99 protein-coding genes and 5 pseudogenes (2 of these 104 cut by a window edge) are annotated in these 113190 nt (G+C 60.9%); 60 read left to right on the top strand and 44 right to left on the bottom strand.

Annotation, left to right across the window (positions count from 1 at the left end):
- From ACIPZG_RS07060 to ACIPZG_RS07025, 8 genes are all read right to left on the bottom strand, one after another.
- On the bottom strand, nt 1-1351 hold the 5' portion of the coding sequence (locus ACIPZG_RS07060) for an acetoacetate--CoA ligase (RefSeq protein WP_400711548.1). The gene continues 608 nt to the left of window position 1, outside the view; the window shows 1351 of its 1959 coding nt (coding positions 1-1351); the start codon lies at nt 1349-1351; the stop codon falls past the left edge of the window.
- Nucleotides 1352-1479: 128 nt separating this feature from the next.
- The gene (gene eco, locus ACIPZG_RS07055) at nt 1480-1959 is read right to left on the bottom strand and encodes a serine protease inhibitor ecotin (RefSeq protein ID WP_400711545.1); all 480 of its coding nucleotides are present in this window, start codon (nt 1957-1959) and stop codon (nt 1480-1482) included.
- Nucleotides 1960-2014: 55 nt separating this feature from the next.
- Nucleotides 2015-2785, bottom strand: a complete 771-nt coding sequence (hbdH, locus tag ACIPZG_RS07050; RefSeq protein WP_400711542.1) for a 3-hydroxybutyrate dehydrogenase — start codon at nt 2783-2785, stop codon at nt 2015-2017.
- Between the two features lie 34 nt (nt 2786-2819).
- Nucleotides 2820-3836 (bottom strand): ABC transporter permease, encoded by a 1017-nt coding sequence (locus ACIPZG_RS07045; protein ID WP_400711539.1) that lies wholly within the window; start codon nt 3834-3836, stop codon nt 2820-2822.
- Nucleotides 3836-4894, bottom strand: a complete 1059-nt coding sequence (locus ACIPZG_RS07040) for a microcin C ABC transporter permease YejB (RefSeq protein ID WP_400711536.1) — start codon at nt 4892-4894, stop codon at nt 3836-3838. The genes ACIPZG_RS07045 and ACIPZG_RS07040 overlap by 1 nt, the downstream gene beginning before the upstream one ends.
- Nucleotides 4891-6810 (bottom strand): extracellular solute-binding protein, encoded by a 1920-nt coding sequence (locus ACIPZG_RS07035; protein WP_400711533.1) that lies wholly within the window; start codon nt 6808-6810, stop codon nt 4891-4893. Before ACIPZG_RS07035 ends, ACIPZG_RS07040 begins: the two co-directional genes overlap by 4 nt.
- A 16-nt stretch (nt 6811-6826) precedes the next feature.
- A complete protein-coding gene (locus tag ACIPZG_RS07030) occupies nt 6827-7108 on the bottom strand; it encodes a peptidylprolyl isomerase (protein ID WP_008095626.1) in 282 nt (93 codons plus the stop codon).
- Nucleotides 7109-7188: 80 nt separating this feature from the next.
- Nucleotides 7189-8250, bottom strand: a complete 1062-nt coding sequence (locus tag ACIPZG_RS07025) for a 3-deoxy-7-phosphoheptulonate synthase (RefSeq protein WP_400711530.1) — start codon at nt 8248-8250, stop codon at nt 7189-7191.
- 644 nt (nt 8251-8894) lie between these two features.
- Between ACIPZG_RS07025 and benA the strand changes: the two genes are divergently transcribed.
- The 15 genes from benA to ACIPZG_RS06950 all read left to right on the top strand — a co-directional run bounded on the left by benA (nt 8895) and on the right by ACIPZG_RS06950 (nt 23559).
- On the top strand, nt 8895-10253 hold the full coding sequence (gene benA, locus ACIPZG_RS07020) for a benzoate 1,2-dioxygenase large subunit (RefSeq protein WP_400711527.1): 1359 nt from the start codon (nt 8895-8897) through the stop codon (nt 10251-10253).
- Nucleotides 10250-10735: a benzoate 1,2-dioxygenase small subunit gene (benB, locus tag ACIPZG_RS07015; protein WP_400711524.1), complete on the top strand. Its 486-nt coding sequence runs from the start codon at nt 10250-10252 to the stop codon at nt 10733-10735. Before benA ends, benB begins: the two co-directional genes overlap by 4 nt.
- A gap of 70 nt (nt 10736-10805) precedes the next feature.
- Entirely contained in the window at nt 10806-11816 is a 1011-nt protein-coding gene (gene benC, locus ACIPZG_RS07010; protein WP_400711521.1) for a benzoate 1,2-dioxygenase electron transfer component BenC, read from the top strand.
- Between the two features lie 134 nt (nt 11817-11950).
- Complete coding sequence (locus ACIPZG_RS07005; protein WP_400711518.1) at nt 11951-12712, top strand: 1,6-dihydroxycyclohexa-2,4-diene-1-carboxylate dehydrogenase; 762 nt, start codon at nt 11951-11953, stop codon at nt 12710-12712.
- A 51-nt stretch (nt 12713-12763) separates the two neighbouring features.
- Nucleotides 12764-14086 carry an MFS transporter gene (locus ACIPZG_RS07000; RefSeq protein ID WP_400711515.1) on the top strand — a complete coding sequence of 441 codons (1323 nt, stop codon included), beginning with the start codon at nt 12764-12766 and terminating at the stop codon, nt 14084-14086.
- A 28-nt stretch (nt 14087-14114) separates the two neighbouring features.
- Nucleotides 14115-15236: a muconate cycloisomerase family protein gene (locus ACIPZG_RS06995; RefSeq protein WP_400711512.1), complete on the top strand. Its 1122-nt coding sequence runs from the start codon at nt 14115-14117 to the stop codon at nt 15234-15236.
- Between the two features lie 17 nt (nt 15237-15253).
- A complete protein-coding gene (gene catC, locus ACIPZG_RS06990; protein ID WP_008092782.1) occupies nt 15254-15544 on the top strand; it encodes a muconolactone Delta-isomerase in 291 nt (96 codons plus the stop codon).
- A gap of 34 nt (nt 15545-15578) precedes the next feature.
- Nucleotides 15579-16493 (top strand): catechol 1,2-dioxygenase, encoded by a 915-nt coding sequence (gene catA, locus ACIPZG_RS06985; protein ID WP_400711509.1) that lies wholly within the window; start codon nt 15579-15581, stop codon nt 16491-16493.
- Between the two features lie 164 nt (nt 16494-16657).
- Nucleotides 16658-17857 (top strand): benzoate/H(+) symporter BenE family transporter, encoded by a 1200-nt coding sequence (locus ACIPZG_RS06980; RefSeq protein ID WP_400711506.1) that lies wholly within the window; start codon nt 16658-16660, stop codon nt 17855-17857.
- Between the two features lie 55 nt (nt 17858-17912).
- Nucleotides 17913-19163 carry an OprD family porin gene (locus ACIPZG_RS06975; protein WP_400711503.1) on the top strand — a complete coding sequence of 417 codons (1251 nt, stop codon included), beginning with the start codon at nt 17913-17915 and terminating at the stop codon, nt 19161-19163.
- 214 nt (nt 19164-19377) lie between these two features.
- On the top strand, nt 19378-20463 hold the full coding sequence (locus ACIPZG_RS06970) for a metal-dependent hydrolase (protein ID WP_400711500.1): 1086 nt from the start codon (nt 19378-19380) through the stop codon (nt 20461-20463).
- Between the two features lie 3 nt (nt 20464-20466).
- Nucleotides 20467-21141 (top strand): TraX family protein, encoded by a 675-nt coding sequence (locus ACIPZG_RS06965; protein ID WP_400711497.1) that lies wholly within the window; start codon nt 20467-20469, stop codon nt 21139-21141.
- 64 nt (nt 21142-21205) lie between these two features.
- Nucleotides 21206-22117 carry a LysR substrate-binding domain-containing protein gene (locus tag ACIPZG_RS06960; RefSeq protein ID WP_400711494.1) on the top strand — a complete coding sequence of 304 codons (912 nt, stop codon included), beginning with the start codon at nt 21206-21208 and terminating at the stop codon, nt 22115-22117.
- Between the two features lie 99 nt (nt 22118-22216).
- Nucleotides 22217-23197, top strand: a complete 981-nt coding sequence (locus tag ACIPZG_RS06955) for an LLM class flavin-dependent oxidoreductase (RefSeq protein ID WP_400711491.1) — start codon at nt 22217-22219, stop codon at nt 23195-23197.
- 149 nt (nt 23198-23346) lie between these two features.
- Nucleotides 23347-23559: a cold-shock protein gene (locus tag ACIPZG_RS06950; protein WP_400711488.1), complete on the top strand. Its 213-nt coding sequence runs from the start codon at nt 23347-23349 to the stop codon at nt 23557-23559.
- 125 nt (nt 23560-23684) lie between these two features.
- Here the strand turns inward: ACIPZG_RS06950 and ACIPZG_RS06945 are convergent, their stop codons facing one another.
- The 3 genes from ACIPZG_RS06945 to ACIPZG_RS06935 all read right to left on the bottom strand — a co-directional run bounded on the left by ACIPZG_RS06945 (nt 23685) and on the right by ACIPZG_RS06935 (nt 27770).
- On the bottom strand, nt 23685-24695 hold the full coding sequence (locus ACIPZG_RS06945) for an aldo/keto reductase (protein ID WP_400711485.1): 1011 nt from the start codon (nt 24693-24695) through the stop codon (nt 23685-23687).
- Between the two features lie 93 nt (nt 24696-24788).
- Nucleotides 24789-26309, bottom strand: coding sequence for an FAD-dependent oxidoreductase (locus ACIPZG_RS06940; RefSeq protein WP_400711482.1), 1521 nt, complete (start codon nt 26307-26309; stop codon nt 24789-24791).
- Nucleotides 26310-26441: 132 nt separating this feature from the next.
- The gene (locus tag ACIPZG_RS06935; RefSeq protein WP_400643466.1) at nt 26442-27770 is read right to left on the bottom strand and encodes an MFS transporter; all 1329 of its coding nucleotides are present in this window, start codon (nt 27768-27770) and stop codon (nt 26442-26444) included.
- A 163-nt stretch (nt 27771-27933) separates the two neighbouring features.
- Between ACIPZG_RS06935 and ACIPZG_RS06930 the strand changes: the two genes are divergently transcribed.
- The 13 genes from ACIPZG_RS06930 (at nt 27934) to asnB (ending at nt 45995) form a co-directional block, all read left to right on the top strand.
- Nucleotides 27934-29031 (top strand): sugar diacid recognition domain-containing protein, encoded by a 1098-nt coding sequence (locus ACIPZG_RS06930; RefSeq protein WP_008092757.1) that lies wholly within the window; start codon nt 27934-27936, stop codon nt 29029-29031.
- A 112-nt stretch (nt 29032-29143) separates the two neighbouring features.
- Nucleotides 29144-30283 carry a glycerate kinase gene (locus ACIPZG_RS06925; protein WP_400711479.1) on the top strand — a complete coding sequence of 380 codons (1140 nt, stop codon included), beginning with the start codon at nt 29144-29146 and terminating at the stop codon, nt 30281-30283.
- Nucleotides 30284-30429: 146 nt separating this feature from the next.
- Nucleotides 30430-33105, top strand: a complete 2676-nt coding sequence (locus ACIPZG_RS06920; RefSeq protein ID WP_400711476.1) for a type VI secretion system Vgr family protein — start codon at nt 30430-30432, stop codon at nt 33103-33105.
- On the top strand, nt 33102-34922 hold the full coding sequence (locus ACIPZG_RS06915; protein ID WP_400711473.1) for a phosphatidylserine/phosphatidylglycerophosphate/cardiolipin synthase family protein: 1821 nt from the start codon (nt 33102-33104) through the stop codon (nt 34920-34922). The genes ACIPZG_RS06920 and ACIPZG_RS06915 overlap by 4 nt, the downstream gene beginning before the upstream one ends.
- Nucleotides 34923-35005: 83 nt before the next feature.
- Nucleotides 35006-36184, top strand: coding sequence for a sel1 repeat family protein (locus ACIPZG_RS06910; RefSeq protein ID WP_400711470.1), 1179 nt, complete (start codon nt 35006-35008; stop codon nt 36182-36184).
- On the top strand, nt 36181-37296 hold the full coding sequence (locus ACIPZG_RS06905; RefSeq protein ID WP_400711467.1) for a hypothetical protein: 1116 nt from the start codon (nt 36181-36183) through the stop codon (nt 37294-37296). The genes ACIPZG_RS06910 and ACIPZG_RS06905 overlap by 4 nt, the downstream gene beginning before the upstream one ends.
- Nucleotides 37297-38058: 762 nt before the next feature.
- On the top strand, nt 38059-39375 hold the full coding sequence (locus ACIPZG_RS06900) for a phenylacetate--CoA ligase family protein (protein ID WP_400711464.1): 1317 nt from the start codon (nt 38059-38061) through the stop codon (nt 39373-39375).
- Nucleotides 39372-41087: a prenyltransferase/squalene oxidase repeat-containing protein gene (locus tag ACIPZG_RS06895; protein ID WP_400711462.1), complete on the top strand. Its 1716-nt coding sequence runs from the start codon at nt 39372-39374 to the stop codon at nt 41085-41087. The genes ACIPZG_RS06900 and ACIPZG_RS06895 overlap by 4 nt, the downstream gene beginning before the upstream one ends.
- Before the next feature lie 9 nt (nt 41088-41096).
- Nucleotides 41097-41504 carry a hypothetical protein gene (locus ACIPZG_RS06890; protein ID WP_400711459.1) on the top strand — a complete coding sequence of 136 codons (408 nt, stop codon included), beginning with the start codon at nt 41097-41099 and terminating at the stop codon, nt 41502-41504.
- Nucleotides 41501-41785 carry an acyl carrier protein gene (locus ACIPZG_RS06885; protein ID WP_400711456.1) on the top strand — a complete coding sequence of 95 codons (285 nt, stop codon included), beginning with the start codon at nt 41501-41503 and terminating at the stop codon, nt 41783-41785. Before ACIPZG_RS06890 ends, ACIPZG_RS06885 begins: the two co-directional genes overlap by 4 nt.
- Entirely contained in the window at nt 41782-42777 is a 996-nt protein-coding gene (locus tag ACIPZG_RS06880; RefSeq protein ID WP_400711453.1) for an acyl-CoA synthetase, read from the top strand. Before ACIPZG_RS06885 ends, ACIPZG_RS06880 begins: the two co-directional genes overlap by 4 nt.
- Nucleotides 42764-44149 carry an amidase gene (locus ACIPZG_RS06875; protein WP_400711450.1) on the top strand — a complete coding sequence of 462 codons (1386 nt, stop codon included), beginning with the start codon at nt 42764-42766 and terminating at the stop codon, nt 44147-44149. The genes ACIPZG_RS06880 and ACIPZG_RS06875 overlap by 14 nt, the downstream gene beginning before the upstream one ends.
- A 10-nt stretch (nt 44150-44159) precedes the next feature.
- A complete protein-coding gene (asnB, locus tag ACIPZG_RS06870) occupies nt 44160-45995 on the top strand; it encodes an asparagine synthase (glutamine-hydrolyzing) (RefSeq protein ID WP_400711447.1) in 1836 nt (611 codons plus the stop codon).
- Here asnB and ACIPZG_RS06865 read toward each other — a convergent pair.
- The gene (locus ACIPZG_RS06865; protein ID WP_400711444.1) at nt 45984-46955 is read right to left on the bottom strand and encodes a LysR family transcriptional regulator; all 972 of its coding nucleotides are present in this window, start codon (nt 46953-46955) and stop codon (nt 45984-45986) included. The two genes, asnB and ACIPZG_RS06865, sit on opposite strands and share 12 nt — an antisense overlap.
- A 191-nt stretch (nt 46956-47146) precedes the next feature.
- Here ACIPZG_RS06865 and ACIPZG_RS06860 point away from each other — a divergent pair.
- Both ACIPZG_RS06860 and ACIPZG_RS06855 read left to right on the top strand, forming a co-directional pair.
- Nucleotides 47147-47752: pseudogene (locus ACIPZG_RS06860) on the top strand (SDR family NAD(P)-dependent oxidoreductase); the annotation flags it as partial.
- Nucleotides 47753-47761: 9 nt separating this feature from the next.
- Nucleotides 47762-48871: an SMP-30/gluconolactonase/LRE family protein gene (locus ACIPZG_RS06855; RefSeq protein ID WP_400712201.1), complete on the top strand. Its 1110-nt coding sequence runs from the start codon at nt 47762-47764 to the stop codon at nt 48869-48871.
- Here ACIPZG_RS06855 and ACIPZG_RS06850 read toward each other — a convergent pair.
- The 5 genes from ACIPZG_RS06850 to ACIPZG_RS06830 form a co-directional block, all read right to left on the bottom strand.
- The gene (locus ACIPZG_RS06850) at nt 48861-49841 is read right to left on the bottom strand and encodes a site-specific integrase (protein WP_400711441.1); all 981 of its coding nucleotides are present in this window, start codon (nt 49839-49841) and stop codon (nt 48861-48863) included. The two genes, ACIPZG_RS06855 and ACIPZG_RS06850, sit on opposite strands and share 11 nt — an antisense overlap.
- 60 nt (nt 49842-49901) lie before the next feature.
- The gene (locus tag ACIPZG_RS06845) at nt 49902-52229 is read right to left on the bottom strand and encodes a putative bifunctional diguanylate cyclase/phosphodiesterase (RefSeq protein ID WP_400711438.1); all 2328 of its coding nucleotides are present in this window, start codon (nt 52227-52229) and stop codon (nt 49902-49904) included.
- Nucleotides 52230-52352: 123 nt separating this feature from the next.
- The gene (locus ACIPZG_RS06840; RefSeq protein WP_400711435.1) at nt 52353-52817 is read right to left on the bottom strand and encodes a hemerythrin domain-containing protein; all 465 of its coding nucleotides are present in this window, start codon (nt 52815-52817) and stop codon (nt 52353-52355) included.
- Nucleotides 52818-53319: 502 nt separating this feature from the next.
- A complete protein-coding gene (locus tag ACIPZG_RS06835; RefSeq protein WP_400711432.1) occupies nt 53320-53697 on the bottom strand; it encodes a Rho termination factor N-terminal domain-containing protein in 378 nt (125 codons plus the stop codon).
- 29 nt (nt 53698-53726) lie between these two features.
- Nucleotides 53727-54644, bottom strand: a complete 918-nt coding sequence (locus ACIPZG_RS06830; RefSeq protein ID WP_400711429.1) for a DUF72 domain-containing protein — start codon at nt 54642-54644, stop codon at nt 53727-53729.
- 169 nt (nt 54645-54813) lie between these two features.
- On the opposite strand from ACIPZG_RS06830, the gene ACIPZG_RS06825 reads away from it, so the two are divergent.
- Nucleotides 54814-56157: a cation:proton antiporter gene (locus ACIPZG_RS06825; protein WP_400711426.1), complete on the top strand. Its 1344-nt coding sequence runs from the start codon at nt 54814-54816 to the stop codon at nt 56155-56157.
- 46 nt (nt 56158-56203) lie between these two features.
- Here ACIPZG_RS06825 and ACIPZG_RS06820 read toward each other — a convergent pair whose 3' ends face one another.
- Nucleotides 56204-57061: an SDR family oxidoreductase gene (locus ACIPZG_RS06820; protein WP_400711424.1), complete on the bottom strand. Its 858-nt coding sequence runs from the start codon at nt 57059-57061 to the stop codon at nt 56204-56206.
- 192 nt (nt 57062-57253) lie between these two features.
- Between ACIPZG_RS06820 and ACIPZG_RS06815 the strand changes: the two genes are divergently transcribed.
- Nucleotides 57254-57541: a hypothetical protein gene (locus ACIPZG_RS06815; protein WP_400711422.1), complete on the top strand. Its 288-nt coding sequence runs from the start codon at nt 57254-57256 to the stop codon at nt 57539-57541.
- A 66-nt stretch (nt 57542-57607) separates the two neighbouring features.
- Here the strand turns inward: ACIPZG_RS06815 and ACIPZG_RS06810 are convergent, their stop codons facing one another.
- A complete protein-coding gene (locus tag ACIPZG_RS06810) occupies nt 57608-58012 on the bottom strand; it encodes a stress-induced protein (protein ID WP_400711420.1) in 405 nt (134 codons plus the stop codon).
- Nucleotides 58013-58365: 353 nt separating this feature from the next.
- Here ACIPZG_RS06810 and ACIPZG_RS06805 point away from each other — a divergent pair, with 353 nt between their 5' ends.
- Genes ACIPZG_RS06805 through ACIPZG_RS06795 form a run of 3 tightly spaced genes read left to right on the top strand, consistent with a single transcriptional unit; the run spans nt 58366 to nt 60199 of the window.
- Nucleotides 58366-58968, top strand: coding sequence for a hypothetical protein (locus ACIPZG_RS06805; RefSeq protein ID WP_400711418.1), 603 nt, complete (start codon nt 58366-58368; stop codon nt 58966-58968).
- Entirely contained in the window at nt 58968-59396 is a 429-nt protein-coding gene (locus tag ACIPZG_RS06800) for a phage holin family protein (protein ID WP_400711416.1), read from the top strand. The genes ACIPZG_RS06805 and ACIPZG_RS06800 overlap by 1 nt, the downstream gene beginning before the upstream one ends.
- A complete protein-coding gene (locus ACIPZG_RS06795) occupies nt 59393-60199 on the top strand; it encodes a DUF3618 domain-containing protein (RefSeq protein WP_400711414.1) in 807 nt (268 codons plus the stop codon). Before ACIPZG_RS06800 ends, ACIPZG_RS06795 begins: the two co-directional genes overlap by 4 nt.
- A 58-nt stretch (nt 60200-60257) precedes the next feature.
- Here ACIPZG_RS06795 and ACIPZG_RS06790 read toward each other — a convergent pair whose 3' ends face one another.
- Nucleotides 60258-61988, bottom strand: a complete 1731-nt coding sequence (locus tag ACIPZG_RS06790) for a response regulator (protein ID WP_400711412.1) — start codon at nt 61986-61988, stop codon at nt 60258-60260.
- A gap of 156 nt (nt 61989-62144) precedes the next feature.
- Between ACIPZG_RS06790 and ACIPZG_RS06785 the strand changes: the two genes are divergently transcribed.
- Both ACIPZG_RS06785 and potE read left to right on the top strand, forming a co-directional pair.
- Nucleotides 62145-66290 carry an autotransporter outer membrane beta-barrel domain-containing protein gene (locus tag ACIPZG_RS06785; RefSeq protein ID WP_400711410.1) on the top strand — a complete coding sequence of 1382 codons (4146 nt, stop codon included), beginning with the start codon at nt 62145-62147 and terminating at the stop codon, nt 66288-66290.
- A gap of 147 nt (nt 66291-66437) precedes the next feature.
- A complete protein-coding gene (gene potE / locus ACIPZG_RS06780; RefSeq protein ID WP_400711408.1) occupies nt 66438-67778 on the top strand; it encodes a putrescine-ornithine antiporter in 1341 nt (446 codons plus the stop codon).
- Between the two features lie 40 nt (nt 67779-67818).
- On the opposite strand, the gene ACIPZG_RS06775 is transcribed toward potE, so the two are convergent.
- Nucleotides 67819-68232 (bottom strand): glycine zipper domain-containing protein, encoded by a 414-nt coding sequence (locus ACIPZG_RS06775; protein ID WP_400711405.1) that lies wholly within the window; start codon nt 68230-68232, stop codon nt 67819-67821.
- Nucleotides 68233-68369: 137 nt separating this feature from the next.
- Entirely contained in the window at nt 68370-70211 is a 1842-nt protein-coding gene (locus ACIPZG_RS06770; protein ID WP_400711402.1) for a diguanylate cyclase domain-containing protein, read from the bottom strand.
- A gap of 164 nt (nt 70212-70375) precedes the next feature.
- Between ACIPZG_RS06770 and ACIPZG_RS06765 the strand changes: the two genes are divergently transcribed.
- Together ACIPZG_RS06765 and ACIPZG_RS06760 are read left to right on the top strand one after the other, a co-directional pair.
- Nucleotides 70376-70840: a MaoC family dehydratase gene (locus tag ACIPZG_RS06765; RefSeq protein WP_400711399.1), complete on the top strand. Its 465-nt coding sequence runs from the start codon at nt 70376-70378 to the stop codon at nt 70838-70840.
- Between the two features lie 96 nt (nt 70841-70936).
- A pseudogene (locus tag ACIPZG_RS06760) lies at nt 70937-71600 on the top strand (isochorismatase family protein).
- Between the two features lie 52 nt (nt 71601-71652).
- Here ACIPZG_RS06760 and ACIPZG_RS06755 read toward each other — a convergent pair.
- Nucleotides 71653-73908: a S8 family serine peptidase gene (locus tag ACIPZG_RS06755; protein WP_400711396.1), complete on the bottom strand. Its 2256-nt coding sequence runs from the start codon at nt 73906-73908 to the stop codon at nt 71653-71655.
- 234 nt (nt 73909-74142) lie between these two features.
- Here ACIPZG_RS06755 and ACIPZG_RS06750 point away from each other — a divergent pair, with 234 nt between their 5' ends.
- Both ACIPZG_RS06750 and ACIPZG_RS06745 read left to right on the top strand, forming a co-directional pair.
- Nucleotides 74143-75636: a sensor histidine kinase gene (locus ACIPZG_RS06750; protein ID WP_400711393.1), complete on the top strand. Its 1494-nt coding sequence runs from the start codon at nt 74143-74145 to the stop codon at nt 75634-75636.
- Nucleotides 75637-75692: 56 nt separating this feature from the next.
- Nucleotides 75693-75912, top strand: a pseudogene (locus tag ACIPZG_RS06745) (CorA family divalent cation transporter); the annotation flags it as partial.
- A gap of 59 nt (nt 75913-75971) precedes the next feature.
- Here the strand turns inward: ACIPZG_RS06745 and acnB are convergent.
- Nucleotides 75972-78572: a bifunctional aconitate hydratase 2/2-methylisocitrate dehydratase gene (gene acnB, locus ACIPZG_RS06740; RefSeq protein ID WP_400711390.1), complete on the bottom strand. Its 2601-nt coding sequence runs from the start codon at nt 78570-78572 to the stop codon at nt 75972-75974.
- A gap of 393 nt (nt 78573-78965) precedes the next feature.
- Between acnB and ACIPZG_RS06735 the strand changes: the two genes are divergently transcribed.
- The 4 genes from ACIPZG_RS06735 to ACIPZG_RS06720 all read left to right on the top strand — a co-directional run bounded on the left by ACIPZG_RS06735 (nt 78966) and on the right by ACIPZG_RS06720 (nt 81623).
- A complete protein-coding gene (locus ACIPZG_RS06735) occupies nt 78966-79229 on the top strand; it encodes a hypothetical protein (RefSeq protein WP_400711387.1) in 264 nt (87 codons plus the stop codon).
- Entirely contained in the window at nt 79216-79959 is a 744-nt protein-coding gene (locus ACIPZG_RS06730) for a zeta toxin family protein (protein WP_400711384.1), read from the top strand. Before ACIPZG_RS06735 ends, ACIPZG_RS06730 begins: the two co-directional genes overlap by 14 nt.
- Nucleotides 79960-80218: 259 nt before the next feature.
- Complete coding sequence (locus ACIPZG_RS06725) at nt 80219-80920, top strand: DUF3053 domain-containing protein (protein ID WP_400711381.1); 702 nt, start codon at nt 80219-80221, stop codon at nt 80918-80920.
- Nucleotides 80921-81011: 91 nt separating this feature from the next.
- Nucleotides 81012-81623 (top strand): dTMP kinase, encoded by a 612-nt coding sequence (locus tag ACIPZG_RS06720; protein WP_400711378.1) that lies wholly within the window; start codon nt 81012-81014, stop codon nt 81621-81623.
- Between the two features lie 10 nt (nt 81624-81633).
- Here ACIPZG_RS06720 and ACIPZG_RS06715 read toward each other — a convergent pair whose 3' ends face one another.
- From ACIPZG_RS06715 to ACIPZG_RS06660, 12 genes are all read right to left on the bottom strand, one after another.
- Nucleotides 81634-82500, bottom strand: a complete 867-nt coding sequence (locus ACIPZG_RS06715; protein ID WP_400711375.1) for a patatin-like phospholipase family protein — start codon at nt 82498-82500, stop codon at nt 81634-81636.
- A gap of 74 nt (nt 82501-82574) precedes the next feature.
- The gene (locus ACIPZG_RS06710) at nt 82575-83147 is read right to left on the bottom strand and encodes a sugar O-acetyltransferase (RefSeq protein ID WP_400711373.1); all 573 of its coding nucleotides are present in this window, start codon (nt 83145-83147) and stop codon (nt 82575-82577) included.
- 77 nt (nt 83148-83224) lie between these two features.
- Entirely contained in the window at nt 83225-83413 is a 189-nt protein-coding gene (locus tag ACIPZG_RS06705) for a hypothetical protein (protein WP_400711370.1), read from the bottom strand.
- 117 nt (nt 83414-83530) lie between these two features.
- Nucleotides 83531-83863, bottom strand: a complete 333-nt coding sequence (locus tag ACIPZG_RS06700) for a hypothetical protein (RefSeq protein WP_400711367.1) — start codon at nt 83861-83863, stop codon at nt 83531-83533.
- Nucleotides 83864-84065: 202 nt separating this feature from the next.
- Entirely contained in the window at nt 84066-84692 is a 627-nt protein-coding gene (locus tag ACIPZG_RS06695; protein WP_400711364.1) for an RraA family protein, read from the bottom strand.
- Nucleotides 84689-85078, bottom strand: a complete 390-nt coding sequence (locus ACIPZG_RS06690) for a RidA family protein (protein ID WP_400711361.1) — start codon at nt 85076-85078, stop codon at nt 84689-84691. Before ACIPZG_RS06690 ends, ACIPZG_RS06695 begins: the two co-directional genes overlap by 4 nt.
- Before the next feature lie 57 nt (nt 85079-85135).
- The gene (locus ACIPZG_RS06685; RefSeq protein ID WP_400711358.1) at nt 85136-86443 is read right to left on the bottom strand and encodes an OprD family porin; all 1308 of its coding nucleotides are present in this window, start codon (nt 86441-86443) and stop codon (nt 85136-85138) included.
- Between the two features lie 70 nt (nt 86444-86513).
- Entirely contained in the window at nt 86514-87839 is a 1326-nt protein-coding gene (locus ACIPZG_RS06680; protein ID WP_400639412.1) for an MFS transporter, read from the bottom strand.
- Between the two features lie 136 nt (nt 87840-87975).
- Nucleotides 87976-89202 carry a Zn-dependent hydrolase gene (locus tag ACIPZG_RS06675; RefSeq protein ID WP_400711355.1) on the bottom strand — a complete coding sequence of 409 codons (1227 nt, stop codon included), beginning with the start codon at nt 89200-89202 and terminating at the stop codon, nt 87976-87978.
- Nucleotides 89203-89225: 23 nt separating this feature from the next.
- Entirely contained in the window at nt 89226-90155 is a 930-nt protein-coding gene (locus tag ACIPZG_RS06670; protein WP_400711352.1) for a 2-hydroxyacid dehydrogenase, read from the bottom strand.
- Nucleotides 90152-90907, bottom strand: a complete 756-nt coding sequence (locus ACIPZG_RS06665) for a class II aldolase/adducin family protein (RefSeq protein WP_400711349.1) — start codon at nt 90905-90907, stop codon at nt 90152-90154. The genes ACIPZG_RS06670 and ACIPZG_RS06665 overlap by 4 nt, the downstream gene beginning before the upstream one ends.
- 13 nt (nt 90908-90920) lie before the next feature.
- Entirely contained in the window at nt 90921-92216 is a 1296-nt protein-coding gene (locus ACIPZG_RS06660; protein ID WP_400639417.1) for an MFS transporter, read from the bottom strand.
- Between the two features lie 154 nt (nt 92217-92370).
- Here ACIPZG_RS06660 and ACIPZG_RS06655 point away from each other — a divergent pair, with 154 nt between their 5' ends.
- The 6 genes from ACIPZG_RS06655 to ACIPZG_RS06630 all read left to right on the top strand — a co-directional run bounded on the left by ACIPZG_RS06655 (nt 92371) and on the right by ACIPZG_RS06630 (nt 103035).
- Entirely contained in the window at nt 92371-93363 is a 993-nt protein-coding gene (locus ACIPZG_RS06655) for a LysR family transcriptional regulator (protein WP_400711346.1), read from the top strand.
- A 98-nt stretch (nt 93364-93461) separates the two neighbouring features.
- Nucleotides 93462-94937 (top strand): hypothetical protein, encoded by a 1476-nt coding sequence (locus ACIPZG_RS06650; RefSeq protein ID WP_400711343.1) that lies wholly within the window; start codon nt 93462-93464, stop codon nt 94935-94937.
- Between the two features lie 969 nt (nt 94938-95906).
- Entirely contained in the window at nt 95907-97778 is a 1872-nt protein-coding gene (locus ACIPZG_RS06645; protein WP_400711340.1) for a Mu transposase C-terminal domain-containing protein, read from the top strand.
- 67 nt (nt 97779-97845) lie between these two features.
- The gene (locus ACIPZG_RS06640; RefSeq protein WP_400711337.1) at nt 97846-98748 is read left to right on the top strand and encodes a TniB family NTP-binding protein; all 903 of its coding nucleotides are present in this window, start codon (nt 97846-97848) and stop codon (nt 98746-98748) included.
- Nucleotides 98745-99563 carry a hypothetical protein gene (locus ACIPZG_RS06635; protein WP_400711334.1) on the top strand — a complete coding sequence of 273 codons (819 nt, stop codon included), beginning with the start codon at nt 98745-98747 and terminating at the stop codon, nt 99561-99563. The genes ACIPZG_RS06640 and ACIPZG_RS06635 overlap by 4 nt, the downstream gene beginning before the upstream one ends.
- 2530 nt (nt 99564-102093) lie before the next feature.
- Entirely contained in the window at nt 102094-103035 is a 942-nt protein-coding gene (locus ACIPZG_RS06630; protein WP_400711331.1) for a LysR family transcriptional regulator, read from the top strand.
- 214 nt (nt 103036-103249) lie between these two features.
- Here the strand turns inward: ACIPZG_RS06630 and ACIPZG_RS06625 are convergent, their stop codons facing one another.
- Entirely contained in the window at nt 103250-104251 is a 1002-nt protein-coding gene (locus ACIPZG_RS06625; RefSeq protein ID WP_400711328.1) for an NAD(P)H-dependent flavin oxidoreductase, read from the bottom strand.
- 420 nt (nt 104252-104671) lie between these two features.
- Here ACIPZG_RS06625 and ACIPZG_RS06620 point away from each other — a divergent pair, with 420 nt between their 5' ends.
- Nucleotides 104672-105811, top strand: a complete 1140-nt coding sequence (locus ACIPZG_RS06620; protein WP_400711325.1) for a glutathione-independent formaldehyde dehydrogenase — start codon at nt 104672-104674, stop codon at nt 105809-105811.
- Nucleotides 105812-105884: 73 nt separating this feature from the next.
- On the opposite strand, the gene ACIPZG_RS06615 is transcribed toward ACIPZG_RS06620, so the two are convergent.
- The 3 genes from ACIPZG_RS06615 to ACIPZG_RS06605 form a co-directional block, all read right to left on the bottom strand.
- Entirely contained in the window at nt 105885-106133 is a 249-nt protein-coding gene (locus tag ACIPZG_RS06615) for a hypothetical protein (protein WP_236193381.1), read from the bottom strand.
- 79 nt (nt 106134-106212) lie between these two features.
- Nucleotides 106213-106677 carry a hemerythrin domain-containing protein gene (locus tag ACIPZG_RS06610; RefSeq protein ID WP_264317182.1) on the bottom strand — a complete coding sequence of 155 codons (465 nt, stop codon included), beginning with the start codon at nt 106675-106677 and terminating at the stop codon, nt 106213-106215.
- Between the two features lie 140 nt (nt 106678-106817).
- Nucleotides 106818-107321 carry a CinA family protein gene (locus ACIPZG_RS06605; RefSeq protein ID WP_317658361.1) on the bottom strand — a complete coding sequence of 168 codons (504 nt, stop codon included), beginning with the start codon at nt 107319-107321 and terminating at the stop codon, nt 106818-106820.
- A gap of 197 nt (nt 107322-107518) precedes the next feature.
- Here ACIPZG_RS06605 and ACIPZG_RS06600 point away from each other — a divergent pair, with 197 nt between their 5' ends.
- Complete coding sequence (locus ACIPZG_RS06600; protein ID WP_400711320.1) at nt 107519-107680, top strand: hypothetical protein; 162 nt, start codon at nt 107519-107521, stop codon at nt 107678-107680.
- A 51-nt stretch (nt 107681-107731) separates the two neighbouring features.
- Here the strand turns inward: ACIPZG_RS06600 and ACIPZG_RS06595 are convergent, their stop codons facing one another.
- Nucleotides 107732-108589: an SDR family oxidoreductase gene (locus ACIPZG_RS06595; RefSeq protein ID WP_400711317.1), complete on the bottom strand. Its 858-nt coding sequence runs from the start codon at nt 108587-108589 to the stop codon at nt 107732-107734.
- A gap of 195 nt (nt 108590-108784) precedes the next feature.
- Between ACIPZG_RS06595 and ACIPZG_RS06590 the strand changes: the two genes are divergently transcribed.
- Complete coding sequence (locus ACIPZG_RS06590) at nt 108785-109309, top strand: hypothetical protein (protein ID WP_400711314.1); 525 nt, start codon at nt 108785-108787, stop codon at nt 109307-109309.
- A gap of 58 nt (nt 109310-109367) precedes the next feature.
- Here ACIPZG_RS06590 and ACIPZG_RS06585 read toward each other — a convergent pair whose 3' ends face one another.
- Both ACIPZG_RS06585 and ACIPZG_RS06580 read right to left on the bottom strand, forming a co-directional pair.
- Nucleotides 109368-109907 (bottom strand): type 1 glutamine amidotransferase domain-containing protein, encoded by a 540-nt coding sequence (locus tag ACIPZG_RS06585; RefSeq protein ID WP_317663592.1) that lies wholly within the window; start codon nt 109905-109907, stop codon nt 109368-109370.
- 323 nt (nt 109908-110230) lie between these two features.
- Nucleotides 110231-110495, bottom strand: a pseudogene (locus ACIPZG_RS06580) (short-chain dehydrogenase); the annotation flags it as partial.
- Between the two features lie 198 nt (nt 110496-110693).
- Between ACIPZG_RS06580 and ACIPZG_RS06575 the strand changes: the two are divergent.
- From ACIPZG_RS06575 to ACIPZG_RS06555, 5 genes are all read left to right on the top strand, one after another.
- Nucleotides 110694-110978 (top strand): DUF6555 family protein, encoded by a 285-nt coding sequence (locus ACIPZG_RS06575; RefSeq protein ID WP_317658354.1) that lies wholly within the window; start codon nt 110694-110696, stop codon nt 110976-110978.
- Between the two features lies 1 nt (nt 110979).
- Nucleotides 110980-111183, top strand: a complete 204-nt coding sequence (locus ACIPZG_RS06570) for a hypothetical protein (protein WP_264317317.1) — start codon at nt 110980-110982, stop codon at nt 111181-111183.
- Between the two features lie 17 nt (nt 111184-111200).
- Nucleotides 111201-111425, top strand: a complete 225-nt coding sequence (locus tag ACIPZG_RS06565; protein WP_133973325.1) for a DUF2188 domain-containing protein — start codon at nt 111201-111203, stop codon at nt 111423-111425.
- Nucleotides 111422-111856 (top strand): DNA methylase, encoded by a 435-nt coding sequence (locus ACIPZG_RS06560; RefSeq protein ID WP_400711309.1) that lies wholly within the window; start codon nt 111422-111424, stop codon nt 111854-111856. Before ACIPZG_RS06565 ends, ACIPZG_RS06560 begins: the two co-directional genes overlap by 4 nt.
- A gap of 83 nt (nt 111857-111939) precedes the next feature.
- Nucleotides 111940-112377 carry a response regulator gene (locus ACIPZG_RS06555; protein ID WP_317658352.1) on the top strand — a complete coding sequence of 146 codons (438 nt, stop codon included), beginning with the start codon at nt 111940-111942 and terminating at the stop codon, nt 112375-112377.
- Here ACIPZG_RS06555 and ACIPZG_RS06550 read toward each other — a convergent pair.
- A pseudogene (locus ACIPZG_RS06550) lies at nt 112374-112790 on the bottom strand (low affinity iron permease family protein). The gene ACIPZG_RS06555 and the pseudogene ACIPZG_RS06550 overlap by 4 nt on opposite strands.
- A 164-nt stretch (nt 112791-112954) precedes the next feature.
- On the opposite strand from ACIPZG_RS06550, the gene ACIPZG_RS06545 reads away from it, so the two are divergent.
- Nucleotides 112955-113190, top strand: partial view of a cation:proton antiporter gene (locus ACIPZG_RS06545; RefSeq protein ID WP_400711306.1) — the beginning only. It continues 1099 nt past the right edge of the window; only the first 236 of its 1335 coding nucleotides appear in the window; its start codon is at nt 112955-112957; its stop codon lies off the right edge, out of view.

Below are 113190 nucleotides of genomic sequence, written 5' to 3'. Positions count from 1 at the left end.
CCTCCACGGCCATGCCCAGGCCCTTGCAGGCGATCTCGCCACGGCGCACCGGCAGGGTCGGGTTGCCCAGCACGAAGCAAGACACGATGTCGGTGCCGCCTGACATCGACGCCAGGCACAGGTCGCCCTTGATCTTGCCGTACACGTAGTCATAGGTGTGGGGCGACAGCGGCGAGCCCGTGGAGAGCAACAGCCTCAAGGTGTCCAGGCGATGGCTGTGCCTTGGATGCAAGCCTTGCTGTTCCAGGGTGGCCAGGTACTTGGCGCTGGTGCCGAAGGCGTGGATGCCTTCGGCGTCGATCAGGTCCATCAGGCGTTCGGCGCCTGGGTGCAATGGCGAGCCGTCATACAGCACCAGCGTGGCGCCGACGGCCAGGCCGCTGGCCAGCCAGTTCCACATCATCCAGCCACAGGTGGTGTAGTAGAACAGCACCTCGTCAGCCTTGAGGTCGTTGTGCAAGCCGTGTTCCTTGAGGTGCTGCAACAGTACACCGCCAGCCCGGTGGACGATGCACTTGGGCACGCCGGTGGTGCCGCTGGAATAGAGAATGTACAGCGGGTGGTCGAACGGCAGTGGGGTGAAGACGGGGGCACCGCCTGGCTGGTAGACGTCATCCCAGAGGCTGACCTGGGCTGCATTGAAATCCTCGGCACGGGTGTGCTCGCGGGTGTAGGCCACCACGATCAGATGTGCCAGTCCTGGCAGCTGCTCGCAGACCTGGTTGATCTTGTCGACCTGGTCGATCACCTTGCCGGCGTATTGGTAGCCCGCGCAGACGATCAGCAGCTTCGGCTCGATCTGGCCAAAACGGTCGATGATGCCGTGCACGCCGAACTCCGGCGAGCAACCCGACCAGACCGCGCCGAGGCTTGTGCAGGCCAGCATCGCGACCAGGGTTTCCCAGGTATTGGGCATCACCGCGGCAATGCGGTCCCCCGGCACGATGCCCATGGCCCTGAAAGCCTGTTGCAACCCGGCGACCTCGGCGGCCAGCTGCGCATGGCTGAAGGACCGGCGCCGGCCGTCCTCGCGCACGGCAGTCACGGCTGGGCGGTCGTCACGGCGGCGCAACAGGTGTTCGGCGAAGTTCAACGTGGCATCGGCGAACCAGCGGGCATCGGGCATCTGCGCGCCTTCGCTGAGCACCTGGGTGGGCGGGGTATGCCAAAGGACCTGGAAATAGTCGGCAAGGGTCTGCCAGAAGGCTGCACGGTGCTCGATGCTCCAGCGGTGCAGGTCAGCGTAGTCATCGAGCTGCAGGTTGTAGCGCAGGTTGACCCAGCGGCGGAAGGCATCCATCCGGCTGGCTTTGATCTGCGCCGGGGAGGGGCGCCAGAGCACGTCGTTCATGCCGAACCTCCAGACGTGGGGCCGGGCCCTGTAGGGGCGGGGCTGGCGGACAGTGGCACCCGCGAAGTGGGCGGTGAATTCACGGCCTCTTCGCGGATGAATCCGCTCCTACAGGATAGCGGGGATGCTTACTCCGCCTTGGCCTTTTGCACGTCCTCGGAGGCCGACCATACGCGGTAGCGTACTTCCACGCCGTCCGGCACATAGACCACGACGGGCAACTTGCTGTTGTAGCGCAGCATGAAACCTTCGCCGACCACAGGCACGAATGCCTCGGTTTTCTCGCCATCCGGGCAGGCCATCAGGGTGCTGGCCGGGCCGCCGACCTTGTCCAGGCGGTAGTAGGTGTAGCCCCAGCCTTCCAGGGTACGTTCCTCCAGGCTGCCTGCCAGGCGTTGACGGTTGCAGTCGACCTGCAAGGTCTTGCCCGCCAGAATTTCAAGCTTGTGGGCCGACTCATCGGCCTGTGCCGGCAGGTGGATCACCTGCCGGCTAAAGCCTTTTTCGGCCTCAGGGTAGGGCGCGACGTCTTTCAGGCTGGCGGCCATCACCGGGGCGGCAGCCGCCAGGGCCAGGGCGAACATCGCGGACATTTGGGTTGGGCGCATAGGGCCTCCTTGCAATTGAACGGGTGCAAGGCCGCCGCCAGGCCCAGGCTACCCGTCATTGGGCCAACCAGCCGCCATCGACGTTCCAGGCGGCGCCGCGGACCTGGCTTGCGGCCTCGCTGCACAGGAATAGTACCAGCTCGCCCAGGTGCTCGGGGGTGACGAAGGACAATGACGGTTGCTTCTCTGCCAGCAGATCCTCTTGTGCTTGTTGCGTGTCGACGCCTTTGGCGGCGCGATCGTCGATCTGCTTCTGCACCAGCGGGGTCAGCACCCAACCCGGGCAGATGGCGTTGCACGTGACGTTGCTGGTAGCGGTTTCCAGGCCCACCACCTTGGTCAGGCCAACCACCCCATGCTTGGCAGCCACATACGCCGCCTTGCCGGTGGAACCGACCAACCCGTGCACCGAGGCAATGTTGACGATCCGCCCCCAGTTGCGCGCACGCATGCCGGGCAGGGCCAGGCGCGTGCCATGAAACACGGCCGACAGGTTCAGGGCGATGATCTTGTCCCAGCTTTCCACCGGGAACTGCTCGACCGGCGCCACATGCTGGATGCCGGCGTTGTTGACGAGGATGTCGACGCCGCCGAATTCCCGTTCGGCCAAGGCGAACAGCGCCTCGATCTGCGCCACGTCGGACAGGTCGGCCGGGTGGTGCACAACCTTCACCCCGTGCTCGGCAATGGCGGCCAAGGCCGGTTTCGGGTCGCCGAACCCGTTGAGCAGGATATTCGCGCCGGCGCGCGCCAGTGCCTGGGCAATCCCCAGACCGATGCCGCTGGTGGAGCCGGTAACCAGTGCAGTCTTGCCTTTGAGTGTCATGCAAACATCTCCTTGGACTTAGCTTCTTGGACAGTCAGCTTCTTGGGTCGAACGCCTCGCGCAAAGCGTCGCCGATGAACACCAGCAGCGACAGGATCACCGCCAGTGCAAAGAACGCGGTGAAGCCCAGCCATGGCGCCTCCAGGTGCTGCTTGCCCTGGGTCACCAGCTCGCCCAGCGAAGCACTCCCGGCCGGCATGCCGAAGCCCAGGAAATCCAGCGCCGTCAGCGTGGTGATCGCGCCGGTGAGCATGAACGGCACATAGGTCAGGGTGGCATTCATCGCATTGGGCAGGATATGCCGCAGCATCACCTGGCTGTCTGGTAGCCCCAGCGCGCGCGCAGCCTTCACGTATTCCAGGTTGCGTCCACGCAGGAACTCGGCGCGCACCACATCGACCAGGGTCAACCAGGAGAACAGCGCCATGATCCCCAGCAGCCACCAGAAGTCCGGCTCGACGAAGCCACTGAGGATGATCAGCAGGTACAGCACCGGCAACCCCGACCACACCTCCAAAAGGCGCTGGCCCAGCAAGTCGACCCAGCCACCGTGATAGCCCTGCAGGGCGCCGGCGACCACGCCCACCAGCACGCTGACCACGGTCAAGGCGAAGGCGAACAGCAGTGATATCCGCGTGCCATAGAGCACCCGCGCCAGTACGTCGCGGCCCTGGTCATCGGTACCCAGCCAATTGCGGGTGCTCGGCGGGCTCGGGGTGGGCACCTGCAGATCGTAGTTGGGCGTGTCGGCGCTGAACGGGATCGGCGCGAACAGCATCCAGCCGCCCTGGCCCTCGATCAGCTGGCGGACATAAGCACTCCGGTAGTCCGGCTGGAACGGCAACTGGCCGCCGAACTGCTGCTCGGTGTAGCGCTTGAGTGCCGGGACGTACAGTTCGCCCTTGTAGCCAAGCAACAGCGGTTTGTCGTTGGCCACCAGTTCCGCGCCCAGGCTCAGCAGCAACAGGCCGGCGAACAGCCAGAGCGATATCCAGCCACGGCGGTTGCGGCGAAAGCGTTGCAGGCGGCGACGGGAAACCGGCGAGAGCATCAGTGCGTCCTCGCGTCGAAGTCGATGCGTGGGTCGAGCAGGGTATAGGACAGGTCGCCGATCAGGCGGATCAACAAGCCCGCCAAGGTGAAGATGAACAAGGTGCCGAATACCACCGGATAATCACGTGATACCGCCGCCTCATAGCTCAGACGGCCCAGGCCATCGAGCGAGAAGATCACCTCGATCAGCAGCGAGCCGGCAAAGAACACGGTAATCAGCGCCTGCGGCAACCCGGCCAGCACCAGCAGCATGGCGTTGCGCAGCACATGGCCGTAGAGCACGCGCCGTTCGCTCAGGCCCTTGGCCTTGGCGGTGACCACGTACTGGCGGGAAATTTCGTCGAGAAAGGCGTTCTTGGTCAGCAGGGTGAGGGTGGCGAAGCCGCCGATCACCAGCGCCCCGACGGGCAGCACCAGGTGCCAGAAATAGTCGGCGAGCTTGCCCAGCAGGCTCAGTTGGTCGAAGTCCTCCGACACCAGCCCGCGCACCGGGAACCAGTTCAACGAGGTGCCGCCGGCGAACAGCACGATCAGCAACAGGGCGAACAGGAACGAGGGCAGGGCATAGCCGATCACGATCAGCGCACTGCTCCAGGCATCGAAGCGACTACCGTGGCGCACCGCCTTGCGGATGCCCAGCGGGATCGACACCAGGTAAGTGATCAGCGTGGCCCAGAAGCCCAGCGACAAGGTCACCGGCAGCTTGTCGAGGATCAGGTCGGTGACCTTGGCACCGCGAAAGAAACTCTGGCCGAAATCCAGCCGGGCGTACTGGCCGAGCATCAGCCACAGGCGCTCGCCAGCAGACTTGTCGAAGCCGTACTGGCGCTTGATCTCCTCGATCAGCTTCGGGTCCAGGCCCCGGGTGGCACGAGACTCACTGTGCACCACCTCTGCGCGGGCACCCGGTGCGCCCCCGCCCAGGCCTTGCAAGCGTGCGACAGCCTGCTCAACCGGGCCGCCCGGCGCGGCCTGGACGATGGCGAAATTGACCAGCAGGATCGCCAGCAACGTGGGAATGATCAGCAGCAGGCGGCGCAGAATGTAGGCGGTCATGGCGTGGCCTTCAGGCGTTCGGCCATTTGCTCGTTGGTCAGGGCGTCCGGGCTGATCTCCCACCAGCTGTCCAGTCCCTCGTCATAGGCGGGCTGGACCTTGGGCAGGCCGAAGCGGTTCCACCACACGGTCGAGCTGCCGGGCGGGTAGTAGTTGGGCACCCAGTAGTAGTTCCACTGCAGCACCCGGTCCAGGGCATGGGCGTGGCGCAGCATGTCGGCCTGGGTGCTGGCGCGGACCAGGCCGTCGACCAGGCGGTCCACCGCCGGGTCCTGCAGCACCATCAGGTTGTTCGAGCCCGGGTCGCGGGCCGCGGCGGAGCCGAAGTAGTTGTACATCTCCGCGCCCGGCGACAGGGTGACCGGGTAGCCGGTGACGATCATGTCGTAGTCGCGTGCCATCACCCGGTTGATGTACTGGGCCGAGTCGACATTGCGGATGTTCAGGGTGATACCGATCTGCGCCAGGTTGCGTTTCCAGGGCAGCAGCAGACGCTCCATGCCGGACTGGCCGTTGAGGAAGGTGAATGCCAGTGGCTGGCCCTCGGCGTTCACCAGGCGATCACCGTCGGGGTTCCAGCCCGCCTGTTGCAACAGGGCGAGGGCCTGCAGCTGTTGCGCGCGGATAATGCCCGAGCCATCGGTGACCGGTGCGCTGAACACCTGGGTGAACACCTCGTCAGGCACCTTGCCACGCAAGGGTTCGAGCAGTTTCAGTTCCTCGGCGTCCGGTAGCGCGCGGGCGGCCAGCGGGGTATTGGCGAACACGCTCTGCTGGCGGATGTACATATTGCGCATCATCTGCCGGTTGCTCCATTCGAAGTCCCAGAGCATGGCCAGTGCCTGGCGCACGCGGCGATCCTTGAACGGTGGCTGGTCGAGGTTGAACACGAAGCCCTGGGCGGTTTGCGGCTTGGCCGGGCCCAGGTGGGCACGCTGCAAGCGGCCGTCGTCCAGTTGCGCGCCGTTGTAACCGAGCGTGTAGGCGGTGGCGGAGAATTCGCGGTTGTAGTCGTAGCCGCCACCCTTGAGCACCTGGCGGGCGACTTCGGTGTCGCCGAAGTACTCGATGCGAATGCGTTCGAAATTGTAGCGGCCGCGGCTGACCGGCAGGTCCCGGGCCCACCAGTTCGGGTCGCGCTCGAAGGTGATGCTGCGGCCGTTGTCGATGCGGCCGATACGGTAGGGGCCACTGCCGACCGGCTTGGCGAAGCCGGCGCCGTTGGCGAAGTCGCGGTCGGGCCAGTCGTGCTCGGGCAGCACCGGCAGGCTCGCCAGGTCCAGGGCCAGGGTACGGCCGTGGGGTTGCTTGAGGTCGAAGCGAACCCGGTGGGCACCCTCCACCGTGACGCCGGCGACATCGGCGAACTGGGTACGGTACTTGAGGCTGCCCTGGGCCATCAGCTTGTCGAAGGTGAAGCGCACGTCTTCGGCACGCACCGGCTTGCCATCGGCGAACGTGGCCCGTGGGTCGATCTCGAAGCGCAGCCAGGCGTCATCCGGGCCCCGTTCCATGCGCTGGGCAATCAGGCCATAGACGGTGTAGGGCTCATCGAACGAGCGCACGGCCAGCGGTGCATACAGCCAGCCATCGACCTCGCTGACGCCGGTGCCTTTGTCGATATAGGGAAGAATGTGGTCGAACTGGCCAATCTCGATGGCCGACCGGCGCATCAAGCCGCCCTTGGGGGCGTCGGGGTTGACGTAGTCGAAGTGGCGGAAGCTCGCGGTGTAGCGGGGGGCTTCACCGTAGACGGTGAGGGCGTGGGTAGGGGCGGCCTGGGCGGTGATGCTTGCGCACACTAGCAGGAGCCATGCCAAGGCCCCATCGCCGGCAAGCCGGCTCCCACAGGTCAGCTGCAGGCCTTGAAAGCCGCGCGGTCTCTGTGGGAGCCGGCTTGCCGGCGATAGGGCCATCAGCGATGTCAGCCGATCAGTCCTGACGGCTGGTCACTTCCAGCAGGTGGTAGCCGAACTGGGTCTTGACCGGGCCTTGCACGGTGTTCAGCGGCGCGCTGAAGACCACGGTGTCGAACTCCTTGACCATCTGGCCCGGACCGAACGAGCCCAGGTCACCGCCTTGGCGGCTGGACGGGCAGGTGGAGTTGGCTTTGGCGATTTCAGCGAAGTCGGCACCGGCTTCGATCTGGGCTTTCAGTTCGTTGCACTTCTCTTCAGAGCTAACGAGGATGTGGCGGGCAGTGGCGCGTGCCATGGGTACTACTCCTTGGGGTGAAAAGGGCAAGCCTAGCGCACTTGCTTGGGAAATGTCTCGCAAGGCTTGCCGCGTGTCTCCTACAAGCTCGCGGCTGCGCCGCGCAGCAGGGTTTCGGTCGCCGTCCAGCCCAGGCAACCGTCGGTGATCGATACGCCGTACTTCAACGGGCCCTTGCCCAGTGCCTGGCAGCCGTCGAACAGGTGGCCTTCGAGCATCACCCCGACAATCGAGCTGTCGCCGGCCAGACGCTGGGCCAGCACCTCTTCGAACACGGCCGGTTGCCGCGCCGGATCCTTGCCGCTGTTGGCGTGGCTGCAGTCGACCATGATCCGCGCCTGCAAACCCGCCTTGGCCAGCCCTTGGCGAGCCTGGGCAATGCTGGTGGCATCGTAGTTCGGGCCTTTGTGCCCGCCGCGCAGCACCAGGTGGGTGTCCGGGTTGCCCAGGGTCTCGATGATCGCCGGGTGGCCCTGGGCATCCATGCCGAAGTGGCGGTGCGGGGCTGCTGCGCTGCGCATGGCATCGCAGGCAATCGCCACGCCACCGTCGGTGCCGTTCTTGAAGCCGACCGGCAGTTGCAGGCCACTGACCATTTCCCGGTGGATCTGCGACTCGGTGGTGCGCGCGCCAATCGCCGCCCAGCCCAGCAGGTCATCGAAGTAGCCGGCCGCCATTGGCTGAAGCAGTTCGGTGGCAATCGGCAGGCCGCGTTCGATCATGTTCAGCATCAAGCCACGGGACAGGGCGATGCCGGCATGCATGTCGTCGCTGCCGTCCAGGTGCGGATCGTAGGCCAGGCCCTTCCAGCCCACCGTGGTACGCGGCTTTTCCACGTAGGCGCGCATCACCAGCAGCAGCTTGTCGCCGACTTCGCGGCTGAGGGCGGCCAGGCGGTCGGCGTATTCCAGGGCCGAACGTGGGTCGTGGATCGAGCAAGGGCCGACGATCACCAGCAAGCGTTCATCTCGGCCTTCGAGAATGTCACGGATAGCCTGGCGGTGGCTGTGGACTTGCTGGGCGAGTTCAGTGGTCAGCGGCATCTGCTGCTTGAGCAGGTGCGGGCTGGGCAGGCGCTGGCTGACGGTGGTGTTGGCAGCCTGCGGTTGGGTCAGGGGCAGAGCGAGGTTCGAAGCGTGCATGGCGTAGGTTCCCTGGGCGGACAGCGGGTTCTGGCCCGCGTGGTCGGCCCTATCGAGGTGTTCGACTAGTCGTTGATTGATTGTCTGCAGCGTTGCCACCGGTGATGGACCGATCGGAGGCGGCAGGCTGGCCCGAACGGGATTGGCTAAATCGCCAGGCGTAGGTGCTTGCGTAGTAATAAGTGGCGTAGTTCATGAATCTGTCCTCAAAGTGAATCGGTAATTGTCAAAGGCCTGAAAAGCAAAACCCCCGGTCGGGGAGCCGACCGGGGGTTTGAGTATTCTCATGTTCGGCGGCCCCTCGAAGGTGGGCGCCGTGTGGGTATCGGCGCCTAGTGGCTAAACCAATACCCAAAATAAAAGCCAGCAGGTGCCTTGCAGCCGGCAACGGCCAGCACAGGGCGCAGGGTGCGACCGGTGTGGTTGGCGTGGTTGCGGGTGTGTTTCGGCATGTTGCTCTCCAGTGAATGAGCCCGAGCTTACTTCAGGTGATGGGCCGCGTTCAATGGATAAATGCTATGGGGTCGATCATTTGTGCCTTGGCTTGCAGAAAACGGATAGCGCTTTGCAACCAGCGGATATTGCCGCCAAGCCGCTCGCCCTAACCTGACCCGGTCTGAACAATAACAATGGAGACCCTGGCCATGTCCCTGGGAATCGACTACCTCAATGCCATGCTCGAGGACGACCGTGAACAAGGCATCTACCGCTGCAAGCGCGAGATGTTCACCGACCCACGCCTGTTCGACCTGGAGATGAAGCACATCTTCGAGGGCAACTGGATCTACCTGGCCCACGAAAGCCAGATCCCCGAGAAAAACGACTTCCTCACCCTGACCATCGGGCGCCAGCCGATCTTCATCGCGCGCAACAAGGACGGTGAGCTCAATGCCTTCCTCAACGCCTGCAGCCACCGCGGCGCCATGCTCTGCCGGCATAAGCGCGGCAACCGCTCAAGCTATACCTGCCCGTTCCACGGTTGGACCTTCAACAACAGCGGCAAGCTGCTCAAGGTCAAGGACCCGAGCAACGCCGGCTACCCGGACAGCTTCAATTGCGACGGCTCCCACGACCTGACCAAGGTCGCCCGTTTCGAGTCGTACCGGGGCTTTTTGTTCGGCAGCCTCAACGCCGACGTCAAACCCCTGGTCGAGCACCTGGGCGAGTCGGCCAAGATCATCGACATGATCGTCGACCAGTCGCCCGAAGGCCTGGAAGTGCTGCGCGGTGCCAGTTCGTACATCTACGAAGGCAACTGGAAACTCACTGCCGAGAACGGTGCCGACGGCTACCACGTCAGTTCCGTGCACTGGAACTACGCCGCCACCCAAAACCAGCGCAAGCAGCGCGAGGCGGGTGACGAGATCAAGACCATGAGTGCCGGTGCCTGGGCCAAGCAGGGCGGTGGCTTCTATTCCTTCGACCACGGCCACCTGCTGCTCTGGACCCGCTGGGCCAACCCCGAGGATCGCCCCGCCTACGAGCGCCGCGATCAGCTCGCCGCCGACTTCGGCCAGGCCCGTGCCGACTGGATGATCGAGAACTCGCGCAACCTGTGCCTGTACCCGAACGTCTACCTGATGGACCAGTTCAGCTCGCAGATCCGCATCGCCCGGCCGATTTCGGTGAACAAGACCGAGATCACCATCTACTGCATCGCGCCAAAAGGCGAGAGCGCCGATGCCCGTGCCAAGCGTATCCGCCAGTACGAAGACTTCTTCAATGTCAGCGGCATGGCCACCCCGGACGACCTGGAGGAGTTCCGTTCCTGCCAGACCGGCTACGGCGGCGGCACCGGCTGGAACGACATGTCGCGCGGCGCCGCGCACTGGGTCGAGGGCGCCGACGAGGCCGCCCGGGAAATCGAACTCAAGCCACTGCTGTCGGGCCTGCGCACCGAGGATGAGGGCCTGTTCGTGCTGCAGCACAAGTACTGGCAGGAAACCATGATCCAGGCGCTCAAAGACGAACAGCGACTGATCCCCGTGGAGGCCGTGCAATGAGCGTTTATGAAACCGTGCGCGACTTCCTCTACCGCGAAGCGCGCTACCTGGACGATGCCCAGTGGGACCAGTGGCTGGAGCTGTACGCCAGCGACGCCAGCTTCTGGATGCCGTCGTGGGACGACAACGACCGCCTCACCGAGGACCCGCAGAGCGAGATCTCGCTGATCTGGTACGGCAACCGGGGAGGCCTTGAGGACCGGGTGTTCCGCATCAAGACCGAGCGTTCCAGCGCCACCGTGCCGGACACCCGCACCTCGCACAACCTCAGCAACATCGAGATCGTCGAGCAGGGCGAGGGCAGCTGCCAGGTGCGCTTCAACTGGCACACCCTGAGCTTTCGCTACAAGACCACCGACAGCTACTTCGGCACCAGCTACTACACCCTCGACCTGCGCGGCGAGCAGCCGCTGATCCTGGCGAAGAAGGTGGTGCTGAAGAACGACTACGTGCGTCAGGTCATCGACATCTACCACATCTGAATCGAGGCAACGCGAGCTGCCCGGTGTGCCTGTTGGCGCGCCGTGGCCAGCCTCGCCCGCGAGGTGCAACATGAGCTTCCAGATCGCGCTTAATTTCGAAGACGGGGTCACCCGCTTCATCGAGGCCAGCGGCCATGAAACCGTGGCCGACGCCGCCTACCGCCAAGGCATCAACATCCCACTGGACTGCCGCGACGGCGCCTGCGGCACCTGCAAGTGCAAGGCCGAATCCGGGCGTTACGACCTGGGCGACAACTTCATCGAAGACGCCCTGAGCGAGGAGGAGATCGCCGACGGCTACGTGCTGACCTGCCAGATGCGCGCCGAAAGCGACTGCGTGGTGCGCATCCCGGCGTCCTCGCAGCTGTGCAAGACCGAACAGGCCAGCTTCGAAGCGGCCATCAGTGACGTGCGCCAACTGTCGGCCAGCACCATTGCCTTGTCGATCAAGGGCGAGGCCCTGAGCCGTCTGGCGTTCCTGCCGGGGCAGTACGTCAACCTCAAGGTGCCCGGCAGCGAGCAGAGCCGGGCCTATTCGTTCAGCTCGCTGCAGAAGGATGGCGAGGTCAGTTTCCTGATCCGCAACGTGCCGGGTGGACTGATGAGCAGCTTCCTCACCAGCCTGGCCAAGGCCGGCGACAGCATGAGCCTGGCCGGCCCCCTGGGCAGTTTCTACCTGCGCCCGATCCAGCGTCCGCTGTTGCTGCTGGCCGGAGGTACGGGCCTGGCGCCGTTCACGGCGATGCTGGAGAAGATCGCCGAGCAGGGCAGCGAGCACCCGCTGCACTTGATCTACGGGGTCACCAACGACTTCGACCTGGTCGAGCTGGACCGCTTGCAGGCCCTGGCCGAGCGCATCCCCAACTTCACCTACAGCGCCTGCGTGGCCAACCCCGACAGTCAGTATCCGCAGAAGGGCTACGTGACCCAGCACATCGAGCCACGCCACCTCAATGACGGCGATGTCGATGTGTACCTGTGCGGGCCGCCGCCGATGGTCGAGGCGGTCAGCCAGTACGTTCGCGAGCAGGGCATTACCCCGGCCAACTTCTACTACGAAAAGTTTGCCGCAGCGGCTTGAGGTTAACCGGGGCTGCTTTTGTGGGAGCGGGCTTGCCCCGCGAACACGGGCGCAGCCCGTGCCATTCACCGTGGCGCCTGCTTCGCGGGACAAGCCCGCTCCCACAGGGTTTCCCTCAGCATGGAGAAATACCGATGAATTCAAGATTCCATAAGAAAGTCGCCCTGGTCACCGGTGCCGCCCAAGGCATCGGCCGTGGCGTGTGCTGGCGGCTCAAGGCCGAGGGCGCGCAAGTGGTGGCAGTCGACCGTTCCGAACTGGTCCACGAACTGGCAGGCGAAGGCATGCTGACCCTCACCGCCGACCTCGAACAGCACACCGACTGCGCCCGGGTCATGGCCACGGCGGTCGAAACCTTCGGCCGCCTCGACATCCTGGTCAACAACGTAGGCGGCACTATCTGGGCAAAACCGTTCGAACACTACGAGGTGGAGCAGATAGAGGCCGAAGTACGCCGCTCGCTGTTCCCCACCCTGTGGTGCTGCCACGCCGCGCTGCCGTACATGCTCGAACGCGGCAGCGGCGCCATCGTCAATGTCTCGTCCATCGCCACCCGTGGCGTCAATCGCGTGCCCTACGGCGCGGCCAAGGGCGGCGTCAACGCACTCACCGCGTGCCTGGCCTTCGAAACTGCCGGCCGTGGCATTCGCGTCAACGCCACCGCACCCGGCGGCACCGAGGCACCGGCGCGGCGGGTGCCGCGCAACACCGCCGAGCAGAGCGAACAGGACAAGGCCTGGTACCAGCAGATCGTCGACCAGACCTTGAGCAGCAGCCTGATGCACCGCTACGGCAGCATCGACGAACAGGTCGGCGCGATCCTCTTCCTGGCGTCCGACGAGGCCTCCTACATCACCGGCGTAACCCTGCCGGTAGGCGGCGGCGACCTCGGCTGAGCATTTCCAGCACGCTATTTCTCCACAAAAACAACAAGAGAGACAGATGCCATGCGAACACTCGACGTGCACCCGATCATCGACAATGCCCGCTTCAGCCGCTTCCACTGGAGGGTCATGGCCTGGTGCGGCCTGCTGCTGATCTTCGACGGCTATGACCTGTTCATCTACGGCGTGGTCTTGCCGGTGATCATGAAAGAGTGGGGCCTGACCCCGTTGCAGGCCGGTGCCCTGGGCAGCTACGCGCTGTTCGGCATGATGTTCGGCGCGCTGGCCTTTGGCAGCCTGGCCGACCGCATCGGGCGCAAGAAAGGCATCGCCATCTGTTTCGCCTTGTTCTCGGGGGCGACCATCCTCAATGGCTTCGCCAGCAGCCCGAGCGAATTTGGCATCTACCGTTTCATCGCGGGCCTTGGCTGCGGCGGCCTGATGCCCAACGCCGTGGCGCTGATGAACGAATACGCGCCCAAGCGCCTGCGCAGCACCCTGGTGGCGATCATGTTCAGTGGGTATTCGCTGGGCGGCATGCTGTCGGCGGGGGTCGGTATCTTCATGCTGCCGCGCTTCGGCTGGGAGTCGATGTTCTTCGCCGCTGCCATCCCGCTGCTGCTGTTGCCGGTGATTCTCTACTACCTGCCCGAGTCAATTGGCTTTCTGGTGCGCCAAGGGCGCACCCGCGAGGCCCGCAAACTGCTCAAACGCCTGGACCCGGACTGCGATGTGCAGCCGGATGATCAATTGCAAGCAAGCGACCGCAAAGGTACTGGCGCCTCGGTCCTCGACCTGTTCCGCAACGGCCTTGCCACCCGCACCCTGGCCCTATGGCTGGCGTTCTTCTGCTGCCTGCTGATGGTCTACGCGCTCAGCTCGTGGCTACCAAAACTGATGGCCAACGCCGGCTACAGCCTGGGTTCGAGCCTGTCGTTCCTGCTGGCCCTGAACTTCGGCGGCATGGCCGGGGCGATCCTTGGCGGCTGGCTGGGCGACCGCTACAACCTGGTCAAGGTCAAGGTCGCGTTCTTCCTGGCGGCAGCGTTGTCGATCAGCCTGCTGGGCGTCAACAGCCCGATGCCGGTGCTGTACCTGCTGATCTTCATCGCCGGCGCCACCACCATCGGCACGCAGATCCTGCTGTATGCCGGCGCCGCCCAGCTGTACGGCCTGTCGGTGCGCTCCACCGGCCTGGGCTGGGCCTCGGGCATCGGCCGCAACGGCGCCATCGTCGGCCCGCTGCTGGGCGGGGCGCTGATGGGCATCAACCTGCCGCTGCAACTCAACTTCATCGCCTTCGCCATCCCCGGCGCCATCGCCGCGCTGGCCATGGCCGTGCACCTGGCCAGCGGCCGGCGCCAGGCCCAGGCGGCGACGGCCTGACTTTTCACTGACTCACTGGAGCCCTTGCATGACAAGCCCGACCATCGAACGGCTGGACGCGATCATCGTCGACCTGCCGACCATCCGCCCGCACAAGCTGGCGATGCACACCATGCAACAGCAGACCCTGGTGGTCCTGCGCCTGAAATGCAGCGACGGCGTGGAAGGCCTCGGCGAGGCCACCACCATCGGCGGCCTGGCCTACGGCTACGAAAGCCCGGAGGGCATCAAGGCCAACATCGACGCGCACCTGGCGCCGGCGCTGATCGGCCTGCCGGCCGACAACATCAACGCCGCCATGCTCAAGCTCGACAAGCTGGCCAAGGGCAACACCTTCGCCAAGTCCGGCATCGAGAGCGCGCTGCTCGACGCCCAGGGCAAGCGCCTGGGCCTGCCGGTCAGCGAACTGCTCGGCGGGCGCGTGCGCGACAGCCTGGAAGTGGCCTGGACCCTGGCCAGCGGCGACACCGCCCGCGACATCGCCGAGGCCGAGCACATGCTGGAAATCCGCCGCCACCGGCTGTTCAAGCTGAAGATCGGCGCCAACCCGCTGGAGCAGGACCTCAAGCACGTGGTGGCGATCAAGCGTGAGCTGGGCGAGCGCGCCAGCGTGCGGGTCGACGTCAACCAGTACTGGGACGAGTCCCAGGCCATTCGCGCCTGCCAGGTGCTGGGCGACAACGGCATCGACCTGATCGAGCAGCCGATTTCGCGCATCAACCGCGGCGGGCAGATCCGCCTGAACCAGCGCAGCCCGGCGCCGATCATGGCCGACGAATCCATCGAAAGCGTCGAGGACGCCTTCAGCCTGGCCGCCGATGGCGCCGCCAGCATCTTCGCCCTGAAAATCGCCAAGAACGGCGGTCCGCGCGCCGTGCTGCGCACCGCGCAGATCGCCGAGGCGGCCGGTATCGCCCTGTACGGCGGGACCATGCTCGAAGGCTCGGTCGGCACCCTGGCCTCGGCCCACGCCTTCCTCACCCTGCGCCAATTGACCTGGGGCACCGAGCTGTTCGGCCCGCTGCTGCTGACCGAAGAGATCGTCAACGAGCCGCCGCAGTACCACGACTTCCAGCTGCATGTGCCGCGTACCCCGGGCCTGGGCCTGAGCCTGGATGAAGTGCGCCTTGCGCGCTTCGCCCGCCGATAACCGAAAAGGAGAACCCCATGCTGTTCCACGTGAAGATGACCGTGAAACTGCCGGTCGACATGGACCCGGCCAAGGCCGCGCAACTGAAGGCCGACGAGAAGGAACTGGCCCAGCGTCTGCAGCGCGAGGGCACCTGGCGCCACCTGTGGCGCATCGCCGGGCACTACGCCAACTACAGCGTGTTCGACGTGCCCAGCGTCGAGGCGCTGCACGACACGCTGATGCAGCTGCCGCTGTTCCCGTACATGGACATCGAGGTCGACGGCCTGTGCCGCCACCCTTCGTCGATCCACGCCGACGACCGCTGACTTTCATCCGCACAAGAACAAGAGGTACGCAACCATGACCGTGAAGATTTCCCACACTGGCGATGTACAGACGTTTTTCGAAGAAGCCGCAGGCTTTGGCAATGACGAGGGCAACCCGCGCCTCAAGCGCATCATTCAGCGCGTGCTGCAGGATACCGCGCGCCTGATCGAAGACCTGGAGGTCAGCGAGGACGAGTTCTGGCATGCGGTGGACTACCTCAACCGCCTGGGCGGGCGCGGGGAGGCCGGGCTGCTGGTGGCGGGCCTGGGCATCGAGCACTTCCTCGACCTGCTGCAGGATGCCAAGGACGCCGAAGCCGGCCTTGCCGGCGGCACTCCGCGCACCATCGAAGGCCCGCTGTATGTGGCCGGTGCACCTCTGGCCGAGGGCGAAGTGCGCATGGACGATGGCAGCGAGGAGGGCGTGGCCACGGTCATGTTCCTCGAAGGCCAGGTACTCGACCCCGCCGGCCAGCCGCTGGCCGGTGCCACCGTCGACCTGTGGCATGCCAACACCCGTGGCACTTATTCGTTCTTCGACCAGAGCCAGTCCGAATACAACCTGCGCCGGCGCATCGTCACCGATGCCGAGGGCCGCTACCGGGCACGCTCCATCGTGCCGTCGGGCTATGGCTGCGACCCGCAGGGGCCGACCCAGGAATGTCTCGACCTGCTCGGTCGCCACGGCCAGCGGCCGGCGCATGTGCATTTCTTCATCTCGGCGCCTGGGCACCGGCACCTGACCACGCAGATCAACCTGTCGGGGGACAAGTACCTGTGGGATGACTTTGCCTATGCCACGCGGGATGGGTTGGTGGGGGAGGTGGTGTTTCATGAGGGCGTCGAGGGGCGGTATGCCGAGTTGAATTTCGACTTCCAGTTGCAGAAGGCGCAGGAGAGCGCTGATGAGCAGCGCAGTGGGCGGCCTCGGGCGTTGCAGGAGGCCTGACGCACCGCGCTGACTGCTTCGCGGGACAAGCCCGCTCCCACAGGGTCACCGCTGCACCTGAAAACGGCGTCATACCTGTGGGAGCGGGCTTGTCCCGCGAAGCAGGCACCACAAGAACAAGCGCGCCAGCCACCGAGGCCGGCCGATGCCCTGCGCGAGGCCCCATGAAAACCCTGATCAAGGACTGCTCCCTGTCCGCCATCATCGCCGGCTGCATCGCGACGATGATTTCCTACGCCGGCCCGCTGGTCATCATCTTCCACGCCGCCGAAGCCGCCGGCCTGTCCCACGGCGTGTTGTCTTCCTGGGTCTGGGCCGTGTCCATGGGCAGCGCCGTGCTGGGCGCCGTCCTCAGCCTGCACTACCGCGTACCGGTAGTGATCGCCTGGTCGATCCCAGGCTCCGCACTGCTGGTCAGCGCCTTGCCCCAGCTTGGCCTGGAGCAGGCGGTGGGCGCGTACCTGATCGCCAACCTGGTCCTGCTGCTGATCGGCATCAGCGGGGCCTTCGACCGCATCATCGCGCGCCTGCCCGGTTCGATCGCCGCCGGCATGCAGGCCGGCATCCTGTTCAGTTTCGGCAGCGAAGTGTTCCGTGCGCTGCCGCTACAGCCGGGGCTGGTGCTGGCCATGTTCGTCACCTACGTACTGATGCGCAGGCTGCAGCCGCGCTACGCGGTGGCCGCAGTGCTGGGTGTCGGCGCCGTCGTGACCTTTGCCATCGGCGCGTTCCGAAGCGAGGCACTGGTCCTTGAGCTGGCCTCGCCCCAGTGGATCACCCCGCAGTTCAGCCTGGCGGCGGTCTTCAGCCTGGCGTTGCCGATGGTCCTGGTGGCATTGACCGGGCAGTTCATGCCGGGCATGGCGGTGCTGCGCAATGCCGGCTACGTCACGCCGGCCAGCCCGTTGATCAGCGCAAGTGCTGTTGGCGGCGCGTTGCTGGCGCCGTTCGGTTGCCATGGCCTGAATCTCGCGGCGGTCACTGCCAGCCTGTGCACCGGCTTTGAGGCCCATGAAAACCCGCGTCGGCGCTATGTCGCGGCCGTCGCGGGCAGTGTGCTGTACCTGCTGCTGGGTATTGCCGGGGCAACGCTGATGTCGCTGTTCGCAGCTTTTCCTGCCGCACTGATCGCCGCACTGGCCGGCCTTGCCTTGTACGGCGCCATCAGCGAGGCGCTGGTGCGTAGCCTGGCTGAGCCCCGCGAACGCGATGCCGGGTTGTTCACCTTTCTGGTCACCGCTTCGGGCGTGTCCTTCCTTGGCCTGTCGGCCGCGTTTTGGGGGCTGTTGTTCGGCCTGCTGGCCCATGCGCTGCTCGGCGTGCGCCGGCCACAAACCATGGAGGCCCTGCGCCGCAACCCCTGAGACCGCCGTATTCCCAACGCTTTATCCATAAAAACAAGATCAAGAGAGCTTCGGAATGAACCAAACCCCTTGCGTCGCCATTGGGCTGACCTTGCTCAGCCAACCGCTGCTGGCCGCCGAAAGCAGCTTCTTCGAGGATGCCAAGGCCAGCCTCAGCGCCCGCAACTACTACTTCAGCCGTGATTACTCCGACATTGTCGGCGCCAATCAACAGTCCAAGGCCCAAGAGTGGGCCCAAGGCTTCATCCTCGACTTCAAATCTGGTTACACGCCAGGCCCCGTCGGCGTTGGCGTGGACGCGCTGGGCCTGCTTGGCATCAAGCTCGACAGCAGCCCGGACCGCGTGAATACCGGCCTGCTGCCGGTGCACGGCGATGGCCGCGCCGCAGACGAGTACAGCCGCCTGGCACCGACTTTCAAGGCCAGGCTGTCGAAGAGCGAACTGCGCATCGGCGAGTTGCAGCCCAACCTGCCAGTGCTGACCTTCAGCGATATCCGCCTGCTGCCACCGACCTATCAGGGCGTCAGCCTGAGCTCGTCGGAGCTGGAGGGAATGACGGTGCAGGCCGGGCACCTCAGGACGACGCACCTGCGCAACGAGGGCGGCGACGGCAAGATGAGCGCCATGCTCGGCCACGTGCCACAGCGCCAGGCCGAGAGCGATGGCTTCAACTACCTGGGGGGCGACTACGCGTTCAACGCCAACCAGAGCAGTGTCAGCCTGTGGTACGGGCAGCTTGAGGACATCTACGAGCAGGGCTTTCTCGGTTTCAAGCACAGCAAGCCTGTGGGGGACTGGGTGCTTAGTGCCAACCTGGGCTACTTCACGGCACGGGAGGACGGGGATGCGTTGCTGGGCAACATCGACAACCAGGCATTCTTTTCGCTGCTGACCGCCAAGCGCGGTGGCCACAGCTTCCACGTGGGCTACCAGGGCATCTATGGCGACAGCCCGTTTCCGCGGGTATTTGCCAACATTTCGCCTTTGGGCAACGAGGTCCCGACCTATGAGTTCGCCTACACCGACGAGCGTTCCTATCAGCTGCGCTACGACTACAACTTCGCAGCCATGGGTATTCCGGGGCTGACGGCGACGGTGCGCTACATCACCGGCAATAACGTCGATACCGGGTTGGGTTATGAAGGCAAGGATCGAGAGCGCGACCTGGATATCGGCTATGCGGTGCAGGGCGGGGTGCTCAAAGGGCTGGGGATTCGCGTGCGCAATGCCATGGCGCGGTCAAATTACCGCACGGATATCGATGAGAACCGGTTGACGCTGGTGTACACCTGGCAGTTGTTCTGAGCGATCACCGGCCCTATCGCCGGCAAGCCGGCTCCCACAGGAATGCCACAGTTCCACATACGGTGATGAATCTGTGGGAGCCGGCTTGTCGTGGCGACGAACCGCGGCGATAGGGCCATCAGGCGAACTTGCTATCTGTTGTCACACACCGCATTTGCACCATCCCACTTCGCAGGGTTAGGTTTCCTACATCGCCTCTTCAGGATGCCTTCCCTTGGACTCCATCACCCAAGCCGTTCTAGGCGCCGCCCTCCAAGGCACGGTGCTCGGCCGCCTCCAGGGCCGTCGCTCGCTCATCTACGGCGCCGCTCTGGGCAGCGTGCCGGACCTCGATGTGGTCATCCGCTATGCCGACCCGGTATCGCAGATGACCTATCACCGGGGGTTCTCTCACTCGATCTTCGTCCTGACGGGCCTTGCCTTGCTGCTGGCCGTGTTGGTCGACTGGCTCGGACGAACGCGCTGGCCCGCCAAGGGCTACACGCTGCCACGGCTGTTCCTGGCCTTCTGGCTGGTGCTGGTGACCCACCCGATCCTGGATGCTTTCACGGTATACGGCACCCAGTTGTTCTGGCCGTTGCAGTCCACCCCGCTCAGTTGGGCGGCGGTGTTCATCATCGACCCGCTCTACACCGTGCCGCTGCTGGCGGCGGTGCTCTACACCGCGGTCAAGGGTGTGAACGGCAAGGCGCTGCGTTACATGAGCCTGGCGCTGCTGTTCAGTACTGCTTATCTGGGCTTTGGCCTGGTCGGGCGCATGGCCGCCGAACAGCGCTTCCAGGCTGCCCTCGATCAACAAGGTGTCGTTGCAAGCGAGGTGCGTGCCGTGCCGATAGCCTTCAACAGCCTGGTATGGCGGGTGCTGGCCAAGACTCCGGATGGTTATTACTACGAAGGTGTCAGTAGCTGGTTCGACCGGGAGCCGCCGGAGATGCAGCGTCTGCCGTTGAACCTGGAGGCCGGCGATGCGATCAAGGGTGAGCCCTTGCTGCAGCGCCTGCGCTGGTTCACCGATAACTGGTTGCGCTACGACCAGATTGGCAATGCGCTGGTGGTCACCGACTTGCGCATGGGCATCCCTGGCAACTACACCTTCCGTTTCAACATGGCCCATCGCGACAGCCAGGGGCACTGGGTTGCCGATACGCCGAGCCGCTGGGTGGGGGCGGGGGGCGGCCCGATGTTCGACCGCCACGACCTGACCTTGATCTGGCGACGCATCCTCGATCAGCAACCGCCGCTGCCCTTGGCGGCCTGGACCACCCGGTACATGGGCCAGGCCACCGAGCCCGGGCGCTGACGCATGCGCTCGGCGGGCCTGGACCTGGTCAAGTGGGTGGCGATCCTGGCCATGGTCGCCGACCATCTGCGGTTCCTGTGGCCGGCCGCCGATGGCCTGTTCATTGTCGGACGGCTGGCTTTTCCGCTGTTCTGCCTGGCCATTGCCGTCAACGTGGCGCGCACCCAAGGCATCCCTGCACGTTATTTCGGCTGGATGTTCGTCTTCGCCATGCTGTCCGAAGGGCCCTATCGCTGGCTGGACACAGACACACAGACGTTCAGCGTGATACCGACACTGGCGCTGGGCCTGCTGTTCGCCTGGGGCGTGCAGCATACCGCGCTGTGGGCTCGCCTGAGCGGACTTGCTGCCGCTTTGCTGGGGCTGCTGTGCAGCCAGCAGCTGATGTATGGCCTGCCAGGTGTGCTTCTGCCGGCGGGCTGGTTGCTGGCACGTCGTCTGGGGGGCCTGACTTGGTTGTTGCCCTGCCTGTTGGCGGTGGCGGCCAACCTGACCAACAGCTGGCTGCGCGGGCACCTTCTGGCGCCGATCACCATGCTGACGATGGCCGCTGCGCTACTGGCCATCCCCTTCGGTTGCCTGCTGCTGAGGCTCGACCATTGGCATGTGCCTGCCGTGCGGCGCTGGGGCTACCTGTTCTACCCTGTGCATCTGCTGGTCATCAAAGCACTGATGTGAATCCTTGCACTGCCGCCGATTCGTACCCATCTAAGCGGGTCTTGATTACCTGCAGGAGCCCGTCATGGAACCCAACCGCTTCGGCGACATCGCCGCCTTCGTCAGCGCCGTGAAGGCCGGCAGCTTCACCGCCGCAGCGGCAAGCCTGGGGCTGACCCGCTCGGCCGTAGGCAAGAGCATCGCCCGCCTGGAAGCGCGCATGGCCGTGCGCCTGCTCAATCGCACCACGCGCAAACTCAGCCTGACCGATGAGGGCCTGGTGGCCTACGAGCGCTGGCGGCAGATTCTCGACGACCTCGACGAGGTGGAAAGCACCATGGCCCAGCGCCGTGGCAAACCCACCGGAACCCTGCGCCTGACCGCGCCGCTGTCGTTCGGCCAACGCCATGTGCTGCCGATTCTCGATGACTACCTCAAGCAGTGGCCGGCGCTACGTGCCGACATTCGCTTCACCGACCGTTTCGTCGACCTGGTGGAAGAGGGCGTGGACGTCGCGGTGCGCATCGGCGTGCCCAAGGAAGACTCGCAGTTACTGACCCGCACGGTGGCCTGGCAGCAGTTCGTCACCTGCGCCTCGCCCGACTACCTGCGCCAGCACGGCGTGCCACAGGTGCCGGCGGACCTCTACGCGCATGACAAGATCACCTTCCTGTCGGGCGAAAAGTCGATGCCGTGGCGTTTCCACACCGCCGAAGGGCTGCACCTGTGCGAAGAGCCCGGGCGGCTGAACATCGACAGCTCCGAGGCGATGCTCGACGGTGCCAGAGCCGGTTTCGGCCTGATTCACCTGCCAACCTACATCACCGGCGACGACCTGCGGGCCGGCACGCTGGTGGAGGTGCTGCACAGCTATCGGCCCCCTGCGGATCCGATCCGGGTGGTGTACCCAAGCAAGCGGCACCTGTCGCCACGGGTACGCGGATTCATCGACCTACTGGTGGCAACCTGGGAACAAGGCGTGCCCTGGGAAGACTGATTGGGGACTACACGTCCCGTATGTGGGGCCTGAGGCCGGGTTTATCCCAGGCGAACCAGCGCGGACACTGGCGTCACTGATAATCCATCTGGAGACCCCATGACAGCCCTGTCCGTACTGGATCTGGTCATGATCGGCGAGGGCAAGACCTTCGCCGACGCGATCGAAGAATCCCGCCAACTGGCTCGCCATGTCGAGCAGCATGACTACAGCCGCTACTGGATCGCCGAGCACCATGACATGCCCGGCATCGGTTCGGCCGCCACGTCGCTTGTGATCAACGAGATTGCCAACGCCACGAAACAGATCCGTGTCGGTGCCGGCGGCATCATGCTGCCCAACCATGCACCGCTGGTGGTCGCCGAGCAGTTCGGCACCCTCGACACCCTGCACCCTGGCCGTATCGACCTGGGCCTTGGCCGCGCGCCCGGTACCTCCGGGCCGACCGTGCGGGCCTTGCGCGGCGCCGCCCCGGAGCGTGATTTTGCCCAGGACATCGGCGAACTGCGCGACTACCTGGCCGACAACGGCAAGCGCCAGGTGCGCGGCGTGCCTGGTACGCATGAAGTGGCGGTGTGGATCCTCGGCTCCAGCCTGTTTGGCGCCGACCTTGCTGCCAAGTTGGGCTTGCCTTATGCCTTCGCCTCGCACTTCGCGCCGCGGTTCTTGCTGCAGGCCATCGCCCATTACCGGGCGAACTTCCAGCCGTCCGCACAGCTGGCCAAGCCCTATGTGATGGTGGGGGTGAATCTGTTTGCCGCCGCCACCAACGCTGAAGCCGATTACCATGCCAGTTCGCATCGCAAGTGGATGCTGGACCTGCACGTCGGCCGTTTTGGCCTGCTGCCCAGCCCTCAGGAAGGGTATGTCGACAGCCTGCCAGCTGAGGAACGCGCGGTACTTGAACAGGTGATGGCCTGCACCATCGCCGGTGGTCCGCAGCGGGTAAGGAAAGGGCTGCGCTCGCTTTTAGCGCAGACGCGTGCCGATGAACTCATGATCGATTGCCGAATTCACGATCCGCTGGCACGTTTACGCTCGCATGCGTTTGCGGCCCAGGCCCTGAACTCATTGGGCTGAGAGGCCGGTGCGGGAGGGTTGAGTAGTTGCCCCGAGAAAATGTCAGTGGCATCTTTTGCATGAAAGGCTGATTCTGACAGGGCCGAGACTTGTCAGGTAATGCGAGTACAGCCGAGGCAACACGCAGCCAGAAACCGAGGATTCAGCGCATGTCCAACAGACAGACCGGAACCGTTAAATGGTTCAACGATGAAAAAGGCTTTGGCTTCATTACCCCGCAGGGTGGTGGTGACGACCTGTTCGTTCATTTCAAGGCCATCGAGTCAGAGGGTTTCAAGTCCCTGAAAGAAGGCCAGACTGTCACCTTCGTTGCTGAAAAGGGGCAAAAGGGTATGCAGGCCGCTCAAGTACGTCTCGAGTAGTCGACAGCTTCAAGAAGAGGGGCCCTTGCGGGCCCTTTCTTGTTTTCGCCTCTCCCGTCCTGAAACTGCTGGAAATGCCAGCAGCCCCTCTTTGCATAGTCGAATTGCGGCCGGTGCTCATTCGATCAGCTACGCGCCGACCGTCCACTGACAAAATGCACCACATCGTTGAACCCAGGCGTCGAGGCATGCCCCGGCGTCACCAGCGAATCGATGAAGGCTTCATCTTCTGCGGTGATCTTCACCTCCAGCGCCCCAGCATAGGTATCCCACTGCGCCTCGGTGCGCGGTCCGACGATTGCCGAGCTGACCAGCTGGCTGTTGAGCACCCAGGCGATCGCGAACTCGACCATGCCCACGCCCTTGGCCTGTACATGCGCCTGAATCTGCTGGGCAATGGCCAGCGACTCCTGCCGCCACTCCACTTCCATGATGCGCTTGTCCTGGCGCGCGGCGCGGCTGCCGGCTTCGGGCGCCACGCCCGGTGCATACTTGCCGCTGAGCACGCCACGGGCCAGCGGGCTGAACGGCACCACGCCCAGGCCATGGCAGGCGGCAGCGGTGAGCTGTTCGGGTTCGGCCTGGCGGTTGACGATGTTGTACAGCGGTTGGCTCACTACCGGCTTGGCCACGCCCAGGCGTTCGGCGATGTTGCAGATCTCGGCGATGCGCCAGCCGCGGTAGTTGGACACCCCCCAGTAGCGGATCTTGCCCTGCTGCAGCAGGTCACCCATGGCCCGCACCGTTTCTTCCAGCGGCACTTTGTGATCTTCACGGTGCAGGTAATAGATATCCAGGTAGTCCAGGTCCATGCGCGTCAGCGTGGCGTCGATGCCATTGAAGATGTGCTTGCGCGACAACCCGCTGCGGTTGGGCAGACCATCGGTCGGCCCCATGCCGACCTTGGACGCGACGATCCAGTCCTGGCGATGGCGTGCCACCGCCTCACCGACGATTTCCTCGGAACGGCCAGCGTTGTACACATCGGCGGTGTCGATGAAGTTGATGCCCTGGTCCCAAGCCTTGTCGATGATGCGCAACGAATCCTCGGTGCTGGTCTGTTCGCCGAACATCATGCTGCCAAGGGTGAGCGCGGAGACTTGCAGGCCGCTGTGGCCGAGGGGGCGGTAGATCATGCTGGAACATCCTGTGCACTGAGGTGGAAGCGTCTGTTTTACACACAAGCGCCGTCCTTTGAAAGGGCGGCGCTTGTGGGTAAAACCGCAGCTTCAACCGATCAGTTCGAGGGCCTGCTGGCGGCTCATCGGCCGCTTCATCCGTTGCGACAACAGCGCCATGGCATCCGAGTAGCCCTTGGCGATTACCGCCTCCACCTGCTCGCCCACGCACTGCAAGGCAATGAAGTCGCCTTGCTCCGGCGCCCCGACGAACACGATGTCGTCCCAGTGCTGCGCATGCCCCAGCACTTCATAGGTCCGCCCGTGCTGGTAGGTCCAGAAGAACGGCACGTCGGCATAGCGGCGCTGTTGCCCGAGCATGTTGGCCGCGGCGATCACCCCGTGTTGTTGCGCCAGGCGCCAGTGCTCGATGCGCACCGGGTGGCCGGCGAGCGGAAAGCGAGCGATATCACCGGCGGCCCACAAGCCGTCGGCGGCACGCAGTTCGGCATCCACCTGCAACGCGCCGTCGGCGTGCAACGGCACTCCCTGGACAAAGGCCGTGGCGGGTTTGACCCCGGTGCCCAGCAGCACCAGTGCCGTAGGCAGCGTTTCGCCATTGGCCAGCAGCACGGCGTCTACCTGCCCCTCACCGCTGAAACGCACCACCTCGGTAGGGCCATGGAACACCACGCCCTTGCGTTCATGCACCTCGCGGATGCAACGGCCGATACGTTCGCCCAGCTGTTTCTCCAGCGGCACCTGATGGCGGCTGACCACATGCACCTGGGCGCCATACTTGCGCAGGGCCGAGGCGGCCTCCAGGCCGATGAAGCCGTCGCCGACGATCACCACCGGTTGGCCCGGCTCGGTCGCATCGAGCAGGCGCGCGGCATCCTCGCGCGAGCGCAGCGTCATCACGCCTGCCAGGTCGGCACCAGGGATGTCGGGGCGTTGCGGTTTGCCGCCGGTGGCCAGCAACGCGGCGTCGTAGTCGATGCGCTGGCCGTCGGCCAGGGTGATCTGGCGCTTGCTCGCATCCAGCGTGCGTACCTTGCCGACGCGCCGTTCCAGTTGGCCCTGGCGCAACTGATCAGCCTCCAGCAGGGCCGGCACTTCGTCCACGGGCATTTGCCCCGCGATCACGAATTTGCTCAGTGCCGTGCGGTCGTAGGCAGGTTGGCGCTCCTGATCGAGCCAGATCAGCTTGCCGGCAAAGCCGTTCGCCAACAGCGTGGCAACTGCCGCCGAGCCCGCGGCACCGGCACCGATCACGACAAAGCAGCGGGCATCACTGTGGCGGGGGGAGTCGGCGCGTGCCAACGGCTGATCATCGACCCAGACCTGGCCATCCTTCACCCACGCCTTGTAGCGGCGCAGGTCGATCAGCGCTGGCGGTTCGCACACGGCCCCTTCGTCGACGGCAAAGGCAGCCTTGTGCCAAGGGCACACCAACAGGCCGTTGCAGACCACGCCTTCTTCCAGCGGGGCACCGGCATGCGGGCAGTTGGCCTGGTAGGCATGCACCTGGTCGCCCTGGCGAATCAGGATCAGTTCTTCGTTGCCAGCCTGGACCCGCAGAGGGCGCTTGGGATCGAGCTGTTCGAGGCGGGCCACGGCGTGCTGGGTCATGGGGGTTCTCCAAAGGGGGCTTTGGAACCATTTGACGCCTGGGCTTTGGAAGGGATGCGTTGATCTGACGATCGGCGGGGCGCTTATCGCCGGCAAGCCGGCGATTGGGCCGCAAAGCGGCCCCTTTTTACCTCAACTAGCCCGAACAGCCTTCAACGCACCCGCCCGGGTAACCCGCAGGGCCACCAGGCTCCCCAGCACGATCAACGCTGCCAGCGAATACAGCGCCGCATCGGTCGAACCGGTCTGGTCCTTGATGAAACCCACCAGGTACGGGCTGAGGAACCCAGCCATCTGCCCCACCGAGTTGATGATCGCCAGGCCCGCTACGGCGGCGCTGGCACTGAGCAGCGCGGTCGGCATCGGCCAGAACATCGGCAGGCCGGTGAGGGCGCCCATGGTGGCGATCGACAGGCCAAGGATGGCGATCGTCGGGTTACCCGCGAAGTTCACCGCAATCAGCAGGCCCAGCGCGCCCATCAGCATCGGCACCACGAGGTGCCAGCGGCGCTCGTTGCGCAGGTCCGCCGAGCGGCCGCAGAGAATCATGAACACCCCGGCCAGCAGGTACGGAATAGCGCTCAGCCAGCCGATCAGCAGCGGGTTGTCAAAGCCCATGTTCTTGATGATCGACGGCAGCCAGAAGTTGATCGCGTAGACGCCGCTCTGGATACAGAAGTAGACGAAGCCGAAAGTCCAGATCAGCGGATTGGTCAGCACGGCCAGTACACTGTCACCGGTGGTGCTGGGCTTGCTCGCAGCGTCGGCCGCAAGGTCGGCGGCAATCAGCTGGCGTTCGGCCGGGCTCAGCCAGGCGGCTTTCTGGTAGCCGTCGCTGAGCAGGCCGATGGCCAGGAAGCCCAGTACAACGGTCGGCACGCCCTGGATCAGGAACATCCACTGCCAGCCGGCCAGGCCGTGTTGCCCGGCAGCGAAGTGTTCGAGGATCCAGCCGGAGAATGGCCCACCCAGCAGGCCCGAGACCGGGATCGCCGACATGAACAGGGCCATGATGCGGCCACGACGGTCAGCCGGGAACCAGCGCGAGAGGTACAGCACCACGCCTGGGAAGAACCCGGCCTCGGCGGCGCCGGTCAGCAGGCGCAGGGCATAGAACTCGGTGGGTGTGGTGACGAACAGCAGGCAGGTGGACAAACTGCCCCAGACGATCATCATCGCCGCAATCCAGCGCCGTGGGCCGAAGCGGTTGAGCGCCAGGTTGCTGGGCAGGCCGCAGAGCACATAGCCGATGAAGAAGATGCCGGCGCCAAGGCCATAGACGGTTTCGCTGAACTTCAGTGCATCGAGCATCTGCAGCTTGGCGAAGCCGACGTTGACACGGTCCAGGTAGTTGAACAGGTAGCAGATGAAAATGAACGGAATCAAGCGCAGGGTGATGCGCCGGTACAGCGCATTGCGGGTGCTCTGGGTGCCTTGGTCAGGGGCAGGGCTGTGTGCCATGATCGTGATCTCTGTTGTTATGGTTGTCGCCGCGTCGCCTGTGCCGGCGCTCACCCTGACGAGTCTCGGGGAGTGCGACGCGCCTGTCTTTGTGCTTTTGCACAGCGGATCGTGCGGGCCGCTGTGCCTCAGAACAAAACCTAACACGCCATAGGATCGCTCAATGTTCGAACTGGACCATGACCTGGCGCAGGATATCGTCAATCGGGCGATGGCCATCTTGCCGTGCAACGTCAATGTCATGGACAGCCAGGGGCTGATCCTGGGCAGTGGCGAGCCGGAGCGCATCAACACTCGCCACGAGGGCGCCCAGCTGGTTCTGGCCAATGGCCGCATCGTCGAGCTCGATGCCGATGCGGCCAAATGCCTCAAGGGCGTGCAGCCTGGGGTCAACCTGCCGCTGATGCTCGATGGGCGGCTGATCGGCGTGCTTGGCCTGACCGGGGAGCCGCAGCAACTGCGCACCTATGGCGAACTGGTACGCATGACCGCCGAGATGCTCCTTGCCCAGCGCCACCTGCAGGTGGAGCAACAATGGCGGCGTCAGCGCTGTGATGACCTGCTGGCCCTGCTGCTGGGCGGCACGGGTGATTCGCCGCGCCTGCTGGACGAGGCCCAGCAACTGGGGCTCAAGCCACAGCTGCCCCGCGTGCCGTGCCTGTTCGAACTGCGTGCCGGGCCGCCTAGCGAAACCTTGGCGGCCTGGTTGATGAACCGCTACCCCGACAGCTGGTGCGTCAGCCCCGCGCGGGATTCGCTGCTGTGGTGCCGCCCGGCCGGGCCGGTGCTGGACGAAGAACGGCTGGTCGAGCGCCTGCTGCGCAGCGGTTGGGAGGTCCAGCGCCTGGCCCTGGGTAACCCGGCGCAAAGCCTGGAGCAGCTGCGCCGAGGCTATCGGCGGGTGCGCGACCTGCTGGCCTACGGGCGCGAAGTGCTGCCCGATCAACAGCTGCTGAGCCTGGCCCGCTACCGCCTGCCGGCGCTGCTGTGGCGTCATCGCAACGAAGATGCGCTGGATGAGCTGCTGGAACCGCTGCAGCGCATCCGCGCCAAGGACGCCAGTGGGCAATTGATCGCCACCTTGCGCGCCTGGTGCGCACACGATGGCCAGAGCCAGGCCTGCGCCGATGCCTTGGGCATCCACCGCAACAGCCTGCGCTACCGCCTGGAACGCATCAATGAGCTCAGCGAAGTCGACCCCTTGCGCCTGGAAGGGATGTTGAGCCTGTACCTGGGGCTGCAGTTGTTGCCGGCGGATTGAGCGGCGCTCAATGGCATTTGCCCAAACAACCGGCTGGGCATTTTGTGCATCCGACCGAGGCCGTCCAATCCGGTAGCTGTCAGCATGCCGCTATCTGCTCAGGAGAAGCCCCATGAAAATCGTCATCGCCCCCGACTCGTTCAAGGACAGCCTCGACGCCGCCGGCGTCGCCCATGCCATCGCGGCTGGCCTGGCCGAGGCCTTGCCGGAGGCTGAGCTGGTCGAGTGCCCGATGGCCGATGGCGGTGAGGGCACCATGGAGGCCATTGTCGCGGCCAGCCACGGCCAACTGCGTCGCCAGACCGTGCGCGGGCCGCTGGGGCAGAACGTGGAGGCCGGCTGGGGTTGGTTGGCCGAGAGCCGCACGGCGATCATCGAGATGGCCCAGGCCAGTGGCATCCAGCTGGTGCCCAGCGGGCAGCGCGATGCCTGCCGCAGCAGCACCTGGGGCACCGGTGAGCTGATGGCGGCCGCCCTGGCTGCCGGCGCCCAGCGCATCGTCCTGGCCATTGGCGGCAGCGCCACCAACGATGGCGGCAGCGGCATGCTGCGCGCCCTGGGCCTGCGCTTGCTGGATGCCGACGACCAACCCCTGGAAGAGGGCGGCCTGGCCCTGGCCCGCCTGGCGCGCATCGATGCCAGCGACCTCGACCCACGCCTTGCCGAGGTGCAGATCGAAGTGGCAGCCGACGTCGACAACCCGCTGTGCGGACCCAACGGCGCCTCGGCGATCTTCGGCCCGCAAAAGGGCGCGAACCCCGAGCAGGTGCAGGCGCTGGACCAGGCGCTGAGCCATTTCGCCGATCATTGCGCGCAGCTGTTGGGCGAGGATGTGCGTGAGTTCCCCGGCTGCGGTGCGGCGGGCGGCATGGGCTTTGCGGCCAAGGCGTTCATGGGCGCCCAATTCCGCCCGGGGGTCGAGGTGGTGGCCGAACTGGCCGGGTTGGATGCGTTGGTAAAAGGCGCGGACCTGGTGATTACCGGCGAAGGGCGCTTCGATGCCCAGACCCTGCGTGGCAAGACGCCCATGGGTGTGGCACGGGTTGCCAAGCGTCATGGGGTGCCGGTGGTGGTGTTGGCGGGCACATTGGGGGAGGGGTATCAGCAGCTGTATGCCCAGGGTATCGATGCTGCCTTCGCCCTGGTTAGCGGGCCGATGAGCCTGGAGCAAGCTTGCGCGAATGCCGCGACGTTGCTGCAAGCGAGGGCCAGTGATATCGCCCGACTCTGGCGTAGCGCTCGTAAGAGGTGAGTGGTTTGCGCTTAGCCTGCTATGCACGCTTTTTGTAGGATAAATTCCGGCCAAATGTAGGAAGCGTCTATATTCCCCCGGAAGGGTGGCCCCCTCAGAAATTGTGCGCCAAGGTTCGGAACTTCACCGCAGTGGAGTTCCAAACAATGGCGCAGCCCTTCTTTGATCACAGCCGGCACAAACTGGACGTCACCGGCCTTGAAGCCAAACTCGACGTCCTGACCTTCAAAGGCGAAGAGGGGCTTAGTCACCCGTTCTGCTACACGGTGACGTTTACCTGCGCCGTACAGGACATCGCCGCCGAGCGCCTGCTCGGCAAGGGTGCCACCTTCAGCCTGCACGGCCCCGCCCAGCCGTCTCTGCCTGGCTTCAACATTCCTCCGGCCAAACCCCTGCGCACGCTGCATGGCGTGATCACCGGCTTCAGGCGACTGTCAGACTCCCCGGATGAAGCCCGTTATCAGCTCACCCTGCAGCCGCGTTTGGCCCTGCTCGATCGCGGCCAGCAGTACCGCCTCTACCAGCACCAGTCGGTGCCGGAGATCGTCGAGCACATCCTGCGTAGCCGCCATGAGTTCGAAGGCCAGCACTTTTTCTTCGACCTGGTGCGCGAGTACCCCCGGCGCGAGCAGGTCATGCAGTACGGCGAAAGCGACCTGGCGTTCATCAGCCGCCTGCTCGCCGAGGTCGGCATCTGGTACCGCTTCACCAGCGATGATCGCCTGGGTATCGAGGTGGTCGAGTTCCATGATGATCAGCGCAACTACCAGTTCGGCGTCGAGCTGCCTTGCCGGCCACAGTCAGGCCTGAGCAGCACCGACAAGGACGCCGTGTGGGCGTTGCAGACCCGCCATCAAGTGGTGGAAAAGCACATCAACATCCGGACCTACCAGCATCGCGATGCGGCGGCCTATCTGGATGCCGATGTCGACCACAGCCGTGGCGCCACCACCACCTATGGCGAAAGCTACCGCTACGCCGAGCCCTACGCGGCGCTGGGGGACGCTCTCGATCAGCACGAAGACCTGCTCAGTGAAAGCGGTTACTTCTACGCCCGTCTGCGTCACGAGCTGTACCTCAATGATCAGACCCGGCTCAGCGGTGCCAGCAGCAGCCCCTCGTTGGCGCCAGGGCAGGTACTGAAAATCTCCGGAGGGGCACCGCAGGCCTTCGAGCCCGGCGCAGTAATTACCGGCCTGGTTATCGAGGCCGCGCGCGACCGCAGCCTGGAAACCACCTTCGAGGCCATCCCCTTTTCGCACACGGTGTGCTTTCGCCCGGCCCTGGCGCCCAAACCGCAGATCGCCGGCACCGTGCCGGCCAGGGTCACCAGTTCGCGCAAGAACGACCCGTATGGGCACATCGATCTGCAAGGCCGTTACCGGGTCAATTTCCTCTTCGACCGCGACGAGTGGAATACCGGCGAAGAGAGCGCCTGGCTGCGCCTGGCCCGGCCCTATGCCGGTGACACCCACGGCCTGCACCTGCCGCTGATCTGCGGTACCGAAGTGGCTGTGGCGTTCGAGCAGGGCGACCCCGACCGGCCCTATATCGCCCATGCGCTGCACGACAGCCAGCACCCGGACCACGTCAACCTGCGCAATTACAAACGCAATGTGCTGCGGACCCCGGCCAACAACAAGCTGCGCATGGACGATACCCGTGGGCAGGAGCACATCAAGCTCAGTACCGAGCATGGCGGCAAGAGCCAGCTCAACCTCGGGCACCTGGTGGACGGCAGCCGGAAAAAGCGCGGCGAAGGCTTCGAGCTGCGCACAGACGCCTGGGGTGCGATTCGGGGCGGCAAAGGCGTGTTCATCAGCGCGGATGGGCAGGCCAAGGCCGAAGGTCAGGTGCTGGACATGCACGACGCGACCCGGCGCCTGCAGCAGGCGGGCGAGCAACTGCAACAGCTCTCCGCCGATGCCCAGGCCAGCCAGGCCGAACCTGCGGATGTGCAGGCGCAACTGACGCTGCTGCGCGAGCAGCTCGACGAACTCAAGGCTTCGGTCCTGCTGCTCAGCGCGCCGCAAGGCATTGCCCTGAGCAGCGGCACGCACCTGCAGGTAGCCGCGCAGGACAACCTGATGCTCAACGCCGGTGGTGAAGCGGACTTGAGTGTGATGAAGCGCTTGTTCATCGGCGTTGGTCAGGGGCTCAGCCTGTTCGTGCGCAAGCTGGGGATCAAGCTGATCGCTAACCAAGGCCCAGTCACCGTGCAGGCGCAGAACGACACGCTGGAGCTGCTGGCCCGCAATGGGCTGTCGATCACCAGCACGGAAGACGAAATCAGCATCACGGCCAAGAAGAAGATCACCCTCAATGCCGGGGGCAGCTACCTCACCTTGGACGCGTGCTGCATCGAGGCGGGGACCGAGGGCGACTACAACGTCAAGTCGGCGTACTTCGACTACAGCGGCCCGGCCAGCATGAAGGCCGCGCACCCGGAGTACCCCAAGCGCCAGACGCCACAGCGGATGACGCTGAAGCTGCCCCAAGTCCCCAACGCGCCCAAGGCCTCCTGGAACGGCATGCCCTACACGCTGTTGGCAGGCGGGTCTGTGCTGCAACAGGGGGTGATGGACGATAGCGGCATGCTGGAAGTGGACCATCAAGTCGTGACCCGTCAGTACCAGGTGCGCTTTGCCAACAACGTCAGTCTGCGGATTCCGGTCCCGGAGCAGTACCGCAACGTCGAGCAAGGTCATCTGGCCAATCGTGGCCTGCGTCGCCATGGCTCAAGTACCGACAGCGAAGTCAATCAGCTCGATGCGCAGCGTATCGAGTACGCCACTCTGTTCACTCAGGACGACCCAGCATGAGCCAGCATGAAGCCGTTTTCCCCATCGCGTTCCAGCACACCAACGAATGCACGCTGACCCCGCCCTGGTTCCTCGACCAAGAAGGTTGTTACCCCATGGCACTTGCGCGCTACATCCCTCTGGTCAACGGCGAGGAAACCTTCCTCGCCGTGCACCTGGCCATAGCCGCCGCGCAGAAGTCGATCGACATCATCTGCTGGGGCTTTCAGCCGTCGATGTACCTGATCCGCGACGGCAGTGCCCCGTGCCTGGGCGAGTTGCTGCTGGCCAAGGCGCGTGAAGGCGTGCAGGTGCGCCTGCTGGGTTGGGAAATGCCCTTCAACACCGCCGGTTTCGCCGGCGAGGCCAACCTGCCAGGTAAGGGGCTGCTGCGGCTCTGGGATCGCACCTTGCAGAGCTCGACCGAGGCGCAGTATGCATTCGACCGTGACTGGTTCAAGTTGTGCGCGACCGATGACCATAAAGCGGCCGGTCGAGTCGACAGCGGTTATCCGCTGTTCGTCAGCCGTGGCTTCAGTGGCCTTGAGCGCGCCGAAATCGCCTACCGAGCGAAGTACCACAGTCTCGACCCGCACATCAGCAGCAGCATGCACCTGGCGTTGATGTCGGCTGCCACTCATCACCAGAAGAGCGTGCTGGTCGACTACGAACTGCCTGATAGCGCCGTCGGCTTTGTCATGGGGCATAACTTCCTCGACGAATACTGGGACACCGACGATCACTCGGCGCTCAACCGCAGCGAGCAGACCAAACCGGCCCCTGATCGCGGTCCACGTGGCGTGCAGCCACGCCAGGACATTTCCAGCCAAATCAGTGGCCCGGTGCTGGAGCACCTGCACGCGAACTTTGCCTCGGCGTGGCGCAAGGAGACCGGGGAAGACTTGTTCATCACTCGACAGGCGAAAGTGGTGGGCAAAGCGCTGAACCTCAAGACGGGCAGCGGCCAGCGGCTGATGTGCCAACTGCTGCGAACCCAGCCGCAGGAGAAGAAATTCGAGATCGAACCGCTGTACCTGCAGGCGGTGAACAACGCCACCCAGTTCATCTACATCGAGAACCAGTACTTCCGTTGGCCGCCGCTGGCCGAGGCGATCAAGCAGGCCGCAATGGACCAGACCTGCGGCGGGCGCGATCCAGGTCTGCATGGGGCCTTGCACCTGTTCGTGGTCACCAATGCCACTGACGACGGCATCGGCGCGGGCACGGTGAACACCCAGCGGATGATCGAGGGCCTGGGGCGGGCCGAGACCATCCCGCAGGTGACCAAGCTGCGGCGGATCGAGCAGGTGAAGAAGGCCGCGCCACCGCGCCCCAGGCTCGATGGGCCGAATGACTACATGGGCCGGCGTGCTCAGGAGAAGTGGCAGGCCGAACTGGATGGGCAGATCAAGGAAATCCAAGAGAGCACGATCACGCCGGAGGAGATACCGGGGTTGAAGGTGCATTTGTGCTCGTTAGTGGCGCCGGATTCCCCTGCGGGGCAGCCGTGGACGCCGGTGTATATCCACTCGAAGTTGATGATTGTGAACGATGTGTTCACCACCCATGGCTCGGCGAATATCAATACGCGAAGTATGCAGGTAGACAGCGAACTCAATATTGCCCACGAGTGGGCGAGTGAAACGCAGAAGTTGAGACGGCGGTTGTGGAAGCTGCATACGGGCGGTGAGGGAGTGCAGGATGATCCTGGTCAGGCATTTGAATCTTGGGAGGAAATTCTTCAGGACAACAAAGATCGCTTAAATCTCAAAGACTCACCGAGATGCCCTGTAATTAATTTTTTTTACGATAAAGCAAATCTGAGGAATTTAGATTGAGGTACTGGTTTGTTCTATTTTTTTGTTGGCTTTTAAGCGCTTGCAATGTGGGTGGCGCTACCCGTTATGATAAGGATCAAATTATGGACTCATTGGATGGCGTTAATGCCAAGCTGGCGTTTTTCTGTGCTCATGAAAAAACGCCCGAGATGACGAGTGAGGCTGATATGGTCTTCAAGTATGCGCGGTGGTTGCAAAAGAATAACCAGCTCAGAAGAGACTCTGTCGTTAATGCAGAGATTGAGCGGTTATACCGTATTGGTGCTGAGCATGGTCATTTCAAGGCCAATATCAATTTACAAAATGGCGCGATGCGAGGTCACTTCAAGCTGAAAGGTCATGAATATTTACGCTTGAGTGAGCAGTTGATTGAAAGGGGGGTCGCGACCGGATATCTATTTGTAGCATACTTCCTCCAGCAGGGGGCTGCAGGGTTGCAGAAAGACCCTGAAATGGCACTGCGTTATTTTCGCAAAGCTGCTGATGAAGGTAGTTCACAAGCCCAGTATTACGTTGCCGAGAAGCTAGCTCCAATTGAAATTGCACCAGAGATTGCTCAGCAGATGCGCAGATGTGCTGCAGAACAGGGCCACCGTGAGGCGGCTGTTGCATTAGCGGTAAACTTGAAGCGGAAGGGGTTGTATCGAGATGCTATCGAGGTTTTTCAGCTCGGAATTTCTGCAGGGAATAGCACTTCTGCTTCATTTTTGGCCAAAGGATTCAGCGGCCCTGAGCCGACTAATACGCTGCATTTTCTTGGACAGCAGCAAGATCTTGAGCGCGCGGATCGCTACAAAAAAATCTGGAAAGTACTTGCGAATTACTCCTACGCCGATCCTAAAGTTCCGGAAATTAACGACATCGTCCCGCTCCCTCCGGCCAAACTGCCGCCATGGGACGGCAAGCTCCAATGGCTTGAATCTCGCCTGGCAAACATTCCGCCTGAGAAACCTAGCGAAGCACTGATCCACAAGCTGGCCAAAGAAAAAGTGCTCGATCCGGCCACCGGCAAACCCATGCCAGGCTCACCCGCCTTCAGCAAGGCTAACTTCCCGATCATGGTTTGCGCCAGTGGTCAGCCTTGTCCTGAAAGTGGTTATTGGAAAGTTATGATCAATAGCTGGGAAGATCACATTCAGTATTTCAATGAAGGAGAGGTCATGCCCACATATTTGATGACTTGGACTGAATATCGCCCATGGCCACTGCGGGACAAGCTTATGCAGCGCGATGAGCGTGTTAACTGGGGGATGCTGGGATGAAGTTCTTGATTTTTATGTCATGTTTGCTCTTGTCTGCCTGCAGTATAGGTGAGGTGCCTGATCGGGGAGTCGAGCAGAAGTCTTTAGATGAAGATGAATTGCAGAGGTTTAATAATCTGCCGGAAACCCCCGTGGGGGAGATACCCATTGATGATGATTTTTTAACTGCCCAGTTTGAAAACAAAAAATTCGAGTGCCGAAATGTAAATCAATTTACACCTAAAGACGATGTAGCAGCAGCGCGTGCCTTTGAGCAGTTTGTGGCGTATACAAAGCATTCAGAGTCAGATGATAACTTTTTCATGGGCGCAGGGAATAGGCAGCGGCGAGAGGCGTTATTAACTACTGCGCTCGAAGCCGGGAGCTGGAAAGCCGCTTATGTGGATGCTGTGTGGTCAGCGCGCTTCCCTAAAAAAGGTGAAACCACCGCTGACGGGCTGGCGCGAGTTCGGGGTCTGGCTGAAAAGGGCATACCGATTGCTATTCACAAGTACGCTTCGTATATTTTTGTTGACAGGAAGGCATCGTACTTCGCCCATGATGCTGCTATTGATCGTGGCAGCCCGCATTCGATGACTTCGATTGCCAGTCGAATTCTGAAGAGAACGAAGGAACTGCGCCCTTTGGCCAAGCAGCTCTTAGAGTGTGCTGTAAGTCAGGGTCATGGTGCGGCGTATGAACCGTTGGGGCAGATAGCGGAAAGTGAAGGGCGTAGGCTGGATGCCTATCGGTTATGGGCAGAAGGGGTCAACAAAGGATGTCTCGAGTGCGTGAAGAACATGAGAGTGCTCGGCTTGGTGCGCGCGGGAAGCTTTGATAGGCCGGTGAACGAAGCGGCTGCCTGGCAACGTCTTGCGTTGCGTAGCGGTGATCCGGGTTTTCTGGCGCTTGCTTACGAGAAGGACGCTGAGGGGGAGGTTAAAGACAAAACGCCCGAGCTAACTGCTGTCTGGAACTACTACAATAAGGTTGGTCAGTTTGGTGAAACTGCACTTGAGGAATTTGAAAGAAAACTACCGGATGATTTGTTGTTTACGTTGAATGATATTGAGTTGCTCGATTTGCTGAGATATGAAGAGCAGTTGTTACCGTTGCAAGATTCGCTCTACTGATTTAGGCCTGGTTGTCTACACTGGCTGCGTCACTGAGGGCGGTTTGCGCGGTCCTTTCCTCCACTGCAACGCCGGAGAGCGGCACATACACGCCCAAGGCTCGGCCACGCAGCTAGCCGTTTCGCAAACCTGCGCCGTTTTCAGATTGAGTGCGCAATATCGAATCTTGAAGGCCCCCCGTCGCCTGCGGAACCAACTGCTTCGCCAACAAACAATGGCACGGGCGCAAGGCTTCTGTTGTTGGTTGGAGTCAAGGGCAATGCTGCGAAGCGGGACCTGCAAGCTACCAACCTGGGGCCTGCTCCCTCTGCCAGTACGATCCAGCGCTCACCGGATTGCGGCGGAAGGCTTACACCATCCAGATTTTCACATCGCTGGAATGTGGCTTGGCTGCTGCAGGGCAGGGCAACTGCGTCATTAATCAAGTGTGCAGGTTGCCTGGATGGCGCAGCGGCAGCGGGGCAGCATGGGGTATCTCTTCTGAGCGTGTCTTTGCTGAACCTGCCGGAGGACAGGTGACGGACAGAGTGCACAGATCGGGTACTGCTCCGGAAATACAATAAATGTCTTTGTCTGATATCTGGCCGTAAACAGGGAGCAAATCGACAACCTTGAGTAGGTTTTTCCTGTTTATCAATCAGAATAAACGCTCAAAACTACTGATTAATACTTTGCAACTATCACCGCCACCCGCAAATTAATATTTTACTTGCGCCCTCCGCTCGCCAATCCTCAGCGCCACTTTTACCAGAGGGCGAGTCGATGTTAGTTCACACCGACCAGGATTACGGCGTGCTCAAGGCTGCGCAGCGCGAGCTTGAGCAGCAAGTGGGGCATGTTCCCGACACCGAGTTTTATCAACGCAAGTTGCAGGAAGTCTGGGCGCGTGCACAACAAAGCGCCCACTACGGACCTATCGGCGACTACAGTTTCGCGGCATTCGAACAATTGCCGCCGACACCCAAGGCCTTGCTCAAGGCCCAACCCTTGAACTTCTGCACGGTGCAACTTGGCGAGGCCGCCAAGTACTACGCCACCACCGGCACCACTGGCGAGCCAACGCCGACACCGCGGCTCAAAGAGGACATCATCTGGAACGCGGTCAGCGTCGCCAGCCACTGGCGATCGGTGCTGCGCCCTGGCGCGCGGGTGGCCAACCTGATGCCCTCGGATATCGTTCCGGTGGGTGACCTGATCGCCAATGTCTGCGAATACCTGGATGTGTCCCATGTACGGCTGTACCCGTTCACCACGGGTATCACTGACTGGGAGCGGGTGTGCAGCACCTTCGCGACCTATCGGCCCAGTGTGATGTTCATCGCCCCCGGTGTGCTGGTGCAGCTGACCCGCTACCTGAAACAGCGCGAGCTGTTGCAGTCGTTCGCCGAGTCGGTGCACTCGATCATGTTGCTCGGCGAGGTCAACACCCAGCCGTTCCGTGAGCGCCTGGCCCGTTGGTGGCAGTGCGAGGTGTTCGATGCCAGCTACGGCAGTACCGAAACCGGCACCCTGGCGGCGTTGGGCGATGATCAGCAGATGCGCCTGACCACCGCGACCCACTATTTCGAACTGCTGCTGCCCGACGGCCGATTGGTCACCCCGGCGCAAGGCCTGACCGGCCGGCTGGTCGTCACGCCACTCAACCTCTATGCGCGCCCGCTGCTGCGCCTGGACACCGGTGACAGCGTGACCATCACCGCGCCATGGGCGCCCGGCAGGGCGAGCCCGACCGTGCTGATCAACGGGCGTGACAGCGACAGCATCGTGGTGGGCGGTGTCGGTCTGGAGATCCGTGCGGTCGAGGAGGTGGTGTACGGCACCTGTGATGCCACCGGCTATGTCATCGAAGTCGATCGCCGCAGCGACAGCGCGGCGCTGATTCTAGAACGTGACGTGAGCTGGGACAGCAGCCAGGAACCACAGCTGCAAGCCCGACTGATCGAACGTTCCGAGCTACACATGGGCCTGCGCTGGAGCCGTGTGCTGTTCGTCAACAACCTCTCCGCGCTGAACAAGAGCGGCGCTTCGCAAAAGAGCTGGAAGAAGACCAACTTGCGTTTTGTCGGGGGCCAGCAATGACGCCACCGCGCTTTCCGCCAGGGCAGGGCATGGTCAACGGCCAGCCTGATTTGTGGTGCACCTATGCAGCGATACGGACCTTGGCATGGACCGAAAGGCTTGAGCAGGTCGACGCTCCGGCATTGCAGGTTTACATCCAGTCTCGGCGCAACCGCGACGGTGGTTTTGCCTGGAGCAAGGGCATGCCGTCCGACGCCTGGGCAACGTTCTACTGCACCGAAACGCTCAAGGACCTGGGTATTGCGGTCGACCGCAGCGACCAGACCGCTGCCTGGCTCCATACACTCTTCGATGGCGATGCGTATGCCATGTCCCCCGGCCAGACGGCCGACGTCTGGGCCAGCCACTATGCGCTGCGCACCTTGATCGAGGTGTGCCAGGGCCAGGTGCTGGACACCGCACCCTTGTACTGCTGGCTGGAAGGCCTGCAATGCGCCAACGGCGGCCTGAGCTGGTCGGCCGATTTCGCCCGGCGCAACCTGGCCGACACCCGCGCCTGCTTCTACGGGTTGATGGCAGCGCGGGCCCTGGCACGTCAAGGGCTGCCAGCGCCGCAATGGGACCTGCCGCAACTGATCGGCTGGCTGCAGGCGCAGCAGATGGACTGTGGCGGCTTTCGTTTCAGCGAAGCCGCAGAGGTGCCGTGCCTGTGGGCGACCTATCGCGCTACGGCCAGCCTCGCGGCATTGCAGACGCAACCGTTGGGCCGCCAGCGCTGCGTCGCGTGGGTCGAGGGCTTGCGCGGCCCGAGCGGTGCCTTCGTGCGCTGGGCCGGTTACGACGGCGAGGATGTCTGGGCTGCCTTCTGCGCGGTGGGTTCGCTCAAGGCGCTGGGCGAGCCGGTTGCGCACCTGGCCGATGACGTGGCGACGTTCATCGCTACCTTGGCGATGCCCCAGGGCGGCTTCACCTATCGCCAGGCAGACACGGCCGCCGATGTCCTCACTACGGCGGCTGCCGTGCTGGGTGGCAGCCTGTCGGCGGCACAAAGTGAAGCTGCCCTGCGCTGGATCGAAGGCTGCCAGATGCCCAACGAGCCGGGGATCATGTACATGCCCGGTCGCGGTGCCGAAGTGCGTTGCACCAATTGGGGCCTGGCTGCCGGTGCGTTCACCGAGCAGACCGAGCCGCGCCAGGCGATCGGTCACTGGCTGGCCTCGCTGCAGAATCCCGACGGTGGCTTCGGCTTCTGGGAGGGCCGCGGATCGGACATGGTGTCCACGGCTTCGGCGGTGTCGATCTTGCGTCAGCTGGGTGACGACAGCGGTGTAGACCTCGCGGCAATCGAAACCTACGTGGCCAGCTGCAGGCAAGTGCAGGGTTATGCAGCGTTCCCGCGTGGCGAGACTTCTCTGCGCGCCGGGCTGCAGGCGCTGGGTTGCCTCGCCTATATCGGCCACGACGTGACCCAGGCAGCAGCGGAGCTACTGGCCGCGCACAAAGTGCGCCAGGGCGGTTACGCCAACCACGGCCAGCGCATCCCCGACCTGCTCAGCACTTACCAGGCCGTGGCACTGGCTGCCGACTTATGCCTGCCGGTGGACCTGCCGCACCTGCGTTTCTTCCTCGACAAAGTGCGCAGCGCAGCCGGGCATGCCTGGTCGCCGTTGTTCCTGCAAGGGGTCGATGCGCTGTCCAGCTGCCTAGGCCGCCTGCTCGAAGCTTTTGCCCACGGCCAGCGTCAGCGCCTGCCCAACCTGCAGCTTTCGTAAGGAACCGCCATGCCCACCCTCAATGTTTCCTGCGCGCCGCTGCAACCGCTGCAGCGCAAGCGCCTGGCCCTGGCGTTTACCCGCCAGCTCAAGGACCTGGGCGCCGAGACCGCCCACTGCATGGTGTTCTTCAACCCCTTGCCCCAGGACTGCGTCTTCCGCGCCGGCATGCCGATGCCCATTGCCGACCGTGAGGGGGCACCGGCGCAGTTCCATGTGCGCATCACCCTGTCGGCGGCGCGCGACCGGCTGGCCCACCAGGCACTGGCCGAGGGGCTGCATGCGTGCCTGCGCAGCCACTACCCGAACGCCTTCATCTACCTGCACTTCGACCCGATCCTGCCCGAGCACGTGTTCGTCAGTGCCGGCGCGCCATTGATCAACGCGGCCCATCCGCAAGGAAACACCGACGCGTGAACGACCTCAGCATTGCACAGCGTATCCACCAGGCCCTCGGCCAGTTGCTCGGCGAAGAGATCGACGCCATCGGCCCGCGCGACAGCTTCCGCGACTTTCTCGGCGAGCGCTTCGACAGCCTCATGGCCGTCGAAGTGATCACCGCCATCGAAGGGGCATTCGACATCGAGGTCGACTACCTCAGCGATGACGTGCGCTTCTGGTTCGAAACCCTGGAAAAGATGGCGCAGTTCGTGGCGCAGAAACGCGAAGATCAACTGACCCTGGAAGGTGCCGAGTGAACGCCGAGCATCTGTTCACTACCTCCGGTTCCACTGGCGTGCCGCGCCAATGGCTGCGCAGCCTGGCGCAGATGGAGCGCGAGGCGGCCTTGATTCTCGGCCGCTGGGCGCCCGAGGCGCGGGAGATCCTGGCCTTTGCGCCGACCCGCCACAGCTACGGGAAGATCCTCGGCGAAGTCGGTGCGCGCGTCTTGAACGCGCGGCTGCAACGCTGTTCGCTGGAGCAGCAGCGGCTGCCGGCGCTCGACGGTGAAGGCACCTGCGTGATCCTCGCCATCGCCAGCACCTGGCACCTTTTACCGGCATTGCTGGCCCGGCTTGCGCCACGGCGCTCGGTGCTGGTGGTGCACAGCGCTTCGCTGCTGCCGCCAGGGGCATTGGCCACCGTGCAGCGGCATGCCGGGCCGCAGGTGCGCTTCGTCGAGTTGTTGGGCGCCACGGAGACCGGTGCCATGGCCTACCGCGAGCTGGATGCTTGCAGCACCGCCGAGCAAGCCTGGACACTGCTGGACGATGTCCGCTTGCTCAGCCCGCCTGGGCAAGTCGGCGCCCTTGAAGTCGCCAGCCCGCGGATCGCGCGGGAATACGGTCAGGTGAGCGCGCCAGACACGCACCGCTGTGATGACCAGGTACGGGTACTGGACGAGCGCCGCTTCCAGTGGCTGGGCCGGGCCAGCAGCCTGATCAAGGTCAACGGCCTGCGCCTGGACCTGGCACGGCTGGCCAGTGAGCTCGGCCAGCACCTCGATTGCCCGACGCTGGCGTGCGTGGCCGTGCGCGATGCCTTGCGCGGCGAAGCCTTCGAGGTGCTGTTCAGTTCGGCCACGTTGAGCGATCGAGCGGTGCTGGATGCCTTCGCGCATCTACCCCCCGGCCATCCACGTCCGGTCGCGGTACGCCGCGTCAACCACCTGCCTTTATCCGCCACCGGCAAACCTCAGCCGTGGGCGGCCTCTACCTCTGTCAAGGAATACACCCATGAGCCACGCTGATACCCAAGCCACCATCGCCGACTACCTCGCCACCTGCGGCACTGATCCCCGAACCGGCCGCGAGCAACCCGAATACCTCGGACTCAGCCTGCGCAAGCGGCACGAATTGCTGCAGCGTACCCCGGCCCTGGCGGCCGAGTGGGCAGCCCAGTACGCACACTGGTCCGTACACGCCGACAGTCACTACCGCTGCCTGACCAGCACTCGCGTGGCCGAAGCACCGTGGTATCGCCTGGGGGTCAAGGACACGGTGGATGTCGCGGGCCTGCCGACCCGGCTGGGGCTGCGCAGCTACAGGCACTACCCCCAGCGCAGCGCCGAGGCACTGACCTTCCTCGACCCGCGCATCGCCTTGACCTGCAAGGTCGCCACCACCGAACTGAACATCGCGTTTGGTGCAGGCTGCCGCAACCCGCATTTCCCGACCATCGATCCGTCGGGCTCCAGCACAGGTTCCGCGGTGTCGGTGGCTGCCGGCCTGTGCGATATCTCCCTGGGCACCGATGTGCTTGGCTCGGTGCGCTGGCCGGCGTCGCACTGCGGCATGGTCGGCCTGCGCATGACCCAGAAGGCTGCGAGCCTGGACGGGGTGTTCCCGCTGTCGCCGCGCATGGACGCCCTGGGCTGGGTGACCCGCAGCGCCGATGACCTTGACCTGCTGTTCCCGTGGCTGGGCCTGGAGCCGCTGCTCGGCCAGCAACAGCCGCTCAAGGACCGCTACCGCGTGGCCGTGCTGGAACAGGCGCTGGACCCAGCACTGACCAGCCCGGCGATGCTCGAGATGCTCGGCCAGGCCCGCAGCGCGCTGGGCGACCTGGGCATGGCCCCCAGTGAAGTCGCTATGCCAGAACTATGGGCCTGCCGTGGCGACGCCTGGCAGCTGTGCGCGCGCGATGCCTGGCTGGCCTCGGCGGCCTGGGCGCGCCGATTCGATTGCGAGCTGCACTGGTCAACGCTCAGCGCGCTCAAGGTGGGCGAGGGCGTCAGTGACGGTGACTACCGGCGTATCCATCAGCGCATGGACAGCATCCGCGCTGGCATCGATGCCTGGTTCGACGAAGCCCAGGTGGACTTCGTGGTGTTCCCGATGGACCCCAACCGCCCGTTCGATCGGCGCAACCCCCAGCCCGGCGACTCGACCATCCCATCGCCGGCCGAGCCCGGCTATGAGCAGAAGATCAGCTTCACCCCGCTGGCCAGCTTCAGCGGCCTGCCGGCGATCACCGTGCCGATTTGCCTGAGCGCCGACGGCAAGGCGCCGCTGGCCGTGCAGATCATGGGCCGACGCGACAGCGAGCGGCAGCTGCTGGACATCGCCAAACGCCTGCAGGCCGTGACCGGCCTGCTGCCAACCCGTCGACTTCAGGCGTAAGGAACAGAGCATGTGTGGAATCACAGGCTGGGTGGACTACACCCGCGATCTGACCCAGGCCGGCCAGGCCATTGGCGCCATGACCGACACCCTGGCCCTGCGCGGGCCGGACGCCAGTGGCAGCTGGCAGCACCGCAATGCCCTGCTGGGCCACCGGCGGCTGGCGATCATCGACCTCAGCGGCGGCGTGCAGCCGATGACCTACCGCTGTTCCAGCGGCGAGGAAATCGCCCTGGTCTATACCGGCGAGGTCTACAACCACCACGAACTGCGTGAGCGCCTGGGCAAGGCAGGCCATCAGTTCCACACCCGCAGCGACACCGAAGTGGTGCTGCACGCCTACCTGGAGTGGGGCGAGCACTGCTGCGAGCACCTGACCGGGATGTTTGCCTTCGCCGTGTTCGACGGGCGCGACGGCCACTTCCTGCTGGTACGTGACCGCCTGGGCGTCAAGCCGCTGTACTACGCCCGGCACCAGCAGGGGCTGCTGTTCGGCTCGGAAATCAAGGCGATCCTGGCCCACCCGGAATTCACTCGTGCGCTGGATGTGGTCGGCCTGGTGGATGCCCTGAGCCTGTCGCGCGGCACCGTGCGCTCGGCACTGCGTGGGGTCGACGAACTGCCGCCGGGGCATCGGCTGTCCTGGCGCCCCAATGGCCAGCCGAAGCTCAGCCGCTACTGGCAACTGCAGCGGCGTGAGCATCAGGACGACCTGGCGACGACCGTGCAGCGCACCCGCGAACTGCTGAGCAAGGCCTTGGGCGAGCAGTTGTACGCGGATGTGCCGGTGTGTTCGTTGCTCTCTGGCGGGCTGGACTCCACCGCCCTGACCGCCCTAGCGCAGCAGCGCCTGGGCGCGGCGCAGGGCGGCAAGGTCAATTCGTTCTCGGTGGACTTCGTGGGCCAAGCGGAGCAGTTCCAGAGCGATGCGTTTCGCCCCGAGCGCGACCAGCCCTATGCGTTGGCGGCTGCCGAGTACATTGGCAGCCAGCACCAGACCATCCTCATCGATAACCGCGAACTGGTGGACGATGCCGCGCGCCGGGCGGTTTACCGGGCCAACGACTCGGCGGCCACGTTCGGCGACGTCGACACCTCGCTGTACCTGCTGTTCAAGGCCATCCGCGCGCATTCCACGGTGGCCATTTCCGGCGAGGCGGCGGACGAAGTGTTCGGCGGCTACGCCTGGTTCCGCGACCCCGAGGCACTGGCGGCGCCGCGCTTCCCTTGGCTGTCGCGCATGCAGCTGCTGCAGCCAGCGTTGATCAACCCGGACTTCAACCGCCTGTGCGACTTCGCCCAGTATCAGGACACCTGCTACCACCAGGCGCTGGACAGCGTCGAGCACCTGCCAGGCGACAGCGCGCAGGAGCGGCGCATGCGCGCGATCGGCCATATGCACGTGCAGCGCTGGCTGCCGATCCTGCTCGACCGCAAGGACCGCCTGAGCATGGCCGCCAGCCTCGAAGTGCGAGTGCCGTTCACCGACCATGAACTGGTGGAGTACGTGTACAACGTGCCCTGGGCGATCAAGGGAAAGGAGGGGGAGGAAAAGTGGCTGCTCAAGCAGGCCTGTGCCGACATCGTGCCGCCGGCGGTGCTGCAGCGGCGCAAGAGCCCGTACCCGACCTCGGCCAACCTGGCCTACGAGCGGTTCTTGCGTGCACGGGTGCGGCAATTGCTGGGGGAGGCGGGCAGCCCGGCGTTCCAGGTCATAGACCGGGCGCGCCTGGCGGCCGAACTGCGCCAGCCCGAGGGGTACTTCAACTCGCAGTTGCGGCGCAACAACCTGGAGACGGCGCTGGCACTGGATACCTGGCTGCGCGAGTACCGGCTAGCGGTGTAGTTCGGGCAGCGCGCTGCCATCCAGAATCACCGGGTTCTGGATGGTGTCGGTGAAGCGCCGTGGCGCCCCCAGGTCAAGCATGGAGATGAAGCTGCCCAGGGCAGGGGAGGCGTTCTGGATGTTCCAGTTCATGTACAGGCCCATGGTCGGCGTGGGTTGGTCCTTGATCGGCCGGATCGGGCGGAACTGCACGCGGTCGCGCAACGTGGAGTAGGCAATCGATTCCGGCACCAGGGCAACGCCAAAGCCACAGGCCACCAGACCGATCAGGGTGTGGATCTGCGCCGCCTCCTGGACAATCTTGGGGTAGAAACCGGCCGATTCGCACAGGGCGATCAACTGGCTGTGGTAACCGCTGCCCAGCGCCTGCGGGGTGAACACGAAGTCCTCCTCGGCGAAGTCGCGCAGGTCGACCAGCGCATGCTGCGCCTTGGCGTGGTTGGCGGGCAGGGCCATGACGATCTGCTCGTTGAGCAGCAGGCGCGATTCGATGGTCTCGGGGGGCATCGGCAGCTTGCGCATGAAACCGATGTCCGCCTCGCCGGCCATCAGGGCCTTGGCCTGTGAGGCCGAGGGCATCTCGCGGATGGTCAACCGCACGTTCGGGTAGATTTCGCGGAATCGCTTCAGGGTGGTGAGCAACGACTCGTAATAGGCAATGGAGATGGCGGTGATGGTCAGCTTGCCGCAGATGCCTTCGGAAACGTTGCGCGCGTATTCGATGCCCTGTTCCAGCTCCTTGAGCGTGCGGTAGGCGGTTTCCAGGAACGCCGTGCCGGCCGCGGTGAGCTTGACCCCACGCTTGTTGCGCAGGAACAGGCTGAAGCCCAGCTTCTCTTCGAGTCGGTTGATCGCCTGGCTCAGGGGCGGTTGCGCCATGTGCAGGCGAATGGCTGCTTTGTGAAAGTGCAGTTCCTCGGCCACGGCAATGAACTGCCTGAGCAAACGTGTCTCGATCATTCTACGTTCCTTCATCGAGTCGAGCGGGGGCCTGTCTAGCGTTCTCCAGCGCCCAGCCGTGCAAGACGGCCATGATATAGGGGCGGGGGTGCTGGGTGATATCCGTGAGATATCAAAGTTGCATGCTTTTAATATTAAGTCATTGATTTTTTTATTGTTATCGTAAAAAGGAGAATTCGAAGAGCTTTAGAATGCCCAGCACAGACCCCTTCATGAACAAAGTGGCCATCGTCACCGGTGCTGCCCAAGGCCTTGGCCTGGACTATGCGGCGGCGCTGGCCGCGCGCGGCGCCCGTGTGGTCATCAGTGACCTGGGGACCGACCGGTCTGGCGAGGGGCAGGACCCTTCGGCGGTCAGCGTCGCCTTGCAAGCCCTGAAGGACAAGGGTTTCGATGTGGTCGCCCATGTCGGCCAGCTGGAAAACGAAGACGAATGCCGGCAACTGGTGGAAATGGCCATCGCCCAGTTCGGCGCGTTGGACATCCTCATTCACAACGCCGGCTGGGTCGACTACCAGGGCATCGAGACCCAGGAGCAAGCCTTTCTCGATCGTGCCCTGGGCATCAGCGTGCATGCCCCGGTGTGGCTGGCCAAGCATGCCTGGAAGCACCTGAAGCATTCCGCAGCCCCGCGCATTGTGCTCACGACCTCGGACCGCGCCATGTACCAGCGCTACTCGCAGCCTGGGCTGGTAGCCTATTCGGCGGGCAAGATGGCCCAGGTCGGCATCATGAACGCCCTGAGCATGGAGGGCCTGGCGCACGGCATCCTGGTCAACGCCATCTCGCCGGTGGCCAAGACCCGCATGTGGGGCGTGACGCTGCCGCCGGAAGAGCTCAAGCCCGAGTGGGTCACGCCGGGCGTGCTCTACCTGGCCAGCGCATTGTGCCGCGACACCGGTTACATCCTGCGCGCCAGCAACGGCCAGTTCACTGCCACGCGCTTCAGCGAGAACAGCGGCGTCAGCTACCCGCGTGACCTGGCGCGGGTCGAGGCCTCGAGCCTGGCTGAAGTGGCCGAGCGCTGGAGCAGCATCAAGGAATGCCATTACCTGCCGTTCAAGGTCGCCAACACCCGCACCGACCTGGGCGAAAGCCCGGTCTGGGATCCCCGTAGCGGTGCCTTGTACTTCGTCGACCTCACCGGCGGGCGCATCCATCAGATGCTGCCCGATGGCGAGGTGACGGTGCTGTACGAATCGGCCGCGCGGATCGGTGCGCTGGCATTGACCGACCAGGGCAACCTGATCTTCACCGAAGACGCCAGCGTGGCGATCCTCGACGTTGCGCGGGGCAAGGTGCGGCAGTACTCCGCATCGGTGCACCACCGCTCCAGCTACCGCTTCAACGATGGTGCGTGCGATCCGCAGGGGCGATTCGTCACGGGCTTGATGGATGAAGGGCCAAGCGGCAAGACCGGCGCGTTGTTCCGTTTCGATGGCGAGCTGCACGACGAAGTGATCCACGATGACCTGGCGTTACCCAATGGTCTGGCCTGGTCGCAGGACGGGCAAACGCTGTTCTTCGTCGATTCGGTCAGCCGCTCGATCTATCGCGCGGAGTACCTGGAGGAAGGCCGCCTGGAGCATGTCACGCTGTTCGCCGAGACGCCGGCAGAACTGGGACGCCCCGATGGCATCGCGCTGGACCGCGAAGGCGGGCTGTGGGTTTGCCAGTTCAATGGCAGTTGCCTGTTGCGTTATGACCGTCACGGGCACCTGACCGACCAGGTGGTGATGCCCGTGCCTCGCCCGACCAGTTGCTGCTTTGGTGGCGCGGCCATGGATACGCTGTACATCACCACCGCGCGTTTCGGTATGTCGCCTGCGGAACTGCGCCATTACCCCGATGCCGGCGACCTCTATGCGATTCGCCCGGAAGTGGGCGGCCTCGCGCGCTTCGCGTTCAAGGAATGAGGCTTTGGCCCTGGCTGGGCGGCAGCACGGCCAACTCACCGAAACGTTGCGCCGAGTCGATGTAGCGCAGCGCCGACTTGGCGTCTTTCCAGCCAACGTAACTCATCAATGATTTCAACTCCCAGCCGTTGGCCGAGGCCCAGGTGGCAAAGCCGCGGCGCAGGGAGTGGCCCGTGTACAGCGCAGCAGGCACCCCAGCCCGCTCTAGCATGCGCCGCAGCAGGCCGACCAGGCTGTTGCTGTTGAGTGCTGCCTCGCCAAGGTTGCCCCAACGGTCGAGCTTGCGGAACACCGGGCCGTGGGCAATCCCGGCCACCTCGATCCACTGCAGGTAGGCCGTGACCGGGCACAACGCCTTGAGCGCCGGCGTGCGGTGCTGCACGCCCAGCGCTTCGCGGTCACCCTTGCTGCGTGGCAGGAACAGGGTGATGCCGACACCGGCTTCGGCCTGGATATGCTCGATGCGCAAGCGCGCCAGTTCGTCACCGCGAAAGCCTCGCCAGAAGCCCAACAGCAGCAGCGCCGTATCGCGGCGGGCGCGGCGCAGGGTGGGCAGATCGTGGCGCTCACGGGCCTGACGGGCTTCTTCTTCGAAACACGCGACGGCAGTCTGCAAGTGTTGCAACAGCAGGGGGGCGGCCTGCCTGGGCGGGGTCGGGTGCAGGGTGCGGATGCCGCGCAGTACCTGGCGCACCAGCGGCGCTTTGGTCGGGTCGGGAAAGCCCTGGCTGATGTGCCATTGGCTGAGCGCTGCGAGGCGTTGGCGCAGGGTGCTGACCGTGTGCTGTTGGGCGTGGTCGGCCAGGTAGCGGGCAATGCTCTCGGCGGTGGCCGGCAGAAAGCCACCCCAATGCGCCTCGAAATGCTCGATGGCGGCCTGGTAGCTGCGCCGGGTGTTGTCGCGGGTCGCGGCGCGGACGTAGCGCTCGATGTCGGTCATGGTCGGTGGGATGGTGATGGTGGCTGACACGATAAAGGTTATTCGCTTGTCTGTCCTGGCCCTATCGCCGGCTCGCCGGCGATAGGGCCCTCACACCATGCATGACTTTTCCTCGATACCATTGAAAGGCGGGTACTCACGCAACTGCACGGGCGACAACGGCCGGCTGAAGTGGTAGCCCTGGGCAATGTCGCAGCCGGCCAGCTTCAGGCACACCACCTGCTCGCGGGTCTCGACCCCTTCGGCCACGACCTCCAGGCCCAGGCGCTTGGCCAGGATGATGGTCGAAGAGACGATCGGGCTGTCGTCGTAGCTGTTGGAAAGGGGGGCGATCAGTGCACGGTCGATCTTCAGCTTGCTCAGGGGCAGCGACTGCAGGTGGGCGAAACCGGCGTAGCCTCGGCCAAAGTCGTCCAGGCTGATACCCAGGCCGGCCGCGCGCAGGCGCTGCAGGTGTTCGACGGCGGTACCCTCCGGATCGAGGATGGTGGTTTCGGTGATCTCCAGCTCCAACCGCTGCGCGGCGATGCCATGGCGCTGCAGCTTGGCCAGCAAGCGGCTACTGAAATCGCCTTGGCGCAGTTGCAGTGCCGACACATTCACCGCCAGGCGGCTCTCACGGCCCTGGGCGTTCCAACGGGCCAGCTCTTCGCAGGCCAGGCGCAATACTTCCCAACCCAGCTCGATGATGAACCCGCTGCGCTCGGCCAGGTCGATGAAACGGTCCGGGTACAGTAGCCCGAATTCGGGATGGTCCCAGCGCACCAACGCTTCGTAGCCCAGCACGCGCTGGGTGTCGAGGCGTATCTGCGGTTGGTAGTGGAGCACGAACTGGCGCCCGGCCAGCGCGCTGCCAAAGGCTTGTTCCAGGGTGAAGGCCTGGATATCGGTAACGTTCAACGAAGGGTCGAAAAAGCGGTACTGGGCGCGGCCTGCCTGCTTGGCGGAATACATGGCGGCATCGGCGAAACGGATCAGGCTATCGATTTCCTGGCCGTCCCGGGGGCAGATGCTGACACCGACGCTGGGGCTGGTGTTGACCTCCTGGCCATCAAGGGCATAAGTGGCCGACAGCTTCTGCACCAGGTTGCGCACCCAGGTGTTGATCTGTTCTTCGCTGCGCTCGCCGGCCAGCAGCACGACGAATTCGTCGCCGCCAAAGCGCGAGGCTTCGTCACCCGGCTCCAGCAGGCGCTGGATGCGCCCGGCCACGGCTTGCAACAGCAGATCGCCGACCTTGTGCCCCAGTGAGTCGTTGATCGACTTGAAGCGGTCCATGTCGATGAACAGAATCGCCATCAACTGGCGCTTGCCGCGTTGCCGGGTCAGGGCCTGGCCTGCGACCTCGACGAACTGGCGGCGGTTGTGCAGGCCGCTGAGGTGGTCGGTGGCGGCGGCCTGGCTGCTGCGCCGATGTTCGTCTTCCAGGCGCCCGATCAACTGCTGGTTGATCTGCTGCGCATGCTCCAGGGCGCTGAAGGCTTCCTGGCGCTTGCGCAGCAGGCGCAGGGTCCAGGCCAGGCTGGCGAGAATCATCAGGGTCATGCTCAGGTTCAGCCAGTACTGGCGCGTGTAGGCCAGCGCGGACGGCGCAAGGATCTCGTCGTGACGCTGGCTGACGACCACGCTGTAACCGCGCTCGGCGACACGCCGGTAGACGCTTTGGTAAGGGTTGCCTGCAGCATACTGGGTGAAAAGCCCGGATGCGCTGTCGGAGCCCTGCAGGCCTGGTTCGAAGCTGTCGTCCGCCACCACCACGCCATGGCTGTCGATGCGCAGGCGTTCCTCGCCGTTGTCCTGCAGCAGGCGCATCAGCCCGCTATCGCCCAAGTCGATGTGCTGGAACAGTACGGCCAGGTAACCGATGTCCAACTGCACCACGAGAATATGATCGATCTCGCGGCCTTGCAGGTCGGTCAAGGGCAGCAGGAAGGGTAGGCGCCAGTTCGGCAGCGCGCCAGGGTTGCTGTCGGGCGTGATGCGGGGCAGGAAGGGTTTGAAACCGTAGCGGGCGACGTGCAGGCGCAATTGCTGGAGCCAGTCTGCCGGCAGTTCCGTGGTTTCGTCGCCATGGCTTGCCGAGCGTAGCCGACCCTGCCGATCATACAGGCTCATGCGCTTGAACACCGGGTCCTCGGCGAGCAGACGGGCCAGGCTGTGGTTGTCCTGGCGCAGCCCCTTCAGCTCATCCTGGGTCACGCGACCCACCGCCTGGGCCCGATCGACCAACTGGCCCAGGCTCTCGGCGACAAGGCTGGCCAGGTTCAGGTGCGCGGCGGCCTTGGCCGACAAGGCATCCTGGCGCGAGGCGGCCTTCTGGGAGAAGTGCAGCCCCCAGAGAAACGTCAAGGTGGCGGCGCAGAGCATCAGGATCAACAGGCGCAGAAGGCCTGTAGACGAGAGCGAACGGCGTATCACGGCTGGTATTCCCGACCCTGGGTAGTGGGCGAAAAATACGACAGGCAGATGACAGGTGAATGACGGGGTGGCAATGTGCCTTTAATGGTGAGCCGCGCGCCGCAGAGGGCGCGCAGGTAACCGTCAAGCAGCGTGCGGCGTCCCTTTGAACATTCTCCTCTGTGCTTGCATGGCTTGGCCCAGCTGCTCCAGCACATCCTTGCCCAGCAACTTCTTCGCCGTCGGGAACAGCTCGCTTTCTTCCTCTTCGATGTGGTGTTCGAGCAGCTCTTTCATGACCTTCACCCGACCCGCAAAGGCCACGGTGCCGGTTTCGGTGTGCAGCAGGTCGGGCAGTACCCGCGAATCGACGGTGCGATGTTCTTCCTTGGCCTCGTAGTACATCTTCGCTTCTTCCTTGCCCCCGGCCTGTTTGATGGCCGGGTAGAGAATGTCTTCCTCCAGCGCGGTATGGATCTGCAGTTCGTGCTCGATGCGCTGCAGCAGTTCGGCACGTTTCTTCACGGCCCGCTCGGTGGTGGTGGACAGTTCCTCAAGCAGTTTCTTGACCCGCTTGTGGTCCTGCATCAGCAGCTCGATGGCATTCATGGTGGCACCTCATCGTGGGTAACAAGATCGCGGCTTACCTGCCATGGAGTGGGCCGCAAGCGGCAGGGTTCAATGCTGACGATGGCCGGTGTTGGCGGTAAGACCTGCTGCCACGAGGCCTGTCCTCTCAGGTCCGGATGCGGCTTTGAAAGCGCTGGTTTTCCCTGTGCGAGCAACTGTCTTGCTCAATTTCTAAAAGTTGTCGCGATTGCTGTGGGAGCGGGCTTGTCCCGCGAACACCGGCGGAGCCGGTGCCATACTCTGCGCTGCCTGTTTCGCGGGACAAGCCCGCTCCCACATGGATTGCGTTCCGGCCCTTCGCCGGCAAGCCGGCACCCACAGCATTCGCGCTAAGTCACTGCGCTTTCAATGCTGACCAGCTCAAGTACCGTGCCGTCCACCAGGTTCAGCTTGAGGTCGGCGATATCCCCGGCGATCCGATCGGCGACGGCCGGGGCGGCACCAGCCGTTGCACCAGGCAGGTATTCACCTCGAAAAATGCCTACGCTGCCTTGCGCAATGCCTCGATCAGTTCACCCTTGCGCATGGTCGAGCGACCGGCAATTCCTTGTTGGCGCGCCCGATCCATCAGCGCTTGCTTGGTCATCTCTTCCAGCTGCTGTCCGGGCCGGGGCACGCCGTGTTTGGTGGCCACGGCCCGGCGCGCCGACGATTCGCGCGCCTTGGCCTTGGCCGCCGGGCTTTTCTTCTGCCCCGAGCCGCCCTTGCGTTCGCCGCCGCCCGATTGCTTGTTGACGGTCGCCCAGGCCCGCGCCTCGGCTTCGTCCTTGGACACACCCTTGGCCTCGTAGCCTTCCTCGATGTGTTCGGCCTTGCGTTTCTGCTTGTCGGTGTACTTGTCTTTGTCTCCACGGGGCATGGTGATTCTCCTTTTGCGTCAGAGTGTGTTTACAGCTGCACGTGCGGCTCGACGCCAGGTTCAGTGACCAGCTCGCCGTCCAGGCCGAGCTTGCCCAGCAGGCGACGTGCGTCGTAAGGGGCGTGCACCTTCTGGTCGTTGTCGAAATAGCAGTACACGTCACGCGCGGTGCGCTTGGTCGGGGCGCGGGGCACCACCAGCTCGGCATCCTCAGGCTGGCCGCCCTGGGCCCACGCCTGGATGCGCATTCGCCAACGGCGCAGCGCCCTGGCGGTGTAGCCGCTGCTATAGAGCTCGACATCGCCATGCAGGCGCATGTAGATGAAATCGGCGGTCACATCCTCGACGTAGGGCCACTTGCCGGCACTGTCGGCGACCACCAGCGCCACCTTGTGCTTGCGCAACAAGCCAATGAAGCTGTCGCAGAGGAAACTCGGATGGCGGATTTCCACGGCATGGCGCAGACGCGCATTGCCGCCAATGGCGGTGCCTGCATTGCCTTGCAGGCGTTCGTCTGCCTGTTTGGCGCAGGCCCGGGCGGCCTTGCGGTCTTTGGGCAGCTTGTCGAGGAAGTCACTGAAGCGCTGGGCGTCGAATTTCAGTGTCGGGGGAAACTGCCAAAGGAAGGGCCCAAGCTTGTCGCCCAGCAACAGCGGGCCTGAGGCAAAGAAGTTGGCCAGTGCTTCATCGATTTCCTTGAGCCTGCGCACATGGGTGATATAGCGCGGCGCCTTGACCGAAAACACGAAGTCGTCTGGCGTCTGGTCGCGCCACTGGCAGTAGCGTTCGGGGGTCTGCAGCGCGTAGAACGAGCCATTGATCTCGATGCTGTTGACCGCTCGCGAGGCGAACGCCAGCTCGTCATCCTGGCGCAATCCCGCGGGGTAGAAGTCCTTGCGCCATGGGCCATAGCGCCAACCGGAAATACCAATACGAATGTCGCTCACGGGGGCATCCTTCATTCGTCCACTCATCACTGACGACCGGGGCCACGTCGGCCGGGTTCAGCAAGGTTGACGAATGGGCAACCGAGTGAACCGCAGCGTACGGAACGACCGGAACGGGGAAACAGTCGAAAAAGGACTCGATGCACCACTCTGAAAGGCAGCCGCGCAGATGACCTTCATCGTCTGGTTCGCCATGCTGGGCGCCGTCTTGTTGTTGCTGGCGCTCTCATCCTCCTTCTTGCGCTGGATGCCGGTGACGTCGTCGGTCGTCTGCCTGGGCCTGGGTATGGGCCTTGGCCCTTCCGGGCTGGGCTTGCTGCAGCTCGATGTCGCCAAGTCGAGTGGCTGGATGGAGCACCTCACCGAAGTCGCGGTGCTGTTCTCACTCTTTTTCAGCGGCTTGAAACTGCGCTTGCCGCTGCGCAATCGCAGATGGTGGCTGGCGTTCTGTCTGGCTGGGCCTGTGATGTTGATCTGCATCGGGGGCGTGAGCCTGGTACTGCACTACGGTCTGAACCTGGGGTGGGGCCTGGCGGTGCTGATCGGTGCGATTCTTGCGCCTACCGACCCTGTCCTTGCGACCCTGGTGCAGGTGGTCGATGCGCGGGACGAAGACCCTGTTCGTTTCAGCCTGTCGGGGGAGGCGGGCTTGAACGATGGGATCGCCTTTCCCTTCGTCATCCTGGGCTTGCTGCTGCTACACGATACTGGGCAGGCGTGGCTGAGCGACTGGTTGATCAAAGACGTGCTCTGGGCGGTGCTCGCCGGGCTGCTCTGTGGCTACTGGATGGGGCGCGGGCTGGGGAGGTTGACGCTCTACCTTCGGCTGCGCCACGACGACAGCACCGTCTCGCCAAACGACTATCTTGCCTTGGCGCTGATTGCCATGGCCTACGTGATTGCCGAGTCCCTCCAGGGCTATGGGTTTCTGGCCGTGTTCGCTGCCGGGCTGGGATTGCGCCAGGCTGAAGTGCAGACGTCCACCAGCCCGAACGAACCTGCCGCCGAACACTTGGTGCAGCCCGTGGTAGGGCACCAGCACGTCGCGCCAGAGCTTGCGGTGAAAGGGGACGTGAAGCATCTGGACGACTCGCAGATTGCCGCCGGGATCATGTTGGGCGACATGCTGGCCTTTGGCAGCCTGGTGGAGCGAGCGTTGGAGGTTTTTCTGATCACCCTGCTCGGCGTGATACTGCTGGAGCATTGGGATTGGCGTGCGTTGAGCGTCGCCGGGGCGCTGTTTTTCGTGATCCGTCCTTTGAGCATTGCACTTATACCGTCACGGGGGATGTTGAATTCACTGCAGCGGGGGCTGATGGGGTGGTTCGGTATTCGCGGCATCGGCAGCTTCTACTACCTGTTCTACGCGCTGAACCATGGCTTGCTGCCCGCTTTCGCGGTGGAGACTACCCAACTGGTGCTGTCGGTCGTGGCGCTGAGTATCTTGCTGCACGGCCTCAGCGTGCAGCCGCTGCTTGCCCGATACGAAGCGTGGAAGCGCCGTGCTTCCTGAGCTCGGACAGCCCAAGGCCGGTCACGGCAGCCATTGGGCTGTTCGGTCAAAGGATAGGTTTGCCGCCTGTCACGGCATAGCGCGAGCCTGAGATGTAGCTCGCCTCATCGGAAGCAAGGAGGACGTAGATCGGCGCGACCTCGACGGGTTGGCCCGGCCGTCCCATCGGGTAGCCCGAACCGAAGTTCCTGACGGCCTCGTCGGGCATGGTGGCCGGGATCAAGGGTGTCCAGATGGGGCCCGGCGCCACACTGTTGACCCGAATGCCTTGTTTGCCCAGCAACTGCGCCAGGCCTGCGGTGAAGTTGGCAATTGCACCCTTGGTCGTGGCGTAGGCCAGCAGCTTGGGCGAGGGATCGTCGGAGTTGACCGAACTGGTATTGATGATCGAACTGCCCTTGGGCATCGACGGCAATGCCCGTTGGCAAATGCGGAAAATGGCCGTGATGTTGACATCGAAGGTCTTCAACCACTCATCATCGTCGATCTCGTCCAGGGTCTCGTGGGACATCTGGAAGGCTGCATTGTTGACCAGGATATCGATGCGCCCGAACTGCGCCACAGTCTTGTCGACGATGTCATGACAGTGCTGTTTCTCAGCCAGGTCGCCCGGCAGGAGCAGGCATTGTCGGCCCGCAGCCTTGACCCACCGCGCGGTTTCTTGTGCATCTTCGTGCTCGTTCAGGTAGGCGATGGCAAGGTCCGCACCTTCGCGGGCGTAGGCAATGGCGACAGCCCGCCCGATGCCGCTGTCACCACCGGTGATCAACGCTACCTTGCCTTCCAGCCGGCCGTTGCCGGCATAGGTTTTCTCACCACAGTCGGGGTAGGGCTCCATCTTGCGCTGTGAACCCGGGACGTCTTGTGGTTGCGAGGGAAACGGAGGCGTTGGGAAGTCGCGCATGGTGAAAGCTCCTTGAGTTGGGAACGCTCTTACCTTTTCGAATGATCCGGACAGGGAGTGTTGGAATGGATCACGCACTGGTGCGACAAACGGTGCTCGCATGCACCGTTTTCTGTCGTTCGATTGCATTGCCGCGTTGCTGGGCTAAGGTGGGATAACCCACATCTAATACTAAAGTCGTAGGAGGGCGGCATGCGCATACGCGGTGAGGTTTTCTGGGGTTGGGCCGATCCTACGCTTCACCATCGAACTCATGGCGAGACACTGGATGATGGCAAGATGCTGGAGGTTCAGGTGCGCCTGTCGCGCACAGGCAATACACAGATGTTCATTGGCGTGTACGCCGCCAGTGGCATGGTGCTTCACGAAGAAGCGTTCGATTCACGGCCTGGGGAATCGATGACGCGGGCGCTGGCCTGGGGTGTTGGGCGTGCCAGATGTCTTGCGAGCGAGGAGGGTGGGAAACGGGCACGCGCTTGATCATTCCCTGACGGTTCTCCCAGGCATGGCCAGGGCGATTCCTTCACCCTGGCCTGCAGCACGATTTTAACGGTTTTCGTCGTTCATTCCGCTGTCCTCGTCCTGAACAGCCAGGGATGCATCATCCATGTCACTGTGCTCCGTGTCGGATTTGGAGCCAGAATGATGGCCCCCTTTGCCGCCTTGCTGGGTGCCACCACCGGCACGCTGAGGATCGTCCTGATCATTCACGCCACCACCTTGTCCACCTGGCTGAGTACCCCGCTGATCTTGCCTGTCGGGTTGACCGCCTGGCATCTGCCCGCCTTTCTGTCCTTCGTCCCAGCCCCGTTGCGGGTCGTTGGTTCCTCCCGACGACTGGCCTCCTTGCTGACCCGGTTGCGAGGCTTTTTCTCGGTCATTCGGAACGTTGCCAGGGGTGGTCTGAGGGGTGCCGCCTTGCTGTCCGGTCTTGCCTTGGTCGTTGGCCATGATCTCGCACCTCGTATGTTGACACAGGGAAACCTGTGTTTACTTCCGATGCCGGCCTTCGCAGGAGTGCTCCCACAACTTTCGTAGTAGCGGACCAGAGGCGCGAAAGTTCCCGAGGCTCAATGTGTTGCGTCGTAAAAGCCTTGGCGACGAGCCACAGCTACCCATTACCACCACGCTCAGTGTTCGAACGCCAATGGATGTTCCTGCGGTAAACCGAGTGCCGTTCATTGGTGGATCAGGTACCTGTCATAGATCGACGTGACTGAACTCCCACGCCAGTGCCTACGTCCCCCGAATGAATGCCGCATGTTCTCGGCGTTCGTCCACCCATCAGCTTCGAGGGCGTCACAATGGAAAAGACCGATCAAGGTTCAACCGCCCCACCTGGCAGTACCCAGGACCACCTTCACACCCTCGGCGACGAAGCCGGAGCGCTGCTGGGCGAAGCCCGGCAAAAAAGCAGCGAGCAATACGAGCACTACCGCGACAGCGCAGCCGAACAGCTCGATTCGCTCAAGGAAGGCGCGCGGTCGGCAGCCACGGCGCTGGAAGGCCATGACAGCCTGGGCCTTTCGCAATACCTGAGCGAGGCGGCCGAGTGCGTCGGCAGTTTCGCCGAACAGGTACGCCATGAGAGTGCCGAAAGCCTGCTGCAGCGTGGCGTGCAGTTGGCGCGGGACAACCCGGCAGTGTTTCTGACAGGCAGCGTAGCGGTGGGCTTTGCGTTATCGCGTTTCTTGCGTGCCAGCGCCAGCCATCCCACTGCAGATACACCTAACGCGCCGGCTCAAGGCGTCAACGCGTCTCGTCACCCGCTGTCAGCCACGCCAGACAGGGCGAGCGATGTGTCCACCCATAAGCCCTACACCCCGGTCGACCCTGTCGGGGTCGGTGCTGGCAACTCGGTAGGCGCAAGCCCGTTCGAGCGTGACCCGCTCAAAGGAGGCGAATGATGAACAAGGATACTGTGCACACGAGTCCCGGGTTGCACCCAGCCGATAGCGACCCTGTCGGTGTGGGAAGCCTGCTGCGCCAGTTGATGCGGGAAGTGCCGGAGCTGTTCACCAAGGAGCTGGCACTGGCCAAGGCAGAGCTGCAACAGAACCTGGCCACCTTGAAGGCGGCTACAGCAGCCGTAGCGGCCGGGGCGATAGTGCTTCTGGCGGGCTTCGTCATTCTCCTGCTGGCAGCGGTGTATGCCTTGGCACTGGTAGTCCAACCGTGGCTGGCGGCCTTGATCGTCGGGGCGGTCACGGTGCTGATCGGCTTCATCATGCTGCAGTCGGGCAAGAAGCAGTTCGAGCCCGGGCATCTGGCCCCTGATCGTACCTTGCATGCCATGCAGCAAGACAAGGACGCGCTGAAGAGGAAATTGCCATGACCACTTCCTTCGAACATGAATCGCACAAGGACCCAGACCTGCTCGAACAGGAAGTCAACGCCAAGCGCGAGCACATCAGTGACCTGGTCGATGCCCTGGAGCAGCGCCTGAGCCCGGGCCAGCTGGTCGACAGGGTACTGGCATACACCAGAGGCAATGGTGGCGAGTTCTTCCAGAACCTGGGTACCACACTGAAGAACAACCCTGTGCCGGCCACCCTCACTGTCCTGGGCCTGGCGTGGCTGGGGCTCAACCAGAACCGTCCGTTCAACCCCGGGCCTGCCTCTCAAGGGCCTGGTCTGGGCGAGAAGCTCGGTGATGCGGTCGACTCGGTGAAGGGTGCCTTCGCCCACGCCGGGGACGCTGTGCACGATGCCAGCCAGAAGATGCGCCTGAAGGCCCAGGATGTGCGCGACCGGGCCAGCGAACTGGGCCAGGGCGCACGCGAAAGCATGGGTCAGTCTGCCGACACGCTGCGCAGTTCCGCGCACAGGGTAGGGGACCAGGCCACGGCCCTCAAAGGCCAGTTCAACCATTTGCTCGAAGAGCAGCCGCTGGTGTTGGCCGCGTTGGGCATTGCGCTAGGGGCAGCGCTTGGGGCGGCGCTACCCGGTACCCGGAAGGAAGATCAGCTGATGGGGGCCACTAGCGATCGGCTGACGGAAACCCTCAAGGCCAAGGGCGAAGAGGTCAAGGAAACGGTGCAGCAGTCACTTGAACGGGTAACTGATGAACAGGCGACGCCGGCTGAGCGCAAAGGTGAAGGATCTGACCTTTCTTCGGGGCTTGGCTTCCCTTCTTGAGCGGCTTGCAGTGCTCGCGCCAGCCTCTTCGCCAAGCGGTGTGGGAGGCTGGCAGTGTTCAGGCGTCAGACAACGCCAACGGCAGTTCCAGTTCGAAGTGCCAGGTGGATTCCGCTCCCAGTTGCCCGGGAATGCTACGGGCACTGGCATGCAGAATCTGCAGCAGGTGTTGCAGCTCGGCGAACGCCCAGCTGGCGGCCGAGTCCGCCTCGACCGGTTCGTACCATGGGCTCAGCTCCAGGGTCAGGCAAAGCCACCCGCGAGGCAGGATGCGGGTCATCACGCGCAGGTCGAGCTGCGCGGGCAACGGCCCTTGGCGCACCTGCTCGAACAGGCAGTCGAGCAGCCTTCGGTAATGATGTGCATCGATCCAGGCACGGGCCAGTGCGCGCAGGCCGGGGCCGACGTCGAGGGTGCAGCCCAGCAGCGCCAACTGGTGACGATGCGGCGCCAGGATTTCCTCGGTGAGAATGCCCAGATTGTGCGCTTGGGCCTGGGTCTGCAGCTCGTGACGCTCGACCGAGGCGAGGGCGTTGATCCTGTCCAGGCTGCGGCCCATCTGATCGATCTCGACCACCAGCGCGTCAAGGGCTGGCTGGGTGTTGGCCGCACTGGCCCGTCGTGCCTGGTCGATCGCCTCTTGCATACGTTCAAGCCCAATACGCAATTGGTTGTTGATGGCGACCAGGGTCGAACTCTTGAGTGTGCTCTGCAAGCGTGCTTGCGCTCCTTCATGGCGCAAGGTCGCCAACATTCGGTCACGTTCAGTGAGGTCGCTCATACCGCCGAGCATCGCCACCTGCTTGCCGCTTGCATCACGAAAGGGTGTGCACCAGACGAAAAACGACGTGGCTACCCCCGCGAAGTCGATTACGACTTCGGTCATGAAAGGCTCTTCGCGCACGATCGCTTCACGCAGCCGGTCATGGGAGCGATTGCGCATCGCCTCCGGCAGCCAATGCGCTTCGTGCAGCGTCTGGCCTTGAATCTGTTCGAAGGTGGTTTCGGCATAGACCAGGTAGCGTCGATTGCACATCAGCAAGCGGCCCTGCAGATCGCGTACGAACATGGGATAGGGTGCCGAATCCAGCAACCCCCGCAAGAACCCGTACTCACGCGTCAGCGCCGGGTCCAGGGTATCTGCCGTGGGGCGCTCGGACTGCTCTCCGGCAAACATCCCGTGGCTGCGGGCCACCTCCAGCAACTGGAAGTGGCTGTCCACCCCCAGCTTCTGATAAAGCCGGACCTTGTAAGTGCTGACCGTCTTGTAGCTGAGACTGAGTTGCGCCGCGACCTCCTTGCTGCTCAGTCCTTGGCTGAGCAGTTGCAGGACACTCAGTTCCCGGGCCGAGAGCTGAGTCAGTTCACTCGTCCCCGCTGGCACCGCTGGCGCCGCCGGGTGGGTCGCGTCGCTGGGGAAATAGCTTCGCCCATGACTGACCGCATGCAGGGCATTGCGCAGTTCATCGACGGCGTCGGACTTGCTGACATAGGCATCGGCACCGGCCTGCAACGACCTTGCCGCGTAGATCCCCGCCTCCTGGGCGCTGTACACCAGCAGCCTGATGCCCTCATGGCTCGCCCTTAGCCGTCGCACGAGGTCCAGCCCACCCAATCGCGGCACCATCAGCTCGACGATCACCACTTGCGGGCGCAGCAGCCGGCACTGCAGCAAGGCATCCTGGCCGTTGTCCACCTCGGCGAGCAGTTGATGGCCCGTGCGTTCGAGCAGCGCCCTGAGGCCGTCGCGAACGATGGGCTGGTTGTCCACGACCAGCACGCTGCTCATGCACTGTTTCCTCGTGTCCATTCCCCGCTGCCAAGCATAGACCAGCCCTCAAGTCGGGAAACATTCCTACAACTGCACTGAAACTGTTCCGACATCTGTTGCGAAGTCGCGCGCGCAAGCTTCTGGCATCACTTTTCCAGCGCCCGCGAGGTTGCCATGAACCACTACCACACCCCCCATTCCGGCTCGCCGCGATTTGAGCGAACCCGCCTTGCCCAGGCACTGGGCCTGCTGCTTGCAGGGTTGTTCAGCCTGCAGCCGATCGAGGGCTGGGCCGCCGACACGCGTATCGTGCCCCTGGCGTTTCCGGGCCTGCTGCTGGGCGCGCCGGCCCCCCTTGTGGTCAACACGGCAGACGGTATCGGCATCACCGTCAGTGGCCCCCATGACCAGGCCAGTGTGCTACTGGCCGCAGCCCGCACCATCGGTGTGCTGGCGCCGGCAGCTAGCAGCATCGGTTTCGATCACGCAAGCGTCGTCTCCAGTGCGCTCACCGCTGCCAACGCCAATGGTCAGAGCGCCCTGGTGGCACGGGATGGCGGCCAGCTGAGCGGTTCGCAAGTCACCATCAGCCTGGTACCCCAGGCCGCCAATGGCACCGCGGTGACCGCCAGCAACATGACAGGCGTGCGTGCCACCGGGGGTGGCCAGGTCACCTTGCACGACGCCCAGGTCAACCTCGGGGGTGGCGCCAGCGGCCTGAACAACCAGGGCTTGGTGGCAAGCGGTAATGGCAGTCACATCGCCTTCACCGGTGGCAGCGTCAGTACCCAATCCAAGGGTTCGGTGGCGGCACTTGCCCAGGAAGGTGGCAGCCTGTCGCTCGGGCAAGGCACGCAAATCACCGTGACTGGCGCCAGCAGCCCCACCACGGCCAGCCATGCGCTCAAGGCGACGGGCGCAGGCAGCCGGATAGACGCCAGCGACATCCAGGTGCAGAGCAGTGCCGTTTCGTCCAGTGGCGCTCGCGCCGAGGAGGGCGCGCAAATCCAGCTCCAGCGTAGCCAGTTCACCAGCGTCGGTGCCGCCACCAGCACCACCGGCACGGCTGTGCTGCATGCGCTTGGCGGCGCGAGCATTCTGGCCGATGCGGTGCAGGCCACAGCCACCGGCAACTTCGTGGGTGGCGTGCGGGCCGACGGTAGCGCCAGCCTGGTGCGCCTGAGCGGCAGCGAAGTGGCCATCTCGGGGGCCGGCAACGCCGCAGAGATCGCTGCCGGGGCCCGGGCCAGCAATGGCGCTGAGGTGGTCCTCGAAGACAGCCGGCTATCTACCCAGGGCACCTATGGCCATGGCGTATTGGTCGAGGGCAGCGGTAGCCGCGCCAGTGTCAGCGACAGCCAGGTAGACGTGGGCGGGGGCCGCGCTCACGGTGTCTACGTCAATAGCGGTGCCGACGCGGTGGTCAGCCGCAGCCGCATCAGCCTCGACCCGATTGGCACCTTGCCCGGCCCGTGGGGCTTCGGCGCGCAGGTGGAGGGCAGTGGATCGCACCTGATCCTGAACGACAGCGAGGTGTTCACCACCCAGAGAACCAGCTATGGCGTGCGTGCCTTGGCCGGCGCGCAGCTGGAGCTGAACGGCGGCCTGATCGATACCCAGGGCAATTACTCGGCAGGCCTGAGCGCGGGGAGCGCCACGGTGGTCGCCCGCGACCTGACGGTGCGCACCTCGGGCAACGACAACGCGATGGGCGTGGTGGCCGATGCCGGCTCCACCGTCTCGCTGTACGGCGGTACGGTCAGCACCAGCGGTAACGGATCACCTGTTGCGGGGAACCTCACGTTCCCTCACGCCCTGGTTTCACGCAACGAGGGCGCCCAACTCAATGCCTACGGCACTTCGCTGCACACCACCGGCACCCAGGCCTATGGCGCCGCGGTGGACGACGGCGGCAGCATGCTGCTCGAAGACCTCCAGGTGAAAACCGAAGGGCAGTATTCGACCGGGCTTTATGCCGGTATCGGCAGCCTGAAACCGGGGGCGGTCAGCCTGGTGGCACGCAATGTCAGCGTGCAGACCTTGGGCGACTCAGCCGCCGCTGCCATGGTCAGCCGCAACAACCAGGCCCCTGAAGCGACGCTGGACCTGACCGGTTCGACCCTTGCCACCTCCGGACGGCTTTCCCATGGCTTGCAAGCGGAGGGCGGTGCACGGCTGAGCGCCAGTGACACCAGCGTCGTCACCCAGGGGGAAAGTGCCCTCGGCGCGTTGGCCAATAACCGTTCCAGTATCCAGCTGGACCATGCCAGCCTCAATTCCCAGGGTGACCTGGGCCATGCCGCCGTCGCCAAGAACGGCAGCCTGCTCGAGGCCAGCGCCAGTACCCTCAGCGCTTCTGGCCAACAGGCCGCGGCGCTGTATGCCCAGGGCACCGAAGCACTCGAAAGCGTGGTCGATATCGATTCCAGCGTGCTGCGTAACCAGTCCGGCGCCACCCTCGGCGTTGCCGGTGTGGCGAATATCAGCCTCACGGACAGTGTCGTCGGGGGCAGCGGCCAGTGGTTGAACGTCGATCAGGCGGTGGCCAGCGACACCACCCAGCTGCCGGACATGGGCACTGGCCAGTGGCAGGGTGTTGGCAAGACCCTGGAAAGCATCGGCAAGACGAATGTCGACGTTTCAGGCTCGATACTCGACGGCTCGGCCCGCACCGCGCCCGGCAGCCGTTCGCAGGTAACCCTGCGCGACAGCAGCCTGTGGAACCTGACGGGCGACTCGAACCTCAGCCATTTGAGCAACCAGGCCAGTGTGATCGACTTCAGCGCGCCGCTGGCCGGCAGTTTCAAGACCCTTACCGTCAATAGCTACAACGGCAGCAACGGCACCATCGGGCTCAACACCTACCTCTACACGGACGGTTCTGCGTCGGACAAGGTGGTCATCGATGGCGGCGCAGCCACAGGCAACAGCAATCTGCTGATCACCAACGCCGGCGGCCCAGGCGCGATCACCCAGGGTAACGGCATTCTGGTAGTGGATGCCCTGAACGGCGCCGTCACCGATCCGACGGCCTTCCGCCTGTTGAACCGGGTGGTCGCCGGTCCATACGAGTACAACCTGTATCGTGGCAGCCAGGACGACAGCAACCGCCAGGCCTGGTACCTGCGCTCGACCGTTGAGACGGTACCCGATACTCCCGAAGTACCTGACACGCCAAAAACGCCGGATACGCCAAAAACGCCCGATACTCCGCAAACGCCTGACACGCCACGGACTCCCGATAGTCCGCAAACACCCGATTCGCCGCAAATCCCCGACACGGCGCAAGTGCCCGATACCGCCCAGGGCCCGCGAGCGCCACAGGTACCCAACTACCGCCCGGAAACCTCGCTGTACCGTGCGTTGCCGTCGATGTTGCTGAGTTACAGCCATGCCATGGTCGATACCCTGCATGAGCGGGTAGGCGAGGAGCGCCGCTTGGCCAGTGACCCCTTGCCCTCGTCCATCGAAAAAGAGTACGGCCCGAGCCTGGGCTGGGGACGCTTGATCTACCGCAAGGGCAACGATGACCTGGGCGAGGGCGCCCGCACGGACTACCGCATCCAGGCCTTCCAGGTGGGCAGCGACCTGTACCGCAAGGAAGACACGGACGGCAGCACCGATCAGGCGGGCCTGTCGCTGAATATCGGCAGAGTAGCCGCCAGCGTCGAGCACCTTGACAGTATCCAGGCGGGTGATGACCTGTTGCGCGCCTACGGCGTGGGTGGCTACTGGACCCATTTCGGGCCAGAAGGCTGGTACCTGGATGGCGTGCTGCAATTGAACCGGTTCGACATCAAGGCCAACTCCAACCAGCTGGCCGGGCTCAAGACCCGCGGACGCGGTGTCACCGCGTCACTGGAAGGCGGTTATCCGTTCGATGCCACGCGCGACCGCGACCTGCACATCGAACCGCAGGTCCAGTTGGTCTTCAGCAAGCTCAACGTGGATGACGCCCGTGACCCTGCCGCCGAGGTGCGTTTCGAGGATGTCGATTCGTTGACCGGTCGCCTGGGCGTGCGGATCGCCAAGGACTGGTCGCGCGCGGATGACAAGGGCAAGGTACAGCGCACCAACGCCTGGGTACGCCCAAGCGTGTGGCATGAGTTCAGGGGCAAGGCCAAGACCGAGTTCTCGTCTGCCAACGGTTACGTTCCGTTCGGCACCGACATGAGCGGTAACTGGGGCGAACTCAACCTGGGGCTGGACCATCAGATCGACGAACGCACCACGATCACCGGCTCGCTGGGTGTACAGAAGGCCTTTGGCAAGGACAGCAGAAGCCATGAAGGCATGATCGGCATCAAGGTGAAGTTCTGAGAACGCATGCCGGCAAGCGCCGCGAGCCAGGGGCGAAAGCGATAGGTCGTCAAAATGATCTATACCCAATACGGCAATCGCTTCTGACCCGTTGCAGCAGATCGCCAGGCGCACGTTCTGAACCTTTGTAGACGCAAGGAGTTTGCGATGGCTGAGGCAAGCAGGAAAATGAGCCTGATGGGGCTCACGACGCTAGTGACGGTGAACATGATGGGCTCTGGGATCATCCTGTTGCCCACCAGCATGGCGCAGTTGGGTGCCGTTTCGCTGCTGTCCTGGGTGTTTACCGCCATCGGCTCGATGGCCATCGCTTACTGCCTGGCGCAATGCGGGGTTTTCTGTACACGTTCCGGCGGCTTGTCGGCCTACACCGAAGAAGCGCATGCGAAGTCAGGGTTCTTCCTGTGCTCCTACCTGTACTTTCTGTCCCTGGCCATCGCCAACGTGGCGGTGGCCATTTCCGCGGTCGGCTACATGACGGCTTTCGTGCCCTGGCTGGGTACCGGTGCGTTGCCGCTGTGCGTCGGCACGATCACGCTGATCTGGCTGACCACGCTCGCCAACTTCGGCGGGCCGAAAATCACCGGCAAGATCGGCGCCTTCACCGTATGGGGGGTGATCATTCCCGTAGCGGGGCTGAGCATCTTCGGCTGGTACTGGTTCAAGCCCGAGATCCTCATGGCGGCCTGGAACCCCAACCAACTGCCGATCTCCGAGGCCATCGGCAAGGCCATACCCCTGACCCTGTGGGCGTTCCTGGGCATGGAATCGGCAGCCCAGGCCACAGATGCGGTGGAAAACCCTCGGCGCAACGTGCCTCTGGCCTGTCTGTTCGGCACCCTGGGGGCCGCTGTGGTGTACGTCCTGTCCACCACGGTCATCCAAGGCATCATCCCCAACGCCGACCTGGCCAACTCCTCGGCACCCTTCGCGCTGGTCTACGCCACGATATTCAACCCGACCGTGGGCAATATCATCATGGCCCTGGCGGTCGTGGCCTGTATCGGCTCGCTGTTGGGCTGGCAATTCACCCTGGCGCAAACCGCCAAGATGACGGCCGACCAGGACCTTTTCCTCAAACTGTTCGGCAAGGTCAACTCGATGAACGCGCCGGTCATCGGCATGACTGTGTGTGCCTTGTTGCAAACCGTGATGGCCCTGTCGACCATCTCGCCCGATGCCGCCGCCCAGTTCGCCAGGCTGGTCAGCCTGGCGGCGGTCACCAACCTGATTCCCTATATCACTGCATTGACCGGCTTGCTGGTGATCATGCACAAGGCTGGCGTCACGCCGGGGGTCTACACCCGCAACATGGTGGTGCTGCTGGTTGCCGTGGGCTACTCGTTGTATGCCCTGCACGCCTGCGGCCTGGAAGCGGTGATGGGCGGCACCCTGGTGTTGGCGATCGGCTACCTGCTGTATGGGTTCCTCGGTCAACGCTTCACCGATGCGTCACCGCGTAGCAATACGTCTACGCCAAAGCTCTGATTGCCGCATCGGCCGGTTGCCGGGGCCGCGTGAACCCCGGTCAGTGCTTGTGTTTGTGTTTGTGATGTTTGTGCTTGCCGTGGTCGTGATCATGACCATCATCAGCCATGCTGTTGCCAATGGCACCGCCTGCCGCGCCACCCAGGCCCGCACCCACGGCCCCACCTGTCGACCCACCGACACTGTGGCCAATGACTTGACCACCCGCGGCGCCCAAGCCGCCACCGATGGCAGCCTCGGTCTTTTTCCCATCCTTGGCGCCCATCGCGCCACCGGCAGCACCACCGAGGCCAGCGCCGATCGTAGCGCCGGTGGAGCCACCCACTGCGTTGCCAACCACACTGCCCAAGGTACCTCCAAGGCCGCCGCCCACGGCAGTGTTGGTGTTCTCTCCAGCGACTGCGGCTTGGGCGACGACAAGGGTTAAAGCCACTACGGATATGATCTTGCGCATTGTTCAGTCCTCAAACTGTGTACAGAAAAAGTCTGATCAAGTTTACATGAGAGGACAACGCTGAAACTCAAGTTCAAGGGGCTCAGGTCAAAAGGGGGAGCCGAACCGGTACCGGTCATCGGCTATTCGGCAAGCATTCACTGCGCTTCATATGACATGCAGTACTGATTCCGTTGCCGCTTCGCTTCGTACATCGCTGCATCGGCGTCTTTTATCAATTGGTCAGTGTCCCTGGAATCAGGCGGCGAAAGTGCAACCCCGATACTGGGCGTGACGAAGTCGATGAAGTGGTCATTCAAGCGAATAGGCTCGCCCAGGACCCGAAGCAGACGCTGTGCCAACAGCCGGGCGCCTTGCGCATCGGATCCGACCGCGACGAGGGTGAATTCATCACCACCCAACCTGAACGCTCGATCGGGTTCACGCACGGCATTTTCCAGGCGACGAGCGATGCAGATGAGCAGTTGATCGCCCACTTCGTGGCCAAAGGTATCGTTCACCTGTTTGAAGCGATCCAGATCGATGAACAATAGCGCCAGAGGCTGCGCGTTATCGCTCATCATGCCGCGAAGGTATTCGTGAAAGGCTTTGCGGTTACCCAGGCCCGTCAATGCATCTTTGTGGGCCATGTCATAGAGCAGGTCCTGATAGTCAACATGGGCACTGACATCGTGCAGGATGCCCCGGTAGCCCCAGGGCTTTCCGTTGTTGTCGAAAATGCGTGTAACACCGGCCTCGTAGTGCCCGAAACTGCCGTCAGCACGACGCATACGGCCCGAGAACACCGGCCCACTGTGCTGTCCTGCGCTGCCGAGTACCGCTGCCAGATCTTCGTCGTTTTCAAGCAAGGCGGCGAAGGACTCGCCCAACACGTTTTCCTGCGAATACCCAAGCTGCCTGCAGAAGGCAGGGTTGACCGCCTGCAAATGGCCAAGCGCATCGAGCTCGAAATACCCTTCCTGGATTCCCGCCAGGATCGCAGCATCCCGCGCTTCGCTCTGCTCAAGACGATCCAGCATCTGGTTCGCCTCTTTGGCCAGCGCGCCAAGTTCGTCATTGCCACGGTCTTGCAAGCGAATGCCTGTCGTTTCGGGGCCGATAGATGAAAGTTGGCTGTGCATGTGCTTGATGCGCCGCAGCAGGAACCCCTCCAGGCCCAGGTGAATGACGACCCAGGCCAGCATCAAGGAGGCTGCCAGCACGGCAGTGAAAATGTTGAGCTGGCGAATACCTTCGAGGTACAAGTGCCGGTCGCGTATCAACTGCAAACTGAGTTGTGGGTTGCCGACGCTGTCGTAGAACACCAGATCGATACTGTGGCGCTTGCCATCCAATAATTGCCGGTGAGTGACACTGATTTGCCCGCTATCACCCAGGACTGCGGCCTTTCGCTCGGTTTCGGCGGGTGGGGCCCAGATCAAGGTTCCACCTAACTGCTTCCTCAGATCATTGATGCGCGCCGTGTCCAGGAACGTGCCAGCAAACAGGTAGCCGCGCTTCGCCTGCGCCGCCACGAGCATCACCGGCACCCCTTCGATGGTGATGAGTTGACCGCTCGGTAGTTGAGCCACTGCCTGAGCCAGTTCGCTCAGCCTTTGCTCGATGCTCGCTTGCAACGATTCGGCAACCAACGGTTGATTTGTATTCAACGAAGCAACCCGGTGCCCAGACACAGGTTGCAGTACCAACGGTGTCCCTGCGGCTGCAGCCTGGATCACGAAGTCGAAACCGGTGCGGCGCAAGGTGAGCGGCGCCGCAGGATCATCCAACACCTGCACCAGGTCTCGCAACCGGTCGGCATCACGCTCGAAGAAGATGTCCAGCGTCGCTCGCAACCGGTCGCCTTCCATCGTGAGCAGTTGCTTGTCCTCTTGGTCCAGCCTGGCGAGCAGGAGGTTGTGCCCCAAAATCCACATCACCAGCAGCACCAACAACACGGGGGGCGTGAACAGGCACAATAATCGTTTTCGCAAAGTCATGAAGGGTTCTCGCGAATCATCTAAAAAGCAGCTGCGTCTCCAAGATATGGCGATACATGTCCATCGTTGCGCGGCCCTGCAGCAGCCAATCTGGCTAATCCTGTTCAGGAGAGTAGTATCTGCGTGCGATGAATCCAACTACGGCGCAGTCCAGGACAATCTCCATGGCTTTCGAACCGAGTGAAAGCAAGTTGTATTTCGAGGATCTGAAGGTGGGTGCATCCTTCACAAGTGGTACCTATGAGATGACCCTCGAGCGGATCTTCGAATTCGCTGCGCAATTCGATCCTCAGTCATTTCACACCGACGCTGATGCCGCGAAGGCGACCTTTTTTGGCGGGTTGGCGGCAAGCGGCTGGCACACGGCGGCTGTCACCATGCGGCTGCTGGTTCAAAGCGTTCCGATTGCAGGAGGGCTTATTGGCGCAGGCAGCGAGATCACCTGGCCAAGGGCTGTGCGACCCGGCGACGTATTGCGCGTGACGACAACGGTGAAAGAACTGATCGGCTCCAAGTCCAAGCCTGACCGGGGCTTGGCTGTCCTTGAAAGCATCACTTTCAACCAGGACGACGCCGTGTGCCAGCGTAACGTGTCCAAGGTGCTGGTGTTTCGACGACCGCCGCCGTAGCCACGCTAGCCCATGCATGTCGGTGGTCTATGATTGACGAGCCTCACCCTACCGGCGAGGCACGCAGCGTCAATCTCAGACCTACGAGGCAACATCATGGCTACCCTCAATGGAATGCTGGACCCGGATGATGCGGTCATTCTGCTTATCGATCATCAGAGCGGTTTGTTCAACACGTGATGTCCCTATTCCCGATCTACGCAACTACGTAATCGCTATCGCAAAGACAGCGACGCTGTTGAATATTCCAGTGATCACCACCGCCTCGGTGCCTGATGGCCCCAATGGGCCACTGATACCGGAGATTCACGAGCATGCACCTCACGCGGTGTACGTCCCTCGCACGGGGCAGATCAACACCTGGGACAACCCATTGTTCGTGAAGGAGATTGAAAAGACGGGGCGCAAGACGCTGATCATCGCCGGCACGCTGACCAGTGTCTGCATGGCGTTTCCAGCTGTGAGCGCGGTTCAAGCGGGGTACAAAGCCTATTGTGTAGTGGACGCTTCGGGTAACTGGAGCAAGTTGGCAACCGACACCACGATCGCGCGGGTCGCACAGGCTGGCGCGATTCCCACCGATACATTCGCCATCGTCGCTGAATTGATGCAAACCTGGAACCGGCCAGAGGGCTCGCGCTTTGCCCAGATTCTTGCCGACCATGTATGCCCGGAATACAAATGCCTGATGGAGAGCTTTGGCAAAGCGCAAGCGGTGGTCAAGGATGGCCCTGAAACGCACCTCGACAAATACCGGTAGTTGCCAGGTATCAAGTTTGGCCCCCGGATTACACCGGGGGCTCTCCCGCCTATTACACGTGCACGGCCGTCAAGGCGAAGTCCTGCGGACCCGCCGAAACATTCGAGGCGACAACCTCGATTGTCCAGTCGCCAGCTACGGGTTTGTCGACCTGGATCAATTCGACATTGTTGGTGCTGTCGAGTTTGAGAACGTTGGCTTTTGCGCCGCCTGGCGGGTTGCCAGTCAATCGCTTCCCGGACGGTGTGCGAACGATGAGATTCAGGTTGTTTACAAGCTTTTCTCCCGGATAGTCCGTGTACGCGAGCACTATTCGCAGGGGCCGAGCGGTGTCTGTAATCGCTTGCGTGACACTCCATTTTTTCCCGGTGACGAGTGCCGGGCCATCGATTGTCAGGATTGGGTGTGAGAGTGACCGGTCAAGATTCACACGCCCGAAGCCCTGATGGGGGTCGAGCAAGACGCCTTTGGGAGCCGTCCCAGGCAAGCGCTGCGCTCCGGCGATCAGCAGTGCCTTGATAAGTGCTGCACTCGGATTGGCTAACTGCCTTTGCGTACGCAAATACTCTCGCAGCAAGGCCACAGCCCCGGCCGTGAGAGGTGTGGCCATGCTTGTCCCACCCATATAGAAGTATTTGTGATTGACCGGGTAGGGGGACCAGGCGAAGTTGTTCGGGGCTATCTGTGTCGAGCGCGTGGAGAGGATGAAAGTGCCTGGGGCGACCACATCGGGCTTGATGCGGTTGTCGCGGGTGGGGCCGCGACTGCTGAATGCCGCAACCTGATCCGGTTTGTCAGCCATCGGGTTGCTGTGGAACGGGGCCACCGGGTAGTCCTCATTCCACCATTTGCCATAGGTTTGCGACTTGAACTGCGGACGTTGGTTTTCACTTGCCCCCACGGTGATGCAATTCTTGGCCGTTCCCGGGGAAGTGATGCTGGTTAGATTGATCTTGCCGTCTCCATCCTTGTCTGTCCCATCATTTCCTGCGGCGATGAGGAAGCAAAAGTCCCGGTGCTTCCAAACATATTCATCAAATTGCCGGCATTGCTCGTCGTATTCCCCAGCATCCCCGCCCCCCCAGGAGTTGGAGTGGATGCGCGCGCCCTTATCGTAAGCGAACTGGAACAAGGGTCCGAGATTGTCTGGCAGGCCGGCAAGCAGGAATCGGTGTTGTGCCAGATTCGGATGGGTCTGCGGCTTCCACTTCATTTCCTGTTCGATGGCTTGAAAGACCAGCGTTGCCTTATGGGCCAGGCCATGGATGCGTTCCGGTCCACCGTTCGATGCGCTGCCATTGCCGAGCACCGAGCCGCTGACATGCGTGCCATGCCCTGAGTTGACATCGGCAGCACCGTCATCCGCGCCACCATTGGTCACATGGTCAAGCCAGGCCGTGGCGATCGGGTAGCTCTTGATCGCGACGATCCTCCCGGCGAAATCAGGATGAATGGTTACTGGATCGCCTGTGTCGAGACCGGTATCGCAGACGGCAATGATTTCTCCATCGCCTGTCAGGCCGAGCTTTGTCGACATACTGGTCGGATTGCCATTGCCCATGATGACGGTAGCCACATTATTGCTTGTACGGGGTATGACCCGTTGCCGGATGTAGCGCACGCCGTGGACTGCAGAAAGTTGGCGAAGTTGTTCAGGGATGACGTTCGCGGGTTGAGTGGATGCCACGATCAAAACGCGGGCACGGGCGTTTTTTGAAACGGTCTTGAACCCGATTCGACTGGCCTCCTGTGAAACCTTCTGCACATCGGCCCCCTTGAATAGCTCTACCGAAAAATTGTCGGGGACCTCGCAACGCCTCGGCAGGGTGTCACGATTGTCTCTATTTCCCACGAGTTCAGGCGCAAGCCGTGCATCGTGCGGTAAATGTCCTACCCATTGTACGAAGGGCAGGTTGGCAATCTTCGTGAGTTGTTCGCCCGTTGCCCGGATGACATAGCCAAAAGCGCCATAGGGCTCACAAACATTCACGCCAAGTTTTCGCAGTTGGTTCAACCAGGTGCGTTTGATAGGGGCTACGAACTGCACTACATAGTGGTGGGGTTGCTCATCCACATGGGAAACATTCGGGTCGACGCCACCGCGGCTCAGCGTGTTGATCGTGCGCTTGCCGATTTGCAGGTCGTATTCCTGGGTGATGTCTTCTACCGGAAACGCCTGTGCCAGTGCTGTGGCCACTTTGTTACCCGCCTGGACCACCACGAATGCGTCGTAACGATCAATAATCTGCGCGCGTGCTTCAATTGAAGGAATATCGGATTTGTCCGCGAAGACTTTGAGGATTGACATTGCAAGACTCCTTGATAGGTAAGAGCAGCCGGCGCAGGCCTACCTCATAGTAGTAGGCCAGGAAACTTGCAATTAATGCTTGGCACTTTATTTGCTCCAGCCAAAGTAGCGGCTTGCGCTGTCCAGCAGGCGCAACCCAGCCTGGCAAGGGCTGCGGTGTTTCACAGCACGTTCCATCACTTGCAGTGTTTACCCAGTAGTGGGGGATTACTCCCACCTGGTTTAGGCGTGCAGTTGAGCAAGGCCCGCACACCCGGAGGCGCGATGAGATCATTTTCAGCATGGAGGCTCGCTGACAAAGCGAAGACCCAACTCACGGAAATCGCCGAACCTTTCCACCTCATGTGGCGATTCTCGTTGACCAGCTTCGCGATCATCAGCGGTGTGGCCATTGGTTTGGCCTGGTTCTCGACGCGTTTTCTGGTCAACGAAAGCCTGGAGCGCGATGCGTTACTTTCAGCGCAGTTCATTCAGTCGATCGCCGTTGGCGAAATCCGTCACCATGATCTGACGGGGATGAAAATGGGCGATGTGCTCTCCGCTGAACGCTATGGCATGCTCGATGCGCAAACCCTGGCCAATCGCCAGCGGGCGCGCACGGAGTTTCTCGACCATTTGGCCAACCTGCCGGATCTGTTGTTGGCGAGCATCTTTTCTGCCAATCGCGAGGTCATCTGGTCAACCAACCCCCAGTTGATAGGGCGCAAGGTGAAAGAGGATGGTCCACTGGAGGCCGCCTTCAGTTCGGGCGGGCGTGTCAGCGCCCGGTACGATGAAGTCGACCCTGAACGCACCGAACAGCAATTTACCCGACCGGCAAAGATGTTCTTCGTGGAAAACTACATTCCGCTGCTGGACGACCAGGGCAAGGTCCTGGCCATGGTGGAAATCTACAAGGAGCCAGTCGACCTGATCGAGCGCCTGGAGCGGGGGCGCGGGCTCATCTGGATCGCCACGGCAATCGGGGGGCTGATCATTTATCTAGGGCTGTTCTGGATCGTCTTGCGCGCGTCGCGGCTTTTGGCTCAGCAACAGGACCAGCTGGTAGCCAACAAGACGTATGGCGGCCTGGTGGAGATGTCCACGGCTGTCGCCCACAGCCTGCGCAATCCATTGGCCAGTATCCGCAGCAGCGCTGAACTGGCCCAGGCCACGCCCGGCCAGCCTGCGGTTCGAAACATCAACGACATCATTGCTCAGGTCGACCGGATGGCGGACTGGGTTGGCGAACTGCTGCAGTGCTTGCGTCCGTTGAAAGGCGAGGCGGAGTCGGTTGACCTGGTGACCAGCATCCATGAGGCCTTGAGCGTGTTCTGGCCCCGACTCGATCAATTGCGCATACAGACGGTGCTGGATATCGACGGACCGGTTGCGGTCACCAGCCACCGGTTGCTGCTTGGCCAGGTCCTCAATAGTGTGCTGGCCAACGCCATCGAGGCCATGCCCGGCGGCGGCACGTTGCACTTGACGTTGCAGCGCAACGGCCCTGATGTGTTGCTGTTCATTGACGATTCAGGCCCAGGGTTGACGCGCCAGCAGCAGATGGCGGCATTCAAGTCTTTCTATTCGACCAAGCAGGGCGGGCTGGGGATCGGCCTGGTAATGGTCAGGCAGGTCATGGAGCATTTTGGCGGGCATGCAACGCTGCAGAACCTGTCGCCCAAGGGGACCAGGGCCAGTCTGCGGTTTCGTGTTGAAATCCAACCGTTCAACAGGCGAACAGGTTGAGCCTTATTCACGTCCGGCTGTTTCCAATAGCCACTGCCTGAAATCAAGACTTACGGGCTCGGCTCAATGAACAGACCAACCGGCACGCTGTTCACCCTCACTGTCGTTACCGTCCTGGCGTTGCCTATCAACATTATTGCGGGCTTTTTCGGCATGAACGTAGGCGGTATCCCCTTGGCCGATGACCCTCACGGCTTCTGGGTTCTGGTCGCCCTGGTCGCGACCTTCACCTTGCTGGTGGGGCGCTGGGCGTTTCGCAAGCGTTCGGAGTACTGATTCGCAGGGGGGCTGGCGCCCGTTGCGTTTCTACACGCAACGGGCGCCAGTGGTACGACTCAGGCTTGAACGACCGGGATGTTCGCGCTTGCCGCCACTTCACGGTACTCGGCGATCTGGTCGAAGCTCAGGTAGCGGTAGACGTCGGCCGACATGCTGTCGATGTCGTTCGCGAACGCCATGTACGCTTCGACGGTCGGCAACTTGCCGATGATCGAAGCGACAGCGGCAAGCTCCGCCGATGCCAGGTACACGTTGGTAGCGTCGCCCAGGCGGTTCGGGAAGTTGCGGGTCGAGGTGGAGACCACCGTCGAACCGGTCTGCACGCGTGCCTGGTTACCCATGCACAGCGAGCAGCCTGGCATTTCCATGCGCGCACCGGCTTTGTCGAAGATGCCGTAGTAGCCTTCTTCGGTCAGCTGGTGGGCGTCCATCTTGGTGGGCGGAGCCAGCCACAGACGGGTCGGAATACCGCCTTCGACCTTGTCCAGCAGCTTGCCGGCTGCGCGGAAGTGGCCAATGTTGGTCATGCACGAACCGATGAACACTTCGTCGATGGCCTGACCCTGAACGGTCGACAGCAAACGGGCGTCATCCGGGTCGTTCGGCGCGCAGAGCACAGGCTCCTTGATCTCGGCCAGGTCGATTTCGATGATTTCGGCGTATTCGGCATCGACGTCGGCCGACAGCAGCTCAGGCTTGGCCAGCCAGGCTTCCATGGCCTGGGCGCGGCGCTCCAGGGTGCGGGCATCGCCATAGCCTTCACCGATCATCCAGCGCAGCAGGGTGATGTTCGAACGCAGGTACTCGGCGATGGCTTTCTCTGGCAGCTTGATGGTGCAGCCGGCGGCGGAGCGTTCGGCCGAGGCGTCGGACAGTTCGAAGGCTTGCTCGACAGTCAGGTCGTCCAGACCTTCGATTTCCAGGATGCGGCCGGAGAAGGCGTTGATCTTGCCTTTCTTCTCGACGGTCAGCAGGCCTTGCTGGATGGCGTAGTAAGGAATGGCATGGACCAGGTCACGCAGGGTGATGCCTGGCTGCAGCTTGCCCTTGAAACGCACCAGGACTGACTCAGGCATGTCCAGCGGCATGACGCCGGTGGCGGCGGCGAAGGCCACCAGGCCGGAACCTGCCGGGAACGAGATACCGATCGGGAAGCGGGTGTGCGAGTCGCCACCGGTACCCACGGTGTCTGGCAGCAGCATGCGGTTCAGCCAGCTGTGGATGATGCCGTCGCCAACGTTCAATGACACGCCACCGCGGTTACGCATGAAGTCTGGCAGGGTGTGATGGGTTTTCACATCCACAGGCTTTGGATAGGCCGCGGTGTGGCAGAACGACTGCATCACCAGCTCGGCAGAGAAGCCCAGGCACGCCAGGTCTTTGAGTTCGTCGCGGGTCATCGGGCCGGTGGTGTCCTGGGACCCCACGGTGGTCATCTTCGGTTCGCAGTAGGTGCCCGGACGGATACCGGTCACGCCGCAAGCCTTGCCGACCATTTTCTGCGCGAGGGTGAAGCCCTTGGTGTTTTGCACCGGTGCTTCAGGTTGCTGGAACAGGTCCGAAGGTGGCAGCCCCAGTTCGGCGCGAGCCTTGCCGGTCAGCCCACGGCCGATGATCAGCGGAATACGACCGCCCGCGCGAACTTCGTCCAGCAGCACCGGCGTCTTCAGCTCGAAGGTGGCGATGACGTCGTCGGTGCCGTGCTTGCAGACTTTACCGGCATGGGGGTAGACGTCGATCACGTCACCCATGTTCAGGTTCGAGACGTCGAACTCGATCGGCAGGGCGCCGGCGTCTTCCATGGTGTTGTAGAAGATCGGGGCGATCTTGTTGCCGAAGCAGAAGCCACCGGCGCGCTTGTTCGGCACGTAGGGGATGTCGTCGCCGAAGAACCACAGCACCGAGTTGGTGGCGGATTTGCGCGAGGAACCGGTACCGACCACGTCACCGACGTAGGCGACCGGGAAGCCTTTGGCCTTGACTGCTTCGATCTGGGCCAGCGGGCCAACCGACCCAGGCTGGCGCGGCTCGATGCCGTCGCGGGCCATTTTCAGCATGGCCAGGGCGTGCAGCGGGATGTCAGGGCGCGACCAGGCGTCCGGGGCAGGGGACAGGTCGTCGGTGTTGGTTTCGCCAGGCACCTTGAACACGGTCAGGGTGTACTTCTCGGCGATGGCCGGGCGCGAGGTGAACCACTCGCCGGCAGCCCAGGCGTCCAGCACGGCCTTGGCGTGGGCGTTGCCAGCCTTGGCTTTTTCAACCACATCGTGGAAGGCGTCGAACATCAGCAGGGTGTGCTTGAGCTGTTCGGCCGCGACGGCGCCCAGTTCGGCGTCATCCAGCAGCGCGACCAGCGTCTCGATGTTGTAGCCGCCTTGCATGGTGCCCAGCAGTTCGGTGGCGTGCTGGCGGTCGATCAGCGGCGACTGGGCTTCGCCCTTGGCGATGGCGGACAGGAAGGCGGCCTTGACGTAGGCAGCTTCGTCCACCCCTGGTGGAACGCGGTTGGTGATCAGGTCTACCAGGAAAGCTTCTTGGCCGACTGGAGGGTTTTTCAGCAGCTCGACCAGGCCTGCGGTTTGTTCGGCGTTCAGCGCGAGGGGCGGCAGGCCTTCCTCGGCGCGCTCTTGGACGTGACGGTCATAGGCTTGGAGCACGGCAATCTCCTGCGGGTAGCGCGCTTGGCTGTGGGCACGCGAGGTGAGGTAACGGAGGGCCGTTACCTGGATAAAACAGGTGCAAGGTTCCGGTTTCCGAGGGTGACCACCCGAGGTAGCACCGAGAAAACCCTGCGCCTGAAAACCTTTAGAATTCGTTATTGTTGACACATTCGCACTGCGTGGCGAAATCTAAAAGTAAATGTCGCTAAATGCAACATGATTGTTGACACATTGATGAACTTGTCTGGGCGCAGAGGCGCTCATTGGCCTCGGAGGACACCAGCGGATCCACTACGTGAGCGGGCGGTGCAAATGGCGTGATGCTTCAGAAAAACGCGCAACGTAGCTAGAATGACCCTATCCCTGTCTATTCGCTCTCAGGAGAAAGGTATGCCGAGTAAAAAGCGCCTCACCGAACAGGAGATTCGACATCTTGAAGGCGAGATTCCAGCCGTCGCTGCAGGTGCGACCCACACTGCGTATGTGCGAGCGCTCGCAGCTGGACATACCGTCATGAAGGTGCAGGGCAGTAACCTTGTTGAATCCAAGGCCGACGGCTCTGAGACTGTCGTCGGCTACGCCAAACCCCGTCGCAAGGTGAGTGTTGGCCCTGCTATCCAGGTTCGCCGGGTAAGCGCCAGTGCCAGTGCCTAGACTCCGCGTTTTTGCGGGGCCAAATGGCTCCGGCAAGAGCACCATCAAGGACCAAGTCCCGCCAAACTTGATCAACATCTATGTGAACGCGGACGAAATCGAGAAGGCAGCGAAAGCTGATGGCGTTATCGATCTTGCTCCGTTTGAAGTTCAGGCTACTACCGACGAAATCCGGGTGTTCTTCGCCAATCATGCCCTGGTCCTAAAAGAGCACCTTCAAGACCAGGCTGGCTTGTTCTCCTTGGATGGTTCGCATATCGATGTTCGACGCCTGGACTTCAATTCTTACCACGCTTCAGTAATCGCTGATTTCATCAGGCACAAGCTCTTGGGTAATCGTGTCAGCTTCACGTTTGAGACGGTGATGTCTTCAGGGGACAAGGTCGCGTTTATGCGCCGAGCCCAGAAACTGAGCTACCGAACCTACCTCTACTTTGTCGCCACTGATACACCAGAGATCAACATCAACCGGGTGGCCAACCGCGTGGACGATGGCGGTCATAACGTGCCGGTCGACAAGATCGTCCAGCGTTACCATCGGTCACTTCAGCTGTTGCCGGAGGCAGTCGCAGCGTCCAACCGGGCCTATATCTTCGATAACTCGGGGGAAAGCTCCGTCTGGTTGGCCGAGATTACTGACGGCACCTCTCTTGAGTACAAAACCGAGGACCAGCCAGATTGGTTTATGGAAGCCTACGTGGACAAGGTCATCAGCGGCACCGTCGAGTAGCCGTAGCAGCATGTCGAAAGGCCGCTAACGAGCGGCCTTTTTCATGCGTGTCACATTTAAGCGGGCCACTGAAGCGGGCGGAGTACAAATGTTCTCCATTGGCGCCACATGCGAGAGCGGGCAGGGGTTTGAGGCAGTCGAGCCGCCATCGGCATGCTGGAGATTGTTGGACCCATTGGCATAAAGCACTATTCTTGTCCCGCCACACCGCGCTCAGCGCCGGGTGGTGCTTACTTTCCCCCCAAGGAGATTCACCGACATGAACGTCTCGTTCCGCCCTAAGTGGCTGCTCGCCCTCGCTCTGCCTCTCGCCCTCGCTGCCTGTGGCGACAATGAACCCAAGCAACGCGCTGCCTTCAGCGAATTCCTGCAGACCCGTATCGTCGACAAGCCAGGTGTACACGTACCCAAGCTGACCACGGACGAGACGCAGGCGTTCGGTCCCTACAGCGATCACTATGCGGTCATCACCCACTTCAACGGCGCGATGGATGCTGCTGTCAAACCGTTGGGCAACCTGATGCAAAAAGGCGCGGTGCGCTCGCTGAACGATGTGACCGCCCGCCGTGACGACATCAAGGCGGTGCAGACCGGCCTGAACGACATGGGCAGCCAGCTGCAGGAGCAGAAGGCCAAGGCCGACACGGCTCACGCCCAGCTCAAGCAGCCAGAAGACCTCAAGGTGGTCTACGACAAGGCCTTTGAGCGCACCGTCAGCGTACCGGCCGACACCTTCCTGGAGGTGCTGCCGCAAATCAATGGCACCCTCGACAGCAGCCTGAAAATCGCCGACTACGTGGACGCGAACAAGGCCAAGATCGAAATCAACGGGCCGATCGTGAAGGTGTCGGATCCCAAGGTTCAGGCTGAGCTCAATGCTATGCTGGCGGACCTGAACACCCAGGCCCAGACCGTGCAGAAGGCTCAGGCGCGACTGAAAACAGTCATGCTCGGGCACTAACGCCGCACCAGCAGGAGCGGGCGGTCCGGTACCTCGGTAAGCCCGCTTCTGCGCAAGTGCTGGTTTTGAACCCTCAATCGTAATTTGAAGAATGAATCGTCCGCTGTTTATTTCGCTAGATGGGCCCAAGGGCACCGGCAAGACCACGCTGTTGGAAGCCGTTACGGCAGTACTGAGGGCGGACAACAAGAAAGTGATCCGGCTTTGCGAGAAAAAGAGCGATCCCTTCAGGGGTGAAACCATGGCCCTGGTCAATCAACTCGTCAGACATCCCAGCCGGGCTCTGGAGTTGGGGGTTTGCGAGCGTTTTGCTGATAGCCGTACCTGGATATCCCAGCACGTGCTGCCTAAACAGCCAGCCGATAGCATCATCCTGATCGATCGTTGGTACCCCTCTGATGCCGCATTTCGCCGGCTGCTCCCGTTTGCAGAGATCCTGCAGCTGAACATGGATCGAAACGTGCGCGTGCCAGACCTGCATGTCGGGGTTGTCACCGACCCGGAGATTTCGTGGGCGAGGGCAGCGGCACGCACGCGTGGGCTAAGCAGTACCGTGATGTACAAACTGGAAGAACAAGTTGCCAGTACCGAGGCATTCGAACGAGCGGTTGCAGAACACGGCTGGGTGTTATGCCGAAATGAAGGAACGATTGAGGACGCAACGATGCAGGTTGTCTCCGAGATCTATAGCGTCCTGCGCTGACGTGCCTCACTCAGTGCTCTTGGGCATGAGAGTGAATGGTGAGGGCACCCGGTACCTTGGTTCGTTCAAGCCCGCCGTGCTCCAGCCATCGAAGCGTCTGCTCATAGGCGCGCTCCAGCAGCGATTCGGTCTGCTCAAAGTTGAACACGGAGACATCCACAGGGCACAAGGGCGGAACGATGTGCAGGCTGGTGTGCGTGCAAAAGTGTTCGATGTCACTCACCAGCTGACGCATGCTCATCAAATTGACGGTGTGCAGGGCCAGGGCAACCAGCCCTCTCGGCGGCCGTGTCAGGGCGCAACTGACACCGGTGGGGATGACCACGACCTTGCTGGCGCCTAGTGCTACAGCAGTCGAAATGGGCGTATTGCTGGCCACCGCGCCATCCACCAGAAACTGGCCGCCGATCTGTACGCAAGGGAACACCAGCGGGATGGCAGCGCTGGCCAGTAACGCTTGCTCAAGTTCGCCACTGGAGAGAACGGTCTCGGCACCACTGAGCAGATTGGTGGTGACGATGTGCAAGGGCAGCTCTGCATCCTCGATGCGATGGATAGGCAGTGCCTGACCCAGCAATCGGTGCAACGCTGCCGGCTGCAGCAGAAATCCGCGTCGGTTTATCAGCCCTCTACAGGTATCGAGCCAAGACAGGGGGAAGATGTCAGTTCGACTCAGCCCTCGCCAGAATTCGGCCAACGTCTCGACACCCTGGGCGTTGGGGCGTGCGGCAAAATAGGCACCGTTGATAGCGCCTACCGAAGCGCCAATCACCCTGTCGAAGTGAACATTGGCCTCGACCAAGGCCCTCAACATACCTACCTGCACCGCTCCCAGGCTGCCGCCACCAGCGAACACGATTGCGGTTTGCGTAGCCATGGCGACTGTCTCTGTGCAGGCGTGTGTCGTCTGAGTGTAGCTGGCGGGGTGGCGTCACTCCTGGCGAACAACGCTCAGGGCGTGTATCCCGTCTTATCTGCTTCGGTAATCGCTCGAATTACCCTGCATGGCACACCGGCTGCGATGACGTGCGCTGGTATATCCGAAGTAACGACACTGCCGGATCCGATGATCGATCCCTCACCGATGGTCACGCCTGGGTTGATGTGCACGCCTGCGCCCACCCAGACGCGATTGCCAATCCTCACCGGTCGGGCATAGCAACCTCCCGCTGCGCGTTCGGCGGGGTCGATGGCATGGTTGGAGGTGTAGATGCCGACGCGCGGGCCCAGTAGCACGTCATCACCAATGGTGATTCCGCCTCCATCGAGCATGACGCAGTCGAAGTTGGCGTAAAAGTTGTTGCCGATGTGAATGTGCCGGCCAAACTCGCATCGAAAGGTCGGTTCAAAATGTACAGAAGTACCCAGGCTACCCACTAACTGCCGGAGGATATCCTCACGCTCGCTAGCGGGCCTGGAGAATGCGCTGTTGTACTGATTGGTCAGTAGCACCGTCTGCTCCCTGGCCGTAACCAGTTCGGGCGTCAGGTCGTTGTACATCTGACCGGAACGGATCCGGGTCATTTGTGATTCAAGGTCTGGCATCTGTTCCTCAACCAAGCTTGGGCGTTGCCCACCCTACGCACGGAGCCTCCTGCGCATCAACTGCGCGAGTCGAGCACCGATTTCTGTCGCGAGCGCTGAAAGCGGTTAACCGCTATTTGCACGACAGCAGCAACCAGACAGAGCAATCCGATTTTCCAGTTGCCCTCCAGGCCGAAATGCTCGGATACCTTCCCGGCGATGATCACGCTTACGAAGATGGCGACAGGCAGGATCAATTTATTCATCAGGTCTTCCAACGGTACACGACAAAAGGTGAGTAGCTTACACAGTCCAGGCAGCGCGCAGGGCAAGCATTCATTGCCAAGCAGCGAAGACGCGCAGTGAGGTCCCGAACAGATTCGCTACAGGGCCTTCAGCATCCGCTCAAGGCATTGATGCTCCCAAGTAGATAACAGAGCAATCGGATCTGTGCGATCACCTGGATCGAAATCCCAGCGCTTCCCATCCGGACTCACACAGTGCTCACAGTAGTCGAGTTCATCGCAATCGTTGTAGAGCGTGACTCGCCACCCTTCGATGTCCACATCAAAGTGGCAGGCGTACACCTCGCCCCAGTTCTGGTTGCCTACCTTAGCCATTGTCCGGCGTCCGAAGACGACTTCTCGCAGGACTTGGCACACTTCCCGAGCCGTGAGTGCGACTGGGGGTACGTGATCGCAATCATCGATGGTCATAGGGGGATCTTGTTCCTGGGGCGTCAAATCGAGGATGTTACCTGCTCGCACCTCTGGGGTCATGGTCAGATAATGGCTGGAGGACAAATGTTCTTTTTGGGTTCAAGGCCTGCCTGCGACAGGCAGGCCCGAGCTAACGGCACATTCACCCGATGCGCAATCCAGAAGGACACCGGGCTGAGCTAGTGCAAGTACATCTTCGCTACTCAACGCTCCGATGTGTCACGAGTACAGTACTTAGCGGCTGCCCATCGCGCAGACGTGCCAGCAGTTCAGGTTCGGCGAGATCCGAGGCCAACGCGCGGTCGATTACCTTGGCCAGTTCCTCGGCGGGCAAAATCAGCACGCCGTTGTCATCTGCCAGCACAATGTCGCCTGGCTGTACCACAACGCCACCGCAAGTCACCGCAACGTTCAGCTCGTTTTCCTCGCCACCCACCAGCTTGGTGGTCAGTTGAGTGGTGCCGCGGGCAAATACCGGCAACTGGCAAGCACGAAGCTCGTTCAGATCGGTTACCACACCATCGACAACGATACCGGCGGCACCCGCACAGCGAGCGGCAAACTGAGTCACCGCACCAATGCACGCGTGGGCATGATCACCGGCCATGTCGATCACCAGTACATCGCCGGGTTGCAGGGCGATCAGGGCGCGGTTTACCGCGCACGCATCCGGTTCCGCCAGGCACAGGGTTACCGCACGACCGACGATTCGACCCCCTGGGACCATGGCACCGATGGCGTGATTGAGGAACCCGCGCTCCAGGACATGGCCGAGTGTGGCGAAGCTCACTTCACGAAGCTTTGCGATCAATGCATCGTTAGTCATTTTGCACGCTCCATGTCGATCAGTTCGGCGACGCAGTCGATCTCCAGGCTCACGCCCCAGAGCTGTACACAGACAGTGGTGCGAGCAGGTGGCGCATGCCCCAGTATTTCCTGGTAGACCTGGTTGAAAGGCAGCAACTGAGCCGGATCAGTCAGGTAAGCATTGACCTTGACGATGTGGGACAAGCTGGAACCTGCGGTTTCCAGGATCGCGGCCAGGTTGGCGAATGTCTGCCGGACTTGATCCTCGAAGCTTCCGGGTTGCTCGTCGAGGCTGCCGAGCGATGGAATCTGCCCGGCTGTGAACACCAGATGGCCGCTGATCACCGCTTGGGAATAGGGGCCCACGGGGCTGATGGTGCCTGGGGCGCTGTGAATGCGTTGCATGTTGTCTCCTGTTGGCTGGTTCATGCCGCCGGCGCACCGGCGGCATGGGTTCGTAGGTCAGAAAAGCGCCAGGCTATAGCTGACGATGAGTCGGTTCTGTTCCTGGTTGGGGTCGATCTGCGAGTGCAGCAGGCCCTGGCGCCAGGCCAGGCCAAGGCCTTTGAACGCGCCATCCTGGATGACGTAGTCAAGGCCAAGGTCGCGCTCCCATTCGCGGGCTTCATGGCCGTTGCTGGTGCGGATGTCGTCACCCTTGAGGTACATCAACGAAAGCTTCAGGCCCGGTAAGCCGGCGGCGGCGAAGTCGTAGCTGTACTGGGCGAACGCGGTACGTTCGCCAGCGCGGTTGAAGCTGGCGAGCATGCGGTCGGTGAGCAGGTAGATACTGGCGCCGGATGCGCCTTTGCCTTCGAGCGCGCCTTGGTTTGGCTGCACGAAGTTGCTGGCGCTGGACACGTGCTGGTAGCCGGCCATCAACGCATGGCCCTGCACGGCGTAGGTGAGCGAGGCGCTCCAGGTGTGGTTATCGATCTTGCCGTCACCGTCCTCGGTGTAGCCGCCGACCCGATAGCCACTGGCACGACCGGCAGCAGAGTCATTGGCGCCGTCGGCGACGGTGCGGAAATAGCGCAGATCGGTGCGCAGTGACTGACCTGCAGAAAGCGGCAACGTGTGGATGAAGCCAACGAAATGCTGGTTGTAGTAATCCTCCAGGTTGGCGAAGTAGTACTGCGCCGTGAGCTGTTTGCCCAACTGGTAGTCGCCACCGGCGAACAGGAACTGGTCGCTCTCGCGGCTACCACCGGCCACCGCCAGCCCGGTACGGTCACTGGAGCCGCGCCCCGTGGCCCGGTTGAGGCGACCGCCAGTCAACGTCAGACCGTCGAGGTCAGTGGAGGTGATCTGCGCACCTTCGAAGGTCTGCGGCAACAGGCGACCATCGTTGTAGGTCAGTACCGGCAGCTTGGGGAGCAGGGTGCCGTAGCGCAGTTCAGTGTTCGCCACCTTCAACTTGGGCGTCACGCCAAGACGGCTCCATTGGCTGGCGGCACCGGCACCCTCGTCGGGGATCATGTTGCTGCCGCGATGGCGCCCATCGCCGCTATCGAGCGTCACGCCCAGCATGCCCAGGGCATCCAGGCCCATCCCTACCGGTCCATCGGTAAAGCCAGACCTGAAATCGAGGACAAAGGCCTGTGCCCACTCTTCGGTCTTGCTCTGACCCAGGCTGCCGGCCTGGTCGCGGAAATCGTTGTTGAAGTAGAAGTTGCGCAACCCGAGGGTGGCGTGGCTATCACCCAGCACGTCAGCCTGGGCAAACGGCGCCAAGGCCAAGGCGCCTGCGCTGATCAGGTATTTGTTCATCTTGAAACTCTGCAAACGGTGTCAGGAAGGGCCCGCTCGACTGGCGGGCGACTCAGGGGCAAGCCACGGCTTACTGCCGTGCGTGGTCGATGTCCCGTTTGAAGGTTTCGGTGAGCAGCAGGAGGGCGATCAGCGAGACGATTGCCGATGCGACCATGTACCAGGCGATCGAGGAGCCCTTGCCGGTGAGCGACAGCAGTGCAGTGGTCACCAACGGGGTCGCGGCGCTGCCCAGCAAGCCGCAAAGCATGTAACTGATCGACAGCCCGGAATAACGCACCCGGGTACCGAACAGTTCGGCGAGGAACGTGGCGATGGGGCCGTAGTTGGCTGCGAAGGCGGTCATCATCAGCAAATAGCCGGCGAACACCAGTCCCAGTTCCTTGGTGTCCATGAGCCAGAACATCGGGAACGCCACGAGGGCCTCGGCGATGATCCCGCCGATGATGATCGGCTTGCGACCGAACCGGTCGGACAGTGCGCCGAAAACGGGCAGCATGACGATACAGGCGGCGCAGGCAACCAGCACCACGCTGAGCATTTCGCCACGGGAGAAGCCCAGGGTCTGGGTGCCATAGGTCAGGCCAAAGGCGACGATCAGGTTGTACGAAGTGCCCGTCGACATGGCCGCGACACCCCCGAGGATCACCTGCTTCCAGTATTTGCGGAACACCTCCAGGAGCGGCACCTTGACCTGCGCCCCCTTGTTCTCCACGGCTTTGAACGACGGTGTTTCATGGATGTTGAGGCGGATGTAGAGGCCCAGCGCGATCAACAGGACGCTGAGCAGGAACGGCACCCGCCAGCCCCAATCCAGCAGTTGCTCGCTGGTCAAGGTGGTGGCGAACAGCAGGAACACCAGGTTGGCCAGCATCGTGCCTGCCGGCACGCCGATCTGCACCCACGAGCCGTACAGGCCGCGTTGGTGCTTGGGCGCATGCTCCACGGCCATCAGCACGGCGCCACCCCATTCGCCACCCAGGGCGAGGCCCTGGATGATGCGCAAGGTCAGCAGCATGATGGGGGCCCAGATGCCCACCGACTCATAGCTGGGTAACAGGCCGATGGCGAAGGTGGCCGCGCCCATGGTCAGCAGCGAGATCAGCAGCATCGACTTGCGTCCCAGGCGGTCACCGAAATGGCCGAACAGCGCGGCGCCGATCAACCGTGCACCATAAGCCGAGGCGAAGGTGCCAAAAGCCAGTAATGTACCGACCAACGGGTCAAACCCGGGGAAGAAGATCTTGTTGAACACCAGGGCCGAAGCCGTGGCGAAGAGGAACAGGTCATACCACTCGACGGTGGTGCCGATCACGCTGGCGACCGCGACTTTTCTCATGTCGGCGGTGCGTTCTGGTTGCACGCCGGCAACCTCGGTGTACGCAGGACTGGTCATTGCCTTTTTCTCCCGAAAGATGGGTTCTGTTTGTTATTGGCAGCTGAAGGTGGAGCGCGGCTTTCTTGTTTTTTGGGCAAAGCTTCCCTGAGGGCCCGGCTTCAAGCTGTCCGGGCGCCTGGGTGTCATGCGTGAATCAGCTTCGGTCGGCGCGGGCGAGCACGGCGTTGAGCAACACGTCGCAGCCCATGGTCACGTCTTCGGGCAAGGCGTCCTCGGCCTCGTTATGACTCAGGCCGCCAACGCAGGGGATGAACACCATGGTGGTGGGGCAATGGCGGGCCAGGTGGATCGCGTCATGGCCGGCGCCACTGACGATGGGCTGGTATGGATAGCCAAGGCCTTCGATGGCCGCGCGCACGCTGGCGATGCACGCCGGGTCGAAGGGCGTGGCCGGGCTGAGCCAGTGGCGGTCGATCTGGACATTCAGCTCGCGCTTCGTGGCGATCTGATCGATCAGGGCACGGGCGCTGGCTTCCATGTCGGCGATGTCAGCATCCTCGTGGTGGCGCAGGTCGAGGGTGAATGCCACGTGCCCGGGAATGGTGTTTCGAGAGGAGCGGGCGATCTGCAGTTGACCGACCGTCACCAGGCCCTTGGGCGTGAAGTCACGTGCCAGTTGCTCAAGCGCCGTGATCATTTCGCCGACGCCGAACAGTGCGTCATGGCGCAGGGGCATGGGTGTGGTGCCGGCATGGGCAGCTTGGCCGCTCACCTCGATGTCCAGCCAGCAGATGGCCTGGCCGCCAGTCACCAGGCCGATCGGCAAGCCGGCATCCTCAAGGATGGGGCCTTGCTCGATGTGCGCTTCGAAGTAGGCGTCGAACTCACGGCCCAGCGGTAGGTCGCCGGCGTAGCCAGTCTGCGCCAGCGCTTCAGCGACACTCATGCCTTCGGCATCGCGGCTGGCCAGTGCCTGTTCAAGTGGCAGCTCACCGGTGAACACCGCCGAGCCGAGCATGGCTGGGGTGAAGCGGGCGCCTTCTTCATTCGTCCATACGGCGATTTCCAGCGGCCGCTCGGGCGTCAGGCCTTTGTCTTGAAGGCTGCGCACCACCTCAAGGCCCGCGAGCACGCCGTAGATACCGTCGAAACGGCCACCCTTGGGTTGCGTATCCAGGTGGCTGCCCATGACGACCGGGGGCAGGGCGTCGTTGCGGCCCGGCAGGCGCGCAAACAGGTTGCCGATGGCATCGACCTGTAGGCTCATGCCCGCGTCCCGACACCAGCGTGCGAACAGCTCACGCCCTTCGCGGTCTTCATTCGAGAGCGCCAGGCGGCAGTTTCCGCCGTTGGCCGTGGGGCCAACCTTGGCCATCTCCATGAGGCTGTTCCACAGTCGAGCGCCATTGCAGGTATGCATCATGCTGATCCTCTGTAAGCCAGTCAGTAGCCGAGCGCGGGGTCTACCCGGTTCAGCAGGGGTTCGGCGCAAGCCAGGCGTCGTGCGTTTTCCGCCACTTGCTGGGCAATGCAGTCGTGAGAGGCGCAGGACGCCATGTGCGGCGTGACGATGATCCCGGGCGTGCTCCACAGGCGGCTGTCCAGTGGCAGCGGCTCCTTGTCGAACACATCGAGCACAGCGCCTCGCAGGCGGCCACTGTTGACCGCGCTGATCAGGTCATCCACCCGCAGGTGTTGACCGCGTCCGCAGTTGATCACCGCGGCCCCCGGGGCCAGGGCCTGGAAGGTGTCCTGGCAGAGAATGCCGCGGGTGGCTGCGGTCAGCGGCAGCAGGTTGATCAACAAATCCAGGCCTTGCAGGAACTCGTTGAACTCGCGAGGGCCGGCAAACGTACGCACCCCCTGCAATTGCCTGGCGCTTCTGGCCCAGCCTCGCACCGCGTACCCAGCCTCGGCCAGTTCGGCGGAAATGGCGCCCCCGAGAGAGCCCAGCCCCATGACGCCGATCTGATACTCAGCGGCGGGGCGCTGGTGATGACGACGCCAAACGTGCTGTTGCTGTTGCGCTAAAGCCCTGTCGAAGTCACGGTGGAAGTGAATCACCGCCCAGCGGACATACTCCGCCATGCCCTGGCGGTGCGCGGGATCAACCACACGGCATACCGGCAGGGCCGGTTGGTTCGGGTCGTTTGCCAAGTGATCGATACCGGCGGCAACCGAGTGGATCAGTTTCAGGTTGGGCAGCGCGCTCAGGCTGCCCGCCGGCGGGAACCAGCAGGCGGCGATCTGCGCATCGACGGCGGCGGGGTCGTTGGCCAACACCACGCGCAATTGCGGGGCGCTCCGGGCAAAAGCGTTTTGCAGTTGCCCCAGCAGTGCCTGGTCTGTCGACAATAGAACCAGCGGTTTCATGAGCAGTACGACTCGCGTTGGTGTTCGATCAAGGTAAGGGCAGCGTTCCAGCTCAGGCTGATGATCTGCGCCGACTCGTCACGTTCGAATTGAGCGGCTGTATGGCGGCAGACCGCTTCACTTGGGTAGATCAGTTGGCTACCACCGGCCAGGGCCTGGATCTGGGCCTGGCAGGCGCGCTCGAGGAAGTGAATCTCGTGGAACGCCTCGGCGACGCTGGCGCCACCGGCGAGCAAACCGTGGTTGCGCAGGATCATCGCCTTGTGCGTGCCCAGATCGGCGATCAGCCGTTCGCGCTCGTCCAGCGACAGGGCGATGCCTTCGTACTGGTGGTAGGCCAGCTTCCCGTAGAACTTCAGCGCATGCTGACTGATTGGCAGCAACCCTTGCTCCTGGGCAGACACGGCGATGCCGGCGGCGGTGTGGGTGTGAATCACGCAGTGCATGTCAGGACGCGCCATGTGAATCGCCGAGTGGATCACGAAGCCGGCAGCATTCACCCGGCGCTCGCCAAAGGCCTCGTCGACCACGTTGCCGTGCTGGTCGATGCGCACCAGGTCACTGGCGCGCATGCGGTCGAAGATCACGCCATAGCGGTTGATCAGGAAGTGGTGCTCGGGCCCTGGAATCCGCAGGGTGATATGGGTGTCGATCAGATCGGTCATGCGAAAGTGCGCGATCATCCGGTACAGCGCGGCCAATTCGCAGCGGGCCTGCCATTCGGCATCGCTGATGTTGTGCGGCTTGCTCATGAAAACTCCTGGTTCAACGGGCGAGGGCGACGGTGGGTTGCTGCAGCTCGCCACGCAGGCGAGCGAGGCCACAGACACCGATCAGGGAAAGCGTGGACAGGGCGGTAAAGAACAGCGCCAACGGCAGCCACTGGCCGGCAAAGCGATCGGCGAGGAGGGTGCCGATAATCGGCGTACTGCCCCCGGCGATGGCGCAGATCAGCTGATAGGCCAGGGAGATTCCGGAGTAACGCAGGTGCGCCGGGAAGGCCTGGGTCATGTAGCCGGCGATCACTGCATAGAGCGCCGACAGGGTCACGACCGCCAGGGCGATGCCGAGGGTCATCAGCACCAGGTTTTGCGTGCCGACAAGCAGGAACATGGGGTAGGGCACGGCCATGCAGAGCAGGGCCACGAGCTTGAGGAAGCGGCCTTCACCGATACGCTCGGCCAGCAGTGCCGCCAGGGGTTGGCTCAGGAACTGCAGGATAGTGACCAGGAACAGGCAGTCGAGGATCGTCGCCCGAGTGATGCCCTGGTAGGTGGTGACGTAGGTGATCATGAAAGTATTAGTGAAGAAGAACCCGGCTGAGCCGATGGTCACGGCCAGGGCGGCGAACAGGATCTGCCGCCAGCAGTCGCGCACCACTTCCAGTACCGGGTACTTGACCACTTCCTGCTTGGCCTTGGCAGCCTTGAACTCCGGGCTTTCCTCAACGCCAAAACGGATCGCCAGCCCCACCATCATCAGCACGCCGCTGGCCAGGAAGGGCAGGCGCCAGCCCCAGCTGAGGAACGCCTCAGGCTCAAGCGTCGACACCAGGCGGAAAGCGATGAGTGCAAGCAGCAGGCCGGCAGGGCTACCCAGCTGGGCGAACGAGGCATAGAACACCTTGCGCTTGGCCGGTGCGTGTTCGCTGGCCATCAGCACTGCGCCGCCCCATTCGCCGCCTACCGAGATGCCCTGGACGATGCGCAGCGCGATCAGCCCGATCGGTGCCCAGATTCCGGCGCTGGCGTAGCTGGGTAGCAAGCCGATACCGGTGGTGGCCAGGCCCATCAGTAGCATGGTGACCAGCAGCATGTTCTTGCGGCCCAGGCGGTCGCCAAGATGACCGAAGACCATGCCGGCCATGGGACGGGCGATAAAGCCCACCGCGAAGGTGCCGAAGGCTGCCAGCGTGCTGAGCAACGGATCGCTGCTGGGGAAGAACACCTGCCCGAGCACCAGCGCAGCCGCTGTGGCGTAGATATAGAAGTCGTAGAACTCGATGGTGGTGCCGACAAATGCGGCAGCCGCCGCTCGACGCGGCTGGTTGGAGGCGTGCATGCAAGGCCCTTCTTGGAGTTATAGGCAGGGGTCTGAACTGGCTAAGCCGGTCGCGCTCTGTTTGGCGCTTTCGGGTTTTATCGCCTTGGGGCTATGATTAGTCAATTTGCTAATTCTTATCCGTCGTATTAGCAGTGCTACTAATAGGCCCAAAATGAATCCGCCGAGCTCGCGTTCTGACGCATTGGTCAACAAATGGGAGGGGCGTCGTTTCCTCAACGACCGCCTGGACTGGAACTTGCTCCGTACCTACCTGGCGATAGGCCAGGAAGGCAGCATCAGCCGCGCCGCGGCCAGGTTGCATGTCACCCAGTCGGCGGTCAGCCAGGCCCTTCGGCGGCTGGAGGAGCAGCTCGGTTGTGCTTTGATCCTGCGCGGTGGGCCTCGTTTTGACCTCACGGCTGCGGGGGAAGAAGTGTTGCGCATTGCCACCGATATCTACGGGGACGTTTCGCGCATCAGCACGGCGGTGGAGAAGCAGAACGATGGGGTGGCAGGGAAGGTGCGGCTGCTGACCATCAGCCGCGTGCAATCGACGCTATACGATGAGTTCCTGGCTGATTTTCATGAAGCACACCCGCGGGTGGAACTGGAAATCGAGGTACTGCGCAGTGCGGACATCATCAGCTCGTTGCTGCAGAAAACCGCCACTGCCGGGCTCGGCCTGTGCCGGATTGCTCAGCCGAAGCTGGAGCAGCGCCAGCTGTTACGCCAGCGGTATGCATTCTATTGCGGGGTGCGGCACCGTCTTTTTGGGCGCAGCGATGTGACGCTGGAGTCGTTGCGGGGCGAAAACTTTGTGAGCTTCGTCAGTGACCAGTTGGGCGGTAACTTGTCACCGTTGGCGATGTTTCGTGACGAGAATGGGTTTACTGGTCGGATCGTTGCGTCATCGTCGAGTTTCGAGGAAATTCACCGGCTGGTTTGTGCAGGGTTTGGCGTAGGGTGCCTGCCAGAGCATCTGCTTCGTGAGGACGTGGAGAAAGGGCTGTTGTGGCGGTTGCCGCCGGATGAAGGCATTGTCGATGTTAATTTGCACCTGCTGTGGAACCGGGAGCAGAAGATGACCGTGGCGGAGGCGGTTTTCCTGGAGACATTTCAGCATTGCCTGGCGCAGGCAAGTCTTTCGGAACAGCAGGCCTCTTGAGGGCAGGTGTTGAGCAGGCTGGCGACCGTTACGTTCGAGTGAGGCATGCCATTTTGATATCATGGCGAGATCAAGGGAAACCATCGCCTAGGAAAGCAATGCAACGCAAATGTCGTTCTCAGTTGTCAAACCTGCTCCTGTTGACTGGGATTCTCACCGCCAGCGGATGCACCGCTCTGTTTTCGGGAGGAGCATCCATACCCGTGGGGCCCAGCGATCACAAGCTGATCGCAGATGCCCAGTATCAGGTTTTTGCTCCCAATATCTTTCATCAGGATCAACCCGATCGTCCGCCGATAGTCTTCAGTTTTGCCTTTGATGGCACCCTCAACGATCAACTACGCATTCCTGAGGGAGAACGCCAGACTATCGTTTCCTACATTGGCGAGAGAGTGCCGGGGATGCACTACTATCCCGGTGTGGGTATGCAGGGCAAGCGCATCGATGCTTTCGACGCAGCGCTTGGGCGCTCGATGGTCAGCACTGCCGAACGCGCAAGCAAGACGTTGTTTGCGCAAATCGATCAGGCACTGCAAGTAGATCCGAACAGCGAGATCAGGGTGTTTGTGACAGGGTTCAGTCGAGGGGCGGCAAGCGCCCGTCACTTCATGAACATCGTGGACGATCAATGGCGTGAAAGGGTACGCAAGCAAAGCACAAGTCATGCCGCGTTGCGGTTCTACGCCTTGCTGTATGACAGCGTATCCACGGGCCCCTACAACGGCGTTCGGCTGGGCTTGCCTGGCACCGTGAACTATTCGCTGCATTTTGTAGCCCGTGACGAGTCACGGGCGCTTTTCCCGGTCGACATCGACATGCCAACGGCGCGCGAGGCAATGGCGGACGCTTTTGTTCACCGGATCAACACGCTGTACCTGCCAGGTGCACATTCGGATGTGGGCGCGTCCTATGCCGTAGGGCTGGGTGACAATTACCGCATGTTGACCGATGAGACCTTGTTCGCCTTGGGTCTTATTCAGGAAAACTGTTTCGAGAACACCAAAGACTCCACCCTCGATGGCAAGCACGACTCCCGTGGAATGCTCGACAAGCTGGTGGGTGCGCCAGTGGCTGGCAGGGTGGCCCGAATCGACCGACCCATGCGTGCCGCGATTCCCGCACCGCTTGATGATGCGGAATATGCCGATATCCAGGAGAGTCTCGAGCGGCTGGCTTCGGCCAATTTGAACCGTCCGACCATGCGCTTGACGATTGATTCACCGACGTTCGGCTTCACCGCTCGGCGTAAGGGCGAGTCATTGTCATTGCTAGGCGTATCGTATTGGCTCGACCCATCGGTTACTCAACTGGTGTCCGATGATGCGGGCATGTTCAAGTTCGAGTATGGCTATCGCATGCTGAAGACGTCGACGGCCAATGTAATGCCGTTGTCGCGCAAGGTTGTGGAGCGGATTCAGGCGAACGGGTCTTCGGTGGATGTGACGTTGTCCAACATCCAGCAAGGTTTGAGGTTCAACATCTTTGTCGACGGCATTTGGGTAGACCACATCGATCACAAGCAGCTTGGCAGTACTCAGGTGAACCCATTGGTACGATGTGCAACTCCGGGCTAACGCGTGGGGGGATGTAACGATCTGATCGTCAATATCAGCGCTCTTTCACCGTTGACGAGTAACGAGAGCGACAGGGGGACATGAGGCTGTCGCGAAATGAGGCGACTAGCCCTAAGCATTGTTTCACAAGGGCTCTAGCCGATGCTCTGCCAATATAAGCGACTTTTCTTGGGATAGTCGCTTGATTAAACATTATTTTTGTGGATTGTCGCCTAATTAAGCATCAACAACAACGAATACCATTTTGTCGAGGATATCTCCCATACGGAGGTAGTTCGGCTGTCATGAAATTAGCCCCAAAGTTAGATCAGTAGATTTATTGGCCCTATCTCCGCCCCTGATGGGCGGTCTACCCAGTTGTGGTCGCTTACCCGGAGGCTGTGGCATGCGCCTATCTAGACAGGCAAAGACGGCGTAGCCAGACACTCGCGCTGCGGCCAAAACAGAATTCTCCGGTCTCCGCACATAACACACCGCAATCTCCAGCCCGCCTTGCTGGGCAATCTGGCTCGGTGGAAGCCTTTTTGCGCACAGTGTTATGTGTTGGAGGCTGCATTCGTTGTATCCCCACTAAGTGATCCGTTTCGTCCAGCTTTCTCTAGGGCTCCCCCCGGTGGCTTCGCCTTCTGCGATGCAGGGCCCTAGGGCTACTTTTCGTTTGAAACTAAGGACGAACGACCCTCTGACAAGATGAATTCAGTAAGTGCATTTTGGATTGAGCATGTACCGAGATGAAGCCTTGAAGAAATCCCGTCGCTCCCGTTTTGATTGGAGGCTTCTGCCTCGATTTACTCAGTGATTTGTGCGTCCACCTTGTACTTTTTAATGCTTGAGCTTTGAATTTTGGTATGGCGTTTTGGGTTGCGTTTTATACGTCTATTTCTTGGCGGGTTTTGATCACCATTTACCTTCGCCTATCAAAAAAGTTGCATTTGCAGGGTTGACACGAAGCCAAAATGGAAGTTAAAAATGAAAAATAATTCAACTTCTCGCTCAGGTAGATGGGTATCACTTGATGGTTTCAGGGCATGCCCATGGGAGCTCTACAGGTGTACTGGCCAATTTCATAATCCTTGGTTAAAAGCTATGACCGATACTTCAGATGATTTGTGGGGGGCGTTAGATAGCTTTACGCCGCTAGAGGAGATAGGGCGGCATAAACTCGGAAGTGAGCGCTTTACGGTAATTAGCCTCTTCATTGATGGAAAAATATCAGCCGCTGAAGGCATAAATTTACTAGGCATAGGGAAGCAGTATTTTTATAAGTTGGTAGCGAGGTCTCGAGGGGCACGAAATTACAATAAGTTAGTGCCAGGTAAGCGGGGTCGTAAAAGCGGGAGCGATAAACTTGACGCTCGCGTGGAAGCAATCATTGATAAAGCTTTTGATGATTACTATTATGGTATTTCTGCTAGCTATGCGAAGGTGTGGTCGGTATGTCAGTCAGAAGCTGATGCTCAAAAAGTTGTGCGTCCCTCTTACTATACGGTCAGGCGAAGAATTAAATCTAAACCTCCAAGATTATTGTACGAAAGGAAATACGGAAAAGACGCAGCGGAACAAAGATACGGAGCTAGGCCTGGACATAAAAAAACCGACCGCCCACTCCAATGGGTTCAAATCGATCACACCGTCATGGATATATTGTTGGTCGACGAAAATGACCGTCGAGTCATCATTGGCAGGCCCTGGATCAGTTTGGCAATTTGTATCCATACAAGGGTGGTTCTTGGGTTCTATTTGTCTTTATTACCACCGAGCGCTGTAAGCGTGGCAATGTTGATCGAAAATTGCGTGCTGCCAAAGAATAAGATCTTATTAGCTTTAGGGATGGAAGAGAATCTTTGGCCAGTTCACGGCTTGATGGAAACTATCCATACTGATAATGCTAAGGAATTCATATCTGATGTGCTGGTACTGAATTGCAAGCACTATGGAATTGACGTAAGGCATCGTAATGTAGGAAAAAAACATCAAGGAGGACATATCGAGAGTTTGATTGGAAAGTTCATGACAACCAAAGTGCATTTTTTGCCAGGGACAACGGGTTCAAACGTAATCGACCGGAAGTCATATGACAGTGAAAAGCGCGCATCAATGACGTTTAGTGCGCTACGCAAGTTCATGATTTATCAAGTGTGCGCATATCATGAGACCAAGCATTCAGGCATTGGGAAAAGCCCTATTGAAGCTTGGAATGATTATTATCGAGATGGGGTGGAGCCAAAAAGCATTCCAGAAAAAGACCATGATGGTTTTCGCTTTAGCTTTTATCCGGAATTTGCCGCAAAACAAGTAGTTCCGCAAGGGATAGAGTTATTCCGACGGTTTTATTACGCTCCTGCACTAAAAAATCATATTAGAGAGAAGGTGCTGGTTAAATATGACCCTTACAACCTTGATGTAATAAGGGTTAAAGTGAATGCAGAATGGTTCGTGGTTCCTTGTGTGCGAAACTCTTCTGGCAGACATTCGCATTATGAATATTATCGGCATCAGAGGCGCATTAAGTCCATGCCAAATGGCACTATGACTAGGCGTGGCAGTGAGGCAGTATATAGTGCCAATCAACTCGTAGTAAATGAAGTAAAAGCAACGACTAAGGCTAGGCGCCTGAAGAAGGAGAAAGGTGTGGAACAACATAATGCTTACTCCATTATTTTAGAAGGCGCGGGCAAAAAAAATAATGAAAGCGCTGTAAATTGCTCGAACGCTGTGCATGTAAGTGCTAGCCAGGTTGGAGGGCGTAGAGGGCTGATTGGCGATTCGATGCCTGGGATAGTCTCGAACCTGCGCTCAAACAATAGTGTAGATTACGAAGATGAGCCGACTTTGTATTGATCGTTCATTAATTAATGATTAAGTATTTTGATTTTTGCCTTAATTCAATTGTTTTTGCGAGAGTGTTATGTCCGATTTTTCCCACGTGCATCCCGATAGTCAAAACTATTTTTCCTTAACGGATCATGAGCGAACATTGGTGTGCTGTCAGGATATCTGGGTGCCCCATCCCTCAGTTGAAAACCTAATTGCACGCATGCATGTGATGATGCAGATGACAAATAAAATCAATGCCCCCAGCATGCTAGTAATAGGGCCTGGTGGCTCAGGTAAGACTAGCATGATTGAGGAATTGAAGAAGCGACATCGTGTTTGGGCGGAGAAAATGGTATTTGTAACAATGCACCAAAGCCCTAATGGCTATTCTTTGAAGGAGTTGATACTGCAAGAAATTGGAGTGGGTGTGTCACGGCGTGCGCGTCTGAATGAGAATATCTCGCCGGAATTGCAATATTTGATTAAAAGTCAAAATATTCGGGCTATCGTTATCGATGAGATTCATGATGCATTGACATTGACAGACTTCCAGCAGCGAATTAACTTGTCATTGTTAAAGAATTTAGCTGGTTCTAACTATGGTCTCTGTGTCTTTGCATTCGGTATCCCAGATGCCGCACGGGTATTGAGGCGTGATGCTCAGTTGGCCCGCCGGTATGCTGTGCGGTCCCTAAAACAATGGGGGAATGATACTGAGTTCAGAAGCTTTGTGGCATCGTACATTTTTCGCCTCCCTTTACGGAAGTCGACAAACTTTAAAGACCAGAAGTTGTTTCTAAAGATAATGGAGACGGGCCAGGGGCTGACCGATAACATTGTGAAAATTTTACAGGCGGCAGCCATGGCCGCAATCACTGATGGCTCCGAACATATTGCTCACAAGCATCTTGACAATATTGAGTATATTATGGATGACCTATGTATTGCGCTGCGCGACGTCGACCAGCTTGAGCGTGATGGCGGTTTCGCATGAATGGTAGCTCCCGTATTTCCAAGGCAATTAAAGTTCTCCAAGGACAATACAAGATTGAATATTCGTTCCCTGAATTGACGAATGCCATAGAAGAGCTAATGCGAAATTCAAATATCACTGCTAAAGGTGTAGTCGTTCACGTAGAGGGCGAACCTGGTTGTGGCTTGTCCGCCAGCCTTGAACATGTGGCAAATAAATTTGGTTTAGAGGCAACTAAGGTCAATTATAATTTTAGCTTCGGCAAGCTATCTTTATTGGATAATTTCGCTATTTCTTTGGCAATAAGGTCCCCCTACGAGCACCTGAAAAAACCCCCCTTATATATGGATCAGTACATAAGGGAGGTAGGGTTAAAGCTAGTAGTAATTGATGACTTGGAGCGCTTCGAAATCACAAATGACAACTCATTGGCCGAATGCTTGGTCGCTATATCGGAAGTCGGAAATGGTCTGGTTGTCCTATATACAACGCACTATCGGCCGTTGGCAAGGAAGATAGAGAAAATTATGAAAGGAAGGGTGAATTTATTTAGAGTTAGAATGTCGCTCGGGTCAGCTGATCTTTTCAATATCGCATTTAAGTTTTTAATTGCTGTAAACGGTGAAACTAGACAAAGTATTAAATTTTCTGAATGTGCACTTGTGCACATCGAGCAGCAAGCATGCCGGCTCGATGAGTTTGTAAAGACCTTAGAGGTGGCTTACGCATATGCTACTTTAAGAAATGATAGCCTACTCAAATTTTCAGGGGCTGAGGAAGAGTTTTCAATTCAAGGAAGTCAGTATGTTGAAGTCCGGGCTATGCTCGAATGCTAAATTGATAGCTGGTGAATCTCTTTCATCGTGGAGTTATCGGCTATGTCAAATCCCAGAAGTGCAACAGTATATACTGCACAATGTTAGGGGTTATGGACGTGGTCCACGATTATTTTTGTCACTTTTCGAATTTGAAAGGAGCGAAGCTCACTGCGACTTAGATTTTATAAGCCCGGGCCATAAATGGAAAGTCCTGCCCTTGATTATGGGGGCAGATCTAGAAAGATTCGCCAGGCCTGTAAATGACGCGCCAATTATACCTTGGGGCTTTCGGCGATCTTATTGCGAAGATTGCATGCGTGAAAATCTTCGATCTAACTGTTCTTTGATGCTCAAGACTGCCTGGCGATACGTATCAAAACCATTTTGTGAAGTGCATGATGTGTTGCTTAAGGATGCCCCGCGACAGATAGGTGGCGCGTTGGATGCGCCTCGAGCCCTATTTAAATGGAATCATAGTATTGAGAGTAAGAATCTCGGGCATGCAGAATATGTTAACAACTGGGCCGATTTGCTGAAAACCGCATGTCGTGTTCAGAAGAGACTCATAAAATTACGTGATCTTCAGTATGATCGTTGCATCCATCTCTTTGATAACACAATAATGAGCCTTATGCGGGCTCTTCTTACGCCAGGCATGGATTTGTATCGTCATTCCGGTAGTAACAGACTGCTAGATATTATGTCCAGTGAAGGTGAGACGCTATACCTTAGCTGCTACTTGCAGCCGTTTAGGGCTTCTGCAGCTTGTCGCGCGCGCGCGCTTTTTTTTATTGGAATATTGCTAGGGTGGGTTAGTCAAAAGGAGGCCTTTAAGTCACTTCGTAGCGATCCTTGGGAATCAGATACGCCGGAAAAAATATGGGGGAGCGTGTATAAATTTGATAAAGAACTTTATTATTGGCTTAGAAATAGCTTGATCAGATTCCAAACAAGCGCCCTAAGTATTTACACTCCACAGTTCGCATAAGTATTTCATGTACACTTATATAGTTCCGATTTATGTTACCCTGGGTTTTTACGTCAAGGTGTCGGGTCAGTTCAAGAGGCAACATCCGTTTTTATGTTATGTAGTTGACGCACGCAGCTGCAAAATAATGGGCCATGCTTTTTCGGTCGGTAAGCCCACAATCGATCTCTATGGTAGAGCAATGCTGGGTGTGCGCGCGGAACAGTTGACTCATTCCTCTCATTCGTGTGAATTGTTGCGAATTCGCGGTTCTAGTTTTGTTGGTGCGCTAGCTGACGTTTTTTGTGATGTTGATAAGCCAGTGATGATATCAAAGATGCGTAGGTCGCGGAATTTGACATTAATTTCTGAGTCGAGGTTTGCATCTTTGTTGATGCACCATATTTACGAAGCCTTTTCCGATATTTTCATGGCGCAAGCAGCAACGATGTCTATTGAGGTCGCTACTCTAAATGCTTTACTAAAGCAAGCACTTAGTCGCTGCAATCGATCATTAGATGATTTCCCTCACTGGATCACATTGAGTTAGCGGGTAAGGTTTGCCAAACTTCTGTTCTAAGTTAAGGGAATAGTAGCGTGGTGGGAGAGTTGATGTCCTAATTTTCGCCAGCAAAAGCTGAGCAAAAAGAAGGTGCGCTCTCATACTTAATAGTCTCCATCCTATAAGCTAAATTCTAAGTTGGTCCGTGCTCAAAACGAGCTACCACTATGTTTTAAGTCTGAACGGGAAAGCCCAGCACTGCTCGAGGCCAGACTGGAGCAGATGTAGACCCCCAACACTGATCGTGGTTTCAAATGTGGATTTGCTATGCGAGACATTGTGCCGCCTAGTGTGGCATTGAAGGCCAAGGTCGAGAACTCTAGGTGCATGTGGGATTCGTGTTTTTTTGTTACGATCACCGCCACCGAAATGATTTTCTTCACTTGGCAAAAAAAATCTTCATTTTTGAGGTTTTCCTACACTTTTTCTTCATTCGCGTGAACCCACACGACGTATTCCATGCCCCGTTCCCGTGGCTTCGACAGTGTCCCTGCGGTTCAACGCTTTTACAGTAGGCTGTCCATGAACGATCAAAAAAGCCCCCCTAGTGTCCATTCGAAGGCAGTCGTTTTCCACTCCTGCTACGACACTGTGCTCAGAAAGGTGGACGAACGATACGATGTACGCGGTTACGTTTTGGCTCAGATGGTCAATCTTCGCCTACAGAGTCGCGGTACGCTCCCGCTCGCGTACCGCAGCCTCTTTGCGCAGTACGCTCAAGCCGAGGCGATTGCGTTCTTGGAAGCGTGTGTTACCAACTTGTTTTTCGGTCCGGCTGGTCGCCTTTCACCACAGGAGTATCACTACCAGAGAGATGCATACCAAAACCCGGGCTAGCCTCTAGCCCGATCAGCAGCATTCTGATGCTCACGTGTAAACGTCGTACTCAAGACGGTAGAGGAAGGCCCAAACCTGCATATAGCTTTCATGACTCCAAAGCAAGGTGCATGGGGTGTGCTTGCCAAGACCAAGCGCAGGGTTGATCATCCAACGCTGCGCCAGTTTACCTAGAGTTAATTATGAACCAAGTGTCTGAGCTTGCTTTCTTCAGCCAGCTGGTCGGGGCGGGCAGCCTGGCGGCCACCGCTCGCGAGCTGAACCTCACTCCACCTGCGGTGACGAAGCGTCTTGCGCAATTGGAAAAGCGCCTTGGGGTGCGCTTGCTTAATCGGACGACACGCAGCATCAGCCTCACGGCGGAAGGTGAGACTTATCTGGTTAATGCCAAGCGGATCTTTGAGGAGATTGAGGAGATGGAGTGCCAGGTCTCAAGCAGCCGCGCTGAGCCGAAGGGATTGCTGCGTGTGAACGCGCCTCTTGGCTTTGGGCGTACCCATGTAGGGCCGGCCATCTCGTCCTTTGCCAAGCGTTACCCAGAGGTGGAAGTCCAGCTGCACCTGAGTGACCGTCCAATCAATCTTCCAGACGATGCGATCGATGTGGCCATCCGGTTCGGCGAATTACCGGACTCCAGACTGATCGCTCGAAAGATTGCTACCAATCGCAGGCGTCTCTGTGCCACGCCGGGCTATCTCGACACCTTCGGTAGACCGGAGGCTCCACGTGATCTCATGAACCATAACTGCATAGTGTTGCGGCAAAACGATGCAGCATTTGGCACCTGGCGATTGAGTCGGGGTAAGCAAATCGAGTCCATAAAGATTCGTGGGAGCTTGAGTACCAATGATGGCGAGGTCGCTTTGAATTGGGCTTTGGAAGGGCATGGGATACTCATGCGCGCAGAGTGGAACCTAGCCGACCATCTAAGATCAGGCAGGCTCGAAGAGGTATTAGAGGACTATGAAACGCCTCCGGCGGACATCTATGCCGTTTACTTGGAGCGTCTAAATCTATCTGCAAAGGTGTCATTCTTCGTTGAGCACCTGCGAGATTTTTTCAAGAGCAAAGCCGATCAGCAGGCCAATAGTCTTGCTGCTTGGACAGGTTCAGACATTTCTTGATCTGGTTTGGATTGTTTTTCATTAGGTAGGCCCGCGCTCGCACGCTGATGCACGCTCGCTCCGAAAGCGGTTTAGCTTTAGGGTCAAGAAAACTGCCTGGGAGCTTGCGGGTATCCGAGATGCCCCATTGCTTCATTTGTCATTCCATCCAGGGGCAGGATGATGAGCGCACCAGCGGGCAATGTTCTCACCATGTCGAGGTTGCCGCGAACGATTAGGCTTCCACGTAGCACAGGCCATTCAAGCGCTGCATTGCACGCTGCGCATCGTCAAGTATGTCATCGAGTATCTGTTCGACTGGCTGCACTGCATTCGCAAAAACTGCCGATGGGCCGTAGTCGAGCATACCGATGCTGCTGTCACCCGTGAGGTAGGCCTGGGTGGTTAACGTGCCCATGACATGTGGGCGGTAGTGTTCAAAATCGCTGGAGCCCATCGCATCTATGGCAGCCACGGCTTTCGCGCTTTTGTTGTTCAAAACCCGGTGATGTTGGCGTAGGCCGGTCTTGACGATGACGCTGTCTGTGCCATCGCTGTTCACCAGTAGATCCTTGTACTGGCGGTGAATCCACAGCTCTTCCGATACCAGCATCCTGGTGCCCATCAAGATCGCGTCAGCTCCCATAACGAGGGTGGCGGCTAGTTGGCTGCCTGTTCCCATTCCACCGCCAATTACCAGGGGTATGGATAGCTCCCGCGAGGCCTGCGGGGCTTGCACCATGCTGCTGATGCCGTAGGTTCCTGGATGACCTCCGGAATCGTTGCCAACAACAATCACGGCATCAACGCCTAAGCGTTCGGCTGACCGGGCATGTCGGACAGCTGAAACCTTGTGCAGCACTTTGATGCCGCACTCGTGGAGGGCAGGAAGGATTGCCTCGGGGCTCCCACCGGAGGTTTCGACGCAAAGGACGTCTTCTTCAGCCAGTATTCTCACCTGCTCCTGCAAGCGACTTGCAGCATTGGGCTGACCTGAAATGTAAAGGTTCACGCCGAACCTCTTCCCAAATGCCAGCTGCCGGCACTTGCGAAGCTCCTCGCGAAACTGCTCCGAATCAGGGTAGGCGGAAGCAACTATGAACCCCATTCCTCCCGCGTTGACCACTGCCGCGACATACGTCGCGTCAGACACGCCTGGCCCCATGCCTCCGCAAAGAATGGGGTGGCGGATGCCGAGCATTTCAGTGATCCGGGTTTTGAACAATGGGTTTCGCATAGGCACTCCAGTTCGTTCACGATACAGAGAGCGGGCAGTCCAACCTGTGAATAAGAGGTGGAACCACGTGATAGTTCCGCACGTAGGTGGCAGGCATCTGCTTTTTAGCTGAACATCCGTTCAGTAGTAAAGCAATTTGACGTCGACAGGGATCTTGAGGGCTGCGCAGCATCGGCGGGGACGGTACGAGCCTTCGCTGACGCTAGCTGTCGACATGGCCGGCTCTATCGATGTTGAGTCCACTAAGGCATCCGGTACTGCGTTCCGGAATTCGCTGTCAATCAGTAGCTTGGGGTGAGAGCGACAGCATTTAGCGCCACCGGTCTGACCCCACCATCACCTCGCTGAACGTACTGGCTCACCAGTTCGCCTGAACAGAGTAGGGCGGATTTCTGCCGCCCCTGATTTTGGGAGTTCAGCATGAAAGCAATCGTGTACAACGGCCCACGTGACGTAGCGGTTAAGGATGTACCAGACGCAAAAATCGAGAAGCCAACGGATGTGCTGGTGCGCATTACCACTACCAACATCTGCGGTTCTGACTTGCACATGTACGAAGGCCGTACCTCGTTTGAGGTCGGACGTGTATTTGGCCATGAGAACCTCGGTGAGGTAATTGAAGTTGGTGAGGGGGTTGACCGGGTCAAGGTCGGTGACAGGGTCTGCCTGCCGTTCAATATCGGCTGCGGGTTCTGCGAAAACTGTGAAAAGGGGCTCACCGGATTCTGCCTTACAACCAATCCTGGTGCTGCCGGCGCCGCTTATGGTTTCGCAGAGATGGGGCCATATCAAGGCGGTCAAGCCGAATTGCTGCGCGTCCCGTATGCCGATTTCAATTGCTTGGTATTGCCGGAAGATGCCGAGGAGCGTGAGGACGACTACGTCATGCTCTCGGACATTTTTCCGACTGGTTGGCATGCAACAGAGCTGGCTGGTCTGCTACCAGGCGAGAGCATTGCGATTTACGGCGCAGGGCCTGTCGGCCTGATGGCGGCTCATTCGGCAATCATCAAAGGCGCATCTCAGGTGTTCGTCATTGACAACCAGCCGGATCGCCTGCAACTCGCCGCGCAGCTCGGGGCAATCCCAATCAACGCAGTCGAGCAAAAAGCAGTGGAAGAGATCATGAACCTGACCCACGGCAAAGGCACCGACCGAGGTTGTGAGTGCGTGGGTTACCAGTGCTGCGACAAGCATGGCCATGAAGCGAACTACCTCACTATGAACAACCTGGTTGCTTCAACCAAAGCCACCGGCGGCATCGGCGTGGTTGGTGTGTTCGTGCCAGAAGATCCTGGGGCGAAAAACGAACTGGCGAAGGAGGGCAAGATGGCCTTCGACTTCGGAGCGTTCTGGTTCAAGGGTCAACAGATCCGTACAGGTCAGGCGAATGTGAAGGCCTACAATCGCCGCCTCGCTGAGCTTATCCATCATGGGCGCGCCAAGCCCTCGCAGATCATTTCTCATCGCCTGAAGCTGGCTGAAGGCCCGGATGCCTACAAGCACTTCGATGCCCGCGATGATGGTTGGACGAAGGTTGTGCTCAAACCTGCTGCTTAAATCGCTTACTTTGCTTCCAAGGAAGGAAGCGAGCAAGTGAGCAGAACTCCCCGTATCTGCCTACCAAATCCAGTCAACTGCTTACCTCCTGTTGCGTGTTCTTGTGCCACCCTCGCAAATTCATGGCGCAGAGACAAAACTGCAGGATAATCAACGCCCAGGCTCCTGCTTGCCAGCCCCACACGGCCCACAGCACGTTGCTAGTGATGAAACAGCAAAAGCCGATTTTTCTTCTCCTGGGACGGCCCGACCCAATGCACCACGCTGCGAGCACTGTCATAAGCATGGCAGGCCATTCCAACAACCCAATCCAGTGTTCCATGAAGCTCACCCCAACAGCTCGTTTGATATCTGCAACTGGATACCTGCCAGCGTCGCGGAGCTGGCAGGTAATCGCTTCATCAGGCCGCGCGCTGCTCACCCTTCAGCATCTTCTTCTGCGTTTCCATGGTTTGCCCAAGCTCCTCCAGGATCTTCTTGCTGAGTAGCTTCTTGGCCGTCGGGAAGAGTTCGCTTTCTTCTTCCTCGATGTGATGCTCCAGCAACTCTTTCATGACCTTGACCCGCCCGGCGAATTCGAGGGTGCCGGTTTCGGTATGCAGGAGGTCGGGTAGGACGAGGGAGTCGACAGTTCTGTGCTCCTCCTTAGCCTCGTAGTACATTTTCGCTTCTTCCTTACCGCCGGCTTGCTTGATGGCCGGGTAGAGGATTTCTTCTTCAAGCCTTGTGTGGATCTGCAGCTCCTGCTCGATTTTGTGCAGTAATTCACCCCGCTTCTTCACCGCCCGCTCAGTGGTGGTCGACAGTTCTTCGAGCAGCTTCTTCACCAGCTTGTGGTCTTGAATCAGTAAATCGATAGCGTTCATGGCGTACCTCATCATGGACAGATGAAAGAACTTGCTTGTGGTTGAGTCATGGCCACGTATCACGGTTCAACGGCGACGATGTTTGGCAGCGGAGCATCTTTGGCAATCAATATCGGGGCATCCGGCACACGCACATGCCTTCAGGCACGCTCGCCGCGAAGCCAGCGCTGGTGATAGTGGGAAAGTCGGGTAAGTCCGAAAAGTGCGCCTTGCCGCATGACCTCAGAGCGCTCGCCGAAGAAGCGCTGAGTGCGGGTGAAAACGGCTACCGGTTCACCAGCAAACGCCCAGGCGAAACACATAGTGCCTGGCGGTATGCCTGATTCCGGTGACGGCCCAGCTACGCCGGTGGTGGCGATGACCACGGTAGCATCACTGTCCCTCAAGGCGCCCAACGCCATTTCCCACGCTACGGCTTCGCTCGTCAGTCCGTATCGCTCGATAGTCTCCGCGCTGACGCCCAGCAAGCGCTTCTTGGCGCTTGGGGAGTAGACAACATAGCCGCTTTCCAGCACTTCGCCCGTGCCAGGTACAGCTGCCAACATTGCCACCATGCAACCCGCCGTGCATGACTCTGCGGTGGTCAAGATCAACTGGTTGTCTTTGAGGTAGCCGAGCGCGGCCAACACGGGGTCGGTTGCCATTTGAAGTTCGACTCGCTTGTAGGTCTCCGGTGGACGGATCTCAGCGACTATTGGTTCCTCCCAGCGACTGCCCGCCCATCCCGCTTTGCAATTCTAGCCTGAACTTTACTTGGTGATTCGGCTTCCCTTACTTGAAGGGGCGGGCACCGTGAGTGTCTGTGCTACTGCCACTGAGTGAAAAAGAGTAGGAGGGCAGCATGAATAAAGAAGCGCATTCAGAGAAGCCGAGCTCACAACCAGTGTCAAAAGGTGAGGAAGAGCGGGACAATGATGCTCATCGTCCTGACGGCTCGACCGGTACCTCTCATGATTCCACAGCACAGAAAACTGCGCGTGACCATGGGCATCACAAACGTTGAAGTACAAGTGGCCGGATAGAAGGCTCACCAGATTGGCGAGCTTCAGCTACTTCACAGGATCGGTTTACCACCTGTGACGGCATAGCGTGACCCACTGATATAGCTGGCCTCGTCGGAAGCCAGCAGCACGTAGATCGGTGCAACCTCGACGGGCTGTCCCGGGCGACCCATGGGGTAGCCCGAACCGAAGTTCTTCACGGCCTCATCGGGCATGGTCGCCGGGATCAGGGGCGTCCATATAGGGCCAGGGGCCACGCTATTGACCCGAATACCTTTCTTTGCCAGCAGTTGGGCCAAGCCAGCGGTGAAGTTGGCAATCGCGCCCTTGGTCGCAGCGTAGGCCAGCAGGCTGGGGGATGGATCGTCGGAGTTGACCGAGCTGGTGTTGATGATCGATCCGCCTTTTGGCATCGAGGGCAACGCGCGCTGGCAAATCCGGAAAATGGCGGTGATGTTAGTATCGAAGGTCTTTACCCATTCATCATCGTCAATCTCGTCCAGACTCTCATGAGCCATCTGGAACGCGGCGTTGTTGACCAGAATATCGATACGACCGAACTGCGCCACGGTCTTGTCGACGATGTCGTAGCAGTGCTGTTTCTGCGCTAGGTCGCCGGGCAGTAGCAAGCACTGCCGGCCAGCAGCCTCAACCCAGCGCGCGGTTTCTTGCGCGTCTTCATGTTCATCCAAGTAAGCGATGGCCACGTCGGCGCCTTCACGGGCGTAAGCAATCGCTACTGCTCGCCCGATACCGCTGTCTGCGCCGGTGATAAGTGCAATCTTGCCTTCGAGTCGATTGTGGCCGGTGTACGACTGCTCACCACAATCTGGATAGGGCTCCATCTTGCGTTGTGAACCAGGAACACTTTGCGGTTGAGACGGAAATGGAGGAGTAGGGTAGTCGCTCATGAGGAAGGCTCCTGCAGTTGAGAACGCTTGTTACCTTTCGAACGGAGCTATGGGCCGACGTTGAGATGAGTTCAGGGTTTGAACGACGGGCGGTCACTCCTTCTATATCCATTGAATTATCGGGAATTGGTCGGCTCTACCGCTGACCCGTGTCGCGCTTTCTGTGTGAGGCTCCACCATTAACCGGAGGGTCAAGTGCCTCGAATCATCACCCCCAGCACGCCCGAACATGAGATCGATCAGCAGAATGCGAAGATGTTCGGTACCCCAAAAGAGCGCCTGGATTTCTATCGACGCGAAATTCAGTACGAGACCACCATCCTGGCCAATCGTACAGATGCCTATCTCGCTGCCCAGTCGTTCCTGGTCATCGCTTTCGTTTCTTCGATGGGCAACCTGAATCAGAGCTGGGGCGAGATGTTTACCGTGATGGTGCCGGCGTTTCTCGCACTGCTCGGCGTGCTGAGTTCGCTGAACGCCTGGCCAGGCATCCGCGCTGCGTTCCGGATCATCGAGCACTGGCAACTGAAGCAAAGCCATTTACTGCGCAATGAGCCCATGATGGGGTTGGCCTATGACGAATCGCCGTTGTTCTGCGAAGCGGAAACCTCGCAGGCGGGGCACCGCAAATCGCTGCTGTTTTCCCTGCGCACGCCCTGGATTTTTCTCGGTTTCTGGGTCTTGCTGGGTACCTATTCGGTTTACATCCAGCTGGCGTGACCCGCGCCCTCCAGGCGCCTTGAAGCATCACCGAAGGGCGCGAAGCCGAAAGCTGGGTTCAGCCTGCCAGTGCTTTGATCAACTGCTCGTTGAAAGCAGGAATATCGTCCGGCTGGCGGCTGCTGATTAGGTTGCCGTCCACCACAACTTGCTCATCCACCCAATTGCCACCCGCATTGCGAATGTCGTCTTGCAATGTCTTGTAGCTGGTCATGCGCTTACCTTTGGCTAAGCCACTGGACACCAGCAGCCAACCTCCGTGGCAGATGACGGCCAGCGGTTTGCCAGCCGCGTCGTGGCTCTTTACTAGGTTCTGGGCACCGGGGATCAAGCGGATCGTATCAGAGTTCTGCACGCCGCCTGGCAGCACCAGAGCATCATAGAGATCGAGTTGGGCACTTTCGAAGGTTGCATCAACGGCAAATTCGTCGGCAGGCTTGTCGTGATTCCAGCCACGCACCGTACCTTCCTTGTCAGCGAGGATGTCGATCTCGGCACCAGCTTTCTGCAAAGCCTCACGAGGCCCGGTGAGCTCGATCTGCTCAAAACCATCAGTCACCAAGAAGGCCACGCGTTTGCCACTCAGTTGTGCATTCATCATTGAATCTCCATTTTCGATAAGCCTGACAATGAAGGCCTTTGGCCAGGCGCGAAGTTCAAAGGCGACGCCTCAACGGCGTCGACGTTCGGCATGAGAGATGAGAAGTCCCGCGAGCAAACCGATGACTGCCGCACTCAGCAACAGCGGTATCTTGTCTTTAGGGGTTAGGCCGATGCCCTCCATGCTTCCTGACCTACCTGTTGGCGTGAACAGATTCTCGGAGGACCCCAGCGCGTCGGAACTGCGGTTCAATGGTGTGTCCGGATTGGCCTGAGCGACGGGCTCAACCTCCTCAGCCGTGGCGCTGACGTCCAATTGGTTCAGCTTCAACGCTGTGCCGTCCACCAAGGTCAGTGTCAGGTTTTCAATGTCTCCCGCTGCGCGACCTGGAAAAACCGGTTCGCCTGCAGCATCGAGGTTGTCGTAAATGAAGCGCTTGCCCTCCAGCCAGCCAACGGCTGTGAGTAACTCGGGGCCGAGGTAGTATTTTCCATCGAGGAAGAAGCCTGGAAACTGGTGAGCGCGTTCGACGTTCTCCACGGAGTAACGCTCACCCGCCTTCATGCCTGTTGTTGGATCAATCATGACCACGACCTCCGTATGCTGGTATAGCCATGGAGGTTGCCGAGGCAGTATGTGTTCCTAAGGGATGACCAATGGACTTCAGTCCAATCTGTTGGTGCGTGGCCGGTATTTGAGCGCAGGGTCTGCCGTCTGACTTTTGAATTGAATTTTTAAGCGTACATCGCGCTCAGTAAATATGGGTCAAAGGGAGATACGCACGTGGCGGGGCAGCAATTATTCGTGATCGATTACACACTCCATGGCGAGAGCCGAACGTTCATTATTCGCTTGGAAAAAATGGACAACCTCGTGGCCTGGCACTGGGCCAGTTGCGATGCCGGCGTTGGCATCATCCCAAGGTTCAGTCAGCAGAAGATCAAGCTGGTCAGTCGTCCCATGGCAGAGCGCTACGGCATCGCGAACGTGAAGTGGCGACCTGCCGGCAATGGCCCTGAGTTTGTTCCACAACCTATCGATATCGGCAAATTCTCAGGCGCTTCATAAGATGCTTGGTGCTTTGCAGCCGACCAATTTTTCAGGAGGTGTTGTGATGCAGCCGAAAACTGAAGGCTCTGAAGAGAAGGGGCCGAGCGACGTACCCTTCATCAATGATCCGGAAAAGCCCACGTCGCCACCTTTGAATGATGCTGATGCCACGGATGCAGCTGAGGCAGATGAAGACATCGAGGATGACGGCCAATCCATTTAAGCCGGAAGGAGCACACGATGGACAACTACCACCTTAGCCCGACATCGGATGGCTGGGAGCTGAAGAAAGCCGGTGCCGAACGGGCGTCCAAACGAGCTGCGACGAAGCAGGAACTGGTCAGTGCCCTTGCAGATTTCTTTGATGGCAAGACAGCGTCTGTGAAGATACACAAAGCGGACGGCACGCTCGAAGAGGAACGCACCTACCCACGCTCAGCTGACCCTCGCCGTAGCAAAGGTTGAAGACCGTAACTGCCTGTGACCTCGGCATTGAGGTTACGAATGTCGGTGGTGTGTTCAGATGGTTGCTGGCCAGCTTTCTCGTGGGCAAGCGCATACGTTCTTCGGTCGCCCTGAGGGCGTATCGGATACTTGTCGATGAGCAGGGGCTAGATACGCCGCAAAAGCTTTCGCATGCTACACATGCGACCCTTGTGAGGCTGCTCGGGCAGGCTGGGTATGCGCGATACGATGAATCCACTGCCCGACGATTGCATGCCCTTGGCAAGAAGGTAGACGCGGAGTTGGGAGTTCAACTTGAGGCGCTGCGGGAAGACCCAGGTGGTGAAAGCTTCAAGCGCTGGCTATTGAGCTTCGAGGGTATAGGCCCCAAGACATTGGAGATATTCATGCGAGAACGCCCATTCCACTTAACGATGTTCGAAGGCCATTGAGCAGAAGGTGGCCTTTAGCCTCCATCGACGAGTGGACAGATGAGTGAAACACTCGATGATTCAACTGTGGACTGGAGAGGGTGATGAAGCTCGACATCGAGGGTTTGTCGCTGTCAGGGAAGACAGTAGTTGTCGTGGAAGATGATCCAACGCTTCAAACCCTGCTGGTGGAAATCCTGATCGAGTTGGGCGCTGCCTGCGATGCGTTCGATAACGCCGAAGACGCCTTGATTCACCTGATGGGGCTCAAGAGCGACTGTTCGTTGATCGTTGTCGATCACGGTGTTCCTGGAAGTATCAAAGGCATGGAGTTCATCTCCATGGCCCACGAAAGGTGGCCTGGACTTCCCGCCATCCTGACCTCTGGTTACCAGCTTGATGCTTCTCAGGTCACCCCACCTGTCACTTACCTGTTCAAACCATGGTCAATTGACGAGCTCGCTGAAGCTATTAACCAGGCGCTCAGCTCTGCAAGTGTTCCTCGAGTTCTGCCCGCATCGTCCGACCATAACGCTCGTTAGCGCTGCGGGTTGTCTCGAGCTGCATCGTCCGCCCGCTGTTCACTAGGCACTTGGTGGGGCGTCACGCAGTGACTGCCCATCGCCTGATATTCCTTGCGAAGTTTATGGATCTCTCGATTGTCGAGCGCTTCAAGATCGAGCATCGACTGCTCTGCTGATTTCGTAGCACGGATAAGCTCGTCGAGCTTGACGTGAATGATGTCGTTGTCTCGGTTTTAGGTATTCTGAATCAGGAAAACCATCAGGAATGTGATGATGGTGGTCGACGTATTAACGATGAGTTGCCAGGTATCGTTGTAGTGAAAACAGGGCCAGGATGCAGCCCATATGGCAATCAGTACCACGGCGATCAAGAAGGTACTGGGTTTACCGGCGTGGTTAGCGAGCGATTGGCAGAACCGGGCGAATTTCATGACGATTTCTCCACTGCGATGTATGGGTTTGATCGCAGAGGAAATTCGAAATCTTTTTTTACATTTCGCGGCAATGATTGGCGACTTTAGTAAGCGCAGCGGAACGACGTGTTAAGCCAGAAAGTCAAAACGTAACCGAAAATTCTCCCAAGGCTTCCGCGCAGATGACCTTCATCGTCTGGTTCGCCATGCTGGGTGCAGTGCTTCTGTTGCTCTCGCTTTCATCCTCATACCTGCGCTGGATCCCAGTTACAACGTCCGTTGTGTGCCTTGGCTTAGGTATGGCTCTGGGAACAGCGGGCCTGGGTTTCCTACAGCTCGACTTGAGCAAGTCGAGTGGCTGGATGGAGCACCTCACCGAAGTCGCGGTGTTGTTTTCGTTGTTCTTCAGTGGCCTGAA

The organism is Pseudomonas sp. NPDC089395 (genome assembly GCF_044749525.1).
In the GTDB taxonomy this organism is placed as follows: domain Bacteria; phylum Pseudomonadota; class Gammaproteobacteria; order Pseudomonadales; family Pseudomonadaceae; genus Aquipseudomonas.
This window is presented reverse-complemented; position numbering and strand designations above follow the sequence as displayed.

What these genes read in the sequence shown, in the direction of transcription:
- eco (WP_400711545.1), bottom strand. Translation starts at nt 1,959, where the DNA reads ATGCGCCCAACCCAAATGTCCGCGATGTTCGCCCTGGCCCTGGCGGCT.
- hbdH (WP_400711542.1), bottom strand. Translation starts at nt 2,785, where the DNA reads ATGACACTCAAAGGCAAGACTGCACTGGTTACCGGCTCCACCAGCGGC.
- ACIPZG_RS07045 (WP_400711539.1), bottom strand. Translation starts at nt 3,836, where the DNA reads ATGCTCTCGCCGGTTTCCCGTCGCCGCCTGCAACGCTTTCGCCGCAAC.
- ACIPZG_RS07040 (WP_400711536.1), bottom strand. Translation starts at nt 4,894, where the DNA reads ATGACCGCCTACATTCTGCGCCGCCTGCTGCTGATCATTCCCACGTTG.
- ACIPZG_RS07035 (WP_400711533.1), bottom strand. Translation starts at nt 6,810, where the DNA reads ATGGCCCTATCGCCGGCAAGCCGGCTCCCACAGAGACCGCGCGGCTTT.
- ACIPZG_RS07030 (WP_008095626.1), bottom strand. Translation starts at nt 7,108, where the DNA reads ATGGCACGCGCCACTGCCCGCCACATCCTCGTTAGCTCTGAAGAGAAG.
- ACIPZG_RS07025 (WP_400711530.1), bottom strand. Translation starts at nt 8,250, where the DNA reads ATGCACGCTTCGAACCTCGCTCTGCCCCTGACCCAACCGCAGGCTGCC.
- benA (WP_400711527.1), top strand. Translation starts at nt 8,895, where the DNA reads ATGTCCCTGGGAATCGACTACCTCAATGCCATGCTCGAGGACGACCGT.
- benB (WP_400711524.1), top strand. Translation starts at nt 10,250, where the DNA reads ATGAGCGTTTATGAAACCGTGCGCGACTTCCTCTACCGCGAAGCGCGC.
- benC (WP_400711521.1), top strand. Translation starts at nt 10,806, where the DNA reads ATGAGCTTCCAGATCGCGCTTAATTTCGAAGACGGGGTCACCCGCTTC.
- ACIPZG_RS07005 (WP_400711518.1), top strand. Translation starts at nt 11,951, where the DNA reads ATGAATTCAAGATTCCATAAGAAAGTCGCCCTGGTCACCGGTGCCGCC.
- ACIPZG_RS07000 (WP_400711515.1), top strand. Translation starts at nt 12,764, where the DNA reads ATGCGAACACTCGACGTGCACCCGATCATCGACAATGCCCGCTTCAGC.
- ACIPZG_RS06995 (WP_400711512.1), top strand. Translation starts at nt 14,115, where the DNA reads ATGACAAGCCCGACCATCGAACGGCTGGACGCGATCATCGTCGACCTG.
- catC (WP_008092782.1), top strand. Translation starts at nt 15,254, where the DNA reads ATGCTGTTCCACGTGAAGATGACCGTGAAACTGCCGGTCGACATGGAC.
- catA (WP_400711509.1), top strand. Translation starts at nt 15,579, where the DNA reads ATGACCGTGAAGATTTCCCACACTGGCGATGTACAGACGTTTTTCGAA.
- ACIPZG_RS06980 (WP_400711506.1), top strand. Translation starts at nt 16,658, where the DNA reads ATGAAAACCCTGATCAAGGACTGCTCCCTGTCCGCCATCATCGCCGGC.
- ACIPZG_RS06975 (WP_400711503.1), top strand. Translation starts at nt 17,913, where the DNA reads ATGAACCAAACCCCTTGCGTCGCCATTGGGCTGACCTTGCTCAGCCAA.
- ACIPZG_RS06965 (WP_400711497.1), top strand. Translation starts at nt 20,467, where the DNA reads ATGCGCTCGGCGGGCCTGGACCTGGTCAAGTGGGTGGCGATCCTGGCC.
- ACIPZG_RS06960 (WP_400711494.1), top strand. Translation starts at nt 21,206, where the DNA reads ATGGAACCCAACCGCTTCGGCGACATCGCCGCCTTCGTCAGCGCCGTG.
- ACIPZG_RS06955 (WP_400711491.1), top strand. Translation starts at nt 22,217, where the DNA reads ATGACAGCCCTGTCCGTACTGGATCTGGTCATGATCGGCGAGGGCAAG.
- ACIPZG_RS06950 (WP_400711488.1), top strand. Translation starts at nt 23,347, where the DNA reads ATGTCCAACAGACAGACCGGAACCGTTAAATGGTTCAACGATGAAAAA.
- ACIPZG_RS06945 (WP_400711485.1), bottom strand. Translation starts at nt 24,695, where the DNA reads ATGATCTACCGCCCCCTCGGCCACAGCGGCCTGCAAGTCTCCGCGCTC.
- ACIPZG_RS06940 (WP_400711482.1), bottom strand. Translation starts at nt 26,309, where the DNA reads ATGACCCAGCACGCCGTGGCCCGCCTCGAACAGCTCGATCCCAAGCGC.
- ACIPZG_RS06935 (WP_400643466.1), bottom strand. Translation starts at nt 27,770, where the DNA reads ATGGCACACAGCCCTGCCCCTGACCAAGGCACCCAGAGCACCCGCAAT.
- ACIPZG_RS06930 (WP_008092757.1), top strand. Translation starts at nt 27,934, where the DNA reads ATGTTCGAACTGGACCATGACCTGGCGCAGGATATCGTCAATCGGGCG.
- ACIPZG_RS06925 (WP_400711479.1), top strand. Translation starts at nt 29,144, where the DNA reads ATGAAAATCGTCATCGCCCCCGACTCGTTCAAGGACAGCCTCGACGCC.
- ACIPZG_RS06920 (WP_400711476.1), top strand. Translation starts at nt 30,430, where the DNA reads ATGGCGCAGCCCTTCTTTGATCACAGCCGGCACAAACTGGACGTCACC.
- ACIPZG_RS06915 (WP_400711473.1), top strand. Translation starts at nt 33,102, where the DNA reads ATGAGCCAGCATGAAGCCGTTTTCCCCATCGCGTTCCAGCACACCAAC.
- ACIPZG_RS06910 (WP_400711470.1), top strand. Translation starts at nt 35,006, where the DNA reads ATGGACTCATTGGATGGCGTTAATGCCAAGCTGGCGTTTTTCTGTGCT.
- ACIPZG_RS06905 (WP_400711467.1), top strand. Translation starts at nt 36,181, where the DNA reads ATGAAGTTCTTGATTTTTATGTCATGTTTGCTCTTGTCTGCCTGCAGT.
- ACIPZG_RS06900 (WP_400711464.1), top strand. Translation starts at nt 38,059, where the DNA reads ATGTTAGTTCACACCGACCAGGATTACGGCGTGCTCAAGGCTGCGCAG.
- ACIPZG_RS06895 (WP_400711462.1), top strand. Translation starts at nt 39,372, where the DNA reads ATGACGCCACCGCGCTTTCCGCCAGGGCAGGGCATGGTCAACGGCCAG.
- ACIPZG_RS06890 (WP_400711459.1), top strand. Translation starts at nt 41,097, where the DNA reads ATGCCCACCCTCAATGTTTCCTGCGCGCCGCTGCAACCGCTGCAGCGC.
- ACIPZG_RS06875 (WP_400711450.1), top strand. Translation starts at nt 42,764, where the DNA reads ATGAGCCACGCTGATACCCAAGCCACCATCGCCGACTACCTCGCCACC.
- asnB (WP_400711447.1), top strand. Translation starts at nt 44,160, where the DNA reads ATGTGTGGAATCACAGGCTGGGTGGACTACACCCGCGATCTGACCCAG.
- ACIPZG_RS06865 (WP_400711444.1), bottom strand. Translation starts at nt 46,955, where the DNA reads ATGATCGAGACACGTTTGCTCAGGCAGTTCATTGCCGTGGCCGAGGAA.
- ACIPZG_RS06855 (WP_400712201.1), top strand. Translation starts at nt 47,762, where the DNA reads ATGTGGGGCGTGACGCTGCCGCCGGAAGAGCTCAAGCCCGAGTGGGTC.
- ACIPZG_RS06840 (WP_400711435.1), bottom strand. Translation starts at nt 52,817, where the DNA reads ATGAATGCCATCGAGCTGCTGATGCAGGACCACAAGCGGGTCAAGAAA.
- ACIPZG_RS06835 (WP_400711432.1), bottom strand. Translation starts at nt 53,697, where the DNA reads ATGCCCCGTGGAGACAAAGACAAGTACACCGACAAGCAGAAACGCAAG.
- ACIPZG_RS06825 (WP_400711426.1), top strand. Translation starts at nt 54,814, where the DNA reads ATGACCTTCATCGTCTGGTTCGCCATGCTGGGCGCCGTCTTGTTGTTG.
- ACIPZG_RS06820 (WP_400711424.1), bottom strand. Translation starts at nt 57,061, where the DNA reads ATGCGCGACTTCCCAACGCCTCCGTTTCCCTCGCAACCACAAGACGTC.
- ACIPZG_RS06815 (WP_400711422.1), top strand. Translation starts at nt 57,254, where the DNA reads ATGCGCATACGCGGTGAGGTTTTCTGGGGTTGGGCCGATCCTACGCTT.
- ACIPZG_RS06810 (WP_400711420.1), bottom strand. Translation starts at nt 58,012, where the DNA reads ATGGCCAACGACCAAGGCAAGACCGGACAGCAAGGCGGCACCCCTCAG.
- ACIPZG_RS06805 (WP_400711418.1), top strand. Translation starts at nt 58,366, where the DNA reads ATGGAAAAGACCGATCAAGGTTCAACCGCCCCACCTGGCAGTACCCAG.
- ACIPZG_RS06800 (WP_400711416.1), top strand. Translation starts at nt 58,968, where the DNA reads ATGAACAAGGATACTGTGCACACGAGTCCCGGGTTGCACCCAGCCGAT.
- ACIPZG_RS06795 (WP_400711414.1), top strand. Translation starts at nt 59,393, where the DNA reads ATGACCACTTCCTTCGAACATGAATCGCACAAGGACCCAGACCTGCTC.
- ACIPZG_RS06790 (WP_400711412.1), bottom strand. Translation starts at nt 61,988, where the DNA reads ATGAGCAGCGTGCTGGTCGTGGACAACCAGCCCATCGTTCGCGACGGC.
- ACIPZG_RS06785 (WP_400711410.1), top strand. Translation starts at nt 62,145, where the DNA reads ATGAACCACTACCACACCCCCCATTCCGGCTCGCCGCGATTTGAGCGA.
- potE (WP_400711408.1), top strand. Translation starts at nt 66,438, where the DNA reads ATGGCTGAGGCAAGCAGGAAAATGAGCCTGATGGGGCTCACGACGCTA.
- ACIPZG_RS06775 (WP_400711405.1), bottom strand. Translation starts at nt 68,232, where the DNA reads ATGCGCAAGATCATATCCGTAGTGGCTTTAACCCTTGTCGTCGCCCAA.
- ACIPZG_RS06770 (WP_400711402.1), bottom strand. Translation starts at nt 70,211, where the DNA reads ATGACTTTGCGAAAACGATTATTGTGCCTGTTCACGCCCCCCGTGTTG.
- ACIPZG_RS06765 (WP_400711399.1), top strand. Translation starts at nt 70,376, where the DNA reads ATGGCTTTCGAACCGAGTGAAAGCAAGTTGTATTTCGAGGATCTGAAG.
- ACIPZG_RS06755 (WP_400711396.1), bottom strand. Translation starts at nt 73,908, where the DNA reads ATGTCAATCCTCAAAGTCTTCGCGGACAAATCCGATATTCCTTCAATT.
- ACIPZG_RS06735 (WP_400711387.1), top strand. Translation starts at nt 78,966, where the DNA reads ATGCCGAGTAAAAAGCGCCTCACCGAACAGGAGATTCGACATCTTGAA.
- ACIPZG_RS06725 (WP_400711381.1), top strand. Translation starts at nt 80,219, where the DNA reads ATGAACGTCTCGTTCCGCCCTAAGTGGCTGCTCGCCCTCGCTCTGCCT.
- ACIPZG_RS06720 (WP_400711378.1), top strand. Translation starts at nt 81,012, where the DNA reads ATGAATCGTCCGCTGTTTATTTCGCTAGATGGGCCCAAGGGCACCGGC.
- ACIPZG_RS06715 (WP_400711375.1), bottom strand. Translation starts at nt 82,500, where the DNA reads ATGGCTACGCAAACCGCAATCGTGTTCGCTGGTGGCGGCAGCCTGGGA.
- ACIPZG_RS06710 (WP_400711373.1), bottom strand. Translation starts at nt 83,147, where the DNA reads ATGACCCGGATCCGTTCCGGTCAGATGTACAACGACCTGACGCCCGAA.
- ACIPZG_RS06705 (WP_400711370.1), bottom strand. Translation starts at nt 83,413, where the DNA reads ATGAATAAATTGATCCTGCCTGTCGCCATCTTCGTAAGCGTGATCATC.
- ACIPZG_RS06700 (WP_400711367.1), bottom strand. Translation starts at nt 83,863, where the DNA reads ATGACCATCGATGATTGCGATCACGTACCCCCAGTCGCACTCACGGCT.
- ACIPZG_RS06695 (WP_400711364.1), bottom strand. Translation starts at nt 84,692, where the DNA reads ATGACTAACGATGCATTGATCGCAAAGCTTCGTGAAGTGAGCTTCGCC.
- ACIPZG_RS06690 (WP_400711361.1), bottom strand. Translation starts at nt 85,078, where the DNA reads ATGCAACGCATTCACAGCGCCCCAGGCACCATCAGCCCCGTGGGCCCC.
- ACIPZG_RS06685 (WP_400711358.1), bottom strand. Translation starts at nt 86,443, where the DNA reads ATGAACAAATACCTGATCAGCGCAGGCGCCTTGGCCTTGGCGCCGTTT.
- ACIPZG_RS06680 (WP_400639412.1), bottom strand. Translation starts at nt 87,839, where the DNA reads ATGACCAGTCCTGCGTACACCGAGGTTGCCGGCGTGCAACCAGAACGC.
- ACIPZG_RS06675 (WP_400711355.1), bottom strand. Translation starts at nt 89,202, where the DNA reads ATGCATACCTGCAATGGCGCTCGACTGTGGAACAGCCTCATGGAGATG.
- ACIPZG_RS06670 (WP_400711352.1), bottom strand. Translation starts at nt 90,155, where the DNA reads ATGAAACCGCTGGTTCTATTGTCGACAGACCAGGCACTGCTGGGGCAA.
- ACIPZG_RS06665 (WP_400711349.1), bottom strand. Translation starts at nt 90,907, where the DNA reads ATGAGCAAGCCGCACAACATCAGCGATGCCGAATGGCAGGCCCGCTGC.
- ACIPZG_RS06660 (WP_400639417.1), bottom strand. Translation starts at nt 92,216, where the DNA reads ATGCACGCCTCCAACCAGCCGCGTCGAGCGGCGGCTGCCGCATTTGTC.
- ACIPZG_RS06655 (WP_400711346.1), top strand. Translation starts at nt 92,371, where the DNA reads ATGAATCCGCCGAGCTCGCGTTCTGACGCATTGGTCAACAAATGGGAG.
- ACIPZG_RS06650 (WP_400711343.1), top strand. Translation starts at nt 93,462, where the DNA reads ATGCAACGCAAATGTCGTTCTCAGTTGTCAAACCTGCTCCTGTTGACT.
- ACIPZG_RS06645 (WP_400711340.1), top strand. Translation starts at nt 95,907, where the DNA reads ATGAAAAATAATTCAACTTCTCGCTCAGGTAGATGGGTATCACTTGAT.
- ACIPZG_RS06640 (WP_400711337.1), top strand. Translation starts at nt 97,846, where the DNA reads ATGTCCGATTTTTCCCACGTGCATCCCGATAGTCAAAACTATTTTTCC.
- ACIPZG_RS06635 (WP_400711334.1), top strand. Translation starts at nt 98,745, where the DNA reads ATGAATGGTAGCTCCCGTATTTCCAAGGCAATTAAAGTTCTCCAAGGA.
- ACIPZG_RS06630 (WP_400711331.1), top strand. Translation starts at nt 102,094, where the DNA reads ATGAACCAAGTGTCTGAGCTTGCTTTCTTCAGCCAGCTGGTCGGGGCG.
- ACIPZG_RS06625 (WP_400711328.1), bottom strand. Translation starts at nt 104,251, where the DNA reads ATGCGAAACCCATTGTTCAAAACCCGGATCACTGAAATGCTCGGCATC.
- ACIPZG_RS06620 (WP_400711325.1), top strand. Translation starts at nt 104,672, where the DNA reads ATGAAAGCAATCGTGTACAACGGCCCACGTGACGTAGCGGTTAAGGAT.
- ACIPZG_RS06615 (WP_236193381.1), bottom strand. Translation starts at nt 106,133, where the DNA reads ATGGAACACTGGATTGGGTTGTTGGAATGGCCTGCCATGCTTATGACA.
- ACIPZG_RS06610 (WP_264317182.1), bottom strand. Translation starts at nt 106,677, where the DNA reads ATGAACGCTATCGATTTACTGATTCAAGACCACAAGCTGGTGAAGAAG.
- ACIPZG_RS06605 (WP_317658361.1), bottom strand. Translation starts at nt 107,321, where the DNA reads ATGGCAACCGACCCCGTGTTGGCCGCGCTCGGCTACCTCAAAGACAAC.
- ACIPZG_RS06600 (WP_400711320.1), top strand. Translation starts at nt 107,519, where the DNA reads ATGAATAAAGAAGCGCATTCAGAGAAGCCGAGCTCACAACCAGTGTCA.
- ACIPZG_RS06595 (WP_400711317.1), bottom strand. Translation starts at nt 108,589, where the DNA reads ATGAGCGACTACCCTACTCCTCCATTTCCGTCTCAACCGCAAAGTGTT.
- ACIPZG_RS06585 (WP_317663592.1), bottom strand. Translation starts at nt 109,907, where the DNA reads ATGAATGCACAACTGAGTGGCAAACGCGTGGCCTTCTTGGTGACTGAT.
- ACIPZG_RS06570 (WP_264317317.1), top strand. Translation starts at nt 110,980, where the DNA reads ATGCTTGGTGCTTTGCAGCCGACCAATTTTTCAGGAGGTGTTGTGATG.
- ACIPZG_RS06565 (WP_133973325.1), top strand. Translation starts at nt 111,201, where the DNA reads ATGGACAACTACCACCTTAGCCCGACATCGGATGGCTGGGAGCTGAAG.
- ACIPZG_RS06555 (WP_317658352.1), top strand. Translation starts at nt 111,940, where the DNA reads ATGAAGCTCGACATCGAGGGTTTGTCGCTGTCAGGGAAGACAGTAGTT.